111 protein-coding genes, 1 pseudogene and 1 riboswitch (2 of these 113 running past the window's edge) are annotated in these 115,343 nt (G+C 28.4%); of the genes and pseudogenes, 47 read left to right on the top strand and 65 right to left on the bottom strand.

Annotated elements, in window-relative coordinates:
* Positions 1 to 747, bottom strand: partial view of an adenosine deaminase gene (locus tag R3X25_RS12750; RefSeq protein ID WP_317675303.1) — the 5' portion only. Its footprint begins 261 nt before the window's first position; only the first 747 of its 1,008 coding nucleotides appear in the window; the start codon lies at positions 745 to 747; its stop codon lies off the left edge, out of view.
* 98 nt (positions 748 to 845) lie between these two features.
* Positions 846 to 1,043, top strand: a riboswitch (cobalamin riboswitch).
* 113 nt (positions 1,044 to 1,156) lie between these two features.
* Between R3X25_RS12750 and nrdG the strand changes: the two genes are divergently transcribed.
* A complete protein-coding gene (gene nrdG, locus R3X25_RS12745; protein ID WP_317675302.1) occupies positions 1,157 to 1,606 on the top strand; it encodes an anaerobic ribonucleoside-triphosphate reductase activating protein in 450 nt (149 codons plus the stop codon).
* A gap of 3 nt (positions 1,607 to 1,609) precedes the next feature.
* Positions 1,610 to 3,487 (top strand): anaerobic ribonucleoside-triphosphate reductase, encoded by a 1,878-nt coding sequence (gene nrdD / locus R3X25_RS12740; RefSeq protein ID WP_317675301.1) that lies wholly within the window; start codon positions 1,610 to 1,612, stop codon positions 3,485 to 3,487.
* Positions 3,488 to 3,529: 42 nt separating this feature from the next.
* Here nrdD and R3X25_RS12735 read toward each other — a convergent pair whose 3' ends face one another.
* Positions 3,530 to 3,889, bottom strand: a complete 360-nt coding sequence (locus R3X25_RS12735; RefSeq protein ID WP_317675300.1) for a hypothetical protein — start codon at positions 3,887 to 3,889, stop codon at positions 3,530 to 3,532.
* Positions 3,890 to 4,434: 545 nt separating this feature from the next.
* Here R3X25_RS12735 and R3X25_RS12730 point away from each other — a divergent pair.
* Complete coding sequence (locus R3X25_RS12730) at positions 4,435 to 4,701, top strand: hypothetical protein (protein WP_317675299.1); 267 nt, start codon at positions 4,435 to 4,437, stop codon at positions 4,699 to 4,701.
* A gap of 74 nt (positions 4,702 to 4,775) precedes the next feature.
* A complete protein-coding gene (locus tag R3X25_RS12725; protein WP_317675298.1) occupies positions 4,776 to 4,988 on the top strand; it encodes a hypothetical protein in 213 nt (70 codons plus the stop codon).
* Here R3X25_RS12725 and R3X25_RS12720 read toward each other — a convergent pair.
* Complete coding sequence (locus tag R3X25_RS12720) at positions 4,985 to 5,929, bottom strand: LysR substrate-binding domain-containing protein (protein ID WP_317675297.1); 945 nt, start codon at positions 5,927 to 5,929, stop codon at positions 4,985 to 4,987. The two genes, R3X25_RS12725 and R3X25_RS12720, sit on opposite strands and share 4 nt — an antisense overlap.
* Before the next feature lie 122 nt (positions 5,930 to 6,051).
* Between R3X25_RS12720 and R3X25_RS12715 the strand changes: the two genes are divergently transcribed.
* The gene (locus R3X25_RS12715) at positions 6,052 to 6,522 is read left to right on the top strand and encodes a Dps family protein (RefSeq protein WP_317675296.1); all 471 of its coding nucleotides are present in this window, start codon (positions 6,052 to 6,054) and stop codon (positions 6,520 to 6,522) included.
* A 44-nt stretch (positions 6,523 to 6,566) separates the two neighbouring features.
* Here the strand turns inward: R3X25_RS12715 and R3X25_RS12710 are convergent, their stop codons facing one another.
* The 4 genes from R3X25_RS12710 to R3X25_RS12695 all read right to left on the bottom strand — a co-directional run bounded on the left by R3X25_RS12710 (position 6,567) and on the right by R3X25_RS12695 (position 9,483).
* On the bottom strand, positions 6,567 to 7,394 hold the full coding sequence (locus R3X25_RS12710; protein WP_317675295.1) for a lysophospholipid acyltransferase family protein: 828 nt from the start codon (positions 7,392 to 7,394) through the stop codon (positions 6,567 to 6,569).
* Positions 7,395 to 7,430: 36 nt separating this feature from the next.
* Positions 7,431 to 8,063 carry a CoA pyrophosphatase gene (locus R3X25_RS12705; protein WP_317675294.1) on the bottom strand — a complete coding sequence of 211 codons (633 nt, stop codon included), beginning with the start codon at positions 8,061 to 8,063 and terminating at the stop codon, positions 7,431 to 7,433.
* Between the two features lie 2 nt (positions 8,064 to 8,065).
* Complete coding sequence (locus R3X25_RS12700; RefSeq protein WP_317675407.1) at positions 8,066 to 8,671, bottom strand: trimeric intracellular cation channel family protein; 606 nt, start codon at positions 8,669 to 8,671, stop codon at positions 8,066 to 8,068.
* A 92-nt stretch (positions 8,672 to 8,763) separates the two neighbouring features.
* Positions 8,764 to 9,483 carry an RDD family protein gene (locus R3X25_RS12695; RefSeq protein ID WP_317675293.1) on the bottom strand — a complete coding sequence of 240 codons (720 nt, stop codon included), beginning with the start codon at positions 9,481 to 9,483 and terminating at the stop codon, positions 8,764 to 8,766.
* A 106-nt stretch (positions 9,484 to 9,589) separates the two neighbouring features.
* Between R3X25_RS12695 and R3X25_RS12690 the strand changes: the two genes are divergently transcribed.
* From R3X25_RS12690 to R3X25_RS12665, 6 genes are all read left to right on the top strand, one after another.
* Positions 9,590 to 10,558 carry a stage II sporulation protein M gene (locus R3X25_RS12690; protein ID WP_317675292.1) on the top strand — a complete coding sequence of 323 codons (969 nt, stop codon included), beginning with the start codon at positions 9,590 to 9,592 and terminating at the stop codon, positions 10,556 to 10,558.
* Positions 10,545 to 11,435: a hypothetical protein gene (locus tag R3X25_RS12685; protein ID WP_317675291.1), complete on the top strand. Its 891-nt coding sequence runs from the start codon at positions 10,545 to 10,547 to the stop codon at positions 11,433 to 11,435. Before R3X25_RS12690 ends, R3X25_RS12685 begins: the two co-directional genes overlap by 14 nt.
* 1 nt (position 11,436) lies before the next feature.
* A complete protein-coding gene (locus R3X25_RS12680; protein ID WP_317675290.1) occupies positions 11,437 to 12,177 on the top strand; it encodes a DUF4129 domain-containing protein in 741 nt (246 codons plus the stop codon).
* Positions 12,174 to 13,379, top strand: a complete 1,206-nt coding sequence (locus R3X25_RS12675) for a DUF4350 domain-containing protein (RefSeq protein WP_317675289.1) — start codon at positions 12,174 to 12,176, stop codon at positions 13,377 to 13,379. The genes R3X25_RS12680 and R3X25_RS12675 overlap by 4 nt, the downstream gene beginning before the upstream one ends.
* A complete protein-coding gene (locus tag R3X25_RS12670; protein WP_317675288.1) occupies positions 13,369 to 14,352 on the top strand; it encodes a MoxR family ATPase in 984 nt (327 codons plus the stop codon). Before R3X25_RS12675 ends, R3X25_RS12670 begins: the two co-directional genes overlap by 11 nt.
* Before the next feature lie 64 nt (positions 14,353 to 14,416).
* Entirely contained in the window at positions 14,417 to 15,748 is a 1,332-nt protein-coding gene (locus tag R3X25_RS12665; RefSeq protein WP_317675287.1) for a DUF58 domain-containing protein, read from the top strand.
* Between the two features lie 5 nt (positions 15,749 to 15,753).
* Here the strand turns inward: R3X25_RS12665 and R3X25_RS12660 are convergent, their stop codons facing one another.
* Positions 15,754 to 16,521, bottom strand: a complete 768-nt coding sequence (locus tag R3X25_RS12660; protein WP_317675286.1) for a carbohydrate-binding family 9-like protein — start codon at positions 16,519 to 16,521, stop codon at positions 15,754 to 15,756.
* Between the two features lie 113 nt (positions 16,522 to 16,634).
* Between R3X25_RS12660 and R3X25_RS12655 the strand changes: the two genes are divergently transcribed.
* Entirely contained in the window at positions 16,635 to 17,036 is a 402-nt protein-coding gene (locus tag R3X25_RS12655) for a hotdog domain-containing protein (protein ID WP_317675285.1), read from the top strand.
* Between the two features lie 104 nt (positions 17,037 to 17,140).
* Here the strand turns inward: R3X25_RS12655 and R3X25_RS12650 are convergent, their stop codons facing one another.
* Together R3X25_RS12650 and R3X25_RS12645 are read right to left on the bottom strand one after the other, a co-directional pair.
* Positions 17,141 to 18,187, bottom strand: coding sequence for a hypothetical protein (locus R3X25_RS12650; protein ID WP_317675284.1), 1,047 nt, complete (start codon positions 18,185 to 18,187; stop codon positions 17,141 to 17,143).
* A gap of 238 nt (positions 18,188 to 18,425) precedes the next feature.
* Positions 18,426 to 19,643 (bottom strand): hypothetical protein, encoded by a 1,218-nt coding sequence (locus R3X25_RS12645; protein WP_317675283.1) that lies wholly within the window; start codon positions 19,641 to 19,643, stop codon positions 18,426 to 18,428.
* Between the two features lie 136 nt (positions 19,644 to 19,779).
* Between R3X25_RS12645 and R3X25_RS12640 the strand changes: the two genes are divergently transcribed.
* From R3X25_RS12640 to R3X25_RS12630, 3 genes are all read left to right on the top strand, one after another.
* Positions 19,780 to 22,116: a TonB-dependent receptor gene (locus R3X25_RS12640; RefSeq protein WP_317675282.1), complete on the top strand. Its 2,337-nt coding sequence runs from the start codon at positions 19,780 to 19,782 to the stop codon at positions 22,114 to 22,116.
* Between the two features lie 74 nt (positions 22,117 to 22,190).
* Complete coding sequence (locus R3X25_RS12635) at positions 22,191 to 23,234, top strand: hypothetical protein (RefSeq protein ID WP_317675281.1); 1,044 nt, start codon at positions 22,191 to 22,193, stop codon at positions 23,232 to 23,234.
* Between the two features lie 2 nt (positions 23,235 to 23,236).
* A complete protein-coding gene (locus R3X25_RS12630; RefSeq protein ID WP_317675280.1) occupies positions 23,237 to 24,502 on the top strand; it encodes a purine-cytosine permease family protein in 1,266 nt (421 codons plus the stop codon).
* Between the two features lie 8 nt (positions 24,503 to 24,510).
* Here the strand turns inward: R3X25_RS12630 and R3X25_RS12625 are convergent, their stop codons facing one another.
* The 7 genes from R3X25_RS12625 to R3X25_RS12595 form a co-directional block, all read right to left on the bottom strand.
* On the bottom strand, positions 24,511 to 25,164 hold the full coding sequence (locus R3X25_RS12625; RefSeq protein ID WP_317675279.1) for an alpha/beta hydrolase: 654 nt from the start codon (positions 25,162 to 25,164) through the stop codon (positions 24,511 to 24,513).
* A 98-nt stretch (positions 25,165 to 25,262) separates the two neighbouring features.
* Entirely contained in the window at positions 25,263 to 25,589 is a 327-nt protein-coding gene (locus tag R3X25_RS12620) for a hypothetical protein (RefSeq protein ID WP_317675278.1), read from the bottom strand.
* A gap of 24 nt (positions 25,590 to 25,613) precedes the next feature.
* Positions 25,614 to 26,864 (bottom strand): dihydroorotase, encoded by a 1,251-nt coding sequence (locus tag R3X25_RS12615; RefSeq protein WP_317675277.1) that lies wholly within the window; start codon positions 26,862 to 26,864, stop codon positions 25,614 to 25,616.
* Entirely contained in the window at positions 26,861 to 28,819 is a 1,959-nt protein-coding gene (locus R3X25_RS12610) for a BatA domain-containing protein (RefSeq protein WP_317675276.1), read from the bottom strand. Before R3X25_RS12610 ends, R3X25_RS12615 begins: the two co-directional genes overlap by 4 nt.
* A gap of 29 nt (positions 28,820 to 28,848) precedes the next feature.
* A complete protein-coding gene (locus tag R3X25_RS12605; RefSeq protein ID WP_317675275.1) occupies positions 28,849 to 29,583 on the bottom strand; it encodes a 5'-methylthioadenosine/adenosylhomocysteine nucleosidase in 735 nt (244 codons plus the stop codon).
* A 10-nt stretch (positions 29,584 to 29,593) separates the two neighbouring features.
* A complete protein-coding gene (locus R3X25_RS12600) occupies positions 29,594 to 30,256 on the bottom strand; it encodes an ABC transporter ATP-binding protein (RefSeq protein ID WP_317675274.1) in 663 nt (220 codons plus the stop codon).
* Between the two features lie 40 nt (positions 30,257 to 30,296).
* Positions 30,297 to 32,714: a DUF5916 domain-containing protein gene (locus R3X25_RS12595; RefSeq protein ID WP_317675273.1), complete on the bottom strand. Its 2,418-nt coding sequence runs from the start codon at positions 32,712 to 32,714 to the stop codon at positions 30,297 to 30,299.
* Positions 32,715 to 32,910: 196 nt separating this feature from the next.
* On the opposite strand from R3X25_RS12595, the gene sucC reads away from it, so the two are divergent.
* The gene (gene sucC, locus R3X25_RS12590; protein WP_317675272.1) at positions 32,911 to 34,104 is read left to right on the top strand and encodes an ADP-forming succinate--CoA ligase subunit beta; all 1,194 of its coding nucleotides are present in this window, start codon (positions 32,911 to 32,913) and stop codon (positions 34,102 to 34,104) included.
* Positions 34,105 to 34,176: 72 nt separating this feature from the next.
* Here sucC and R3X25_RS12585 read toward each other — a convergent pair whose 3' ends face one another.
* Together R3X25_RS12585 and R3X25_RS12580 are read right to left on the bottom strand one after the other, a co-directional pair.
* On the bottom strand, positions 34,177 to 34,545 hold the full coding sequence (locus R3X25_RS12585; RefSeq protein WP_317675271.1) for a PUR family DNA/RNA-binding protein: 369 nt from the start codon (positions 34,543 to 34,545) through the stop codon (positions 34,177 to 34,179).
* Between the two features lie 77 nt (positions 34,546 to 34,622).
* On the bottom strand, positions 34,623 to 36,377 hold the full coding sequence (locus tag R3X25_RS12580) for an ABC transporter ATP-binding protein (RefSeq protein ID WP_317675270.1): 1,755 nt from the start codon (positions 36,375 to 36,377) through the stop codon (positions 34,623 to 34,625).
* Between the two features lie 286 nt (positions 36,378 to 36,663).
* On the opposite strand from R3X25_RS12580, the gene nusB reads away from it, so the two are divergent.
* The 8 genes from nusB (at position 36,664) to R3X25_RS12540 (ending at position 43,220) form a co-directional block, all read left to right on the top strand.
* Positions 36,664 to 37,602: a transcription antitermination factor NusB gene (nusB, locus tag R3X25_RS12575; protein ID WP_317675269.1), complete on the top strand. Its 939-nt coding sequence runs from the start codon at positions 36,664 to 36,666 to the stop codon at positions 37,600 to 37,602.
* A 28-nt stretch (positions 37,603 to 37,630) separates the two neighbouring features.
* A complete protein-coding gene (locus R3X25_RS12570; RefSeq protein ID WP_317675268.1) occupies positions 37,631 to 38,077 on the top strand; it encodes a DUF1573 domain-containing protein in 447 nt (148 codons plus the stop codon).
* Between the two features lie 18 nt (positions 38,078 to 38,095).
* On the top strand, positions 38,096 to 38,416 hold the full coding sequence (gene yajC, locus R3X25_RS12565; RefSeq protein ID WP_317675267.1) for a preprotein translocase subunit YajC: 321 nt from the start codon (positions 38,096 to 38,098) through the stop codon (positions 38,414 to 38,416).
* A 74-nt stretch (positions 38,417 to 38,490) separates the two neighbouring features.
* Positions 38,491 to 39,465 carry a CdaR family protein gene (locus R3X25_RS12560; RefSeq protein WP_317675266.1) on the top strand — a complete coding sequence of 325 codons (975 nt, stop codon included), beginning with the start codon at positions 38,491 to 38,493 and terminating at the stop codon, positions 39,463 to 39,465.
* Positions 39,462 to 40,049: a dephospho-CoA kinase gene (gene coaE, locus R3X25_RS12555; RefSeq protein ID WP_317675265.1), complete on the top strand. Its 588-nt coding sequence runs from the start codon at positions 39,462 to 39,464 to the stop codon at positions 40,047 to 40,049. The genes R3X25_RS12560 and coaE overlap by 4 nt, the downstream gene beginning before the upstream one ends.
* A 92-nt stretch (positions 40,050 to 40,141) precedes the next feature.
* A complete protein-coding gene (locus R3X25_RS12550; RefSeq protein ID WP_317675264.1) occupies positions 40,142 to 41,707 on the top strand; it encodes a HAMP domain-containing sensor histidine kinase in 1,566 nt (521 codons plus the stop codon).
* An 11-nt stretch (positions 41,708 to 41,718) separates the two neighbouring features.
* Complete coding sequence (locus R3X25_RS12545; RefSeq protein WP_317675263.1) at positions 41,719 to 42,417, top strand: response regulator transcription factor; 699 nt, start codon at positions 41,719 to 41,721, stop codon at positions 42,415 to 42,417.
* Between the two features lie 182 nt (positions 42,418 to 42,599).
* Entirely contained in the window at positions 42,600 to 43,220 is a 621-nt protein-coding gene (locus tag R3X25_RS12540; protein WP_317675262.1) for an L-threonylcarbamoyladenylate synthase, read from the top strand.
* On the opposite strand, the gene R3X25_RS12535 is transcribed toward R3X25_RS12540, so the two are convergent.
* Both R3X25_RS12535 and R3X25_RS12530 read right to left on the bottom strand, forming a co-directional pair.
* The gene (locus tag R3X25_RS12535) at positions 43,215 to 44,213 is read right to left on the bottom strand and encodes a glycosyltransferase family 2 protein (RefSeq protein WP_317675406.1); all 999 of its coding nucleotides are present in this window, start codon (positions 44,211 to 44,213) and stop codon (positions 43,215 to 43,217) included. The two genes, R3X25_RS12540 and R3X25_RS12535, sit on opposite strands and share 6 nt — an antisense overlap.
* A gap of 56 nt (positions 44,214 to 44,269) precedes the next feature.
* The gene (locus tag R3X25_RS12530; protein WP_317675261.1) at positions 44,270 to 44,722 is read right to left on the bottom strand and encodes a type I restriction enzyme HsdR N-terminal domain-containing protein; all 453 of its coding nucleotides are present in this window, start codon (positions 44,720 to 44,722) and stop codon (positions 44,270 to 44,272) included.
* A gap of 29 nt (positions 44,723 to 44,751) precedes the next feature.
* Between R3X25_RS12530 and holA the strand changes: the two genes are divergently transcribed.
* On the top strand, positions 44,752 to 45,756 hold the full coding sequence (gene holA / locus R3X25_RS12525) for a DNA polymerase III subunit delta (protein ID WP_317675260.1): 1,005 nt from the start codon (positions 44,752 to 44,754) through the stop codon (positions 45,754 to 45,756).
* A 42-nt stretch (positions 45,757 to 45,798) separates the two neighbouring features.
* Positions 45,799 to 46,212, top strand: a complete 414-nt coding sequence (locus R3X25_RS12520; RefSeq protein ID WP_317675259.1) for a hypothetical protein — start codon at positions 45,799 to 45,801, stop codon at positions 46,210 to 46,212.
* Positions 46,213 to 46,228: 16 nt separating this feature from the next.
* On the opposite strand, the gene R3X25_RS12515 is transcribed toward R3X25_RS12520, so the two are convergent.
* The 8 genes from R3X25_RS12515 to rlmH all read right to left on the bottom strand — a co-directional run bounded on the left by R3X25_RS12515 (position 46,229) and on the right by rlmH (position 55,200).
* A complete protein-coding gene (locus tag R3X25_RS12515; protein ID WP_317675258.1) occupies positions 46,229 to 47,263 on the bottom strand; it encodes a M28 family metallopeptidase in 1,035 nt (344 codons plus the stop codon).
* Positions 47,264 to 47,377: 114 nt separating this feature from the next.
* Complete coding sequence (locus R3X25_RS12510; RefSeq protein ID WP_317675257.1) at positions 47,378 to 50,077, bottom strand: T9SS type A sorting domain-containing protein; 2,700 nt, start codon at positions 50,075 to 50,077, stop codon at positions 47,378 to 47,380.
* A gap of 182 nt (positions 50,078 to 50,259) precedes the next feature.
* Positions 50,260 to 50,499 carry a hypothetical protein gene (locus tag R3X25_RS12505; protein WP_317675256.1) on the bottom strand — a complete coding sequence of 80 codons (240 nt, stop codon included), beginning with the start codon at positions 50,497 to 50,499 and terminating at the stop codon, positions 50,260 to 50,262.
* Positions 50,500 to 50,638: 139 nt separating this feature from the next.
* Positions 50,639 to 52,186, bottom strand: coding sequence for a hypothetical protein (locus R3X25_RS12500; RefSeq protein ID WP_317675255.1), 1,548 nt, complete (start codon positions 52,184 to 52,186; stop codon positions 50,639 to 50,641).
* 112 nt (positions 52,187 to 52,298) lie between these two features.
* Positions 52,299 to 53,084 (bottom strand): ABC transporter ATP-binding protein, encoded by a 786-nt coding sequence (locus R3X25_RS12495; RefSeq protein WP_317675254.1) that lies wholly within the window; start codon positions 53,082 to 53,084, stop codon positions 52,299 to 52,301.
* Positions 53,084 to 54,118, bottom strand: coding sequence for an iron ABC transporter permease (locus R3X25_RS12490; RefSeq protein WP_317675253.1), 1,035 nt, complete (start codon positions 54,116 to 54,118; stop codon positions 53,084 to 53,086). Before R3X25_RS12490 ends, R3X25_RS12495 begins: the two co-directional genes overlap by 1 nt.
* A complete protein-coding gene (locus R3X25_RS12485; RefSeq protein WP_317675252.1) occupies positions 54,112 to 54,690 on the bottom strand; it encodes a non-canonical purine NTP diphosphatase in 579 nt (192 codons plus the stop codon). Before R3X25_RS12485 ends, R3X25_RS12490 begins: the two co-directional genes overlap by 7 nt.
* A gap of 36 nt (positions 54,691 to 54,726) precedes the next feature.
* Positions 54,727 to 55,200, bottom strand: coding sequence for a 23S rRNA (pseudouridine(1915)-N(3))-methyltransferase RlmH (rlmH, locus tag R3X25_RS12480; protein ID WP_317675251.1), 474 nt, complete (start codon positions 55,198 to 55,200; stop codon positions 54,727 to 54,729).
* A gap of 77 nt (positions 55,201 to 55,277) precedes the next feature.
* On the opposite strand from rlmH, the gene nadC reads away from it, so the two are divergent.
* The 8 genes from nadC (at position 55,278) to R3X25_RS12440 (ending at position 62,158) form a co-directional block, all read left to right on the top strand.
* Positions 55,278 to 56,138 (top strand): carboxylating nicotinate-nucleotide diphosphorylase, encoded by an 861-nt coding sequence (gene nadC / locus R3X25_RS12475; RefSeq protein WP_317675250.1) that lies wholly within the window; start codon positions 55,278 to 55,280, stop codon positions 56,136 to 56,138.
* On the top strand, positions 56,139 to 56,708 hold the full coding sequence (locus R3X25_RS12470; protein ID WP_317675249.1) for a pentapeptide repeat-containing protein: 570 nt from the start codon (positions 56,139 to 56,141) through the stop codon (positions 56,706 to 56,708).
* A gap of 4 nt (positions 56,709 to 56,712) precedes the next feature.
* Positions 56,713 to 57,690, top strand: a complete 978-nt coding sequence (locus tag R3X25_RS12465) for a YihY/virulence factor BrkB family protein (RefSeq protein ID WP_317675248.1) — start codon at positions 56,713 to 56,715, stop codon at positions 57,688 to 57,690.
* A gap of 50 nt (positions 57,691 to 57,740) precedes the next feature.
* On the top strand, positions 57,741 to 58,469 hold the full coding sequence (gene kdsB, locus R3X25_RS12460; protein WP_317675247.1) for a 3-deoxy-manno-octulosonate cytidylyltransferase: 729 nt from the start codon (positions 57,741 to 57,743) through the stop codon (positions 58,467 to 58,469).
* 6 nt (positions 58,470 to 58,475) lie between these two features.
* A complete protein-coding gene (locus tag R3X25_RS12455) occupies positions 58,476 to 59,060 on the top strand; it encodes a DUF4126 domain-containing protein (RefSeq protein ID WP_317675246.1) in 585 nt (194 codons plus the stop codon).
* An 82-nt stretch (positions 59,061 to 59,142) separates the two neighbouring features.
* On the top strand, positions 59,143 to 60,513 hold the full coding sequence (hisS, locus tag R3X25_RS12450) for a histidine--tRNA ligase (protein WP_317675245.1): 1,371 nt from the start codon (positions 59,143 to 59,145) through the stop codon (positions 60,511 to 60,513).
* 46 nt (positions 60,514 to 60,559) lie between these two features.
* Positions 60,560 to 61,246 (top strand): GTP cyclohydrolase I FolE, encoded by a 687-nt coding sequence (gene folE / locus R3X25_RS12445; RefSeq protein WP_317675244.1) that lies wholly within the window; start codon positions 60,560 to 60,562, stop codon positions 61,244 to 61,246.
* 81 nt (positions 61,247 to 61,327) lie between these two features.
* Positions 61,328 to 62,158 (top strand): phosphatase PAP2 family protein, encoded by an 831-nt coding sequence (locus tag R3X25_RS12440; protein WP_317675243.1) that lies wholly within the window; start codon positions 61,328 to 61,330, stop codon positions 62,156 to 62,158.
* A gap of 8 nt (positions 62,159 to 62,166) precedes the next feature.
* On the opposite strand, the gene R3X25_RS12435 is transcribed toward R3X25_RS12440, so the two are convergent.
* From R3X25_RS12435 to R3X25_RS12420, 4 genes and pseudogenes are all read right to left on the bottom strand, one after another.
* Positions 62,167 to 62,838, bottom strand: coding sequence for a PrsW family intramembrane metalloprotease (locus R3X25_RS12435; RefSeq protein ID WP_317675242.1), 672 nt, complete (start codon positions 62,836 to 62,838; stop codon positions 62,167 to 62,169).
* 4 nt (positions 62,839 to 62,842) lie between these two features.
* Entirely contained in the window at positions 62,843 to 63,217 is a 375-nt protein-coding gene (locus R3X25_RS12430; protein ID WP_317675241.1) for a DUF2752 domain-containing protein, read from the bottom strand.
* Between the two features lie 145 nt (positions 63,218 to 63,362).
* Positions 63,363 to 63,434 (bottom strand): annotated as a pseudogene (locus R3X25_RS12425) (CD225/dispanin family protein); the annotation flags it as partial.
* A gap of 136 nt (positions 63,435 to 63,570) precedes the next feature.
* Positions 63,571 to 64,203, bottom strand: a complete 633-nt coding sequence (locus R3X25_RS12420; protein WP_317675240.1) for a hypothetical protein — start codon at positions 64,201 to 64,203, stop codon at positions 63,571 to 63,573.
* Positions 64,204 to 64,275: 72 nt separating this feature from the next.
* Between R3X25_RS12420 and R3X25_RS12415 the strand changes: the two genes are divergently transcribed.
* Complete coding sequence (locus tag R3X25_RS12415; RefSeq protein ID WP_317675239.1) at positions 64,276 to 64,833, top strand: DNA mismatch repair protein MutS; 558 nt, start codon at positions 64,276 to 64,278, stop codon at positions 64,831 to 64,833.
* Between the two features lie 4 nt (positions 64,834 to 64,837).
* Here R3X25_RS12415 and R3X25_RS12410 read toward each other — a convergent pair whose 3' ends face one another.
* Positions 64,838 to 65,794, bottom strand: a complete 957-nt coding sequence (locus R3X25_RS12410) for a hypothetical protein (protein ID WP_317675238.1) — start codon at positions 65,792 to 65,794, stop codon at positions 64,838 to 64,840.
* 84 nt (positions 65,795 to 65,878) lie between these two features.
* Between R3X25_RS12410 and R3X25_RS12405 the strand changes: the two genes are divergently transcribed.
* Entirely contained in the window at positions 65,879 to 67,015 is a 1,137-nt protein-coding gene (locus tag R3X25_RS12405) for a cysteine desulfurase family protein (protein ID WP_317675237.1), read from the top strand.
* 41 nt (positions 67,016 to 67,056) lie between these two features.
* Here R3X25_RS12405 and R3X25_RS12400 read toward each other — a convergent pair whose 3' ends face one another.
* On the bottom strand, positions 67,057 to 67,428 hold the full coding sequence (locus tag R3X25_RS12400) for a hypothetical protein (protein ID WP_411556581.1): 372 nt from the start codon (positions 67,426 to 67,428) through the stop codon (positions 67,057 to 67,059).
* Between the two features lie 477 nt (positions 67,429 to 67,905).
* Between R3X25_RS12400 and R3X25_RS12395 the strand changes: the two genes are divergently transcribed.
* From R3X25_RS12395 to R3X25_RS12380, 4 genes are all read left to right on the top strand, one after another.
* Positions 67,906 to 68,517, top strand: coding sequence for a sigma-70 family RNA polymerase sigma factor (locus R3X25_RS12395; protein ID WP_317675236.1), 612 nt, complete (start codon positions 67,906 to 67,908; stop codon positions 68,515 to 68,517).
* A 169-nt stretch (positions 68,518 to 68,686) separates the two neighbouring features.
* Positions 68,687 to 69,886, top strand: a complete 1,200-nt coding sequence (locus tag R3X25_RS12390) for a FecR family protein (RefSeq protein ID WP_317675235.1) — start codon at positions 68,687 to 68,689, stop codon at positions 69,884 to 69,886.
* Between the two features lie 165 nt (positions 69,887 to 70,051).
* A complete protein-coding gene (locus R3X25_RS12385) occupies positions 70,052 to 73,513 on the top strand; it encodes a TonB-dependent receptor (RefSeq protein ID WP_317675234.1) in 3,462 nt (1,153 codons plus the stop codon).
* A 20-nt stretch (positions 73,514 to 73,533) separates the two neighbouring features.
* Complete coding sequence (locus tag R3X25_RS12380) at positions 73,534 to 75,321, top strand: RagB/SusD family nutrient uptake outer membrane protein (protein WP_317675233.1); 1,788 nt, start codon at positions 73,534 to 73,536, stop codon at positions 75,319 to 75,321.
* Between the two features lie 148 nt (positions 75,322 to 75,469).
* On the opposite strand, the gene R3X25_RS12375 is transcribed toward R3X25_RS12380, so the two are convergent.
* The 5 genes from R3X25_RS12375 to R3X25_RS12355 all read right to left on the bottom strand — a co-directional run bounded on the left by R3X25_RS12375 (position 75,470) and on the right by R3X25_RS12355 (position 82,352).
* Entirely contained in the window at positions 75,470 to 77,722 is a 2,253-nt protein-coding gene (locus R3X25_RS12375) for a M1 family metallopeptidase (protein WP_317675232.1), read from the bottom strand.
* 174 nt (positions 77,723 to 77,896) lie between these two features.
* On the bottom strand, positions 77,897 to 80,164 hold the full coding sequence (locus tag R3X25_RS12370) for a M1 family metallopeptidase (protein WP_317675231.1): 2,268 nt from the start codon (positions 80,162 to 80,164) through the stop codon (positions 77,897 to 77,899).
* Positions 80,165 to 80,230: 66 nt separating this feature from the next.
* Entirely contained in the window at positions 80,231 to 80,728 is a 498-nt protein-coding gene (locus R3X25_RS12365) for a DUF6702 family protein (protein ID WP_317675230.1), read from the bottom strand.
* An 84-nt stretch (positions 80,729 to 80,812) separates the two neighbouring features.
* Complete coding sequence (locus R3X25_RS12360) at positions 80,813 to 81,580, bottom strand: hypothetical protein (RefSeq protein ID WP_317675229.1); 768 nt, start codon at positions 81,578 to 81,580, stop codon at positions 80,813 to 80,815.
* The gene (locus R3X25_RS12355; protein WP_317675228.1) at positions 81,564 to 82,352 is read right to left on the bottom strand and encodes a carboxypeptidase-like regulatory domain-containing protein; all 789 of its coding nucleotides are present in this window, start codon (positions 82,350 to 82,352) and stop codon (positions 81,564 to 81,566) included. The genes R3X25_RS12360 and R3X25_RS12355 overlap by 17 nt, the downstream gene beginning before the upstream one ends.
* Before the next feature lie 100 nt (positions 82,353 to 82,452).
* Here R3X25_RS12355 and pepE point away from each other — a divergent pair, with 100 nt between their 5' ends.
* Positions 82,453 to 83,160: a dipeptidase PepE gene (gene pepE / locus R3X25_RS12350; protein ID WP_317675227.1), complete on the top strand. Its 708-nt coding sequence runs from the start codon at positions 82,453 to 82,455 to the stop codon at positions 83,158 to 83,160.
* On the opposite strand, the gene R3X25_RS12345 is transcribed toward pepE, so the two are convergent.
* From R3X25_RS12345 to R3X25_RS12310, 8 genes are all read right to left on the bottom strand, one after another.
* On the bottom strand, positions 83,152 to 83,865 hold the full coding sequence (locus R3X25_RS12345) for a DUF4369 domain-containing protein (RefSeq protein WP_317675226.1): 714 nt from the start codon (positions 83,863 to 83,865) through the stop codon (positions 83,152 to 83,154). The two genes, pepE and R3X25_RS12345, sit on opposite strands and share 9 nt — an antisense overlap.
* 8 nt (positions 83,866 to 83,873) lie before the next feature.
* Positions 83,874 to 85,019: a 3,4-dihydroxy-2-butanone-4-phosphate synthase gene (gene ribB, locus R3X25_RS12340; RefSeq protein WP_317675225.1), complete on the bottom strand. Its 1,146-nt coding sequence runs from the start codon at positions 85,017 to 85,019 to the stop codon at positions 83,874 to 83,876.
* A gap of 8 nt (positions 85,020 to 85,027) precedes the next feature.
* Positions 85,028 to 86,470, bottom strand: a complete 1,443-nt coding sequence (locus R3X25_RS12335; protein ID WP_317675224.1) for an LptF/LptG family permease — start codon at positions 86,468 to 86,470, stop codon at positions 85,028 to 85,030.
* 6 nt (positions 86,471 to 86,476) lie between these two features.
* Positions 86,477 to 87,130 (bottom strand): outer membrane lipoprotein carrier protein LolA, encoded by a 654-nt coding sequence (locus tag R3X25_RS12330; RefSeq protein WP_317675223.1) that lies wholly within the window; start codon positions 87,128 to 87,130, stop codon positions 86,477 to 86,479.
* A 5-nt stretch (positions 87,131 to 87,135) separates the two neighbouring features.
* Positions 87,136 to 89,505 carry a DNA translocase FtsK gene (locus R3X25_RS12325; protein WP_317675222.1) on the bottom strand — a complete coding sequence of 790 codons (2,370 nt, stop codon included), beginning with the start codon at positions 89,503 to 89,505 and terminating at the stop codon, positions 87,136 to 87,138.
* A gap of 52 nt (positions 89,506 to 89,557) precedes the next feature.
* A complete protein-coding gene (locus R3X25_RS12320) occupies positions 89,558 to 89,926 on the bottom strand; it encodes a diacylglycerol kinase family protein (RefSeq protein ID WP_317675221.1) in 369 nt (122 codons plus the stop codon).
* Position 89,927: 1 nt separating this feature from the next.
* Positions 89,928 to 90,425, bottom strand: a complete 498-nt coding sequence (gene tpx / locus R3X25_RS12315; protein ID WP_317675220.1) for a thiol peroxidase — start codon at positions 90,423 to 90,425, stop codon at positions 89,928 to 89,930.
* A gap of 106 nt (positions 90,426 to 90,531) precedes the next feature.
* Positions 90,532 to 91,164: a peroxiredoxin gene (locus R3X25_RS12310; RefSeq protein WP_317675219.1), complete on the bottom strand. Its 633-nt coding sequence runs from the start codon at positions 91,162 to 91,164 to the stop codon at positions 90,532 to 90,534.
* Between the two features lie 188 nt (positions 91,165 to 91,352).
* Here R3X25_RS12310 and R3X25_RS12305 point away from each other — a divergent pair, with 188 nt between their 5' ends.
* From R3X25_RS12305 to R3X25_RS12295, 3 genes are all read left to right on the top strand, one after another.
* The gene (locus R3X25_RS12305) at positions 91,353 to 91,967 is read left to right on the top strand and encodes a fumarylacetoacetate hydrolase family protein (RefSeq protein ID WP_317675218.1); all 615 of its coding nucleotides are present in this window, start codon (positions 91,353 to 91,355) and stop codon (positions 91,965 to 91,967) included.
* A 217-nt stretch (positions 91,968 to 92,184) separates the two neighbouring features.
* Positions 92,185 to 93,543 (top strand): MATE family efflux transporter, encoded by a 1,359-nt coding sequence (locus tag R3X25_RS12300; RefSeq protein WP_317675217.1) that lies wholly within the window; start codon positions 92,185 to 92,187, stop codon positions 93,541 to 93,543.
* Positions 93,530 to 93,760, top strand: coding sequence for a hypothetical protein (locus R3X25_RS12295; protein ID WP_317675216.1), 231 nt, complete (start codon positions 93,530 to 93,532; stop codon positions 93,758 to 93,760). The genes R3X25_RS12300 and R3X25_RS12295 overlap by 14 nt, the downstream gene beginning before the upstream one ends.
* Positions 93,761 to 93,762: 2 nt before the next feature.
* Here R3X25_RS12295 and R3X25_RS12290 read toward each other — a convergent pair whose 3' ends face one another.
* The 3 genes from R3X25_RS12290 to R3X25_RS12280 all read right to left on the bottom strand — a co-directional run bounded on the left by R3X25_RS12290 (position 93,763) and on the right by R3X25_RS12280 (position 97,419).
* Positions 93,763 to 94,269, bottom strand: a complete 507-nt coding sequence (locus R3X25_RS12290; protein WP_317675215.1) for a hypothetical protein — start codon at positions 94,267 to 94,269, stop codon at positions 93,763 to 93,765.
* A gap of 8 nt (positions 94,270 to 94,277) precedes the next feature.
* Positions 94,278 to 95,135: an OmpA family protein gene (locus R3X25_RS12285; RefSeq protein WP_317675214.1), complete on the bottom strand. Its 858-nt coding sequence runs from the start codon at positions 95,133 to 95,135 to the stop codon at positions 94,278 to 94,280.
* Between the two features lie 73 nt (positions 95,136 to 95,208).
* Entirely contained in the window at positions 95,209 to 97,419 is a 2,211-nt protein-coding gene (locus tag R3X25_RS12280) for an endonuclease MutS2 (RefSeq protein ID WP_317675213.1), read from the bottom strand.
* A 254-nt stretch (positions 97,420 to 97,673) separates the two neighbouring features.
* On the opposite strand from R3X25_RS12280, the gene R3X25_RS12275 reads away from it, so the two are divergent.
* The gene (locus R3X25_RS12275; protein ID WP_317675212.1) at positions 97,674 to 98,339 is read left to right on the top strand and encodes a uracil-DNA glycosylase; all 666 of its coding nucleotides are present in this window, start codon (positions 97,674 to 97,676) and stop codon (positions 98,337 to 98,339) included.
* A 15-nt stretch (positions 98,340 to 98,354) separates the two neighbouring features.
* Positions 98,355 to 99,089, top strand: a complete 735-nt coding sequence (locus R3X25_RS12270; protein WP_317675211.1) for a hypothetical protein — start codon at positions 98,355 to 98,357, stop codon at positions 99,087 to 99,089.
* Between the two features lie 162 nt (positions 99,090 to 99,251).
* Here R3X25_RS12270 and lipA read toward each other — a convergent pair whose 3' ends face one another.
* From lipA to R3X25_RS12235, 7 genes are all read right to left on the bottom strand, one after another.
* Entirely contained in the window at positions 99,252 to 100,109 is an 858-nt protein-coding gene (lipA, locus tag R3X25_RS12265) for a lipoyl synthase (RefSeq protein ID WP_317675405.1), read from the bottom strand.
* A gap of 148 nt (positions 100,110 to 100,257) precedes the next feature.
* Positions 100,258 to 100,827 (bottom strand): RNA polymerase sigma factor, encoded by a 570-nt coding sequence (locus R3X25_RS12260; RefSeq protein WP_411556580.1) that lies wholly within the window; start codon positions 100,825 to 100,827, stop codon positions 100,258 to 100,260.
* Entirely contained in the window at positions 100,821 to 101,930 is a 1,110-nt protein-coding gene (locus R3X25_RS12255) for a glycosyltransferase (RefSeq protein ID WP_317675210.1), read from the bottom strand. The genes R3X25_RS12260 and R3X25_RS12255 overlap by 7 nt, the downstream gene beginning before the upstream one ends.
* Before the next feature lie 2 nt (positions 101,931 to 101,932).
* Positions 101,933 to 102,118 carry a membrane or secreted protein gene (locus tag R3X25_RS12250; protein WP_317675209.1) on the bottom strand — a complete coding sequence of 62 codons (186 nt, stop codon included), beginning with the start codon at positions 102,116 to 102,118 and terminating at the stop codon, positions 101,933 to 101,935.
* Between the two features lie 328 nt (positions 102,119 to 102,446).
* Positions 102,447 to 104,555: an elongation factor G gene (locus tag R3X25_RS12245; RefSeq protein WP_317675208.1), complete on the bottom strand. Its 2,109-nt coding sequence runs from the start codon at positions 104,553 to 104,555 to the stop codon at positions 102,447 to 102,449.
* Between the two features lie 192 nt (positions 104,556 to 104,747).
* Positions 104,748 to 106,538: a DEAD/DEAH box helicase gene (locus R3X25_RS12240; protein WP_317675207.1), complete on the bottom strand. Its 1,791-nt coding sequence runs from the start codon at positions 106,536 to 106,538 to the stop codon at positions 104,748 to 104,750.
* Between the two features lie 98 nt (positions 106,539 to 106,636).
* The gene (locus tag R3X25_RS12235) at positions 106,637 to 108,019 is read right to left on the bottom strand and encodes a hypothetical protein (protein WP_317675206.1); all 1,383 of its coding nucleotides are present in this window, start codon (positions 108,017 to 108,019) and stop codon (positions 106,637 to 106,639) included.
* A gap of 169 nt (positions 108,020 to 108,188) precedes the next feature.
* Between R3X25_RS12235 and R3X25_RS12230 the strand changes: the two genes are divergently transcribed.
* Positions 108,189 to 109,814, top strand: coding sequence for an ABC-F family ATP-binding cassette domain-containing protein (locus R3X25_RS12230; protein ID WP_317675205.1), 1,626 nt, complete (start codon positions 108,189 to 108,191; stop codon positions 109,812 to 109,814).
* A 35-nt stretch (positions 109,815 to 109,849) separates the two neighbouring features.
* On the opposite strand, the gene R3X25_RS12225 is transcribed toward R3X25_RS12230, so the two are convergent.
* The 7 genes from R3X25_RS12225 to R3X25_RS12195 form a co-directional block, all read right to left on the bottom strand.
* Entirely contained in the window at positions 109,850 to 110,302 is a 453-nt protein-coding gene (locus R3X25_RS12225) for a sensor of ECF-type sigma factor (protein WP_317675204.1), read from the bottom strand.
* 8 nt (positions 110,303 to 110,310) lie between these two features.
* Positions 110,311 to 110,940 (bottom strand): hypothetical protein, encoded by a 630-nt coding sequence (locus R3X25_RS12220; RefSeq protein WP_317675203.1) that lies wholly within the window; start codon positions 110,938 to 110,940, stop codon positions 110,311 to 110,313.
* A gap of 32 nt (positions 110,941 to 110,972) precedes the next feature.
* Positions 110,973 to 111,515 (bottom strand): sigma-70 family RNA polymerase sigma factor, encoded by a 543-nt coding sequence (locus R3X25_RS12215; RefSeq protein ID WP_317675202.1) that lies wholly within the window; start codon positions 111,513 to 111,515, stop codon positions 110,973 to 110,975.
* Positions 111,516 to 111,574: 59 nt separating this feature from the next.
* Positions 111,575 to 113,029 (bottom strand): TonB-dependent receptor, encoded by a 1,455-nt coding sequence (locus tag R3X25_RS12210; RefSeq protein ID WP_317675201.1) that lies wholly within the window; start codon positions 113,027 to 113,029, stop codon positions 111,575 to 111,577.
* Positions 113,030 to 113,155: 126 nt separating this feature from the next.
* Entirely contained in the window at positions 113,156 to 114,559 is a 1,404-nt protein-coding gene (locus R3X25_RS12205) for an NAD(P)(+) transhydrogenase (Re/Si-specific) subunit beta (RefSeq protein WP_317675200.1), read from the bottom strand.
* Complete coding sequence (locus R3X25_RS12200; RefSeq protein WP_317675199.1) at positions 114,559 to 114,867, bottom strand: NAD(P) transhydrogenase subunit alpha; 309 nt, start codon at positions 114,865 to 114,867, stop codon at positions 114,559 to 114,561. The genes R3X25_RS12205 and R3X25_RS12200 overlap by 1 nt, the downstream gene beginning before the upstream one ends.
* Before the next feature lie 5 nt (positions 114,868 to 114,872).
* Positions 114,873 to 115,343, bottom strand: the 3' portion of a protein-coding gene (locus R3X25_RS12195) for an NAD(P) transhydrogenase subunit alpha (protein ID WP_317675198.1). The gene runs 636 nt beyond the window's last position; 471 of the gene's 1,107 nt are visible here — the last part of the coding sequence; its start codon lies beyond the right edge, outside the window; its stop codon occupies positions 114,873 to 114,875.

Raw genomic sequence — 115,343 nt, 5'->3', positions numbered from 1 at the left:
TAGTGCAGTATTTGATAATGGACAAACAGTTAAAGCTAAATCTCTTTCAATAATATCAGCCACTAAATTTTCATCTTGCAAGCAGTTATTTCCGTGATCTATACGTTTAATGCCTAGTAAATCTATTGCTTCCCAAACGTAATCTGCATCACCTTCTTCACCAGCATGAGCTACAGGAATATATCCTTCTTTTATAGAAGCTTCAAAAACTTTTATAAATTTTGATGGAGGATTTCCTTTTTCAGAAGAGTCTAAACCTACAGCCGTAATTTTATTTTTAAAAGGTAGTGATTGTTCCAAAGTTTTAAATGCATCTTCTTCACTTAAATGGCGTAAATAACTCATAATTAATAATGAAGAAACATTCAAGTTTTTTTCAGCATCCTTACAAGCTTTTGAAATTCCATTTATTACAGTTTCAAATTTAACACCGCGTTGTGTATGTGTTTGTGGATCGAACATAATTTCTGTATGTAATACATTTTGCTCGGCACATTTTTCTAAATAGCTATAGGTTAAATCGTAAAAATCTTTTTCAGTAATTAAAACATTTGCACCTTGGTAATAAATATCTAAAAAATCTTGTAAGCAGCTAAATTTATAGGCTTCTTTAATTTCTTCAATAGAGTTATAAGGAATTTTAATGTTGTTTCTTTTAGCAATTTCAAACATTAATTCAGGTTCAAAAGTACCTTCAATATGTAAATGTAATTCTGCTTTAGGCAGTTTTTCTATAAAATTAATCATAGCGCAAAAGTAATTATTTAATTCAGGTTTTTCAATTTTGTTTATAACTCGTTAATAAGATTAATTTGTCCACTTTATTTCGAGTTCAAAATCTTTATAAATTTGAAAATGAATTTGGTTCCGCTACAACAAATTGTTGTAGGATTAAAAGGGAATATGGTGAGAATCCATAACTGTTCCCGCAGCTGTAAGCTTTAAAGTACTGTTTTACATCTTTTGCCACTGTCAATATTAAGTTACGGGAAGGCGTAAAACTAAAGTAAGTCAGAAGACCTGCCAGAGTTCAACAAGAAATAAAATCTTCGGGAGAAAGATTTTGTTGAAATAAATTATAGAAAGCAATATTTAGTAATTGTTCAATTCACTTGGTTTTAAACCATGTGATGTTGTATATGTAATTTTTATAAAAATGAATTATTCTGATTTAACAATAACCATGCAAGAAGTTCCGGGTGAAATTAGCATCTGTTTTTCTATTTGTGGTTGTAAATTAAACTGTAAAGGCTGTCATTCTAGTTACTTATGGAATATGAATAATGGAAAGTTATTATCAGAAGAGTTGTATAGAAAAACTTTAAAAAAGTATAAAAATTTAGCAACTTGTATTTTGTTTATGGGAGGAGAATGGCATGAGAAAGAATTAATTAACTATTTAAAAATAGCACAATCTCAAAATTTTACAACTTGTTTATATTCAGGAGAACTATCAATTTCTAATTCAATAACTCAACATTTAACTTGGATAAAAACAGGACCATGGATTGAAGAATTAGGCGGTTTAGATTCTCCAAAAACCAATCAACAATTTAGAGAAGTTAAAACCAATCAACTATTAAACCAATTATTTAAAAAAAATTAAACTATGATTAGATTATCTGAAAAACAGCTTGCAAAAAAAATTAATTTCATTCAAAATTATATTAATTCAAATAATGCCGCAGATGGTTCAGCTGTTGATGCCAACGCAAATGTAACTTCAAAAAACATTGCAACTATGGAAGCTGAATTGAATAAAGATATTAATATTCAGGTAAATAGAAGTTTGGTTAAAAATAAAATAAGTGAATTGTTTGGAGAGGATTTATCACAAGAATATATCCGCCAGATTGAAAATCATGAAATATATGTACACGATGAAACTTCATTAAAACCCTATTGTGTATCAATAAGTATGTATCCTTTTTTGTTTGATGGATTAACAAAACTTGGAGGAGAAAGCAAAGCACCACAGCATTTAGAGAGTTTTTGCGGAGAATTTGTGAATTTAGTTTTTGCAATTAGCTCTCAATTTGCTGGCGCTTTAGCTACTGTGGAGTTTTTGATGTATTTCGATTATTTTGCACGTAAAGATTATGGAGATAATTATTTAGAAACAAACGGTAAATTAGTTTCAAATCATTTACAGCATGCGGTGTATGCTATAAATCAACCAGCGGCAGCCAGAGGTTACCAATCTGTTTTTTGGAATATTTCATTATATGATGAAGCGTATTTTAATAGTATGTTTGGAGATTTTGTGTTTCCTGACATGTCTAAACCTAGTTGGGAACATTTAAAAAAAACACAGCAATTTTTTATGAAATGGTTTAATGCTGAACGTGAAAAAGCAGTGTTAACTTTTCCAGTTGTTACTGCAGCTATGTTAGTAAAAGATGGAAAACCAGTTGATAATGATTTTGCCAATATGTGTGCTGAAGAATTGAGTGAAGGGAATTCGTTTTTTATTTACCAATCTGAAAATGCAGATAGTTTAGCATCGTGTTGTAGGTTACGTAATGAAATTAGTGACAATACATTTAGTTACTCACTAGGAGCTGGTGGTGTTGCAACTGGTTCTATAAATGTTATTACGCTTAATATGAACCGCTTGATTCAGAAAGGTAAAGATTTAAAAAGTGAAATAGAAAAAATTCATAATTATCAAGTAGCGTATAGAAAATTAATAGAAGAGTATAAACAAGCTGGAATGTTACCTGTTTATCAAGCAGGATTTATTTCATTAGATAAACAATTTTTAACTATTGGTATAAATGGAATGGTGGAAGCAGCTGAAAGTTTAGGTATAAAAGCACAAAACTCTGAAGAGTATAAAAGCTTTGTTCAAGAAAATTTAAAAATAATTTTTGATGTAAATAAAGAAGCTAAAAAAAAGTTTGGCTATATGTTTAATACCGAATTTGTTCCTGCAGAAAATTTAGGTGTAAAAAATGCAAAATGGGATAGGGAAGATGGATTAAAAGTAAACAGAGATTGTTACAACTCTTATTTTTATGCTGTGGAAGATGAAACTATGAATACATTAGATAAAATTATGCTTCATGGTAAAGAAACTATTCAATATTTAGATGGTGGTTCGGCTTTGCATTTAAATTTAGAAGAAGCGCCTAATAAACAAGGGTTTTTAAAACTAATAAATGCAGCTGCAGTTGCTGGTTGTAATTACTTTTGTTTTAATATAAAAATAACCATTTGTAATAAATGTAATCATATTGATAAGCGCACTTTAATTAAATGTAGTAAGTGTGAAAGTACAGATGTTGATTATGGAACTAGAGTAATAGGATATTTAAAACGTGTTTCTAGTTTTAGTTCTCATAGGCAGAAAGAACAAAGTTTAAGATATTACCACAATACTATAAAACCTTCTAATTTTTCTACTAATGAAAAACTACAAGAAGCTAGAACAAATAAGATAAAGAAATTTTTGACCTACAATAAAGTAAATAGCACCTTTAATTAAAAAAAGGGCTGTAACTATTAAGTTACAGCCTTTTTTTAGTTTTTAAGATATTTTAGAGGTTTTGTTTTTTAACTTAAACTTAAATACAACCTTGCATATGGTATTTGAGGTAGTGTTAGTAGCGGCATATACTTGAAAATGCAAATCTGTTTTGTTTAGCTGTTTAATTTGACCCGATACATTTATAGTATCATTCAAAAAGGCATTTTTCAACATTTGTAATTTGTAAAATTCTGCATTAGTATAAACTTCATTAAAATGTTCGTGAATTGTAGAATTAGCAAATTCTTCAATTTTATTAAATAGAACATTAGGCAATAAGGTTTTACTATTATTTACAAATTGATCAGTTACAGTGAAGTTTGTTTTTGGTGTAGCAATTTTATATTCTGGAATTTTCATGACAAATTGATTTATGGATTTATACTTATAGGTATTGGAATAGGTGTGTTAATATTTGCAATTAAAGTTTTTTGCTGCATTTGAAGGTTGGATAAACAGACTTGTTGTAGTTTAAAATGTTTCATAATTTTTGTTTTTAATTATTAAATTATTGCATAAAAAAAAGGTGCTTTTTACAAAAAGCACCTTTTAAATATTTTGGTATATTCTAAATTCATTTTTTGAATTTGAAAGTGCTTTTTGAAACGTATACGTGTTGTTGTTTTAAATTTTGCATTGCAACAGATGAAAACATCGACTTATAAATCGATGAGACGCTGGTTAGACAAATTGTGTATATGTTGTTAAATACTTTCATATCTATCTCAAAAATAGAAATAATTATTAAAAAAAACACTAATTGGAGTATTAATTTAATGTAAAATGTGTTGTTTGTTAAAAATTTAACAAGTATTTAATATATTTTACTGTGTTTTTTTAGAATACTTTAAAGAATTACTAAATTAAGTTTCACTAAATTTGCTAAAATTAAAATTGAACCAATTATGGCAAGTATTAAAAATTTAAAAAAAGATATTAATTTCGTTTTAGGCGATATTATTCAAGAGTGTTACACTTGGGAATTGGAAAATCCAAAGGCAGACACTAAAAAATCTCAAGCAATTGTAGATGAGTCAATAGTTGTTTTTGACGGCTTAATTGAGAAAATGCACGCTAAAGGAATTGAAAACAAAAAAGCACACTTTAAAGCTATAGGCGCAGAGTTGGAAACATCAGCTAATAATTTATTAGATAAAATAAATATGTTATAACTTTTTTGTATATTTATATAATAATTGTAGTAATTATTACGTTCTTAAATATACCAATTAAAACCTAATTATTTATGGCAAGAGCAATGTACGAGTACACTAAAATTGTACTTCAAAAAGTTAGCTTTAATAAAGAATTATTTAAAAAAGAGTTACAAAAAGCAGTCAATAGATTGTTACCCTATGAAGTTAAGGAATTAGTTGTATGGTTGAAGGAGTTTACTTCTAATAAACCTGAATTAACGCCTTGTTTGGCTTTAGTAGAAAATACCAAAAGGAGCTTTTAAGCTCCTTTTTTTTGTAATGGACTTATAATTTTAACATCGTTAAAAGCAATTACACCTCTAATAACACTATCAATTGTTGTTTTTAATGCTTCAACCATGTGTTGCTTTAATTGTGATTTGTGATAAATAATACTTACCTCACGTGCTGGTACAGGCTTGTTAAATTCTCTTAAATGTATCTTATCATTTTCTTTTAATTCTAAAGTATGTAAATACGGTAGTAATGTCATACCCAAACCTTCTTTTGAAAGTTGTGTTAATGTTTCAAAACTACCACTTTGCAATTGAAAGTTGTTGTTTTTATTTCCAAGGGTACTACATAAATTTAAAATACTTTCTTTAAAGCAATGTCCGTCTTTTAATAATAAAATATCACTTACATCTAATTCATCAACATTAATATTTAGTTGGTTAAATAATCGATGTTTTTTTGGAACAAAACCAACAAATGGCTCATAATAAATAACACGCTCTTTAATTGCTTCGTTTTCTAGCGGAGTTGCAACTATAGCAACATCTAAATAACCATCAGAAAGTTTTTTGATAATATCTTCGGTATTTAACTCTTCTATTTTTAAATTAATTTTCGGATATTTTTTTATAAATACTTTTAAAAATAGTGGTAATAGTGTAGGCATAATAGTTGGAATAATACCAAGTTTAAAATCTCCTCCTATATATCCCTTTTGTTGATCAACAATATCTGTAATTCTATTACTTTCATCAACAATTATTTTTGCTTGCTCAATTATTTTTTCTCCAATTTCAGTAAGTTGAATTGGTTTTTTATTTCTGTTGAAAATTTTAGTCTCTAATTCATCTTCAAGTTTTTGTATTTGCATACTTAAAGTTGGTTGTGTAACAAAACAATGTTCTGATGCAATTGTAAAATTTCGGTATTCAGCAACAGCTAAAACATATTTTAATTGAGTAATGGTCATGTTATAAATATTTGTGATAAAGATATTAAAAGTATCGATTGTAATTATGCAAATTTTTGTTTTTTTTTAATCATATTTGTACTAGAAAAAATAACAAATAAATAATTATAAAATATATTATAATGAATACAACAATAATAGGATTAGACAAAAAGAAAACAGAAGTTTTAACTGAAGATTTAAATGGGTTATTAGCTAATTTTCAAGTGTATTACCAAAATTTAAGAGGTTTACACTGGAATATAAAAGGGAAAAGTTTTTTTCAATTACATGAAAAATTTGAAGAATTTTATACAGATTCTCAAGAAAAAATTGATATGATTGCTGAACGTATTTTAACTTTAGGAGGAACACCATTGCATACCTTTGTTGATTATTCTAATACAGCAACTGTTCCTGTAGGAAAAAATATTACAAATGATGTTGAGTCTGTAAAATTAGTTGTAAGTTCTTTAAGTGAATTATTAAAAATCGAAAGAAATATTTTAGAAGCATCTGGTGAAGCTGATGATGAAGGTACAAGCTCAATGATGAGTGATTTTATTGGTGAGCAAGAAAAAACAGTTTGGATGTTAAACGCTTGGTTACAATAAACTTCTTCTTTATACTATAAACTAAACATAAAAAAAGCCACAAATTATTGTGGCTTTTTTTGGTTATGTTTCCAAAATTTTCGTTTTTCATTCAATTCATTTTCTCGTTCTAAATACTCTTCAGGAGTTATAACTTTTAATGATGAAGGATCTTGTTCAATTTCAACTTGAATACGTTTTACAATTTCTTCAATAGTTTCATTTTCATAATCAATTTCCATAGGTTGTTTAATAACCATTGATTGTAAAACATTTCGTTTTTTAATCAATAAGCCTTTTTTATCAAAAGATCTTCTAAAACCATCAATTACAACAGGTACAACTACAGGTTTGTATGTTTTAATAATATGTGCTGTTCCTCTTCTAATTGGTTTAAATGGAGTAGTAGTTCCTTGAGGAAATGTAATAACCCAGCCATCATCTAAAGCTTTTTTAATATTACTAATATCGCTCATTTTTACTTGTCTATTCACATCTTTTCCTTCACTTCTCCATGTTCTTTGAATGGAAATAGAACCAACATAAGCAAATATTTTTGGCAGTAATCCAGCTTTCATAGTTTCTGAAGCCGCTATATAATAAATATTTGTTTTTGGTTTCCATATATAACCAACATTTTTTAGGGTATCTATTCTTCCTTTTAATGAAGCATTAAATACATGAAGCATTGCTGCTACATCTGCAAAATAAGTCTGATGGTTAGATATAAATAATACATTTTTTTCTGGTAATTCTCGAATAATTTCAGAACCTTCAATTTGAAGATTGTTAAATCTTCTATATCTTCCATGTGAAACTAATCCAAAAATTCTAATAATCCATCTTTTAATGAACAAGTAATGTCCAAATGGGTTTTTTTTAAATAAAGGCATTTAGTTGGTATATTGGTTGCGTCAAATTTACAAAATTTAAACGGATTTAAATAACTCTCTAATCTCACTTAACATCATAGCTGTAGCTCCCCAAACAATATATTTGTTAAGTTTAAAGCAAGGTACTTCAACCTTTTGCATATAACTTGTTGTTACGTTGGTAGTTGTAATAGAATTGCTATTTAATAAATCAGATAATTTTACTTCAATAAGTGTTTCAACTTCCTCATTTTTTATAAAATTAGGTTGTTTTAAAGTAACACCAAGATATGGAGTTACTAAAAAATTACTAGGCGGAATGTAAACATCTGTAACTTCTTTAAAAACTTTTATGTATTTTGAGTTTATGCCAACTTCTTCGTTAGTTTCTCGAAGTGCTGTTTTTTCTAATGTAGTATCTTCTTTTTCAAATTTACCTCCGGGAAAACTTATTTGAGCTGAATGTACACCTTTATAACTAGCTCTTAAAGTTAATAAGAAACAAGTTTCATTTAAGTAGTTTGGGTAAAACAAAGCAAGTACAGCAGCTTTTTTTGGATTAGCATTTGCAATAAATTCTTCATTATATTGAAGTCGTAACCTTGGAGCTAATTTAAATTGAGCTTCTAAACCACCTAATTTGCTAGTTTCAATTTTAGAAATTATATGTTCAAACTCAATAAAATTCATTTTTAAACTGTTGTTGTATAAAATGTTGGTAGTTGCATTTTTAAACGTACAGCAATTAATCTTATTGCAATAACAATTGCTGAAGTTAAAATATATGAAATAGTTTCATCGATTTTATAATGCGAAAGTGTTAAAAATACAATAGATCCAATAATGCTAGCGGTAGCGTAAATTTCTTTTTTAAAAATAATAGGAATTTTGCTACATAAAATATCACGCGTTACACCTCCAAACGCTGCAGAGATAGTTCCAAGCGAAATACAAATAATAGGGTGAAGGTTATTTAAAATACCAATTTCAGTTCCAACAATTGTATATAAACCTAAACCAATAGTATCAAATAAAAATAATGATTTACTTAAAAGTTTTAATTTTTTTCTGAATAGTATTGCTAATAAAACACCAATAAAAATTGGATAAAAATAATGCACATTTTCTATCCAAAAAACAGGTCTGTTTATTAAAACATCTCTTAATGTTCCACCTCCAACAGATGTTGCAAAAGCAACAATAAATACGCCAAAAGGATCAAATCGTTTACCTATAGCAACAAGTGCTCCTGATATAGCAAAAGCTACAACTCCAGTAATATCTAGTATCTCAAAAATAGACATTTTTTATTTGTTAAATTTTGGTGCAAATATATTGAATCCCTCGATTCAGATTGTTATTAAATTAACTCAAAAACATCGTAAATTACCTACATTTGTTGAGTGTAATAATTGTAATCTTTTATTATAACGCCCACAAAATCAACTGGTTTCATTTCTGTTGTAATCCCTGTTAATTCAATTACTTTGGCATGTAACTTTACAATAGTTTGGTGGTTTCCTCTTCGTTTAGCCTTGAAATACAGCTCTTTAATAGTTTGAATATCCATATCTGAAAGCAACGTAACTTGTGGAAATGTAGGTTTGTATTCTTCAGGAATATCAACATTGAGTGTTTGATTAATGGTTACTTTTTTTCTTTCAGAAATAATAGTTGTTCCTGCAGCTATATCTCCTAAACGTTGCCCTTTACCATTTAATAAAATGGTTAAAATAGCTATAGATCCAGAAGAAAGACTAATATCAATTATACGTAACACCCATCGAATTAAAAAACTTCCAAAAGTGGGTTTTGAACCGTCAATTTTAGTAACTCTAATTTGATTAAAATATTTACCTGGTGTTTGGCCGTTCATAAAAACTTCAAAAAGCAAGCTGTAGAAAAATGTTGGTAGTCCAAATAACACCCAAGCTACCATTAATTCGCGTTCTCCTAAAAAATCTAACCAACTCATCATAAAAAAAATAATAATATAATATGCTCCAATAAAAAGCATATCAATTACAAAAGCTCCAATTCTTAAACTTAACGAAGCTACATTTTGTTGAATGGTTACATTCTGTGCGGTTTCTATGTGAAAATTATCCATATTTTTCTAAACAATCTTTTTGGCTGATACAATTTGATTTTCTACATTCGTTACTTTAAATAGCTAACCTCTATGAAAAAGAAATTAGTTCACAAAAATAAAAAAAATGCGTGAAGCATCCTTTGTAAAAAGAAATAAAAAAAAATGGCTATTATTTGAAAATGTTCTAGATAATAAAGAACAGATTTCTCCTGATAAATTATCCGACTTGTATGTTGAAGTTACTGATGATTTAAGTTATGCTAAAACTTTTTATCCTAAAAGTAATACTGTTTTTTATTTAAATGGTGTAGCATCAAAAGCGCATCAAAAAATTTACAAAACTCAAAAAGAAAGTAAAAATAGATTGGTTACTTTTTTTAAAACTGAATTTCCTTTAGAATTTGTTAAATATCACAAGCAACTGCTAATAGCTTTTGTAACCTTTGCTTTTTTCTGTATTGTTGGAGCATATTCAGCATCGACCGATGCTAATTTTGTTCGTTTAATAATGGGAGATAATTATGTAAATATGACATTGGATAATATAGAAAATGGTGATCCAATGGCGGTTTATAAACAAGCAAATGAACTGGATATGTTTTTGTCAATTACGTTGAACAATATTAAAGTAGCTATGTATGCCTTTTTGTTAGGTATATTATTTTCAATAGGTTCATTATGGATAATGATGCAAAATGGAATTATGCTTGGATCTTTTTTATATTTCTTTTATGATAAGGGTTTATTGTGGGAATCTTCTAGAACTATTTGGATTCATGGAACTATAGAGATATCTGTTATTGTAATAGCAGGTTGTGCAGGTTTAGTTTTAGGTAACGGTTTATTATTTCCAAAAACACATACGCGTTTAGCTTCGTTTAAAAAAAGTTTTAAAGCCGGATTAAAAATAATGGTAAGTACAGTGCCATTTTTTATTATTGCTGGTTTTTTAGAAGGTTTTGTTACTAGACATACCGAAATGCCAGATTGGCTTGCAATTTTGATAATTATAGGTTCATTAACCTCAATTATATATTATTACGTTATTTACCCAATTCAACTAACCAAACAACTTCAACATGGAGAACAATAGCTTTATAGAATTTAAAAAGGAAAGAGATTTAGGAGCAATTATTTCAGATACATTTGCTTTTATTAGAGAAAACTGGAAAGAATATTTTTTAACGGTATTAAAAATAACCGGACCAGTTTTAATAGTTGCACTTGCATTTTTAGTGTTTTATATGATGTCGCTTTCAGATGTTTTTAGTGAATTAGACGCTATAGATAGAGATCCGTTTAGTTTTATGACAAAGATTTTTTCTGGAGTAGGAATTTTAATTTTAATATATGTTGTTTTATATGGCTTAATGTCAATGTCATCTTTGTTTTTTATAAAATCTTACATTCAAAATAATGGAAAAGTAGAATTTGCTGAAGTAAAACAAAATGTATTTAATAATGTTTGGTCGTTTTTAGGTTTAGCAGTATTAGTAACTATATGTGTAATATTAGGTGCATTTTTATGCTACCTTCCAGGAATTTATTTAGGAATTACATTGTCTTTAGCATTTTCAATTATGATTTTTGAAGGAAAAAATATTGGAGATTCTTTTTCACATAGTTTTACTTTAATAAGTGGAGAATGGTGGAATACTTTTGGAGTTGTGATAGTTGTTGGAATGTTAGTAGGAGTTTTAGGTCAAGTTTTTTCTGTGCCAGCATTTATTTATCAAATGATTAAAATGGGAACTATGGTAGGTGAAGAAGATCCAACTGCAGTTTTTTCATTATTTAAAGATCCAATTTATTTAATTTTAAACATTGGCTCGTATGTTTTTCAATTCATTTTATATTCTATAACACTAATCTCATCAGTATTTATTTATTACGATTTAAATGAACAAAAAAACTTAACAGGTACTTTTGAGCGTATTGATAGTTTAGGAAGTAACAATTCTGAAGAATAACATGAAACAGCTACTTTTTATTTGTTTATTGTTTTTTTCGGCACAGCTTTTTGCTAGTGTCGATTCATTAACTGTGCAAACAGATAAAAGTACAATTGTTCAAAAAAAGTTCGAAAAAAAGGAGTTAAATAGATATAAAAATAGCAAAGATTTTAATTATAATGAAGAAAAATTAAATACTGAACCTAGCTTTTTAGAACGAGTTTTTAGATGGTTAGGTAGACAATTATTAAATTTTTTAGAATGGTTATTTGGAGTTGAAAGTGCAACTGGAATTTTTGCATTTATTGTACAAATACTTCCTTATTTAATACTTTTAGCAGTTGTTTTATTAATGATAAAACTTTTCTTAAAAGTTAATTCAGTTAACAGAGATAGTTTAGCAAAAAATAAACCTATTGTAAATATAACTGAAGAAGAAGAATTGATTAAAAGTAAAGATTTGCCAAAATTAATTCAACAAGCTATTGAACAGAAAAACTTTAGACTTGCTGTACGTTTTTATTATCTAATGTTGTTAAAACAGTTGGAAGCAAAAGAATTAATTGCTTGGGAACAGCAAAAAACGAATGAAGATTATATTAAAGAAATTTCAAAAAAGAATATCAAAAGCGCATTCTCTGATTTAACCCATTTATACGATTTTGTTTGGTACGGTAATTTTGATATTAGTGAAATTGAATTTTCAAAAGTGGAATCTAACTTTCAGAATGCAGCAAAACTATTAAACCGTAAATTGTGAGTAGAAAAACATACATATATATAGGTTTTTTAGTGCTTTTGATAGGAGCAATGTTGTACTTGGAAAGTACAAAAAAGAAACCTATAAATTGGTATCCAACGTATGCTGCAAAACATAAAATACCTTACGGAACCTATGTTTTAAAAGAGCAACTAGCTAATCTTTTCCCAAACACAAAAGTTAAAACAATTTATAAAACGCCTTATGTTTATTTAAAAGAAGAAGAACAAAATGGCACCTATGTTTTTATAAACAATGCAATTAATTTTGGAGATGAAGAGTTTTCACAATTAATGAAATTTGTAGCGCGCGGTAACAATGTTTTTATTTCTACAAGAGCTATAAATATAGATACACTTAATTTTGAATGTGAAAGATTAGTCAGTAATAATTTTGATGAAAAAGTAATTTTTAAGTTTAAAAATAAAGCTTTTAAAAATAAAGAATACACTTTTGATAAAGCAATTAGTAATTATGTTTTTAAACAGATTGACACTGTTAATACAACAATTTTAGGTATTACAGCCTATGTAAATAATGCAGATGAACGCACCGAAGAAGGTGTTAATTTTGTAAAATTCAACTATGGAAAAGGGGAATTTTTCTTTCATACGTTTCCAGAAGTGTTTACCAATTACAATATTTTAAATGGTGAAAATCATCAACATGCAGCAAATATTTTATCGTATTTAGATGAGGAAAAGCCTATTCTTTGGGATGCATATTACAAAACAGGTAAAAGTAGAATTGCATCACCCATGTATTATTTATTGAATAATAAACATCTAAAATGGGCGTATTATTTAGCTTTATTTGGAGTTTTATTCTTTGTTATTTTTGAGGGGAAACGCAAGCAACGTAGTATTGCAATTCTAAAACCATTAAAAAATCAAACACTTGCTTTTACTAGAACTATTTCAAACATGTACTTTGAAAAATCAGAGCATAAAAGCATAGCAGAACATAAAATAAGTTATTTATTGGAATTTATTAGAACTAAATTGCACATTCCAACTTCAGAAATAAACCAAACATTTTATAAAAATTTGGCCGCAAGAAGTGGTCACGATATTGAAAAAATAAAAACATTATTTGAATACTGTGAGCAAATTCACATGAGAAATGAAATTACAGAAACTCAATTAATGACATTAAATACAATGATAGAAAATTTTAAAAACACCATACACTATGGAAAATAACGATTTAAATTTTAACACTAGAATTGACCTTGCAAACTTAAAGTTGGCAGTTGAAAATATTAAAGCTGAACTTGGAAAAATTATAGTTGGTCAAGAAGATTTTATTGACTTGTTATTAGTGGCATTATTAGCCGACGGCCATGTTTTAATAGAAGGTGTTCCAGGTGTTGCAAAAACAATTACGGCTAAATTGCTTTCAAAAACAGTTGAAACCGGTTTTAGTAGAATACAGTTTACGCCAGATTTAATGCCAAGTGATGTGTTAGGTACTTCGGTTTTAAATATGAAAACTTCAGAATTTGAGTTTAAACAAGGTCCAATATTTTCAAACCTTGTATTGATTGATGAAATTAACCGTGCGCCGGCAAAAACACAAGCAGCATTGTTTGAGGTAATGGAAGAACGCCAAATATCAATGGATGGAACAACCTATAAAATGAAACCTCCATTTATGGTGTTAGCAACTCAAAATCCAATAGAGCAGGAAGGAACGTATGCATTGCCAGAAGCACAGTTAGACCGATTTTTATTTAAAATTGATGTAGGTTATCCAAGTTTAGAGGAAGAAATATTGATTTTAAAATCTAACCAAGAACGTAAAGGAGCGTTGCCACAAACTATGATTAATTCATTAATAAAAGAAGATGAATTGATGAAGTATAAGCAGCAAATATTTGAAATTTTGGTAGAAGAAAAAGTACTGAAATATATTGCTCAAATTATTTTAAAAACCAGAAATCATCCGCATTTATATTTAGGAGGTTCGCCAAGAGCAAGTATTGCAGTTTTAATTGCTTCAAAAGCGTATGCAGCTATTAATGGTAGAGATTTTGTGATTCCGGAAGATATTAAAAAGGTTATTTATCCAGTGTTACGTCATAGAGTTATTTTAACTCCTGAACGTGAAATGGAAGGGATGACAGCTGATAAAGTTGTTGAAATGATTGTGCAATCGGTGGAAGTTCCACGATAATTTAAACCAATACTTTTTTTGCGAGGAACATTGTAACCTAACAATTTTAAGAAATAAACGTGAAATGAATTTCATAAAAAGCTTATACATACATCAACAATTTTTTGTGTACATCAGTGCTATTTCAGCAACTTTTTTACTGTCGTTTTGGATACCTGTATTGTATATGCTTGCTTGGTTTCTTGTAATAATTTTATCGGTATTATTTTTTGTAGACATTTATTTATTATTTGGAAAGAAAAACGGAATAAAAGCACGTAGAATTTTATCTGAAAAATTTTCAAATTCAGATGATAATCCAATCCCAATTACGGTTATAAACAATTATAATTTCAATATAGAAGTAAAATTAATTGATGAATTGCCAATTCAATTTCAAAAAAGAGATTTTGAACATACAGCAATTATAAAAGCTTCTGAAAATTACAATTTTGAGTACGAAGTTAGACCTGTAGAACGTGGTGAGTACCATTTTGGAAAGCTAAATGTCTATGTTTCTTCTTTTCTACGTTTAATTGGTAGACGTTATAAATTTCAGGAGAATGAAATGGTTGCCGTATATCCTTCATACATACAAATGCGTAAATATGAGTTTTTGGCAATGAGCAATCGCTTAACGGAATTTGGGTTGAAAAAAATTCGTAGAATAGGACATACATTAGAGTTTGAGCAGATTAAAAATTATGTAATTGGTGATGATGCGAGAACTATAAACTGGAAAGCAACAGCAAAGCAATCCAAATTAATGGTAAATCAATACCAAGATGAAAAATCACAGCCAATTTATTCAATAATAGATTTAGGTAGAGTAATGAAAATGCCTTTTGAAGAATTGAAATTGTTGGATTACGCTATAAATTCTGCGTTAGCTTTTTCAAACATTGCATTGCGTAAAAATGATAAAGCGGGCTTATTAACTTTTGCTAAAAAAGTTGACACGTTGGTTGCTGCGAGTAATAAAAAAACACATTTACACCAAATTAATGAAGCTTTATATAATATAAACACAAAATTTACAGATTCTGATTTTGGTTATTTATATGCATATATTAAACGTACTATAAATCAAAGAAGTTTGTTGATTTTATATACAAATTTTGAACATATCTCTAGTTTAAAACGACAATTACAGTTTTTAAAAGCTATTTCTAGAAATCATTTATTAGTAGTTGTGTTTTTTGAAAATACAGAGTTAGATCAATTAATTGCTGAAAATGCTGAAGATGTTCAAACTATTTATCATAAAACTATTGCTGAAAAATTTGCTTTTGAAAAGCGTTTGATTGTTAAAGAGCTAGAAAGTAAGGGAATTTATGCTATTTTAACAAAACCTAAAAACCTAACAGTTAATGTTATAAATAAATACCTAGAGTTTAAAGCAAAAGGGTTTATTTAAAATAATTATTTAGCAAACTCAAGTAAACTAAAATATTTAGATTTGTGTACTGAATCTTGATTTTGAATAGATGAAATGGTTGAAGTAGTTCTTCGTTCTCCATCAATATCATCTCTATTTTGTCTAACTGCTAAAAACCTCCATTTAGTGCCAATTTCAACTGGATGAAAAGTATTAACACCTCTAAAAGTAACTAACGGAATGGCAAATTCCATGGTCCAACCTTTGTCAATATCACTATTGTTATTTAAAGTTCCATTAATATTAACTTCTGTTTTAAAATCTGGACTAAACGCTTTAACTACACCTTTAGAGTTCTTGTAAAATTTATCTAAATAAACAATATCATTTGATGTGTTGTATAAGTTTACTTCAAAACAAAAGTGAGTATCTATTGCTTCAGGAACTGGAATTAAGAAAATTTCGGCACAATCATCTAAAAAAGGTGTACCGTCTCTAACAGTTTCACGAGCTGTTATATATTGATCTTCACATTCAAAAAATAAATATAGGTTTTCTTCATCCCATAACATTCTATATTTCGTTTTTTGCTTATCGGTTGGTTTTTCAGCTTTGTAAAAGTGATCTAGTGTATAAACGGGTGATTTCTCCCAATCTTTTTCATTCATTTTTCCATCTATAGTTAATGTTTCTGAAGTTTTAATAGCTTTATAAATAGAAGTTTTGCCTTTAGTTTTATCTAATTGCGTATTGCATGATACCAATGTTAAAATAATAATGATATAATAAGCATGTATTGGTCGTGTTTTCATAAAATTATTTTAAATAGCTAAAGTACCATTTTTAATCTATTTTAATTCTAATATAGAATGTGTCTAAATCAAATAGTACTTATTTTTGTTGCTGATAATCGAATAAAAGTAATATGAGTAAAATAGTTCAAAACACACACTTAAAAACATCAAAAGAACTTGTTGGGGCAGTAATTTCAATTGAAGAGAATAAAGCTACAGTTACCTTAAAAATGACCAAGGAAATGGTGGTAGATTCACGTGGTTTAGCACACGGAGGTTTTACTTTTGGGTTAGCTGATTATGCTGCAATGGTTGCTATTAATCATCCAAATGTGGTTTTAGGAAAAGCCGAAGTTAAATTTATGAAACCAACTGTAGTTGGTGATGAGTTAACAGCAGAAGCTGTTGTTACAGAAAAGTTTAATTCAGTAAAATCAGCTGTTTCAGTTTCAGTTAAAAACCAAGAAAATATACTGGTTTTTGAAGGAGAATTTATTTGTTTCTCATTAGAGAGCCACGTTTTGGATAGTTAGATAAACGTGCTTTAAAGTTTTTACTGATATTTTAGAATTGTAAAACAAAAAAACGGAGTGTAATACGCTCCGTTTTTTTGTTTTATTTTTTGTAAATTAATATATTATTTAACAAATTTTAAACTACCTACTTCAGTAGAAAAAATGTATACTCCTGACTTTAAATTTGAAACATTAATTTCATTGGTAATTTCACCTTTAGAAATAGATTGCCCCATTAAATTGTAAATAATATATTCTCCTTTAATAGCTTCACTTAAAACAATGGCATTTTTATTTTCACTGTAATAAGCATTGATTTCGTTTTTTTCAAACTTATCTACTGCTAAAGTAGAAGCGTCAATATTAAAACTATTTGCGTATTTATATGTTAATCCATCTTCAGATCCTGTAAATCCATATCCTAAAGCCTGAATTCTAACATCTGTAAGAGATGTATCAACATTTGGAACTGTTAAAGAAACAGTTGTTGATTGAGTAGTGTCACTAGTTGTCACTGTTGTAGATCCTACAGTTCCTTCTGGGATTAGAGCATAATCAACATCTAAAAATCTAACTCTCACATCTATAACATCACCTCTAGTAGGGTCAGCTTTAATTGCAGTATAATCTACTCCAATAATTAGAGTATCACCTTCTGTTAATTCGCCATTTACAGATGTGCGATAAGCATCAACGCTTTGATCGTTAATTGTAGTAATTTCAACAGCAGCGCTTACTTCTACATCATCTTCTGCAATTGATAAATTTGTTACATAATTACCAATATCCCAACTGCTTCCGTTCCATCCACGAACTTGAAGTCGACCAGCAGTTGTGCCAGGGTTCATAGATGGCACAGTTAATTGTATAGTTATAGTTTGTGATGTAGCAGAATTTGTAACTGTTTCATCTATTTGAGTTCCAGCAATAAATGTCCAATTATCAAATAATTTAATATGTAAATTTGAAGCACCACCATTATCTTGAACATCAGTATAAGTAACTTCAACATCTAAAACTGTTCCAGCAGTTAGAGGCGTGGTAACGGTGTTGTTTTGGAAAACAGTAGGGTCTGTTCCGTTGATTGCAGTAATGCTAACATTTTGTGCATTAGAAACTACAGTCATTAAAAAAATAACTGTAAATAATTTAAAAGTAATTTTTTTCATAATTTTTAAATATTTAGGTTTATAATAAATAAGTGTTTAATTGTATGTAATAATTTAACAAAATAATTAAATTAAAATTTGATTAAACATAATATATGGTTTAAAAGAAGTGATAAATGGTTTTAATATAAATAATCGATAAACAAGGGTTTAAAGAGTAAAATTGTTTTTGTACCTCTTATAATAAACAACTAATTAAACTTAACTTGAAGATGAATTACGTTTTAGGTGAATAAAATTAGTGAGGTGAAAAATGTACCTTTAAATCACCATTTATCAATCTGTTTTCGTTGTCAATTCCACTAAATACTCCTTTTTGAAAATCCCTGCCATCTTTTAAGTAATAGGTTTTAAAATAAATATTAATTCTTTCAAGAGCAATAATTCCTGAAAAGTTAAATCTTAAATTTAGAATAGAGCCTTTGTTTAAAAGTTCCATTCTGTCTTTTTCTATATATACATTTTCAGTTAATGTGATTATTTTATAACTATTCGGTAAAATTTTAAATTTAATAGTTTCTTCAAAATCCTCTTTTAATTGAAAGGTAATTTCATAAGTTCCTGGGATTTTTCCAAAAATTGCAGAAAAAGGACTTCTATTTGAAAGTTCTAAAAAGTGTTTTGGAACAACGCTATTATTAACAATACGTTTATCTCTAACTTCCATAGCAATATAGGGGGGAATATATGGTGTTTGGGCTTTTTCATCCATATCTTCCTTGTTTTCACACTTTTCTAATATGGAGCGTCCAGCTACGGTATTTGTGTAAATATCAAAGGTGCAATAGGTACCTACAAGATAATTAATGTTTGAAGAATCTTTATGGCCCGTGTAATATATTTCGCTTGCACCATCAATGTATTTATCACCTGATAGCGTTTTTGTTCTAATAGTAATAGTATCACCGTGTATATTAACAGAACCATCACTATAATGTTCTCTAAATGTTCCATCTTCTAATGGGTAAAGGAAAGTGTGTTTAATCTTTTTCCAATTGTTTGAAATAACTGTTTTACCTTTAATAACGCTATTGTCTTCACCAAAGTAGTAATTTAGGTAATAATAAGTATTATCTGTATTTTTATTAATAAGAGCTAGTTGTTGTTCTTTATCTTCTTTGGAAGTACTTATGTTGTTAAAAAAATCTTCAAAATTTTCATAACCTATATATAATAATATAATAGATTTATAGAATTCATTAATTTTAATAGTTCGTTTTCCTTTTTCTAACTCGCGAGATTTGTCATATAAGTATTTACCATTAATAAAATCGTTGCCAATTTCTTCAAAATCTTTTTTTAAACTAGGTTTATCATCATCAAATGATCCATAACCATAAAGCTGAAATGTTTTTGGAAGGTTTGTAATGTTATGCTTATACATAAAAGTTTCAACTATTTTATCTAGTATAAGTTTAAAGTATTCTGTTGTTAAAACTAATGATTCTGATTTCATAATATAAATTCCTAAAATAAATATAAAATTATTGAAAATATAATTAATATTTAAAATTAACGGGAATTAATATTAACAATCTAATTTTACTCTTGTAATTAAAGTAAATTATTATCATAAAAAGATATATTATATTATGAAAAAATCTATCGTATTTATTTTTCTGTTTGTTGCAACTTTTGGGTTTGCTCAAATTAACGTAACTGGAAAAATAACAGACAAATTAGGCGAGCCATTACCTGGAGCTACAATTATTGAGAAAGGAACAACAACAGGTGTGGTTTCAGATTTCAATGGAAACTATGAGATATCTGTATCATCAGATAGCGCAGTTTTAGTTATTTCATTTGTGGGATTTGTTACAACAGAGAAAAAAGTAGAAGGAGCAAATAGAATAAGTATTGAGTTAGAAGAATCTGCACAATCTTTAGATGAAGTAACCATTCAAGGTTTTACGGGTGTTATTGGGAAATCTAGAAAACGTACAGCAACTATTCAAAGTACTCCAGAATCTGTAACAGCTTTAAATTCAGAAGGTATTGAAAATGCAGGAATAAACGATGTGAGCAGTTTTTCTAGTTTAGTCCCAAATTTAAAGTTTAATACTTCTCAAGAAATTGGTTTAAATACAATTACGGTAAGAGGTATTTCACAAGTTAGAGGAGGAGATGCACCGTTGGCATTTGTAATTGATGGTGTTACCATTCCAGATCCAAGTTTATTAAGTCAGGAATTATATGATTTAGCACTGATTGAAGTGGTAAAAGGACCTCAAGGAGCTTTGTATGGAAAAAACGCCATTGGTGGAGCTGTAAATATTTATACAAAAGAACCAACCAATACAATGTCTAATAAAATTAAATTAGGTCTTGGAAATGGCGGTTTAAAAGAAGCTCAATTTATTTCTTCAGGCGCTTTAAAAAAGGATAAGGTATTTTATAGAGTTTCAACTCAATTTAAAGATTTTGACGGTTTGTTAACTAATGAATTTTTAAATAAAAAAGTAGATTTTAGAAAAGATGTGAATTTTAGAGGTCAATTGAAAGCGCGTGTTACAGATAATTTTACGGTTACTGGTACATATCAATATTTTGATTTAGATGGTGGTGCGGCTTATTATTCTGTAAATCCAACTGGTTATGAAGGATTTCCAGGAGGAATTTTAGATCCAAACCCAAAAGATGGAAACAATGTTATTGTTGCTGATTTATTAGGAAATTCTGATATGATTAACAACTATGGTAATTTTAAAATGGATTATTCTTTTGAAAATATGAACCTTCAAAGTATAACATCTTTTAATAAAGTGGAAAAATCGATTGTTGGGGATCTTGACTTTTTAGATTTTGATTTGTTTACGCAAGATAGAGTTACCAACACAAAAACATTTAATCAAGAAATTAGATTGAATAATAAAAATACCGACGCAAAATTAGATTGGAGTTTAGGAGGTTTTTATCAAAATACAGAAAAAGAACTTGTTGAAAATGGTGCTGAAGAAGGAGCAGCTTATCAGGTAGCAGATTATAAAAACACCACTAAAACTATTGCGCTTTTTGGATTTGCAGATTATAAATTAACAGAAAAGCTAACTGCTTCTGCTGGTTTTAGATATGATATTGATGAATTTAGTCAGGAAGATTATTTATTTGAAACGGAATCGTCTAGAGATAATAATGAATTTCAACCAAAAGTATCGCTATCTTATCAAGCTTCAAAAAATGTTTTATTCTATGCAAACTATGGTAAAGGATATAGAACAGGAGGTTATAATGCAGATGCTACAGATCTTTTCAACAGAGATTTTAAAGATGAAACTTCAGAAAATTATGAGTTAGGTTTTAAAACCACTTCTTGGAATGATCGATTTATTTTTAATGGATCTGTTTTTGCCTCTAAAATGGAAAATCAACAACAATATATTCTTGATTTAAATACTTTTATTTCAGGAGTTTACAATTATAATGAAAGTAAATTTGTTGGGTTTGAGTTAGAATCTCGCTTACGTTTAACAAAGTTTTTAGATGTTTTTGCAAACTATGGATATACAAATACAGAAATAGTAGATGGTGGAAAAACTGGAGGTGCCAATGGTGATACAACGGATAATACGGTTTATAATGGTAATAAAACACCTTTTGTTCCTGAAAGTAATTTTAGTGTAGGATTGGAATCTTCATTTAAAATAAATTCTGAATTAAAGTTTAATGGATTTTTAAATTTAGATACAACAGCAAAAACATATTGGCACGAAAGTAATAGAGATGCATTTACAACAGATGCTTATTCTTTATTAGAGGCTCGTATTGGGCTAGAGTACAAAAACTGGAAGTTAGATATTTGGGGTAAAAACCTTACAGATAAGCAATATTATCAAGAATTTTCACCAGGAGAATTTGTTGGTAGTCCTGATGATGTAGCTTGGAGAGGACAACCTTTAAGTTTTGGAACAGCAATTTCAGTTAAGTTTTAAAAAAAATTAAGTAGTAAATTTTGAATTAATTATTTAAGAGGAAATATATTATTTCCTCTTTTTAAACTAAAAGTATGTTGAATAAGAATCAAAAAATGGTTGCTGAATTTTCAGAAATTTTAATGGGAGAAATGTTTAAGGTTCAACCAGGAGAATCAGTTGCAATTACTATAGATATAGGTTCAGATAATACAATTGTTGATGCTTTAGCTGCAGCAACTTTAAAGTTAGGTGCAAAACCTTTGATAATGTGGATTCCTAAAGCAGAAAAAGATAGTCAGGCAGGTATGAAAGATTGGCCTTCTGAAGCATTAACTGCAGCGTTGTGCAATGTTGATGTTTGGATTGAAGCAAATTCAGTAGTGTTATTGTATTCAGATATTTGGGAAACTGCAATGCGAGATAACAAAAAAATACGTTATTTAATTATTGCAGATAGTACCATAAAATCGTTACACAGAGTTTTTACAGGGTTTGATATTCAATTGTTAAAGCAATTGTTGAATAAAGTTCGAAAAATGGTAATGGATTGTAAAACAGTGAGAATTACTAGTGAAAACGGAACAGATGTTTCATATGATATAGATTTGAATTACGCTTTTGATATTGACGATGGCGATTTATCTCAACCAAAATTTGGTACAGCTCCAGGATTTGTAAATATAGTTCCTAAATTAGCAAGTATGAATGGGATTATTGTTTTCGATTACTTGCAAAATGCTAATACAAACAGTGTTTTAGGTTTTGAAATGGCAAATGGAGCAATTAGTGATGTAAAAGGAGGGAAAGAAGCTTCAGAAAATTTTAAAAAATATCTAGCTTCTTTTGAAGATGAAAATATGTATAAAATCTCTCATAATATGTTAGGTTTAAACCCGAAAGTTAATGAATTAACTGGGGAACTTGTTGAAGATGAGCGTATTTGGGGAGGTGCTGATTTTGGTTTTGGACATACAAGTGCTATGGATATGCCACCGTTTGGGCAAGAAGCAAAATCGCATTTTGATGGTGTTGTAAGTAATGTGAGTATCTATTTAGACGATATTCAAATTTTTGATAGTGGCGAAGTATGTCATCCAGATTTAAAACCGTTAACACAAAACTTACTAAAAAATTAATAATGGCTCAAGAAGGAGATCAATATGCTACTAGTAAGGTTCAACCAAAAGATTTTGTTTCGGGTTGGGTTGTTGCTCTAATTATTGCAAGTACTGGACTTTCTGTTTCCACATTGTTTTTAGGTTCAGAAATTGCGCTTAATTTAGGTCTTAAAAAAGCACTAATTGCATTTGGTGTGTCAACATTGGTATTAACCATAATGTGTATGGCAACTACCTTAATTGGTAATCGTTCAAGATTATCAACCTATATGATTTTGCATTTTAGTTTTGGAGAATATGGAGCTAAAATTGTAAATTTTATATTTGGAGTTACTTTAATAGGTTGGTTTGCTGTTGCTTTAGAATTGTTGGCTATTGCAATTTTTGATACTACAATAAGTACATTTAAAGTTGAAGTTTCCAAAGAGCTAATTATTATTGTAACAAGTATATTTATTACAATAACAACGGTTTACGGTATACGAAGTATAGAAAAGCTTGCCAATATTTCTATCCCTATTTTAACCGGATTTTTAATCTATGTATTTTATCTTTCTATAAAAAATTTAGAAAACCCTTGGGTTGAGCTGTTCAATTATGTTCCAACCAAAAGTACAATGACCCTTTTTGATGCAACATCAATTTTAGTAGGTGCAGCAATCTTGTTTCCTGTATTAATGGCAGATTTTTCTAGGTTTGTAAAAACAGATAAACAAAGTTTAGGAGCCGTACTTGGACTTACAATTGGTACACCGTTAGCACTTATATTAAGTGCTGTACCATCTATTCAAACAGGTGAAGTAGATATTATTAAAATAATGGAGCAGTACAATATGGTTATCCCTGCTTTTTTATTACTCTTTATTGCAACTTGGAGCACCAATGCTACAAATTTGTATTCTGCTAGTTTAACTTTTGCAACAATAAACAAAAAATGGAGTTTCAAAATGGTTGCAATTGTGTCTAGTATATTCGGTACAATTTTGGCTTTATTGGGTTTTGCTCAATATCTTTTTGATTTTCTTGAATTTTTAGGGATTTTAGCTCCATCAATATCTTCAATCTATTTTATTCATTTCTTTTGGATTAAAAAACAAAAATATAATCTGGAAGATATAAATAAATGGGAACCAGCAGCATTAATAAGTTGGGTGGTAAGTTCAGTAATTACTGTTTTTACGTATCTTGAAGTTTTTCATATTACGCACGCTTATTTTATCGATTCGTTTTTATTAGGTGGAATTATTTACTTGATTTTGAAGAGGAAAGAAATTTTTAAAAAATAGTTTACAGGTTACATTCTTTCTTCAATCCATTTTTTAAATGCAAAGAAATTTTGGGGTGCAACGCCGTGACCTACTGGATATTCTTGATAGCTATGTTTTACCTCAATTTGAGTTAAAAATTCATCGGTTTGTCTAGCCCATTCAACTGGTAAAACTTGGTCAACACTTCCGTGAGATAAAAAGAAATCTAAATTAGCATAAAGTGGATTGTTGTAATTATCAGGTAAAATCTCAAAATTAGCATAACCACTTAAACCTATAACTTTTTGAATTTTTTCTGGATAGCTTAAAGCAACTGCAATACTTAAAATACAACCTTGACTAAAACCTAATAAAAATGTTTGTTTAGGTGTTTTAGCGTAACGTTCTTGAATTTCAGAAATAAATTTAGAAATTAAATCTCTAGATTCGATAGCTTCTTCATCGTTTGAAAACTTACCACCACTATTATCCATATTAATAGTGTACCAGCTATAACTTCCAAAACCTAATGTTCTTGGAGCTCTAGTACTTACAATAATTAAATTTTCTGGCAATTCGGCTGCAAATGAAAATAAATCTTCTTCATTACTTCCATAACCATGTACTAAAATTAATAAGTTAGTTTGTTCGTTTATTTCGTTTGGTTCTTGAACCAGGTATTCTAGTGATAATTTCTCCATTTTTTAAATAAGAATAAAAAAATGTCATTTTAAATAAAGTGAAATATTGTTTAGATTCTTCACTTCGTTTAGAATGACATTGATAAATGTTTTGTTAATTAAGCAATTCCTTTAAACCAATCTTGAAATTGATCTCCTAATAAAGGTACTTTTTTTTCTTCTCCTTGAGCAGCACCAATAAGTCCCATAATCCAAAGTACAAGTGCTCCAACAGCAATTACCGCTCCTGCAGTTCCGCTAACATAGCGCGAAACTAGGGATGCAGCTAAACTTAAAAGGTTAAGCCCTAATGCTTGGCGTAAATGAAATCCTGTAAAAGCATTTCGTTTACTGTTGTTCATTAAATAGGCAATAATAAACCCAATCCACCATAAGTATGATACTATTGCTGCTGTTTTACCTTCGTTAACTGTTTGATTTTCCATATTTTTAGTTTTAGTGGTTTATAATTATAATATTACTTGGTTGTTTGCAATTATTCCATAAGCTTTACCTATCATTTTTTTATTCATAAAAATACTATTTTTTGAAGATGATAAAATATCTTCTTCGCTAAATATATATTCAGCTGTAGGAGTGAAGAGTGATAACTCTGCTTTGTTACCAACCTTAATAGGATTTACTTCAATATTGAATCGTTTTTTTGGTTTTTCTGAAAGGTTTTCAACTAGCACTTCTAAAGGTAAAACTTGATTTAAACTTCCAAATAAACTTTCTAATCCAATGGATCCAAACTTTGCATTGTTGTATTCCATTTTTTTGTGTTCAATATCAATTGGGTTATGGTCGCTAGTTATCATATCAATAGTTCCGTCTTTTACACCTTCAATTAAAGCATCGCAATCTTTTTGTGTTCTCAAAGGTGGAAGTACTTTGTTGTTAGCGTCGAAGTTTTTAATTTCATTATCAGTTAAAGTTAAATGATGCGCTGAAACACTACAAGTAATATCTAAACATTTAGATTTAGCTTCTTTAATTAATTCTACTGATTTTTTTGTTGAAATTGTTGGAATGTGTAATTTGCCTTCGGTATATTCTACTAAAAATAAATCTCTAACAATTTGTATTTCTTCTGCTAAAGCTGGTATTCCTTTTAATCCAAGTTGCGTGCTATTTACTTCTTCATTTACCAATCCGGAACCTGCAATTCTATTTTCTTGAGGAAAACTAATTAGTAAACCGTTAAAGTTTTGAGTGTATAAAAGTCCTATTTTTAATAAATTAGGATTAGAAATAGCTTTGTTGTAGTCTCCAAATGCAATGGCGCCAGAATTTTGCATGTCAAATAATTCTGCCATATCTTCACCTTTCATTCCATTTGTAAAAGCTCCAATTGGGTGTATGTTAGTAGCAGAATATTGAGCTTTATTTATCATTAATTCAATAACCGCTTTATTGTCTGAAACTGGGTTGGTGTTTGGGTTAATAGCAACTGCTGTAAATCCACTTTTTGCAGCTACTTGTAAACCGTGATCTATTGTTTCTCTTTCTTCAAAACCAGGTTCTCCAAAGCAAACCGAAGTATCAAACCAACCTTGTGAAATATGTAAATCTTCAAGTTGAATAATTTCAGAATGTGCTTCAGAAATTGAATCTTCAATTTTAGAAATAATTCCTTTTTCAATTAAAATATCTTTTGTTTGAAGATGGTAAGGACTGCTTTTGTCTATTATTTTAGCAGCTTTAAGAAGTAGTTTCATAGTTTGAAATATTTTAAAATAAGCATTTCAAGAAACAAAAATAGGATAGAAAATGCTAAAAACCATTTAAAAAGCCAATTGATTTTAACATTGTTATTAACTATTTCAAAAACTTGATCTACTGAATTGTAAACTTTTATGTTTGGTTGGTTGTTGGTTAAAGCATCAATATCTAAATAATTTAAATCGCTTTCTTCTCTATTGTAGTTAAAAGCAATGGTTTGAATGTGCTGTTTATTTCTATTTAAGCTGTAAAAACCACTTTTTAAAGGTTGATTTTGAAGTGTAAGCTCAACTTTGTTTTGTGAACTTTGCTGTAATGGAATAAATTCTGAATTTTTATTAGAGAGTGTTAAAACTTCATCTTTACCAATAGATGCATTTATGGTAATGTTTTGATTGTTTTTTATAGTGTAATATAGTGTATTGTTGTTAAAACTTGTTTTTCCCATATTGTAAAAAACAGGAACAATAAGAGGTGAATTGATAAAATTACTAGTTTTAATATTTAGAGGTGAAGCAACCCAATAACAATTGCTTTTACCAATGTTTTTTGCAGCAATAAAAGCGTTGTTAGTATCAAATTTAAGTATTGATGTTGTGTTTTTTAATGTTGAAGAAAAGTGTAGTTTACTATTTGGATATTGAAAATTTGATATCTTTTTTTCAAATACATCCTTTATAAGTGGATGCTCAAAATTAATAGATGTGATTTTGTGTTCTTTTTCAATTTTAGATTGTATGGTGCCTAAACCTATTTTTTGAAATAATTTATTGTAAGAGTTAATGTTTGTATTTACCGAAGGTATAATTAAAATATTTCCACCATTTTTAATAAAGTTATCTATACTATTTACCAACTCGTTTGGTATAATATCGAGTTCGTTTAAAATAATAAAATGTTGACTTTGGATGTTGTTGTAATTTAAATTTTGAAGAGGTTTTTGGGTAAAATTAAATTCGTTATTTGAATAGATTTTACTTAAATATTTGGAGGTGTTTCCAATGCTTAAAATGTTAATTTTTTCAGGGTTAGAAATTGAAAAATAAAAGTCGTTATCAAACGCTAAATCATCAACTGAAATTGAAATTTTTCCATTGAAATTTTGTTTATTTGGAATGGTGAAAGTTGCTTCAGAAGTTGTAGTGTTTTTAAAGTTAGCTGTTGTTTTTCCAACCAGTTTATTTGAGTCGTAAAGGGCAATAGCAAAACTATCATCAATTGGTTTTATACTTTTTAGACTTGTTTTAAGGGTTGTTTTATTGCTGGTTTTTGATACAATAAATATACTATCTATAAAAATATTTTGGTTGGTTGTTGGTTGTAGTTTTACAAGAGAAATTTGCGAGTTTACATTTGTAACTATGCTTTTGTTTTTTAAATTAACATTTTGAAAATCAGAAAATAAAATATAATTAAGTGAAGTGTTAGTTTTAGTGTTTTTATTGTTGTTTAAATTTAGTAATACAGTATTAATATCTTCTTTTTTTACGGTATATTCTAACTTTGTTAACTCATTTTTAATATTATTTTTAGTAGTGTTTTTAAAGCTACTGTTGTTTGTGAGTAGCGAAACGGTTTCATCACCTTCTAAAAAATTATCAATAATATTTTGTGCAGTATTTTTTAGAATTTCGCCATTTTCATTTTTAGCAGACATGCTTAACGAGTTATCTAAATAGATGCTGGTTGCAATTTTTTGATCGGCTGAAATATTAGAAAAATAGGGTTGAGTAAAAGCAAAAATAATACATGTAAAAGCTAACATTCTTGTAGCTAAAATTAAGTACTTTTTTAGCCTTGCACTTTTACGAGTTTGTTGTTCTATTTTTTTTAAATATTGAACATTTGTAAATGGAGTTTTTTTGAATTTTTGCAGTTGAAATAAATGCACTATTATTGGAATAATTAATAAAAATAGTGCGTATAAAAGTTCAGGATATTTAAACTGCATTTTTAATAAGGTTTATCAAATATATGAAATTAACTAAAGTAATATTTTAAAATACCTAATGCATAATTACTTGCAATTGTATTTGCAAAACGTGCAAAATCTATATTTGCATTATCATTTGCTTCATCAGATATAATTCGAATAATAGAAAAAGGAACATCATATTCAAAGCAAACTTGTGCAACCGAAGCTCCTTCCATTTCGCAGCAAACAGCCGAAGCTATTCCTTTATTTAATTCGGCAATTTTTTGTTTACTTGAAACAAATAAATCTCCACTTGCAATATCGCCTTTAATTACTTTAGGTTTTGTAATGTTAAATGTATTAGCTTCATTTTTTTCAACATAAGTTGAGTAATTTTCAATAAAATTGTTTGTAGCTTTTAGCAATATTGAAGAGTCTTTTGTTTCAACATACAATTGTTTTAAAATTGGAATTTCAAACTGATTGTAAAATGGCCTTGCATCTAAATCATGTTGATATAAATGTTTACCAATTACAACATCTCCAATGTTTAAATGTGGTTGAATTGCTCCTGCAACTCCAGTAAAAATAAGTTCGTTTAAATCAAAATCATTAATTAATTGTGTTGTTGTAGCTGCTGAAGCTACTTTTCCCCAACGTGAAAAAACAATTACTACTTTTTTACCAAATAAATCACCTTGATAATATGTTCTTTTACCTTTTTCAGTTGTTGATATGTTTTTTAATTCGTGCAGAAGTGCTTGTACTTCCTCTTGCATTGCGCTAATAATTCCAATCATTTACTGCTTTTTAATTGATTATTTTTCCATCTTTCATTTCTAATTTTCTATCTGCCATGTTTGCTAACTCATTGTTATGCGTTACAATTACAAAGGTTTGATTGAATTTATCTCGTAATTCAAAAAATAATTGATGTAAGTTTTTAGCAGAAGCAGAATCTAAATTACCACTTGGTTCATCTGCAAAAACCACTTTTGGATTGTTAATTAAAGCTCTGGCAACTGCAACACGTTGTTGTTCTCCACCAGAAAGCTCATTTGGTTTATGTTGGGTTCTATTTTCTAAACCTAGAAATTTGAGTAATTCTTTAGCTTTTATTTCTGTTTCTTTTTTATTTTTTCCGCCAATAAATGCTGGAATACAGACATTTTCTAAAGCACTAAATTCTGGTAGTAATTGATGAAATTGAAAAATAAAACCAATATGTTCATTTCTAAACTTTGATAAACCTTTATCTTTTAAATTTAAAAGGCTTTGATTGTTAATAGTAAGTGAAGTGTTGTTTTCTTTATTAGGTTTATCTAATGTTCCTAAAATTTGTAGAAGTGTTGTTTTACCTGCACCTGATGGTCCAACAATTGCCACAATTTCACCAGTATTAATTTTTAAATCTACACCTTTAAGTACTTCTAATTCTCCGTAATATTTATGTATGTTTTTAGCTTCAATCATTATGCAAAAATAATAGCCGTGAAAATACAATTAATATTGATTAGAGCCAATTTTTAGCTTTATTATAATCAATATAATACACGAACCTAACGGATAGGTTATGAAGTATAGATTCGTCAAATAAATTATCTAAATTCTCACTAAAACTTAAGTTAGATAATTGATCTTCGTTAAAAATTGAGTTTCTGTATAGGGCAATTAATTGACTTCCAGGGGCAAATTCCCAAGTATAATTTAAATCAAAATTCCAAATATTGTAATTTATATTATGATTACTAGAATAATTGTTTTCGACTAAAACGCCTTCATTGTTTAATAAGTAAAACTGGGTGTTATACTCTACAGGTGACCAATAATGGCGAAAAGTTAAATTTAATGCGGACTTTGTACTGAAATTATATTTTCCAGATAATGAATTTGTAATAGATTTTGTGTCTCTTTTTCCAAAAATAATATCACCATTTTCTAACTCATTTACATAACCATAATCATTAGAGTCTTTTGAGTAAGATAATTCGTGAATAAATGATAGTTTGTCGTTTATTCTAAACCTTGGCGAGATACTACTTGAAATATAATAATTGTCGTTTTGTGTTCTTTTAGAAATGTATACTTGTAAATCAATAGCAAATTTTTTTCTATAATCGGTAGAAATCCAATTGTTAGAAGCTATTCGGGGAGACTTTTTAAAATATCTACCTTCAACTCGAGGTTCATAATAATCGTATTGGTTTCCTAAACTAGTTTCAAAATAACCACCAAAATCTAATCTACCTTTTTTAGTTTGAAAATAGTAATTTACACCAATTTCATTATCTGTATAGGTATTTGGTTTGTGTAGGTAATTTATATCAGCCCAAAATGCAAAACGGTAACTGTCAAAGTTTTTTGTTGGTTCAAAAATTTCATAGGTTAGGTAAGATTCAAAATTGCTAAAATTATTTCTTTGCTGAAATCCTAAATCATTTTTATTAAAATTTTCATCTTGTAGGCTATGCTCAATACCATATTGCCAATTTCCGCTAATTTTTCGGAGTGCTATTTCGGTTGAAATACCTTTGGTGGTTTTATCAAATTCGTTTAAATAACTAAAGCTACTACCACCTTCAATTTTAAATTTGTTTGATTTATTAGTTAAGTCGAATAATAATGCTGAAACATTTGCATCTCTAAACTTACCTTCTCTCAAAACATTGGTGTTTACAAAAGAGATTGATGAGTTTTTATTAAATTGCTTGTCTAAAACAATAACACTATAGTTTGCAAAAGGTTCTGTTATTATTTTTCGAAGCTCATTTGTGTTGGTATTTTTAATGGTAGCTTCAGTTTTTTCGGTTATGGCGTTAAATACTCCAATTCCTAAACCATTTTTTGTTCTTCCAGAAACTTTAACGGCGTTCAACATTTTTACATTTGAGGGCTCGTTTAAAATTTCTTCATTACTGTTTAAATCTTCATTTGTATTAATATAGGTAGAAGGTGAGTTTCCAACTCTTCTAGAGTAAAATAAATCTCCTTTACTAAATAATTCAGTTCCTTCAGTAAAAAATGCTCTTTTCTCGGAATATTCTTGTTCAAAAGGACTTAAATTTAAAATTAGATTGTCAAATGCAGTTTGCCCAAAATCTGGTATTAATGTAGCATCTAGTGTAAAACTTTCGCTAATTCCATATTTTACATCCATTCCAAAACTAGTGTCAAACTTTTTGTCACTATCAAAAATTGAATAATTTGCAGATGCGTAAGGTGAGAAACTTAAGCGCACAGGAGGTTTAATATTTTTAAATCCTTTTAAAATACCTGCGTATTGTTGAATATATCCTTTGGTTTTATCTATAGGGTTCCAAACAAATTGCTCTTTAGTGTTCTGAATTCTTCTATGAAAATTTAAACCCCAAATTTGTTCTTTATTATTTGAAAAGCGTAAAGCAGAATAGGGAATTTTAACTTCAACTACCCATTTATCGGCATCAATTTTTACGGCGCTTTCCCAAACGCCGCTCCAGCTAAAATCTTCGCTATCTACAGTAGCTTTAGCGTCTGCTTGATTTCCTGTTGCTTGAATAAAAAATTCGGTATCGTTTAATCCATCGTTTAAAGGATTAATCATAATTCCAAACCAATCTACTTGTCCAAAATTATCTCTAGTGCTAGATTCTAAAGCAATATTTTTAATGTCATCATCAAATAAATAAGCTCCGAAGTAGATAGCTTCGTTATCATATGCAACTTTTACTTCTGTTTTTTTATTTGGATGTTCTTTATCTCCAAATCCAGGTCTAAACATTACAAAGTTTTTAGCTACTTCAGAATTTTGCCAAAAATTTTCGTCTAAAACTCCATCAATTTTTGGTGCTTTTTCAGTTCGAGTAATATTTAATATTTTGGGATTTAGATTAATTTGTGCATGTGAAATAAAAACAAATAGAAATAGGAATAGAAAATTATTTATTTTCATTTTTAGAATGAAGCTGTTTGATTAAGTTGCGTTAAAGTTACTAACTTGCTATTTTTAGGTTCTTAAATATATGTTAATTATCAACTTAAGGTATTTCATTATTAGAGTTAATTTAAGATATTTTTTAAAAAATCCACATTAAAAATACAATTTGATTTATTACATTTGTTGAAACCTAATTAAAATTTAATCTCTAATGAATTTACACGAATATCAAGGAAAAGAATTACTTAACAGTTTTGGAGTAAGAATTCAACGAGGTATTGTTGCTGATAATCATAAAAAAGCAGTAGAAGCCGCTAAACAATTGGCTACAGAAACCGGCACTGGCTGGTGGGTAGTTAAAGCACAAATTCACGCAGGTGGTCGAGGAAAAGGCGGAGGCGTAAAATTGGCTAAAAGCTTGGCTGAAGTTGAAACAATTTCAGAAAACATTATTGGAATGATGTTGAAAACACCTCAAACATCAGCTGAAGGTAAAAAAGTACATCAAGTATTAATTGCTGAAGATGTTTATTATCCTGGCGATAACGAACCTGAAGAATATTATATGTCTGTGCTTTTGAATAGAGCTACTGGTAAGAATATGATTATGTACTCTACTGAAGGTGGTATGGATATTGAAACAGTTGCTGAAGAAACACCTCATTTAATTTTTACTGAAGAAATAGACCCTTTAATTGGTTTACAAGCTTTTCAGGCGCGTAAAATTGCTTTTAATTTAGGTTTGTCAGGTGGAGCTTTAAAAGAAATGATAAAATTTGTTTCTAGTTTATATACTGCTTTTGTAAAATCAGATTCTTCATTATTTGAAATAAATCCAGTTTTAAAAACTTCAGATGATAAAATTTTAGCTGTTGATTCTAAAGTAACTATAGATGATAATGCTTTGTTCCGCCATAAAGATTTAGCAGAATTAAGAGATTTACGTGAAGAAAATGAAATTGAAGTTGAAGCAAATGCTGCAGGTTTAAATTATGTTGATTTAGATGGGAATGTTGGTTGTATGGTTAACGGTGCTGGTTTAGCAATGAGTACTATGGATTTAATTAAACAATCTGGTGGTGAACCTGCAAACTTTTTAGATGTTGGTGGTACTGCAGATGCAAAACGTGTTGAAACTGCTTTTAGAATTATTTTAAAAGATGATAATGTAAAAGCTATTTTAGTAAATATTTTTGGTGGAATTGTACGTTGTGATAGAGTAGCGCAAGGTGTTATTGATGCTTATAAAAATATGGGAGATGCTATTAAAATTCCAATTATTGTTCGTTTACAAGGTACAAATGCTGTTGAAGCAAAACAATTAATTGATGCTAGTGGTTTAGATGTTATTTCCGCTACTGAATTTAAAGAGGCGGCAGATAAAGTACAAGCGGTATTGGCTTAAATATATTAAAAGTATAATAAACAAAAAAAAACCGAGCATTGCTCGGTTTTTTTTTGTTTTCATAGTCAGATTTTAAATATCTTCAAAACTAACATCTGTAAAGTTTTCAGTAGATGTAGAAACATTTTCTTGCTCTGATGGTCTTTTGAAATCTTTTTGGTGACGTTCAGAAATTACTTCCTCGCCTTTTTCAGTTAAAATAAAGTCTGTTGCTGCTTTTAACATTTCGTTGAATTCAGCAAAATCTTCTTTATACAAATAGATTTTGTGTTTTTTGTAATGGAATGATCCATCGTCGTGAGTGAATTTTTTACTTTCTGTTACAGTTAAGTAATAGTCATCAGCTTTTGTTGCTCTTACGTCAAAAAAGTAAGTTCTTCTTCCTGCTCTAAGAACTTGAGAGAATATCTCTTCTTGTTCTAAATGTTCTTTGTCATTCATAATTAACGTTCTATTTTATTCATCTTTAAATTAGATTTACACAAAGCTATAAAAATAATTTAAGTACGCACATTTTTTTAGAGTTCTTTTTCTAAAAGTTGTTGTTCAAAAAGTTCTTTATAATAGCCTTGTTTATTAACTAATTCATTGTGAGTTCCTTGTTGTATAATTTCGCCATTTTCCAATACAATAATCTTATCTGCATTTTTTACTGAAGACACTCTATGACTTATAATTAGTGTAGTTTTGTTTTTACTAATTTTATACAGGTTGTTAAGTATAACTTCTTCAGTTTCAGTGTCTACGGCAGATAGGCAATCGTCAAAAATTAGTATTTTTGGATCTTTAATAATTGCTCTGGCAATAGAAATTCTTTGTTTTTGTCCACCAGATAAAGTTGTACCTCTTTCTCCAACATAGGTATTGTAGCCTTCATTAAAATTTATAATATTATGGTGAATGTATGCATCTTTTGCAGCTTGTTCAATTTTAGCATCTGACGCGTTTTGGTCGCCAAATTTAATGTTGTTTTTTATGGTATCTGAAAACAGAAATGCTTCTTGAGGAACAAAGCCAATACTTTGCCTTACATCATCTAAATTTAAATTTTCAATATTATTATGGTCAATAGTTACTTCACCACTTTTAACATCGTACAAGCGTGCAATAAGGTTAATGATAGTAGATTTTCCAGATCCTGTATTTCCTAAAATACCTAAAGTTTCTCCTTGTTTTAATTCGAAACTTACATTTTTAAGGGCAGTAATATTTGTATCGTCATAAGTAAATGAAACATTATTAAAGGCAATGGTTCCGTTTATTTTGGAGTGTGTTGTTATGTTATTTTGAATTTCAGGTTTATGTTTCAAAAACTCATTAATTCTAGTTTGTGAAGCTTCAGCTTGTTGAATTATAGAAGTAACCCAACCAACAACAGCAACGGGCCATGTTAACATATTTACATACATAATAAATTCTGCAATTACACCTAAACTTATAGAACCTTCTATATAACGTAGACCACCAATATAAATTACCAATACGTTGCTAATTCCAATTAATAAAATCATTAAAGGAAAAAATAATGCTTGAGCTTTAAATAAATCTATGTTTTTTTCTTTTGTGGTATTTGTAAGTTCTTCAAATTCTGTAATAGATTGGTATTCTATTCCGTAAGATTTTAAAATACTAATTCCTGAAAATGTTTCTTGTGCGTTTGCAGTTAATTTTGATAAATATTGTTGTACAATAGTGCTTCGTTTGTTTATTATTCTACTTAAAATATAGATAGAAATTGATAAAATAGGAAGTGGAAGTAATGTGTAGATTGTTAATGTAGGATCAATATCATACATTTTGATAATGGCAACAATAAACAGAATAAGCATGTTTGTTGTGTACATTACTGCTGGTCCAAAATACATACGTACTTTACTAACATCTTCACTAATACGGTTCATTAAATCTCCTGTTTGATTTTTTTTATAGAAGTTTAATGAAAGACGTTGGTATTGTTGGTAAATTTCATTTTTTAAATCAAATTCAATTAATCTAGACATTACAATAATAGTTTGCCTCATTAAAAAAGTGAAAAAACCTGAAAGTAAGGCTACACCAATTATTAATAGAATATTGTTTAAAAGTTCTTCTTTAACTAAATCAACATCTGTTACAATATCTTTGCTATAATCTTCGGCATTGTTAATAGTTTCTCTAATTAATTGTGGAACTTGTAAGGCAAGTATTTTAGAGCATATTGTAATTAAAATACCAATTAATAATCGGTATTTATATTTTATAAAGTATTTATTTAAGTAGCGTAATGCTTTCATGTATTTATATTTATTGTTTTTTAAAGGTTACATGTAACATCAAATACAATTATTTATTTACCGTGCCTTTTGGCGGGTAAACAAGATATAACCATGGTTTTTGATGTTTCATAAAAACAATTTGGTGTAGTAATTTAACCGCACGAATATACATTAATATTATGGTAAATGATATTATTTTAAGATACATTTAACTAACAGTAAATTTCATTTTTGTTGTGTAGATTCTAAAAAAAATATACTATTTTTGCGCAGTTAAAATTAATAATTAACAAAAGTTCTTTAAATGATAAATAGAAGACATATTAGAGTTAAGGTAATGCAGAGTGTTTATGCAATGCTTCAATCTAAAAGTGATAATCTAGTAAAAGAAGAAAAGTTTTTATACGGAAGTATAGATAAAATGTATGATTTGTACGCAATTTTACTTCAATTATTAGTTGAAGTTAGAACACTAGAAAAAAATCATTTAGAGTTGTCTAAAAAGAAAATTCTTGCTACTAAAGAAGAATTAAGCCCAAATACCAAATTTGTTAATAATGCTGTTCTTAAACTGCTTTTTGAAAGTGTTTCATTAAGTAGTTATATTGAAGATCACAAATTGAATTGTTGGTATTTAGATGTGGATTACGTAAAAGATATTTGGAAACAAATTAAGTTAAGTGATGCGTATGAAAAATATATGCAATCTGAACAATCTTCATTTCAAGAAGATAAAGAGTTTATAGCTTCTGTTTTTAAAACTATTATTGCGCCAAGTGATAAATTAGCAGATTATTTTGAAGGTCAAACTTTAAGTTGGGTAGACGATATTCCTTTTGTAAATACATGGGTTTTAAAAACTATCAATAAGCTTAAATTAGGTGAGACTTTTATTTTAGGAAAGCTATATAAAGATGAAGATGACAAAAAATATGTGTTAGATTTATTTAGAAAAACAGTTTTAAACCACACGGAGTTTGAAAAAGATATTGAAGATAAAACACCAAATTGGGATACTGAACGTATTGCCGAAATAGATATGATACTTATTAAAATGGCAATATGTGAGTTTTTGAAGTTTCCTTCAATTCCTTCAAGAGTTACCATTAACGAGTTTATTGAAATATCAAAAGATTATTCAACTTCAAAAAGTAGCTTTTTTATAAATGGTGTTTTAGATAAACTGCTTAAAGAGTATGAATCTTCAAAAAGGATTAATAAAATAGGTAGAGGATTATTATAAATTTATATTTTTACTAAAATTTTAAAAAATGAAAAAAGTATTATTTCTAGCTGTTATAGCAATTGCAACTATTGGATGTAAAGACAATGCATCGTCAAAAATTAAAACAGAAAATATTGAAGTAGCTAAACAAAGAGATGCAAAAATAGCTTTAGGAAGCGCTAAAATAGAATTTGATCAAACAAATTACGATTTTGGCACTATTACAGAAGGAGAAATTATTGATGGTGTTTTTAAACTTAAAAACACAGGAAAAGCTGATTTAGTAATTGTAAGTGCAAGAGCTACTTGTGGTTGTACAGTTCCAGAATGGCCTAAAGAAGCAATTAAACCAGGAGAGTCTAGTGAGTTAAAATTTACATTTAATTCAAGAGGAAGATCAGGAAAGCAAACAAAATCAATTACCTTAAAAACAAATACAGGTAAGGTTACTGAAACACTACGTATTTCGGGAATGGTAGAAAAAAAGAGTTAATAGTTAAAAATAGAAAATATGTATAATACAATAGTTTTACAAATGGGAGGAATGGATTTAACACAAATGTTACCATTTTTACTAATGTTTGTGGTGATTTATTTATTTATGATTCGCCCACAAATGAAAAAAGCCAAAAACGAAAAGAAATTTCAAAGCGAATTAGCTAAAGGAAATAAAATAGTTACAACAAGCGGAATTCACGGTAAAATTGTAGATATTGTTGATAGCGATAACACTGTAATTATTGAAACTGGTGCTGGAAAAATAAAATTCGAGAGAAGTGCTATTTCAATGGATTTGAGTAAAAAATACGCTACTCCAATAGCTAAAAAATAACAATAATTTTTATTGATATTAAAAGTGAGCCAAAAGCTCACTTTTTTTGTATATTTAAGTTTTATAATTAAATAATGAGGAGTAATATACAAAGTGCGAGCAACACATTATTAAAAAATAGAAAACTTAAAGTTTTTCTATTTTTTTTAGTGTTAACAGCAATTATATGGCTATTAGTTGAATTGTCTAAAACATACACTAGCGAAGCTAAATTTAATGTGAAATATAAAAATATTCCAGAAAATTTATTGTTACAAAACAAACCTATAAGTATTGTAGATATTCAATTAAAAGCTCCAGGATTTTCTTTGCTTAAATACAAAACTTTAAATAGAGATATAAATTTGAGCCTTGCTAACTTAAGTAAAAATAAAAAAGGATATTATATTTTAACTAACAATCAAAAGGCATTTATAACAAAACAATTATCTAGTAATGTTGAAGTAATAAAAGTACAAGAAGACACTATTTATATTGATCTTGGAGCAAACATATCTAAAAAAGTACCCGTAAACGTATTGTTAGATTTAGAATTTAAAATGGGCTATAATTTAATAAATAGTTATCAGGTTAAACCAGATTCAGTTTTAATAAAAGGTCCACAAAAATATATAGATTCTATTCAAGAAATTGCTACAGAGGTTAAAGCTATAAAAGAGGTTTCTGAAAATGTAAATACGGAATTAAAACTTCAACTTCCTGCAAAACAAACAAATGTAAAAGCTACTGTAAATAAAGTAAAAATAATTTCTAAAGTAGATAAGTTTACTGAAGGGAAATTTAAAATTCCAGTAGCAATAATAAATCAACCAGATAATATACTAGTAAAACCTTTTCCAAAAGAAATTGAAGTTTATTATATAGCAGGTTTAGCTAACTTCAATAAAATTTCAAAAGAAAATTTAGAAATAGTTTTTGATTTTAATCAATATAAAAACGATACTTTAATCACTAAATTAAGTCCAATTGTACAACATAGAAGTGAGTATATTTCTACGTTAAAAATTGTACCAGAACAAATAGAATTTTTAATTCAAAAGAAAAAATGATAGTTGGTTTAACAGGTGGAATTGGAAGCGGAAAAAGTACAGTACTTAAAATGTTTCAAAAATTAGGAGCTCAATCATTTATAGCAGATATTGAAGCTAAAAAAATAATGAATTCTGATGAAGAGTTAGTTTTAAATATAAAGCAAGTTTTTGGAGATGAAGCTTATAAAAATGGTGAATTAAATAGGGCTTACATTGCAGAAAAAGTGTTTAATAATAAAGAAAAACTTAATAAATTAAACGCCTTAGTACATCCAAAAGTAAGAGCATATTTCAATAATTTTTCAAAAGGAAAAGAAAAAGAAATAATTATTTATGAAGCTGCAATTTTGTTTGAAAGCGGAAGTGATAAAATATGTAATTATGTAATCACAATAACAGCTGATTTAGAGGAAAGAATTAAAAGAATTCAAAAAAGAGACCGCATTTCTAAAGAGCAAATACAAGCTAGAATAAACAATCAAATTAGTGATGCTGAACGAGTTAGTAAATCAGATTTTGTTATTGAAAATAATAACTTAATAGCAACACAAGAGCAAGTTAATACAGTTTTTGAGTTACTTTTAAAATTAAACAAAGATTGATAAATCTCTTAATAATCTGTTAAAAAAATATAAATATTGTTAATCTACGTTAAAAACAGCTCTATTTAATGTTAAAATTCTAATTTTGAATAATGGGAAAACGGATATTCATACTCATTATAGTTTTAATGAGTATTGCGTTGATAGGAATAATTTCAGTTCAATATTTTTGGATAAAAAACACCATCGAAATAACTGAAAAACAATTCACATCAAATGTAAAATTTTCTTTAGCAAAAGTATCTGATGATATAAAACATAGAGAATTCGAAGAATTCTATAATGATATTGCAGAAAGATACAAAGAAGAAGGAAAAAGTTTAGAATATTCAGATGTTAGAAAATATATATTTGAAAGAATTGATACCGCTACAAACGAGCGATTTACCTATTCTCAAAGTATAATAGAAGCTAACTATAAAGTACCAACAGAGTTCTTTGAAAATGATTCTATAGACTTTAAAGAAATATTTACAAAAGAAGAGTTTGTAATTACAAAAAATTTATTTTTAGATAACTTAAACGAAACAAATCCAGAAGAACGGATTGAAAAAGTTGGTAGGTTTAATGCAGCTGAAAAAGCAAATATTCAAAAAGCATATACAGCAATTACTTCAAGAATTCCAATTCATAAAAGAGTAAGTAATAGAGAAATTACGTCTCGATTAGAAAATGAATTAAAAAGTAGAGGTATAAATACCAATTTTAAATATGGAATTTATAGCAACGGATTAGCAACACCAGTTAAATCTGGATACTTTAGAAAAGAAGCAGGAAAAAGTTATATGGTTCCTATTTTTGCTGATGATAACGGTAATAGTAATTTTCAATTATTTGTTACTTTCCCTGAAAAAAAGAATTTTATTATAGACTCTATGGCTACACTATTAAGCTTATCAGGTCTATTTATTCTTATTATTATTGCAGCTTTTGTTGTAGCTTTATATCAATTAATAAAGCAAAAACAAATTTCTGAAATAAAAACAGACTTTATTAATAATATGACACATGAGTTTAAAACACCTATTGCTACCATAAATTTGGCTTTAGATGCTATTAAAAACCCAAAAATTATTGATGATAAAGAGAAAGTATTTCGTTATGTAAAAATGATTCGTGATGAAAATAAACGAATGCATGGGCAGGTTGAAAATGTATTACGAATTTCAAAATTAGAAAAAAATCAATTAGATATAAGTAAAGAAAAAGTTGATATACACGAATTAATAGAAGATGCAATTATGCATGTTGGTTTATTAATTAATGATAGAAACGGAACTATTGACACACATTTTAATGCTAAATTAACAGAGTTTTTAGGTAGTCAATTTCACTTTACAAACATAATTGCAAATTTATTAGAAAACGCAATTAAGTATTCTGTTGAAGAACCAAAAATTGATATTTATACAGAAAATACAGCAAAAAATATTATCTTGAAAATTCAAGATCAAGGAATTGGAATGAGCAAACAAGCTCAAAAATTGATATTTAAAAAGTTTTATAGAGAAGAAAAAGGAAATGTTCACAATGTAAAAGGTCACGGTTTAGGTCTTTCGTATGTGAAAAAAATAATAGAAATTCATCAAGGGTATATTTCAGTAGAAAGTGAGAAAGGTGTAGGAAGTACTTTTACTATTAAAATACCACTGATTTAAAAAATAGAAAAATGGAGAACAAAAGAATTTTATTGGTAGAAGACGATCCAAATTTTGGAACAGTTTTAAAAGATTATTTAATGTTAAATGATTATAATGTAACTCATGCTAAAGATGGATTAGAAGGCTTAATAATGTTTAAAAACGATGATTTTGATTTATGCATTTTAGATGTAATGATGCCTAGAAAAGATGGTTTTTCGTTAGCAGAAGATATTAGAGCTACTAATGCTGAAATACCTATTATATTTTTAACAGCTAAAACAATGAAAGAAGATGTTTTAAGAGGATATCAAGTTGGAGCTGATGATTATTTAAATAAACCTTTTGACTCTGAAGTATTGTTGTATAAAATTAAAGCAATTCTACAGCGTAAAGAAACTGAAAAAAGTGAAGAAGAAGATACTTTTGAATTTAAAATTGGAGCTTTTGATTTTAACTCTAAACTTCGTCATTTATCATTTAATGGAGGGGAAATTCAGAAATTGTCACCAAAAGAAAGTAAGCTACTAAAAATGCTTGCAGTTTATAAAAATGATTTAATGCCAAGAGAAATGGCATTAACAAAAATTTGGAGAGACGATAATTATTTTACATCTAGAAGTATGGATGTTTACATTGCAAAATTACGTAAGTATTTAAAAAGTGATGAAAATGTAGAAATTCTAAACATTCATGGTGAAGGATTTAGATTAATTGATAAAAGTTAACACCCACAATAAACATAGTAAATAAAAAAAGTGCCACTTTATAGTGGCACTTTTTTTATTTAAAACCTTATTTTAGAAACACAATTTTTTTTAAAAGAATACTAATATCTAAACCATCTATTATTTTGTTTTGAAGAATGAATTTTTCATAGTAAATTTAATGTTTAGAAAATATTAAAAATATGAGTCAACTTATAAAAATATATGATGAAAATCCTAGCGAAAAGCAATTGGATAAAATAGTGGCTATATTAAAAAAAGGAGGTTTAATTATTTACCCAACAGATACTGTTTATGGATTAGGTTGCGATATAACTAATACAAAAGCAATGGAAAAAGTAGCTCAAATTAAAGGAGTTAAACTTCAAAAGGCTAATTTTTCATTTATTTGTTACGATTTAAGTAACCTCTCTGATTATGTAAAACAGATTGACACTCCAACCTATAAAATTTTAAAAAAATCGTTACCTGGTCCATATACATTTGTATTGCCTAGTAATAACAATTTACCAAAAGCCTTTAAAGGAAAAAAAACAATTGGTATTCGTGTACCTAATAATATTATTATCCGAGAATTAGTAAAAAGGTTAGGAAACCCAATAGTTTCAACTTCTATTTACGATGAAGATGATTTGATTGAATACACAACAGATCCAGAACTAATTTTTGAAAAATGGCAAAACCGTGTTGATGTTGTTATTGATGGTGGTTTTGGAAGTAATATTCCTTCAACAGTTATAGATTTAACTGAAGGTGAGGTTGTTATTTTAAGAGAAGGTTTAGGAGCAATTGATGATTTATAATTCTGAAAACTTATTTTTTCTTTTAATAAAATGTTCCCAAACAATGCTATTTAAGCTAAAGTAGCTTTCTTTTTTTTGGATTGCTTTTCGTTTTTTTAATGTTTTTGGCAAATAATAATAAAAGCTAAAATGTGCTTTTACTATTGCCCAAGTGTGTATAGGTCTCAATTCAGCTAAAAATTTTATTCCAGCTATTCCATCTAAAATTAATCTAACTAAAACAATAAAAAACACTTTTGAAGTAGGAACATTTTTAATTAAACTGTTTAAACTATTTCTAAAATTTAAAAATGTTTTTCTAGGATTTGATTCTTGCAAAGTAGCTCCGCCAACGTGGTAAACTGTTGAAGTTCCAACATATTTTATAGAATAATTTCGATTTTGAGCTCTCCAGCATAAATCAATTTCTTCTTGATGTGCAAAATAATCTTCATCAAAACCATTTAATTGGTGAAAAACATCACTCTTAATAAATAAACAAGCTCCAGAAGCCCAAAAAATATCAGTAACATCGTTAAACTGATTATGGTCGGTTTCAAGTTCATTAAAAATACGTCCTCTACAATATGGGTATCCAAATTTGTCAACAAAACCACCTGCTGCACCAGCATATTCAAATTTAGATTTGTTTTTATAATCTAAAATTTTTGGCTGAATTATAGCTGTTTCTTTTTCGTTTTTAAAAGTTGAAATAATAGGTTTTAACCAATTTTTAGAAACTTCAATATCAGAATTAATTAATCCGTAAACATCAGCATTTATATGTTGTAAAGCTTCATTATAGCCTTTAGCATAACCACCATTAGATTTATTTTGAACAATATTTATTTCGGGATAATTATCTTTTAAAAAATTAATGGAATTATCTGTAGAAGCATTGTCAGCTACCCAAATTGAAACATTTGGAATAGAGCTGTGTGCAACAATAAAAGGTAAAAATTTTTCTAATAATTTTTCACCATTCCAGTTTAATATGACCAAGGCTATTTTCACCATGCAAACTTAAGTTAAAGTTATAAGGTTGGAAAGTTGTAAGTTAAAAAGTTTTCTTAATGTTGTTTTTTAAAAACAGGAATTTCTTTTAGAAATTGATACGACTCATTTTCAAAATCCAAAGTGCAATAATAATGGTCTAAACCATTGGTAACTACTAAAATTGCAGCGTTTAATTTTAGATTGTAGCGAGCTATTTGGTCAAAAGTGTGTTGTGATATTGGAACTTTTGGTGCTTTACACTCCACAATTATTTCAGGATTACCAAGCGTGTTGAAAATTAAAATATCGGTTCGTTTTGTTAAATTATTAATGGTTAATTTTTTTTCAACAGCAATTAAACTTAATGGATATTCTTTTTCATAAATTAAATAATGTAAAAAATGTTGTCGAACCCATTCTTCTGGAGTTAGTACCACATATTTTTTTCGTACAATATCAAAAATGAAAAGTTTATTTTCGTTACTTTTGATTTTAAACGGATATGTAGGTAAATTTAACGCTTGCATATCACAAAAATGCTAATTTTTTTTGAGTAATGAGTGACGTAGCAAGAATTGTTTCTGATATAAATAAAGGTACTATAAAACCTATTTATTTTTTAATGGGTGAGGAGCCTTATTATATTGATAAAATATCAGATTATATTGAAGATAATGTATTGCAAGAAGAGGAAAAAGGTTTTAACCAAATGGTAATGTACGGTAGAGATGTTACCGTTGAACAAATTATAGATACTGCAAAACGATTTCCAATGATGGCCGAAAGGCAAGTTGTTATTGTCAAAGAAGCTCAAGATTTAGTTCGAAGCATAGACAAACTTCAGGCGTATGCCGAAAACCTACAACCTTCTACAGTTTTAGTTATTTGTTACAAATACAAAAAACTAGATAAACGTAAAGCAGTTTATAAAGCTATTAATAAAGTTGGTTTGGTATACGAAAGTAAAAAATTGTATGAAAACCAAGTAGCTGATTGGATTAGAAGAGTAGTTGCTGGGAAAAAATACCAAATTGAAAGTAAAGCAGCTTTAATGTTGGTTGAATTTTTAGGCACTGATTTAAGTAGAATAAGTAACGAGCTGGATAAATTAATGTCAATTTTAAAGGCAGGAGCTACCATTACTCCACAATCTATTGAGCAAAATATAGGGATTAGTAAAGATTATAATAATTTTGAATTGCGTAAAGCTATTGGTGAAAAAAACGTACTAAAAGCAAATAAAATAATTAACTATTTTGGACAAAATCAAAAATCGAATCCAATAGTTATGACTATTTCTTTGTTAAATAGTTTTTTTACACAGCTACTTATTTATCACAGTTTAAATGATAAATCCAAAAATAGCGTAGCCAAAGCTTTAGGTGTTAATCCGTTTTTTGTAACAGATTATTCAATTGCTGCAAAAAATTATCCTATGCGAAAAGTATCACAAGTTATTGGGTTTTTACGTGATGCTGATGTTAAAAGCAAAGGAGTAGGAGCAAATGCATTACCAGCAGGAGATATTTTAAAAGAATTACTTTTTAAAATTATTCATTAAATAATAATTTATTAAATTTCAGAAAACTAAAACCCATATAATATGAATCCAATTGTTAGAAATGTATTAGCAGTAGTAGCTGGTTTATTTTTAGGAGGAATAGTTAACATGGGAATTGTAATGGTTAGTAGTTCTGTAATTCCTTTACCTGAAGGTGTTGATCCAAGCAGTATGCAAAGCTTAAAAGAATCCATGCATTTGTTTGAACCTAAAAACTTTTTAATGCCATTTTTAGCACATGCTTTAGGTACTTTATTTGGGGCTTTTATTGCTAGTTTAATAGCTAAAACTTATAAATTAAAATTAGCTTTAGCTGTTGGAGTTTTCTTTTTAATTGGTGGAATAATGAATGTGGTTATGTTGCCATCACCAACGTGGTTTGCTATTTTAGATATTGTTGGAGCCTACATTCCTATGGCATTTTTAGGCTTTAAATTATCTAAATTGTTTCAGTAATAAAATATTTTGGTTACTAGTCTACCAAAACTTTTTGTTCTCTATTTGCCAATTCCCAAGCTGTATAAAATACTAATTGAGTACGTTTAGCTAATAAATTATAGTTTATTTTATCTGGTGTATCTGACGGTTTGTGATAATCTTGATGCGTTCCGTTGAAATAAAATATAATTGGAATGTTATTTTTAGCAAAGTTATAGTGATCTGATCTATAATAGTATTGATTCGGATCATCCTTGCTGTTATATGTGTAGTCTAAATTTATAGAAGTGAATTTAGAATTTACAGCTTCAGAAATTTGATGTAATTCAGTACTCAATTTATCAGAGCCAATTAAATAAATATAGTTTGAATTGTTTTCATGAATGTCATCAACTCTTCCAATCATATCAATATTTAAATTTACTACAGTATTTTTTAGAGGAAAAATAGGATGTTCAACATAGTATTTAGAGCCAAGCAAACCAATTTCTTCGGCAGTTACATGTAAAATTAGAATAGACCTTTTTGCACCATTACCATCGTTTTTAGCTTTTTGAAAAGCTTTGGCAATAGCCATTAAAGCAGTAGATCCAGAACCGTTATCATCAGCACCATTATAAATATCTACATCTTTAGTTCCTAAATGATCGTAATGTGCAGAAACTATAATTATTTCTTCTGGAATTTCCGTTCCTTCAATAAATGCCAATACGTTTTCACTATCTTGGTATTTGGAACCTAAATTTTTACTTGGAATAATTTGAAAGTAATCATCCATTTGTTTAGGATGACGAATATTATTTTGTGAATAAAAATCCTTTAAATAATTAGCAGCTTTTTTTTGACCTTCTTTTCCTGTTGCTCTTCCTTTAAATTCATCTGAAGCAATAGTGTATAAGTGTTCTTTTAAATTACTAGGTACAATTGTATTTGCATAAATTGAAGCTGTTTGAGCATTTGCTTCAATTGGTATATGTTTTTGTTTATTATTTATGGTTGCTGTTGAGCCACAACTAATTATGGATACATATAAAATAATCCATAATTTTTTATAATTAATATAGAGCATTTATTGTTTTAATTTCAATTTATAAATATAGAAAACAATTTTTGAAAGAATAAAAAAAGCTCTCTAAAATTAATTTAGAGAGCCTTTATTACTAATTACTTACTAATTTAATTACTACTTAATAATTATTTTTTGAGTGTAAGCCGTTTCTTTACTTATCATTCTTAAAATATAAGTTCCAGCTGATTTATCTGTTAAAGGAATAACAGAATTTAAAACACTTAAAGTTCCTTTATGTACTTGCTCACCTAATAGGTTGTATAAATAGTATTCGTAAATAGAATTGTTGTCTATTAGTTTTACATTTAAAACACCATTACTTACTGGGTTTGGATATAAAACAGGTGCATTAACATCTGTATAAGACATTTCTTGAACAGCAAGTGTCTGCGTGTTTAAATCTGTTTCCCAGCTACCTCTACCATAGGTTGCAGCTCTCAATTTTCCTGTTGTAGGAGTAGGGTAATATATTTCTAAATCTTGAACCGAACATGTTGGTAAATTAGTTAAAAATGGAACAGCAGAAGTAACAATATTATCTATAGCATAAACTCCTAAATCTGCTCCTATATATACTTCATCATTAACATTATTTTTTCTGTAAACTATAGTATTCATTGGAATATTAGGGAGTCCAGCAGAAACATTTATCCAATTAGAACCTCCATCAGTTGTTTTGTATACTTTTTCTCCATCTTCATATCCAGAAAATATAACCCAAACTTTATCAGCATTAGTATTAGAAACTGTTAAGTTTTTTAATTTAGCAACACTAACTGGTAGTCCCGATGTAATATCACTCCAAGTTGATCCTGAATTTATAGATTTTGAAATAACATTATCTTTAATAACATAAATTATGGCATTGTTACTTGGTGCAATTTCAAATCTTAAAATGTTTTTTGTAGCTGGACTTGGTGCAGTAGTTCCTGTTTTTGCAAAGGTAGCTGATGTATTATTAGTTACCGCTGAAAATAAATCTTCACATTTATACAAAAATGGTCTACCGCCAATATAAATATGGTCAACATTACCTGGATCTTGGTGAATAGGACTAAACCATTCAGTTTCTGAATTATCAGGGAACTGGTGGTATGGATGAGGTGACCAAGGAATATCTATTCCTGCAGTTGCACCACCATCTGTTGAGTAGAAAAATTGACCATTGGTAGTAGAAGACACAATAAAATCAGCATTAGCACTATCAATAAAACCATCTTCACCATCACCACCACTTATCACAGACCAAGATCCACTAGTATATTTTATTGAACCAATATCTTGTAATCCAGTAAAGAAAATATTTTCTGTTGAAGATGATGAAAGACTAGTTTGTTGACCTACAGCTATATTTGCTGTAACATCTGTCCATGTAACACCATCATCAGTAGTTTTTGAAATACCTCCATCACAAGTAGTAAAAAAAGTAGTACCATTTCCTCCTGGCATATATTCAATATAAATAATATCTGCATGTATATAAGGTTCTGGTTCCATATATGAAGGATCATAAGTATGCCCAGGTTTAGTTCCTAACCAATATGTAATACGATTCCAGTTTACACCTCCATCTGTAGATTGCCATTGATTTATACCACCAATAGTTACTTTATCCTTATTTATTGGAGAAACAGCGATAGCAAGATCATGAAACGCTTGTCCTCCAACAGAAGCTGAAGTTGGATTCGCATCAGAGTGTAAAATATTAGGTGTAGATGCTGTGGATTGTTTAGAAAAATTATCACCACTATCCGTTGAACGATAAAAACCTTCTAACCCTTGATCGCTACTTCTTCCAATAATTGCATAAACATAATCTGCATCGGCAGCTGTTACGGCTAATTCAATACGTTCAACATCACTTGAGTTAGGTAAATTTCCTGTAGTATTAGGGTTTGCTGTCCAATTAATACCACCATCTATAGATTTATAAATTTCTTTTCCAGCGGCATAAATTACTGATGAGTTAGTTGGGTTAAATTCAATATCAGTTAGATACTCATATATTGTTTGAGACTCAACGGTGTTCCAACCATCAACAGTTCTGAAAACGCCACCATCTGTAGTAATCATCATTTTAAGTGGATCATTTGGATCCATTATTATTTTTGTGATTTTATAATTATCAGTAGCAGTCCATACTAAACCTGTAGTATTCCAGTTTAAACCTCCATCTATTGATTTTAAAACACCAATGCTTCTTCTATCACTTTCTCTATCTCCTGTAGCTAAATACATTAAATCTGTATTGTTAGGATCTATTACTAATCCAGCACATCCAATTATAGGTAAATAATCTGTATTTGTAGTCCATGAAGTACCGCCATTTGTTGTTTTCCATAAACCACCATCTGGAGCACCAACATACATTGTAGTAGATGGGTTTTGCGGATCAAAAGTCACAAAGTTTATTCTTCCAGAACCAGAATCATACCCAGATGCTATTGAAGTCTGATTTAAAGTTATCCAATTAGATGTTGCCATGGAAGCTTTCATTTGGTTATTACTATTTTTAGCTTTATTGTTGTTATAATTTTTTTGCCACTCAATAAAATTAGGGTATGTGTGTGATGGTAAAGATAAATCACCTGAAGGATAAATTTTATCTTCAATTTGATTTTCCCATCGTTTAAAAATTTTATAACCCTGTCCTTTTTCAGGTGTTTTATTCTTCCAATATTTGTTGAATTTTGCTTGAACTTCATAAAAGTTACCACTTTTACTTGTTCCCATTTTAGCCCAACTTTTATCATTCTGTCCGAATGATAAAATTGAAAATAACATGGTAAATGCTAGAATGTAGATTTTTTTCATTTGTTTGTTTTTTTAATTATAGTGTTTTATTTTATTATTAATTTTTTAGTTTAAATACCCTCTTTAGAGTTTGTTATTACAAAATACAATCCAGATGAAAACTGTGATGTATTTATTTGTAAGTTATTTGAGATGTTTACATTTTTAGAGTAATTATCGTATTTTTCTAGTTCGTTATATACCTATGATATAGGTTTTAAAACACCGTTGTCTTTCATGGATGTTAAAGCGTGGTATTCCCAGCGTTTGTAATTTTTGTATCCAGTTCCTTTTTCTTTACCAGGAATGTTGAAATAAGCTTCAACTTCTTTTTGAATATTTTTAACAGTGTAAGTTCCTGCTTCAATTATTCGGCTGTATTCTTGAGAATAAGAATTAATAATCAATAAGGTAAATAATAGTAGTAAGTAGTTTTTTTTCATATTATTATAGCTAAATATATTTGACTTACAAATATGATATTTAATGAAATATCATAAAAATTATAAGTTAAATAGTAACTACGCAATAACTACTCAAAAAGAAAAACAAGGTGAATACAGCTAACTATAAGATTTTAATTCAGGTTTTTAGAGCAAAATCTAAATATTCAGTAAATGATTCATTTTTATTACTAAAGTCAATTTTTTTGTAAATTCGATATCGTTTACTTTCAATTGCTCTTATGGTAGTGTTAAGAAAAACAGCTATTTCTTTATTTTTAAATCCTGTATAAGCATAATAACAAATAATTTTTTCATCAACATTAAGTTTAGGGAATTTGGTACTTATGCTTGAAAAAAACTCTTTATTTTGTTTACTTAATTTTTCTATAAAATTTTCATTAGTATTTATAACAAATGAGGAATCTCCATGAAGTTTTTTGTAAAAGTCCACAACTAATATTCGTTGTTCTACAGGATCTGAAACAACTGAAATACGTTTAAATTCCTTTTTTAGTTCAGTTAAATAATCTTCTAATCCTACTACTTTTGCTTTTAGTTTATCATGGTTATTTTGAAGAAATGAATATTCATCTTTTCTTTTAGAAAATTCATTTAAACTATTTCTTATATTTTTATAGCGTATAAAAACAAACACAATAAATGCTGTTAAAATAAATATTAAACCTAATATCCAGTTTCTATTTGAATGATTTTTTTCGGTTTCGTCTTTAAGGTTTTGGTTAGTTTCAATTAATGTTTTATTTATATTAAAACTAGCATCAATAGTTTCTTTAATTATATTTTGCTGAAATACCTTTAAAGAGTCTACATAGTTACTTTTGGCTTCTATATTTTTTGAAGCAGTATAATATGCAATATTGTTTTTTAAATAATTTTCAATATCAGAATTGTTCATATATTCTCTAAGACTATTTGCTTTTTCAATATATATTATAGTTGAGTCTAAAAGCTTATTTTCTAGGTACATTTCTGCCAAACAATTATACAGTGTTACTTTATGTTTTTTATATAATAATGGTGCAATGGTTGTATCTGTTTCTAGTTTTTTAAATTCGTTAAAATATTTTCTAAAATTTTCTTTATCATTTAAATAAGTGTAATTAGATGTAAGCATAAATAAGGCATACATATAATAGTACTGATCGTTTTTAATAGATTGGTAATGATTTAATTTAGGAAGTATAAGAGCATTACTTTTTGCGTAGTTGTTATTATAAAACTCAACAAAAGCCTCCATTTGCATAACTTCCGTAAGTCCATTAGCATTATTGTTTAATGTATAAAACTTTTTAGCTTTTTTTAGATAATCAAAAGCAGTTGAGTCTTTTTTTACAATATAAAGATTGTAAAATAACTCTAAACTAGAAGTGCCTGCAATAGTGTAATTTTTTTCTTTTTCGGCAAAATTAAGTGCAAGTATGTTATAATGATATACTTCTGCTTCTTTATTTAAATAATTACTAGCTACGGCTTTTATATGATAATAATCTGAAATATTACCTGTTATTGTTTTAGCTAAAGGTTTTGGAATAGAATCTAAAAAGCTAACAGCTATTTTTGGGAAGTTATCAATATTATTGTAAGCAGAATCTATAAATTTCTCATAATTTACTTTTTCATTTTTTTGACTATACGAAATTGCGCAATAAAAAAATGTAAACAAAAACAGAAATGAAATACATTTGGAGTATAGATGCTTTAAATAGCGTAACATTAAAAATAATTAATTATTAAATTTTAATGTAAAGTAACAAATCTTTTACATTAAAAAATACCTATATAGTAAATTGTTTTAATGATTTATTAAATTTAATTAAATCGGAATCAAAAAGTGAATTTAGTTCGTTATTGCAAATAAGTGTGTCTGTTTTTCCACTCACAAATTTTTGAGGAGACATTAACCATAATTCATCAGCAATTTGAAGTGCTAAATTAATTTCATGTGTAGAAATTATAATAGTTTTATTGAATTCTGAAGCTAAATTTTTTAATAAAGAAAACGTATTAATAGTATGGTGAAGATCTAAATGTGCTGTAGGTTCATCTAAAATAATTATAGATGTGTTTTGTGCAAGAGCTCTCGCAATCATAACTCTTTGTAGTTGTCCGTCACTTAATTCATAAAACTTTGAATTCATTAAATGCTCTGTTTTGGTTTTTTTAAAAGCATTTTGGATAATTTTCATATCCTCATTTGTTAAATAACCAATCCAATTAGTGTGTGGCTGTCTACCTAGAGCTACCAATTCAAAAACCGTTAAGCTACTTTCAGGTAAACGTTCTGTAAAAACTAAACTTAAGGTTTTAGCTAATTCTAAATTTGAGAATTTTTCTAAATTTTGGTTATTTAAGTAAATATCTCCATCCAAAGCGTTTTGAACTTTTGTAAGTGTTCTTAAAAGCGTGGATTTACCAATACCATTTTTACCTAATAAACAAACCATTTTACCAGCTTCGAGTTTAATGTTTAAATCTGAAGCAATAACAATATTTTTCTTTTTTGAAGTATAACCAATACTTAAATTGGTAGTTTTTATAATATGTTTTTTAGCTTCTTTCATTAATAATACACTTTTCTTTTTCGTACTAATAACCAAATAATAATAGGTGCGCCAAATAAAGAGGTTATAGCGTTAATTGGTAATGTAAATTCACTAGATGGAAGTTGAGCAATACTATCGCAAATTAGCATAATAATTGCTCCGCAAATAGCAACTGCAGGTAATAATGTTTTATGGTTTGAAGTGTTAAATAACAATTTTGTAATATGTGGTACAGCTAATCCAATAAATGCAATAGGCCCAGAAAATGCTGTAATAACACCAGTTAATAAACTAGTTGCAATTAGTGTAATATTTCTAGTTGATTTAACATTAACTCCCATACTAACAGCATAATTTTCACCTAACAATAAACTATTTAAAGGTTTAATAATAAATACAACTAACAGTATTCCAATAATAAAAATACTTGCTAAAACAATAATTTCTAACCAACTTAAGTTTCCTAAACTACCAAAACTCCAAAACATATATTGTTGTAATTGTGAAGCGCTACTAAAATACGCTAAAATGCTTATTATTGCTGAAGTTAAACTTCCAAACATTAAACCTATAATTAAAATAGACATGGTATTTCTAACTTTAACTGCTGCTAACATTACTGCAGAAAGCACAAGAAAAGATCCTAAACTTGCAGCAATTGCCAATCCCCAATTACTAAAAGCAAAACTGGTTAAAGTTGCCCCAAAAAATGATGCTCCTAATATTAATATTGCAACGCCTAAACTAGCTCCAGAACTAATTCCTAAAACAAATGGTCCTGCTAAAGGGTTTCTAAATAATGTTTGCATTAACAATCCGCTTATTGATAATCCAGAACCTACAATTATAGCTGTAATAGCCTTTGGTAATCTGTAATTTAAAACAATAGTTTTCCAACTCTCTTTATCAACTTCACCATTAATTAATGATAGAATTATTTGTTTAAAAGGTATAAACACAGACCCAAGGCTAATATTAATTAAACAAATTGTTAGTAGAATAATTAATAAAATACCAAATGTAGATTTATATGATTTTGTAGCTGTTACCAAGTTTTATTTTTTAAGAAATCTACTAATTTTTTTATTGCTTTTCCTCTATGGCTTATAATTCCTTTTTCGGATAATTCCATTTGTGCAAAGGATTTTTTATAACCTATGGGTTTAAAAATAGGATCGTATCCAAAACCATTTTCTCCAGTTTTTTCATCTAAAATTTCTCCTTTACAAATGCCTTCAAAAATAAATTGTTTGTTATTTATATTAAGAGCAACAGCTGTTCTAAATTGTGCTTTTCTGTTGGAAATGTTTTTTAAATTATGAAGTAGTTTTTGCATATTAGCTTCAGAATTGTGATGTTCACCAGAATAACGAGCCGATAAAACTCCTGGCTCATTGTTTAAAGCTTCAACCTCTAATCCAGTATCATCAGCAAAACAATTTAATCCATATTTTTTTGTAATATAATTTGCTTTTAGTTTTGCATTTCCTTCAAAAGTAGCTGCAGTTTCAGGAATATCTTCAAAACAATTAATATCAGCTAAACTTACAATTTCAAAATTGGTAAGCATTGCTTTAACTTCTTCTAGTTTATTTTTATTATTTGTAGCAAAAACTAATTTCATATAATTCTAAAAAATGGATGCGCAAAAATACAAAACTTATTGATGATGGTAGGGTTCGTTTCTTAAAATTGTAAAAGCTCTATAAATTTGTTCAACAGCAAACAAACGAATCATTTGGTGGGAGAATGTCATTTTAGAAAGGGAAATTTTCCCCGATGCTTTTTTGTACACTTCTTGGGAAAAACCATAAGGTCCACCAATAACTAAAACTAACTGTCTAATTCCAGCATTCATTTTTTTTTGAAGATGTTTTGAAAATGCTACCGAAGTAAAATCTTTACCATTTTCATCTAACAAAACTAATTGATCAAAAGTTGTTATTTTTTTAAGAATCAATTCTCCTTCTTTTTCTTTTTGTTGAGTTTCACTTAAATTTTTAACATTTTTTATATCAGGAATAATTTCTATTTGAAAGTTGATATAATGTTTCAACCTTTTTTGATAATTATCAATTAAATTTTGAAGATGTTTATCATCGGTTTTACCAATGGCTAAAAGCTTAATTTTCATTCAGCAAATATAAAAATAATTAATCTTGAAAATTTTGTTTAGAAAAAGTTATTTTTGTGTGATATAATTACGATAAAATGATTACAAAAGAACAATTTGAAAAGGAACTAGATATTACTATTAAAAATGCTATTAGAGAAGATGTTGGAGATGGAGATCACAGCTCGTTAGCTTGTATTCCAGAATCTGCAACAGGTAAGGCAAAATTATTAGTAAAGCAAGATGGTGTAATAGCTGGAGTTGAAATGGCAAAAAGAGTATTTAACTACGTAGATAAAAACTTAAAAGTTGAAACTTTAATAAACGATGGTGAAGAAGTAAACTACGGCGATGTTGTATTTTATGTATCAGGAAGTTCACAATCCATTCTAAAATCGGAACGTTTAGTGTTGAATTTAATGCAACGTATGAGTGCAATTGCTACTAAAACTAAAGAATTTGCAAAGCTTTTAGAAGGAACCAAAACAAAAGTATTAGATACGCGTAAAACTACACCAGGAATTAGAGCTGTTGAAAAATGGGCAGTTGTAATAGGTGGAGGAGAAAACCACCGTTTTGCTTTGTATGATATGATTATGTTAAAAGATAACCATATCGATTTTTGTGGTGGAGCAACAAAAGCTATTCAGCAAACTCAACAATACTTAAAAGACAATAATTTAGATTTAAAAATTATTGTGGAAGCTAGAAGTATGGATGAAATTAAAGAAATTTTAGCTGTTGGCGGAATTCACAGAATATTAATTGATAATTTTGATTATGCTGGAACACGTGAGGCTGTTGCTTTAATTGGTGATCAATGCCAAACAGAATCTTCAGGTGGAATTAATTTAGAAACGGCTCGTAAATATGCAGAATGTGGTGTAGATTATATTTCTTCAGGTGCATTAACACACTCTGTTTATAATATGGATTTAAGTTTGAAAGCAGTAGAGTAGATGCTAGATTTTTTCGACGATCAAACATTTAATGGAATAGACTATACCAAATCAAAATTGGTAAAAGGTGAGTATGATAACTGTACATTTATAGATTGTAATTTTGAAAATGTACACGCTTCTAATATTCAGTTTGTAGAATGTGAGTTTGTTAATTGTAATTTTAGTAATACTATTGTGAAAAATACAGCTTTTAAAATAGCAAGTTTTACTGAATGTAAATTGTTAGGTGTTAAGTTTAATGAATGTGATCAGTTTTTGTTGAGTTTTCAATTTTTTGATTGTCAGTTAAATGTAGCTTCTTTCTATCAATTAAATATTAAAAATACAGTATTTAAAAACTGTAATTTACAAGAAGTAGATTTTACAGAAGCTAATATGTCTAATACTGTAGTTGATAATTGCGATTTAAAAAATGCAATTTTTCAACAAACTAATTTAGAAAGTGTTAATTTTAGTACATCGTTTAATTTCAATATAAATCCTTCAGAAAATAAAATGAAAAATTCAGTATTTTCAAAAGAAAATTTAGAAGGATTATTAAAAGAATTTCAGATAAAAGTAGAGTAGTGCTATGACTCAAAAGGTTGAAGATAAATTATTAAAAATTCCTGTACTAAACTGGATTGTAAAGTTTTTGAAAAAAGTAAAACTTCCAGGTATGGTAGGTATGTCGTTATACGATGTTATCGAAATGTACGTTACTGGAATTGTAAAAGGAGCTTTAACATCACGTGCTGGATCAATTTCTTTTAGTTTTTTTATGGCAATTTTTCCTTTTCTGCTTTTTATGTTGAATTTATTGCCCTTTTTACCCATAGATTCTAACGAGTTTATGGCGGTTATTAATAACTTGGTTCCTCCAAAAACAGCAGATTTTGTTGATACAATAGTTGAAGATATTATTAGTCATCAGCGCGAAGGTTTACTATTATCAACATTAGGTTTAGCCATGTTTTTAATGGCAAATGGTGTAAATTCAATTTTTAGTGGTTTTGAGTATTCATACCATATCAAACAAACTAGAAATATATTTTCAATGTATTTGTACTCTTTTGGAGTTGGTTTATTATTAGCATTTTTAATGCTGTTTACAATTACTACATTGGTGTATGTTGAAGTTTATGTAGTACAATATTTAAGTGAATTAGCATCTAAAACAGCAGGAATAAATGTAGAAAGTGGAGACGTTTTTGGAATTCAAATAGCGCAATACATATTTTTTATTTTAATGATTTATATAGGTACGGCAATACTGTATTTTTTTGGAACTAAAGAAGGTAGAAAGGCTAAATTCTTTTCAGCTGGAGCTATGTTAACAACAATTTTAGTAATGTTAACTACTTATTTATTTGGAATTTATGTAAAAAACTTTGCACAATACAACGAGTTATATGGTTCCATTGGAACATTACTTATTTTAATGTTGTATATATGGTTAAATTCCATAATTTTATTGTTAGGTTTTGAGCTAAATGCAAGTTTAAATAGATTAAAAAGTATTCATTTTTTAGAAGAAACCTCTAAAAAAACAGAAGTAATTGAAAATTAAAAAACTTAATTAAAATAGAATTTTCAATTCTATAATTTTTAAATAATTATATGAAAGCAATCGCAATGATTCCTGCTCGTTTCGAAGCAAGTCGTTTTCCAGGTAAATTAATGAAAGATTTAGCAGGTAAATCTGTTATTGTTAGAACCTATGAAGCTACAAAAAATTCAAATTTATTCGATGATGTTTACGTAGTAACTGATAGTGATATTATTTTTGATGAAATAATATCAAAAGGAGGAAAAGCTATAAAAAGTATTGGAGAACACGAAAGTGGAAGCGATAGAATTGCTGAAGCAGTTGAAAATATAGATACAGATATAGTTGTAAATGTACAAGGAGACGAGCCTTTTACGCAAACAAAACCTTTAAAAAAACTACTTGAAGTTTTTAAAAACGATGAAGCAAAAAATATAGATATAGCTTCATTAAAATTAAAAATGGAAGATGAAGCAGAAATTAACAATCCAAACAACGTAAAAGTAGTTTGTGATGAAACTGATTTCGCTATGTATTTCTCACGTTCACCAATTCCGTATCCTAGAGAAAAATCAAAAGCCGAATATTTTAAGCATATTGGAATATATGCTTTTAGAAAAGAAGCTTTATTAAAGTTCACTAAACTACCTATAAATCAGTTAGAAGCTGCAGAAAAATTAGAAAATTTACGTTTTTTGGCACACGGTTTGAAAGTTAAAATGGTAGAAACTAATCAAATTGCCATTGGTATTGATACTCCAGAAGATTTAGAAAAAGCCATAGCAATTTATAAAAAATAGCAAATTATGAGTTTTTCACCCGAAACATTATTTAGTATTATTATTGGAATTGGATTAGCCGCTTCGGTTGGTTTTCGAATTTTTGTTCCACTTTTTGCGTTAAGTATTGCTTCTTATTACGGTATAATTCCTTTAAATGAAAGTTGGGAATGGGTTGGTAGTTCAACTGCAATTGTAATTTTAGGTGTTGCTACTATTGTTGAAATATTAGCATATTTTATTCCGTGGCTCGATAATTTATTGGATACCGTTGCAGTTCCATTAGCAGCAGTTGCTGGTACAGCAGTAATGGTTTCAACTGTAGCTAATTTAGATCCAACAATAACTTGGGCTTTGGCAATTATAGCTGGAGGTGGTACAGCAGCAGCAATAAAAGGTTCAACAAGTACAGCAAGGCTAACAAGTACAGCTACCACAGCAGGTATCGCAAATCCTGTTATTTCAACAGTAGAAACTGGGACTTCTATTATTATGTCAGTATTTTCAATATTTATTCCAATAGTTGCAATTGTCTGTGTAATAATTATTTTTTGGTTAATTTTTAGAGTTTTTAAATTATTAAAACCTAAAAAAGCTCAAATTAATAAGTAAATATAAAGTGAAATAAAAACGATTTTAGAAAAGCTTTATTTACTGCACTAAATTTTAGATATTTGCAGCCTAAATTTTAAAAATGGCACAAAAACCTAGTATACCAAAAGGAACTCGTGATTTTTCACCTGTAGAAGTAGCAAAACGAAATTATATTTTTTCTACTATTAAAGAAGTGTTTGAAGTATATGGATTTCAGGCTATTGAAACCCCAAGCTTTGAAAACTCATCTACTTTAATGGGAAAATATGGAGAAGAAGGTGACCGACTAATTTTTAAAATTTTAAATTCTGGAGATTATTTAAAAAAAGCAGATGCTAAATTATTAGCAAATAAAGATAGCTTAAAAATTACTTCAAGTATTTCAGAAAAAGCGTTACGATACGATTTAACAGTACCTTTTGCGCGTTATGTTGTACAACACCAAAACGATATTGTATTTCCTTTTAAACGTTATCAAATGCAACCAGTTTGGCGTGCAGATAGACCACAAAAAGGAAGGTTTAGAGAGTTTTACCAATGCGATGCTGATGTGGTTGGAAGTAATGGCTTATGGCAAGAAGTTGAATTTATTCAGTTATACGATGCAGTTTTTAGTAAGTTACAGTTAACAGGTACGACTATCAAGCTTAACAATAGAAAAATTTTGGCAGGAATTGCTGAAATTATTGGAGCAAAAGATAAATTAATAGACTTTACCGTTGCTTTAGATAAATTAGATAAGATTGGTGCTGAAGGAGTTACAAATGAAATGTTATCAAAAGGAATTTCGGAACAAGCTATAGAAAAAGTTCAGCCACTGTATAGTTTTAATGGTTCTAATGAAGAAAAATTGAATCAGTTAGCTGAAATGTTGGAAGCTTCGGAGGAAGGTACAAAAGGAGTAAAAGAATTAAAGTTTGTTTGCAATCAAATTGAAATTTTAGGTTTAGAATCTGCAAGTGTAACAGTAGATGTAACTTTAGCTCGTGGTTTAAACTATTATACTGGAGCAATTTTTGAAGTTTCAGCACCTGAAGGTGTAAAAATGGGTTCTATTGGTGGAGGTGGAAGATATGACGATTTAACTGGAATTTTTGGATTAAAAGATATTAGTGGTGTTGGAATATCATTTGGATTAGATAGAATTTATTTAGTACTAGAAGAATTAAATTTATTTAATAAAGTAGAGCTGCCAATGCCAAAAGTATTGTTTATTAATTTTGGAGAAATTGAAGCAGCTTATGGTATAAAAGCAGTTCAAAAATTAAGAGTAAATGGCATAAAATCAGAATTATATCCTGATGCGGCAAAAATGAAAAAACAGATGAATTATGCCAATCGTCGTGAAATTCCATTTGTTGTATTAGCAGGTACATCAGAAATTGAAGAAAATAAATATACATTAAAAAATATGCAAAGTGGTGAACAGCAGGTTTGTACTTTAGAAGAATTAGTTAAAATTACTAAATAACTTAAAACAAAATTGTAAATTTGCATCTTTATTAAATCTAAATAAAATGTTTGAAACTAAAAATAATATGGCAAATAGTATTGATGAAATTGGAGATAACCATGTAGGTACTTCAGCAAAAACGCCTTTAAGAGCAGACGCTTTTGACATTTCAGACGAAGAAAAAAGAAATCGTATCGAAAAAAGTGTTCTAGATATTTTAGATACTTTAGGTATGGATCTAGAAGACGACAGTATACAAGGTACACCAAGAAGAGTTGCAAAAGCTTTTGTAAATGAACTTTTTGGAGGCTTGAATCCTGCTAATAAACCAAAATTATCAACATTTGAAAATAATTATAAATATGGCGAAATGTTGGTTGAAAAAAACATTGTAGTTTATTCAACTTGCGAGCATCACTTATTACCAATAGTAGGTAGAGCTCATGTAGCATATATTTCAAATGGAAATGTAATTGGTTTATCTAAAATGAACAGAATTGTTGATTATTTTGCAAAACGTCCACAAGTTCAAGAACGTTTAACTATGCAAGTAGTTCAAGCATTACAAGAAGCAATGGGAACAAAAGATGTAGCTTGTGTTATTGATGCTAAACATTTATGTGTAAACTCTAGAGGTATTAAAGATATTGATAGTAGTACGGTAACTTCAGAATTTGGCGGAAAATTTAAAGATCCACAAGTTAAAAGAGAGTTTTTAGACTATATAAAAATGGATACAGATTTTAAATAGAAATAGAAAACGTAAAATTTAAAATATTAAAAAATTACTTTGTTGAAAAATAAAGTAATTTTTTTTTCTTAAAATTATAAAATGACTAAATATTTAATAGCTATAGTATTGTTTTGCTACGCAACTAGCTCAATTTCACAAGAAAAACACAATTTAAAAGGAAATCTTTGGAGTGATGTTAAACAAGATGGTGTAAAAGTTTGGGGAGGATTAAAACATGCTTATACACAACCTTTAAAATGGAAAAAAGATGATTGGTTAACATTTGGAGGAATAGCTGCTGGAACTGCAATACTTTATATGTACGATGAAGATACTTCAGAATATTTTATAAATCAAGAAGAAGATGCGCCACAAGTTTTAAAGGAGATTGGTTGGTATTATGGAAGTCCTCAAAACTTTTTTATGATTACTGCAGGAATTTATAGCTATGGTTTATTAGCTAAAAATGAAGCTTGGAGAGATGCCGGAATTTTAATTGTTACTTCAGCTGTAGCTACTGGTTTTATTCAAACACTATCTAAAAATGCGTTTGGTAGGGCTAGACCAACAGCAGGTGTTGGAAGCAATCAATTTAAATTATTTAGTAAAGATCCTGCTTATCATTCCTTCCCATCTGGTCATACTATATTGTCTATAACAGCTTCACATGCCATAGCTAAACAATTTGACAATATTTGGGTAAAAAGTGGAATTTATGCTGTTGGGTTAATTGCTCCAGTTTCTCGTTTATGGGAAGGTGCACACTGGCTTACAGATGTGGTTTTAGGAGGTGTAATTAGTATTGTTGTTGTAGATGGAATTGATAATTTTTTCCATAAAAACAATATGTATCTTCATAAAAAAGAGAAAATGGTTAAATGGGATTTAAAAGCGGGAGTTGGAACTATTGGTGTTGTAGGTACTTTTTAAAATTTTTCTTATTTAAATTTTGAAGCGTTTTGATGGTGTTTTATAGCTTTTCGTGATAAAACAATTCCAATAATTAACGATACAAAAGCACCAATTGAAATTCCCGGTATAAAATGAATAAATAGGAAAAAGTCATAAGCTCCATGAAAAAGAATTGCGGCCGAAAGTCCAATTAGATTCCAAAGTATTCTTTTATTAGAAAATTTAGCTTTACCCATAAAATAGCCCATAATTACTCCAAAAGTTGCATGTGCTGGTACGGCTGTAAAAGCTCTTAAAATTGCAGTGTAAAGTCCACCGTCTAGAACATACATAATATTTTCTACAAAGGCAAAACCCATAGAAACCATTACGCAATAAATAATTCCATCAAAAGGTTCGTTAAAAAAAGGTCTTTTTTGAGCTCCTAAATAAACTAGAATATATTTACTAAATTCTTCAATAAGTGCAACAACAAAAAATGCCTGAATAAATTGATCAACAACACTAAATTCATCTGCTGGACTAAATAATTTTGATTGTAAAAAATATAATAAAGTACTAATTAAAATACTTAAAATAGCTCCTAATAGAAAATTGTAAAAAAGAACTCGTTTAGATTCTTTTTCAAATTTATCTTTTATATAAATGTAAATTATTATGAATACTACAGGAGCTGCAGCAATTATAAATGCAGTCATAAATTTAGTTTGGAGCTAGCCAGTTAAAAGGTTCATAGGGAATGTTTCTTAAAACCCAAAATAGAATAACAATAATAAGAATAACAATAGGTGTTTTTGGATGGTAAATATAATTGTAAATATTTTTTTTAAAAATAAAGTTAATACCTTCAATAATACTATGATAGGCTAAAATTAGTAGGCCAAAAATGTATAAAATATTTTGATGTACAACTCCTAAAAAGTTGAAATTTAGTAAGTGATGTGTAGCTCTTTGACTTCCACAACCAGGGCAATAAATGCCAGTTGTTAGGTATAAAGGGCATTTAGGTAAAAAATCTACGTTTGATGGATTGATAGAAAAATAAAGGAATGCTAAAACTATTCCTAGCAGAAGCATTCCTGTATATTTTATTTTTTTTGATATTTTAAAATTCACCTGATCCTAATAAAGCTAAACCTCCAAGAGCAAAAATAAAAACAAGGTATAAAACAACAACAATTGCACCTCCAATTAATCCCCATTTCATCCAAGATTTAGCATCTTTTGAAGCTTTTATAGCACCATCAAAATCACCAGAATCAAATTTTGAATTTACTTGAGTTGCATAAACAATACCTACAATACCTAAAGGTAAACAACAAAAAATAGTTACTAAATTGATTCGATTAAATAGTTTTTTGGTCTGTTTTGATCCATTTTTTTTTATTTTAAATTAATTATGCTATTAAAGTAATCGAAAATACAAAAAATTATAGCAGTTCACTTATTTTTTTGAAGATAAAGTAAATTTCACCAGCAATTTCTTGATTAATTTCTAAATATTTTTCTGACCTATATAAACTACTATCAAATTGTTTTGCATTTATATAATGTAAATTAAAATGTTTAATACTATTAGTGATATAAGGGTGATTTTTTTCAGTGCTAGAGCTTGTAATTATTGCTATGGAAGGTTTTTGATTGTAATGGTTATCATACAATTTAGAAAATCCAATAATTGGTTTAGTACAATTTTTATAGCTAATTGAATATTGTGGATTTTGATGAGAAAATTCGAGTATTTGAAATTGAAAACCAACATGTTGTAAAGTTTTAACCGTATTTCTACTGAAGCAAGTAACGTTAGTTCCTCCAGAAAAACAAGTTATATTTTTTAAATTAAAAAAATCTGCAGCATAACTTGCCCAAACTTGTGAAATTTGACTACGGATGTTATTATCAGGACAAATAAAAATTAAATTAATTTTATTTTTAGTTCTAATTTCATTAGAAATATAAATAGCAATTTGTTTTAAAAGTTGTTTTCTTGAGTTTTCTAAATTTAATGAGCTAAAAGATTTTTCAAAAAAATCTTGTGTACTTTTTGAAACAGAATTAATCATATATTACTTTTGTGCAATAATAACAAATCACAGTATCTATAATATTGCGATAAAATTAATTAAAAGTTAAGAATGAAAGATTTAAAAGTAGGTGATTTTGTTGCAGTACTTGATGATGTAATAAAAGGAAATATTATAAAGTTAACTAACAATACTGTTATTATTGAAGATGAAAACGGGTTTCCAATGGAATATAAGCATAACGAAATTGTTCTTGTTAAAGAAAATCAAGATGAATTAGCTAGATATTCTGATATTGCTAACGAGCATTTATTAAATAAAGAAGTAGATGTAAAACAAAAGTCTGTTTCTAAATTTAAAAGCGATAACAAGCCAGATAAAATGCCACCAATGGAAGTTGATTTACACATAACAAGCTTAACAGACTCAACAAGAGGTATGGATAATTTTGATATGTTAACAATTCAATTAGATACAGCAAAATATAAATTAGAATTTGCTATACGAAATAGAATTCCAAAAGTTGTATTTATTCACGGTGTTGGTGCCGGTGTTTTAAAAACTGAATTGGATTATTTGTTTAGAAAATATCCTGTAAAATGGCAAGAAGCTTCTTTTAAAAAATATGGTTTAGGTGCTACAGAAGTTTATATTTTACAAAATCCTTAATAATTTATTCTACTTCAAAACTAAATTCATAAGAATCATATTCAACATTTTCGTAATCATCTACAAACATAAAATTACATACTGTTATTAAATATGTATATCCTTCATTAGCATTTGCTGTTGTACCTAAACTTGTGTTAATTGTTATGGTAATATCAGTATCTTCATCAATATTTTTAGCAAAAAGCTCTTTTTCAACAGAAGGACTTGAAGCGGGAATACTGGAACAGAAATAATTTTCATCAATACTTCCATCAAAAACTCTGTAAAAAAGAGTTCTATCTTCTTGATCTAGAATATATGTTGTTTCTCCAACGTTAGTTGTAATATCATTTGAAGTTAATGTTAATACAATAGCTTCATAATTATAATTAGTAGTTTGGTAAATAGTATATTCACCACAATAATAGGTTTCATCAATAAAGTCAAATGTTGAACTGTTACTATAAGTAGTTGTTATTTCACCAAAATCGAATGTTTCAAAAGTTAGCGTAGTATTGTCCTCATCATACAAAACTAAATCTTGAAAGGTAATTTCGTGTTCAAAAGTTCTAGTTTGTACCACAATATCATCACTATCTTCATCAAAATCAGTAGTTTCAGTAGTTGTAATAGTAATGTATCCACTTTCGGCATTATATTCTTTTAAAACGCTTGGTGTAGTTGGGGGAACATCTTGACAAAAATAATCACTATCAATTTCGCTTTCAAAAATACGATACACTAAAGTATTACTAGTACTAATACTTATAGTTTCAGTATTTCCGTCAACTTCTTCAAAATCGCTATCTGAAAGTGTTAAAACTAAAGCTTCAGTTTCATCATCATTAGTTATGTAGAAAACAGAATCATCACAGCTAGTTATAGTATCTTCAAAATCAAATGTAGGAATATCTATATCACCTTCAGAACATGTAATAAAAGTGAGTAAAATCAATGTATAAATTAATATTTTTTTCATTGGAATAGTATATTAAAAAGCAAAAATAAACTTTTAAAGTATTCAACGGTACAACTAGACATATATTTTATAATTTTGCGAAGTATGAAAACTATATATTTAGACAACGCAGCTACAACTTCAATGTTGCCAGAAGTTATTGATTTGGTAAGCGATTTAATGAAAACTACGTATGGTAACCCTTCTTCTACACACCATATTGGTCGAAAATCTAAAAGTTTAGTTGAGACTGCACGTAAAAATATTGCAAAACATTTTAAAGCAGCACCTAATGAGATTGTATTTACTGCAGGTGGAAGTGAAGCAGATAATTTAATTTTAAAAAATGCTGTTGAAAATTTAGGAGTGAAAACTATTATTTCTTCTAAAATTGAGCATCATGCAGTTTTACATACTATTGAATTTATTGAAAAAAATTATAACGTTGAAGTTAAATGGTTAGATATAGATGAAAATGGAGTTATAAATTTTAATCAATTAGAGGGTTTTTTAAAGTTAGATAGTTCAAAAAAACTGGTAAGTTTAATGTATGTAAATAATGAAATTGGAAATATTCTAAATATTCAAAAAGTTTCAGATTTATGTATTGAAAACAATGCGTATTTTCATTCAGATGCTGTTCAAGCAGTTGGACATTTTAATTTTGATGTACAACAAACTCCAATAGATTTTTTTGCGGCTAGTGCACATAAATTTCACGGTCCAAAAGGGGTTGGTTTTGCGTATATAAAAAATGGAATTGGTATTCAACCATTGTTATTAGGTGGTGAGCAAGAGCGAGGAGCAAGAGCAGGAACTGAAAATGTGCACAGTATTTTAGGTATGGAGGAAGCATTGAAAATTGCGTATCAAAATATAAACATTGAAACTGTTAAAATACAAGCTTTAAAAAACTATTTTATTGCTCAATTAAAACAAAATTTAGACGAAGTTAAATTCAATGGTTTTTCTGAAGATATTACAAAAAGTAGCTATATAATATTAAATGTTCGTTTTCCAAAAGATTATAGCATGATGCTTTTTAGTCTTGATTTAAAAGGTATTGCTGTTTCTGGTGGAAGTGCTTGCCAAAGTGGAAGTAATAAAGGTTCACATGTGTTAAATACTATTTTGAATGAAGATGAAGCTAAAAAAACATCTATTCGTTTTTCGTTTAGTAAGTTTAATACTAAAGAAGAATTAGATACGGTAATTAAAGTATTAAAAGAATTAAAAATTTAATAATAAAAAAGCCACTCAACTTAAGTAAGTGGCTTTTTTATTTATCCTTTTACATTATTTTTTTTAAACTTATCAAATTCACTTTCTGTATTTTTTGGCCAGCTATTATTTGATGTGTCAACATCAGCTGTTTCTTGATCGGGATCAATAGTAATTTTTTTAATTGCTTTTGATGAAGGATATACTTTAGTAACTTCATTATCATTCAATCTCCAAATTTGAGCAGGATATTGTTTTCGTTCTTTAGTTTCATCTTCAAACTCAAATTCAACTACAATTGGCATTACTAAATCTCCAGGTTTTTCAAATACTAATTCTGGTCCCATAATAGTATTTCTTAAAATCCATAAACCAGCAACAGGTTTTGCGTAAGCGTTGTTAGCAAATTCATATAAATAATCACCTTTAGTCATTATTGGAGCTAGTTTAGTTTGGTAGAGTTGAAGCCATAAAAACTCTAAATAATCTTTAGAATTATTGTGATACGTAATTGTTTCTTCGCCATAAATATGCTAATTTTCATCATCTAAAATAATATCCATTTTATAGTCAATTTGTTGTTAAAAATATTCATAAGCTGTAGCTCCTGAAGCTGTGTGTTATGAGTTTGGAGTAGGTAACAACTCATAAAGTTGTTTAAATTTACGGGTGTTGTAATGACTCTTTTGTTTCTCTTGTGTAAAAGATGAAAATGAAATAAATAATGTTACTATTTAAATTTGATAAAAGTATTTCATAAGCTTTATTTAGTTTATGGAAGTTTAGAAAAACTATTAAGATTGTATAAAAAGTATTAAAAGATGTTTTTGTGTTTTTTTAATCTTTTGTTAAGATTTTTTTATACTTTAGTACAATAATAAGCTTAACCAAGCCTTTTTTTGATATTAAACTTGCTACATAAAGAGCATACTTCTAATGAAGATTTCTCTCCGAGAAAAACTGATAAGAGTAAAGTTCCAAATGAAATTGGAGACCTTCAACTTTGGAATGAATTTCAAATTGGTAATGGAAAAGCTTACGCTACTATTTATGAAAAAAATGCTTCTGCACTCTATAATTACGGATTGAAAATAGTAAATAATGAAGCTTTGGTTAAAGATTGTATTCAAGACCTTTTTGTTGAATTATGGAATAATAAAGAGAAGCTTGGGAAAGTAAAATTTATTAAATCTTATTTGTATACTTCAATTAGGAGAAAATTAATTTCAGAATTACGTAAGAATAGGAGGAATATAAGTATTCCAGAAGATAATGAAGCAGAAGATTGTTTATGCTCAAAATCTACAGAAAGAAAACTTATAGAAAAGCAGAATTTTGACAATCAAAAAAAATTACTAAACAAAGCAATTTCTAAACTTACAAGTAAACAGAGAGAAATACTCTACCTTAAGTATAATGCTCAATTAAGTTATAATGAAATAACTCAAATTATGGCTTTAAGTAAAAAAGGAGCATATAAATTAATGGATAGAGCCATTAAAAGCCTTAAAAAGAATTTTTAAAAAATCTTCACATTTACTATTTATACATTTCTGAAACGTTTTCGTTTATTATTTCCATAAAAATACCTGTATTATTTTTAAAATAATAAAAAATACATGGGGTAAAAATTAAATTATCTTCTCTAGTAAGTATAGACGTTTGTTTTTCAAAAGAATTATTTAAGTGTAGATGAGATACATTGATTATAAAAAAGAAGATTTTATTAAGGATGAATATTTCCAGAAATGGGTATTGAATCCTGATGAAATGACAATTAATTTTTGGAATAATTGGTTATCTGCTCACCCCGAGAAAAAACAAGTTATTCAAAAAGCATCTTACGCTATTCAGCTCCTTCATGAAAATGAAAAAGAACTACCAAAAAAAGATTTTGATGAGATGTGGCAATTTATTGTTCAAAAAAGAGAAGTGCCCAACGATAATTATAAAATTTCATTTTTTAAGAAATTATCAAACAATTTTCAAAAGGTAGCAGCAATTTTAGTTATAGGTATAGTCTTTTCCTATAGCATTTATTATTCAGGTATATTTAATAATCTTAAAGATATTCCTGAAATTACTGAACCTAGAATAACTTTAGAGATGCAAGATGGGACAATTAAATATTTAGATGAAGTTTCTACAGAAGTATTAACAGACAAAAAAGGACAAACAATTATAAAAAAGACTCAAGCCTCACTTTCGTACTCAAGTAATTCAAGTAAAAATACTGAAACTTTAGTTTATAATGAATTAGCTGTACCATATGGTAAAAAGTTTGAACTTATTTTGTCAGATGGATCTCATGTTTTTTTAAACTCAGGCACAAAGTTAAGATATCCAATTAATTTTATTAAAGATAAACCACGAGACGTTTTTTTAGATGGAGAAGCTTATTTTATAGTAGCCAAAGACAATTCAAGAGCTTTCACGGTTATAACAGATGATATGAATACAAAGGTTTACGGTACAGAATTTAATGTTTCTAGTTATAAAGATGAAAATAATACCTCTACAGTTTTAGTTGAAGGAAGTGTAGGCGTTTATAAGTCTAATAATGATAAAGGAGATACTCCAATTATAATTAAACCTGGAAAACGAGCAGTATTAGAGAATGGTATTATTGAGGTTAATAAAGTAAGCGTAAATAAATATATATCTTGGAAAGAAGGAAAATTGATATTTATAAATGATCGATTTGATGTAATTGTTAAAGAATTAGAAAGACATTTTAATGTTTCTATAACTAATAATTTTCCAGAACTAAATAGAAAAGTATTTACAGGAACATTTTCCAAAGAATCTTTAGATCAAATTTTAAATGTATTTAAAGAACATTCAGGATTTAATTATACAATAAATAAAAATCAAGTTACAATTTTACCTTGATTTATAATAAATGAATTTAGTACACCTAATGTTTAACCTAGAAATAAAAAAAATTATAAATATGAAATAAAATAGTAATAAAAAAAAAGGAAAGTGCTGCCACACTTTCCTCAATTAATAGTGATTAAAAGAATTATAGAATCAACTTAAAATCAAAACGAAATTATGAAAAAATTATCGAACCTACTAATGGGATATTCTTTCATTCCATTAAAAATTGATCTTAAAATGAGACTTTTCTTTCTGTTGTTTATTTCCACATTATTTAATTTACAAGCAACAACAGGATATGCTCAAAAAGTAAAGATTGATTTAAACATGAAAAATGCTTCAATTATTGAAGTTATTCAAGAAATTGAATCTAAAACTGAATACAGATTTTTTTACAGTAAGGAAGAATTGTTAATTAATCAAAAAATCAGTATTCAAACAAAAAAAACAGCAATTGATAAAGTATTAAAAAAAGTGTTTTTTGGTACTCGAATAGGCTATAAAATTGTTGACAGACAAATTATTTTGAAAGCAAAAAAAGCCATAGAGATAAAGCAAGCTTTAGTAAATCCAATAATAAAGCAAGAGCCTATTCCAATAAGTGGTACTATTGTTGACGAGTCTGGATTTCCTTTGCCTGGTGCCAGCATTCTAGAAAAAGGAACTATAAATGGAACACAATCAGATTTTGACGGAAAGTTTTCTATTGAAATTAAAGATAGTAATGCCATATTGATTGTAAGCTATATAGGCTTTGTAACTCAAGAAGTAACTGTTAATAATCAAAAAACTTTAAATATAATATTAGTAGAAGATGCTGCTAGTTTAGAAGAAGTTGTAATAGTAGGATACGGAGCTCAAAGAAAAGAAACAATTACAGGTTCAATTGCTACTGTAAAAGCAAAAGAACTTACCCAAGTGCCAACAACCAACACTACAGCAATGTTGTCAGGGCGTTTACCTGGAGTAGTAGTTTCTCAAAACGATGGGCAACCAGGAGGAGATCAATCTAGTGTTAGTATTAGAGGATTTGGAAGTGCTTTAGTAATTGTTGATGGTGTACCAAGAGATTACCAGCAACTAGACCCTAATGAAATAGAAACAATTTCTATATTAAAAGATGCTTCAGCAGCAGTTTATGGAGCAAGAGCAGGTAATGGAGTTATTTTAGTAACAACTAAAAGAGGAAAAGTAGGGGCGCCAAAAATAAATTATTCTGGAAGTTACACTTTTCAACAACCAACAGTTTTACCTAAAGTAGCTAATGCAGCTAATTATGCTAGATATCAGCAACAAGCGGAACTATTAGAAGGAGTAGCTGTAGCAGATTTAACTTTTTCAGATGAAGATATAGCTAAATATGAAGCAGGAACGGAAGAAGGATATAAAGGTACAGATTGGCAAGATGTTGTACTGAAAGACTGGTCTGCTATGCAACAGCATAATTTTAATATACAAGGAGGATCTGATTTTGTAAAATACTTTGCTTCAGTTGGTAAGTTAGACCAGAAATCTATTTTAGAGTCGGGAGACGGTCAATTTAAAAGATACAACATAGGTGCAACTATAGATATTAAAGTATCCGAAAGACTAAATGTAGGAGTTAATCTTAAATATAGAGAATCCGATAATGAAACTCCAAGTGGTAGAGATGGAGATGATGATGGTTATTATAGAATTTTTGATCACATAACATCTATGGATCCTACGGTTCAGCAAAATCCAGATGGAACACTTACAGCTGCTCACAATTTAGAAACTAATGCAGTAGCTTATTCAACACAGGCAATAACAGGTATAGATAATACCGAAAGTAGACAATTTGACGCTGTTCTTAGTTTTGATTATAAATTACCATATGTAGAAGGATTAAGTGTTTTTGGAACATTAGCTCATCAGACAGTTAATTCATTAAATCAATTAACAAGAACTCCTTTCACTACGTATGATTATAATTATGAAACTGGAGAAAGTACTCCAAGGTTTACAACTTCAGATGATTATGTGAGATCTACAACTAATGAAACAAAGCAGACCACTACTCAAATTGGAATTAACTATAAAAACCAATTTGATGATCATAAGATAGAAGGGAAGGCAATTTTAGAAAATAGGTATGTAGATAGATATTATTTTACTTCTCAAGTTACACAACTTCTATCTTCAGACACTCCATATTTGTTTGGAGCAACAGGTACTGTTACTACTTCAGATTTATTATTAGATGATAGTGGTAATGCGGTACCTCTGCAAGAAGGACGACAAGGTATTATTGGACGTGTAAACTATAGTTATAAAGATAAATATCTAGTAGAGGCTCTTTTTAGAGCAGATGCCAATATCCAATTTCCTGAAGAAACACGTTGGGGATATTTCCCAGGCTTATCTTTAGGTTGGGTTGCATCTAATGAGGATTTTTTAAGTAACTCTAAAACTATAGATTTCTTAAAGTTTAGAGCTTCATTTGCAAGCTTAGGATATGATGGTACTTCTAGTTTTGATTATTTAACAGGGTATGAGCTTCGAAATGGAAGAGAAAATACATACGCATATAATAATACGGGTGTTACTTCTACTTTACAAACTATTGGTTTAGCAAATCCGTCAATTACATGGGAAACTATGGAGACATATAATTTTGGTGTTGATACTAGGCTATGGGATAATCTTTTAGGTGTAGAGTTTGATGCATTTTACAGAAGACGTTCAGGTATTTTAAGAGATCGTCAAGATCAATACCCAGATACTTTTGGAGCAGATTTACCTCAAGAAAATGCAGGGATTAGAAGCAATAGAGGTTTTGAATTAGTATTAAACCATAGAAATAATATAGGCGAGTTAAATCTAAATATAAGCGCTAATGTTACTTGGACAAGAGAAAAAATAATAGACAATGTAGAAAGAGAATTTGATGCTAATGATCCTGATGATGCTAGAATTTATCAAACTAATGAACAATGGGCAAATCGTAGATTTGGTTACAAAACAGATGGGTTTTACGATAGTCAAGACGAAATTGATAGTGATGAAATTATTTATGATCCAAGTATTGGAGAACCTACCTTAGGAGATGTTAAGTATGTTGACACTAATCAAGATGGAACTATTGATTGGAGAGATCAAGTAGTTATTGGTAGAAATGCAACACCTGAATTATTTTTTGGTCTAAACGTTAACGCCGACTATAAAGCATTTGATTTTAGTATGCTTTGGCAAGGAGCAGGAAATTTTGATGTTCAAATGAGTGGTCAAGAAATTGCAGCAAGTACAAGTATTGGTCAAATACCGTTAGAATATCAAGCAGATTATGCTTGGAATGCCGCTAACCCTTCAGCAGCTCAATTACCAGCACCTAATACAGGTGGACTTAACACCCATAATAAAAACATTCTCGATATTTATCAAAAAGATGGAACTTACCTTAGATTAAAATCTATTACACTGGGTTATAATATCCCTAAAAGTATCTTAGAAAAAGTAAAAATTAAAAAAGCTAGAATATATATATCTGGTTATAATTTACTAACTATCCAAGATACTGGTATTTTTGAAATTGACCCAGAATTAAGAACCGACGGTTTAAAAGCTTATCCTTTGCAAAGAAACATAAGCTTAGGAGTTAATATAGGACTATAAACAAAATAAAAATTATCACAATGAAGAATATAAAAATATACACTTTAATTTTTGTGTTAACAGGAATTTTGGCATCATGTGAAGATCCATTAGACAGAACAGCTCAAGGTATTTTTTCAGAAGAGAATGTTTGGGAGGATGAAGCATTAACAGATCTTTATGTAGCAAATGTATTTGCACGAACCTTATTTTTGCCAGGAGCAGGAAATGAAGATGTAGGACAATTAATTGTAGACGCTTGTGCAGGTGGTTATTCTAGAGCTTTTGGTAGTTGGCCAACAGGTTATACATTTACCCAAGGAGCATTTTCATCACAAGGAACAGGTAATACATCTAATGAATATTGGAAATGGGATTTGGTTCGAGATATAAATACCGGAATTGAAGCTTTAAGTAATACAGAAAGTACTTTACCATTAGAATATAGAGAGGCTCGTTTAGGAGAATTACATTTTGTAAGAGCTTGGGTATATTTCCAAAAAGTAAAAAGATATGGAGGAATTCCAATTATTGAAGATCCACAAATATTGGAACAATCTTTTGAAGAAATATCTGTACCTAGAAACTCTGAAGAAGAAGTTTATGATTTTATTGCAGAAGAATGCGATATAGCAGAAAGCCTTCTTGAAGGTAAAACTATGGATTGGGGTAGAGCAACTTCTTGGTCTGCTTTAGCTTTAAAAAGTAGAGCTATGATGTATGCCGGAAGTATTGGTGAATTTGGTACTATGCAATTAGATGGTTTGTTGGGAATAAGTGATGCTGATAAGTTTTGGCAATTATCTTATAATGCGTCTAATAAAATTATTAATGAAGGACCATTTGCACTATACGGAACAGGCGCTAGTACTTTTGAAGAAGCAGAAAATTCTTATTATGAATTATTTACTAAAGCAGAAGGTAATAACGAAACTATTTTTGCTGAAGTATTCACAGGAGAAGGTGAAAAATCTGAAGATTGGGAACGTTGGTGTGCTCCAGCATCTGTAAATGGAACCACTTTTTTAAATACATATTTGGAAACATTTGAAATGTATGAATATGTTGATGGTACACCAGGAACATTAGATAGAAGTACTTTAGTAGAAGGTGTTTTTCATGATATGGCAGATTTTATTGGAAAAAAAGACCCTAGATGTAGAGCTAACATATTTTTACCAGAGGTAGAATATGGAGGAGTAACAACTTGGATGCACGAAGGTTTATATGTTAATGGTGTTTTAGAAACAAGTGATATTGAAGGAATTGATACTCCAGCAAAAGGCCCATCTCGTGATATAGGAAGAACAGGATTTTTTAACAAAAAAAGATCTAATGAGGATTATCAAGTAGGAAATGGTTTTGGGTTAGGTGCTACAGATTACATGGTTTTTAGGCTTGGTGAAATTTATTTAAATTTAGCAGAGGCAGCATATGCACTTGAGAAGGATGGAGAAGCTTTAGAAGCCTTAAACACTGTTAGACGTAGAGTGTTAATGCCAGATAAACCTGCTATAAATTGGGAAGTTATTCAAAATGAAAGAGCTGTAGAATTAGCTTTTGAACAGCATAGATATTGGGATTTAAGAAGATGGAGAATTGCGCATATTGAATTAGATAGAAGAGAAAGTAAAGGAAATAAGTATTCAGGAGTTAGATGGCGCAAAGACTATGATAATCCTGGTATGTATGAAATTATTTTAACAACTACTGGAGTTGCAACTGATAGTTGGGATAGAATTTTTGAAGAACATCATTACTACTTTCCTATAGGTTTAGAAAGAATACAAAGAAGTCCAGCACTAGTAGAAAATCCTGGCTACGAATAATATTTATTAGTTTTTGTTTAGTTTATTAATAAAAAGACCGCTAATTTCTTAGTGGTCTTTTTTATTTTCATTTATACAATAACAATTAAATCTTGTAATGTAATTTATATATAATATTACATAATCCTTTTTGTAGATTTAATCAAGTTTATCCTTTTACATTATTTTTTTTAAACTTATCAAATTCACTTTCTGTATTTTTTGGCCAGCTATTATTTGATGTGTCAACATCAGCTGTTTCTTGATCGGGATCAATAGTAATTTTTTTAATTGCTTTTGATGAAGGATATACTTTAGTAACTTCATTATCATTCAATCTCCAAATTTGAGCAGGATATTGTTTTCGTTCTTTAGTTCCATCTTCAAACTCAAATTCAACTACAATTGGCATTACTAAATCTCCAGGTTTTTCAAATACTAATTCATAGAAATATTTGGGAGCTTTAATAGTTTCTTTTTCATTAGAATTGAAGTTTTTATCAATAAAATCTTTTAAAACACTATAATCTTCAGGTTTTTTGTTTTTTAAATCTTCAGAGTATTCTTCACTATTTTCAGAAACTAAATACAATGATGGTGGTAATTGATCTACAGTAATTCCATAGCGTTTAGCCATATTTTCAGCACGTTTAGTAGGCTTATCAGTTACATAATATTTTTTAACTTCTTTAATGCCAATATCATTATTTCCAGTAGTATAAAACCAACCTCTCCAAAACCAATCTAAATCCATAGCCGAAGCATCTTCCATTGTTCTAAAAAAATCAGCAGGTGTTGGATGTTTAAATTTCCATCTATTTGCGTACGTTTTAAAAGCGTAATCAAATAATTCTGGTCCCATAATAGTATTTCTTAAAATCCATAAACCAGCAGCAGGTTTTGCGTAAGCGTTGTTACCAAATTCATATAAATAATCACCTTTAGTCATTATTGGAGCTAGTTTAGTTTGGTCACCTTTCATATAACTTACAATTGTTTTTGGTAAACCTCTAGAGAGTGGATAATTTTCTTCATATTCCATTTGTGCTAACATTTGTACAAAAGAATTTAATCCTTCATCCATCCAAGTCCATTGGCGTTCATCTGAATTTACAATCATTGGAAAAAAGTTATGCCCAACTTCATGAATGGTAACACCAATCATTCTATATTTTGTTCTATCGCTGTAAGTTCCATCAGGTCTAGGTCTTCCTGGATTGAAACAAATTTGAGGGTATTCCATTCCCATTTGTCCATCTACCGAAATAGCTTTGTGGTAAGGATAATCGAATGTATGTTTTGAATACGTTTTTAAAGCTTGTGCTGTTGCTTTTGTTGAATGATCTCCGTATAGTGGATTTGCTTCTTTTGAATAGTAGGAGTAGGCCATTACGGTTTTTCCATTAATATCTACAGCCATTGCATCCCAAATAAATTTTCTTGAGCTTGCAAACGCATAATCTCTTACATTTTCAGCGTAAAATTTCCAGGTTTTTGTTTTTTTAGATTTTTGTTGTTCAGTTTTTATAGCTTCGTCTTGTGTAACTATTAGAACTGGATTATCGTAAGTTTCTCTAGCTTTGTCTAATCTTCTTTTTTGTGATTTGGTAAGTACTTCACTTTCATTCATCAAAACACCAGTTGCACCTAGCATATGATCTGCTGGTGTTGTAATATTTACCTCGTAATTACCAAATTCTAAAGCGAATTCACTGCGTCCCCAAAACTGCATATTTTGCCAACCTTCAACATTATTATAAACACATAGTCTTGGAAAAAATTGGGCAATTACATAGTTATTGTTATTGTCTTTAGGGAAATGTTCAAAACCAGACCTTCCACCTTGGGTTACATGGTTATTAATGTTGTACCACCATTTTATTTTAAACAAATGTTTAGCACCAGGCGCTAATGGTTTGTCTAAATTTAAACGCATCATGGTTTGATTAATCATGTACGAGGCGTTTGAATTGTCAATATTTTTTACATACTCTATTTTAAAACCGCCATCAAACCCTTTACCCATAAATTTTTCAGCAAATTTAGAAGGTGAGTATAGCGTATTTGTTCTATTTTCTGCTATTTCAGGAGATTTAGAGTTTTTAGCTCTTTTATTTTGATCGAGTTGAAGCCATAAATATTCCAAATAATCTTTTGAATTATTGTGATACGTAATTGTTTCTTCTCCATAAATACGTTGATTTTCATCGTCTAAAACAATATCCATTTTATAGTCAACTTGTTGTTGAGAATATTCATAACCTGGAGCTCCAGAAGCTGTGTGTTGTGAGTTTGGAGTAGGTAACAACTCATGAAGTTGTTTAAATTTACTGGTATTGTAATGACTCTTTTGTTTTTCTTGTGCAAAAGATGAAAATGAAATAAGTAATGTTACTATTGAAATTTGATAAAAGTATTTCATAAGTTTTATTTAGTTTATGGAGCTTTAGAAAAACTATTAAGATTGTCTAAAAGTATTAAAAGCCGTAATTCTGAATTTATTTCAGAATCTCATTATATTGATAATCAGTCACTATGCGAACCAAAACCAAGTTTAGGTTGATGAAAATTTCACTTTTGATATAACCTTTTTTAATTATCCTTTTATTTGATTTTTTTTGAACTTATCGAATTTAGTTTCTGTATTTTTAGGCCAGCTGTTGTTTGTTAAATCTACATCAGCAGTTTGTTCGTCAGGGTCAATAGTAATTTTTTTAATTGCTTTTGATGAAGGATATACTTTGGTAACTTCACTATCATTCAATCTCCAAATTTGAGCAGGATATTGTTTACGTTCTTTAGTTCCATCTTCAAACTCAAATTCTACTACAATTGGCATTACTAAATCACCAGGTTTTTCAAAAGTTAATTCGTAGAAATATTTAGGAGCTTTAATAGTTTCTTTTTCATTAGAACTGAAGTTTTTATCAATATAATCACTTAAAACAGTATAATCTTCAGGTTTTTTAGATTTTAGTTCTTCAGAAAATTCATCACTACTTTCAGAAACTAAATATAATGATGGTGGCAATTGGTCTGCAGTTATTCCATAACGTTTAGCCATGTTTTCAGCACGTTCAGTAGGTTTATCGGTTACATAGTATTTTTTAACTTCTTTTATACCAATATCATTATTTCCTGTTGTATAAAACCAGCCTCTCCAAAACCAATCTAAATCCATTGCCGAAGCATCTTCCATTGTTCTAAAGAAATCTGCAGGCGTTGGATGTTTAAATTTCCAGCGTTTTGCATATGTTTTAAATGCATAATCAAATAATTCTGGTCCCATAATAGTTTGCCTTAAAATAAATAAACCAGCGGCAGGTTTAGAATAAGCGTTTGGGCTAAAGTTAAAAACATTATCACCTTGAGACATAATTGGAGATAATCTACTTTGGTCTCCTTTCATGTAACCTACAATGTTTTTAGGGTATTTTTCTAAAGGAAATAATTCAGAATCGTACTTATATTCAGCTAAAATTTCAACAAAAGAATTAATTCCTTCATCCATCCACGTCCATTGACGTTCATCAGAATTTACAATCATAGGGAAAAAGTTATGCCCAACTTCGTGTGTTATAACTCCAATCATTCCTTTTTTAGTTCTGTTAGTATATACTCCATTTCTAGGTCTACCAAAATTCCAACAAATCATAGGGTACTCCATACCTTGTTGTTTTGCATTTACTGAAGTTGCTTGTGGGTATGGATAATCAAAAGTATGTTCAGAATATACTTTTAAAGTATTGGCTACGGTTCTTGTAGAATGTTCTTCCCATAATGGATTACCTTCGTTTGGATATAGAGAATAAGCCATTACAGTTTTTCCATTTATATCAACAGCCATTGCATCCCAAATAAATTTTCTTGATGAAGCAAAAGCAAAATCTCGTACGTTTTCAGCGTAATATTTCCAAGTTTTAGTTTTTGTTGAAAACCCTTTTTCAGCCTCTTTTGCTTCTTCAGGTGTTACAATCATTACCGGATTGTCGAAATGATTTTTAGCATCAGCATATCTTTTGTATTGTTTCTTGGTAAAAACATCTTTAGGGTTTTGTACAACCCCAGTTGCATTTAAAGTATGGTCTTTTGGAGTAGTAATATTTACCTGATAGTTTCCAAATTCTAACGCAAATTCACTTCGTCCCCAAAATTGCATATTTTGCCAACCTTCTACATTGTTGTACACTGCTAAACGTGGGAAAAACTGCGCAATTACATATAAATTATTTCCATCAGGAAAAGGTTCATACCCAGAACGACCTCTTAATGAAGTGTAATCATTAATGTTATACCACCATTTAATTTTGAATACAAACTTTTCGCCAGAAGCTAAAGGTTTGGGTAAATTAATTCGCATCATAGTACGATTAATCATATAATCTAACGGTTTGTTTTGTATATCGTTAACATAGTCAATTTTAAAACCTCCATCAAACGGTTTCCCCATAAATTCACCTGCAAATTTTGTTGGAGAATACAATACACTTGGTCCACCACCGCTAACTTCAGGGGTTTTAGAGTCTGGAGCTCTCATATTTTGATCTAATTGAACCCATAAATATTCCAATACATCTTTTGAATTATTATGGTATGTAATGGTTTCTTTACCAAATAGTTTTCTGTTTTCATCGTCTAAAACAATATCCATTACATAATCAACTTGTTGTTGAGTATACTCATAACCAGGAGCGCCAGAAGCTGTGTGTTGTTTATTTGGCGTAGGTAATAGCTCTTGAAGTTGTTTAAACTTACTTGTGTTGTAATGACTGGCTTGTTTTTCTTTTTTTAATTCTGTGTCTTGTGCAATAAGCGAAGTAATTGCAAAAACTGAAGTAATTGCAAAAAGTAGAATTCTTTTCATTAAAAAAATATTTGAATTTTGAAGATTCGAAAATACTTAATTTTTAACAAAAAATTATTTAAAACTCTAAAAATTTAACAAACCTTTAGGGTTTTTATTGTCTAAATAAAATGTTTTATGGAATTTGTTTACTTTTAATTTAACAATGTTTTTTTGATCTTCAAAATCTTTGAATAAACAAGTGTTTTTAACTTCGAATTGATTTAACTCTGAAATATTGCTTATTTCTAAATAAAAGTGAACAATTTCAGAGTTATATTCTTTACCAATAAAAGAATATTTTTTTGGGAGGTTGTTAATATTTAATTGAAAATGTTTTTCAAGATATTGAATATACAATGAGTCAATTTGCTTAAATTCTTCATTTGTAGCTAAATTTAATTCTGTATTGTGAATTTTATTAAGAGACACTTCCAAATCATCAATAAAAAGTCCTAAAATAATTTGAACAGATTGCTTTTCTTTAACATATTCAATTTCGCACATACTTACATAATATTTGTGCATAGTAAATGCAAATACAGGAATAAGTAGTATTAGAAAAAAGATTTTTGAACGATTCATTTTTGTATTTGTACTGCGATGCAATTTTTTAAAGTTAAGTCGCTACTACAATAAGCAACTATTTAGTTTCTTATTTATAGTACATTACTGTTGAAGTGCTTTAAATTCGTTACTCTGAATTACAAGAAAGTTTTTAATTTCAATTTCACTTTTATCATAATATTCTCCTAATCCTTTAGCATCACAATAATCTATATATTGATATATTTTATCTTTATGAATTTTTAAATCTCTTTTAAAAAATTTCTCACCATAATTGTAAACAATATTATCTACAAACAACGTTTTTTTTCTTTCAATAACAGCAAAATCGCGTTTTTCTTCTCGTTTCTTTTTAAAGTAAAGTGCATCAATACCTCTTACTAATAAACCTAACATATCAACACCAGCTTGCCCAGCATTAGGATCTACTTGATTTAGAACACTTGGAGGCGAAGCATAATACCTAGCATCGTTATCTAAAACCATATTTTTATCTCTATAAACATTGTCTAAATCAACTTTTATGGAGCTAGAAATGTTAACAGTCTCTAATTCATTTACTTGAGGTTCTAAAAATACTTCAATATATCTTTTTTCAATATGGTTTTCAGTTATTTTAACTTTTCTGTTTTTATGTGTTAAAGATTTAAAATATATTGAATCACCTAACTTGGCTTTAATATAATATTCACCATTTTTTAAACTTGAAGTACCAAGATTAGTTCTAATATTTACAACTAAAATATTTTCTAATAGCAAGGTGTCGTTTTTAACTTTACCAAATAGAATTGTTTCTTTATCCTGTGCCTTTGAAACTATAGAAATAAAGAAAAATGAGATTAAAAGAAGAATTTTAATGATTGAGTTCATAGAATTTTTTTCGTTGTTCAGTTAATATTTCAATTGCTTTTAATTTTTGATTACTTTCATAGACCGAAAATAGATTTTTATTTTCACAAAAGTTAATAAAAAGTTCAATACTATCTTTATTTATTTTTAAATCTTTTAGAAAAAAGTCCATTCCAAACTCTGAAATAAGTCTTTGTGAAAAACTCATTTTCTTTTTTAGCATTCGTTTTAATCGTTGCTCTTTAATTAATCTAAAATCTGGTATAGAAGCACTACCACCAATTCCACCACCCATAAATGTAGGGTCTGTAAAAGCTAAAGAATTAGGTGTTTTATCGTAATGTGTTGTGTATGATTTTTTAAATCTATAAATATCTTGTTTGTCAAAAGTAAAATTTGCTTTAGGAATAGTGTCTATTGGTACTTGAGAAATATCAGCAGTTAAATTTCCAGATAAACCATGTAAAAAAACTTCATCTAAAATGGTAACAGCAGGTGTTAACTTAACGGTTATTAGTTTACTTTTAAAATAAGTTTTATTGATTATAATTCTTTTTGTTTCATATTGAATTGATGAGAATAAGATTTCATCGTTAGTTTCAACCATTAATTTAAAATTTCCATCATCATCACTTATTGCTCCAAAACCTTTAGTTAAATTAACAATATGAATGTTGCTAATTGCTTTATTTGATGAAGTAATTATTCCTTCAATTTCAACAAGTTTAGATTCTTGCGAAAAAGTATTAATAGAAAAAAATAGAAATAGAAATAAGTTGGTTGTTGTTTTCATTCACAACAAATAAAACATTTGAAATCTTAAAATTGTATTAATAGGGTTGTAAACTTTTGTTAAACATTGAAAATTAGTAAATTTGAGAAAAGACCAAGAAATGAAAAAAGTTTTAATAGCAAGTACATCAACAGTACACGGTAAAGCATATTTAGAGTATATTTTACCTGATTTAGCAAGTTTTTTTAAAGGTGTACATGAGATTTTATTTATTCCGTATGCAAGACCAAGTGGTTTAACTCATGAAGCATATACTGCCAAAGCTAAAGAAGCTTTTGAAAAAATTAATATTGAAGTGAGAGGTATTCACGAATTTGACAATCCAATTAATGCAGTTAATCAGGCAAAAGGGATTTTTATTGGTGGAGGTAATACTTTTTTATTAGTGAAGCAATTGTACGAAAATCGCTTAATTTCTGTGGTTAAAAATGTTGTGGAAAATGGAATTCCTTATTTTGGTACCAGCGCAGGAAGCAATATTACAGGATTAACTATGATGAATACAAATGATATGCCTATTGTATATCCTCCAAGTTTTAACACCTTTGGTTTTATTAATTTTAATATTAATCCTCATTATTTAGATCCTGACCCAAGTTCAAAGCATATGGGAGAAACAAGAGAAACAAGAATTAAAGAGTATCATAATTTTAATGAAATTCCTGTTTTAGGTTTACGAGAAGGTAGTTGGTTAAAAGTTGATGGAAGTAAAGTACTATTAAAAGGCGATTTAAACGCAAGATTATTTCAGAAAGGAAAAGCAGCCAAAGAACTTCCACCAAATACCGATGTAAGTTTTTTAATGTAATTTTAAATAATCTGCAACTATTAAAGCATCGGGAGAGTTTTTAACTTCTGAAGAAAGATTTTTATAGAGTTTAGAGATTTTTAGAGAATCTATTTTTGAAACTTTTAATTGATCTCTTAAAAGCATTGCAGAAATAAATGACGTATTGTTTTGTTGAATGTAGTTAAAAGTGAATTTTGTAAATTCATTTTCAATAGCTTTCATTTTTTTCTCTATTTCAAATAATTTATCAGCATCATTTTCTAAACGTGCTTTTTGAAATTGTGGGAATAAAAAATCTATTTTTTTGAATATATTTTTTGAGTTGGTTTTGTATACTTCTAATTCGGTATTTAAAGGAGAGTTAATAATTATAGGTTCTTGAAGGTCTCTACCATTTAATTGTATTTGAAATGATTTATTTTCAATAATTAAAATAGTTGATAAAGCTGAACTTTCATACGTAAATGCAAATCGTTCTGGATATGTTACAATTCCTTTAAAATTGAATTTGTTTTTTAAAACTATAGCAGAATCAATAGGGTAGAGCCTATTCTCAATTATTTTATTTAAATATACTTTTTTAGGGTAAAAGTTTTCAAAAGTACCATTAATTTCAAAATTTGCGACTGTTTTAGTTTTTAGAGCCTCTTTTTGAATTGCTGTTTTTTTGTTGCATGAAAATAGCAGTAAAAAAATTATACTAAAAGATAAAAACCATTTCATTATAAAAATTAATAATTCACATATTTTATTATTTCAATTCCATAACCAGTCATTCCAACGCGTTTTCTATATTTATCGGCATTGGAAAGTACTTTAAGTTTTGTAATGTTTAAATCGTGTAAAATTTGAGCTCCAATTCCAAAATCTTTTTCATCCATTTTTAAACTAGGAAGGTAATCTTCATTTTTAGATTGGCTTTCTTTTAATATATCTAATCGAGCTAATAAATTAAACGATTGATTTTCTTGATTTATAAAAACTACAGCGCCTTTACCAGCTTTATTTATTGCTTCAAAAACTCTTTTTAATTTACCATCAGGGTTTTTAGTTAAGGTTCCCAAAATATCATTATTAACTAAAGTAGAATTTACTTTTACAAGTACTTCTTCATCTTTAGTCCAAGTTCCTTTAGTTATTGCTAAATGTACTTGGTTATTTGTAGTTTGTTTGTAAGCTTTTAATTGAAACTCTCCAAATCTGGTATTAATATCAAATTGTTCGGCTAATTCAATTAAAGAGTCATGTTGCATTCTGTATTCAACTAAATGTTCAATTGAAATTATTTTTAAATCGAATTGCTTTGCAATTTCAATTAATTGAGGAAGACGAGCCATGGTTCCATCTTCGTTCATTATCTCAACAATAACACCAGCTGGATATAAACCAGCAAGTTTAGCTAAATCAATTGCAGCTTCGGTATGTCCTGTTCTTCTTAAAACGCCACCTTCTCTTGCTTTTAATGGAAAAATATGTCCTGGTCTACCTAAATCTATTGGGCGTGTAGATTTTTCGGTTAAGGCTTTTACAGTAAGCGCTCTATCTCTAGCAGAAATGCCCGTTGTTGCACCTTTACCATTGTAATCTATACTAACAGTAAATGCAGTACCAAGTGGATCTGTATTTAAACCAACCATTAGGTTTAAATCTAGTTCTTTACATCTACTTTCGGTAATAGGAGCACAAATTAATCCTCTACCATTTGTAGCCATAAAATTAATCATTTCTGGAGTAACTAATTCTGCAGCTGCTATAAAATCGCCTTCATTTTCTCTGTTTTCATCATCAACAACTATTACTACTTTACCCTTTTTTATATCAGATATTGCTTCTTCAATAGTGTTTAATGTAATAGTATTATTTTTAGTGTTTTCCATTGGTTTGGTTACGTTTTCTTAAGTTTAATTTTTTTGAAAAAGTTTTTAATTTTATCTAAAACTGAATCTATATTAAATATTCCCATTCCTTCAGTAGCTCTTCTAGTTAAAAGTATTCCAAAAGGTAATAAAATAATTGTAGAAAGCCAACTTCCTAAAAATGAAGAGATAGCACTTTCTTCTGCCAAATTTTTTCCAAGTTGAGAGATAAAGAAATAAATAACAAATACTACAATAGCCATTACCATAGGTAATCCAAATCCTCCTTTTCTTATTATAGAGCCTAAAGGAGCACCAATAAAAAAGAGAACTAAACAAGCTAGTGAAAATGTAATTCTATAACTAAACTCATGATCGTAAAGGTTTAATACTTTTCTTCGATCTTTAAAATTTTTAATTTGGTTTTTATTTTTATCCTCAATTCTTTTCAACATATTTAATGCCTGATCAACTACTAAAATTTTATTGTTTAGGTTAAAGTTATCAAGAATTTCGGGTTGTAAGTTTTTAATATTTAAAGTGTCGGGATATTTATGTAAATTATCTGAATGTACTGAATGTATAAAACTTTTAGTTTGATTTTCTATATAGATATCGTATTCAATTTTTCTAACATCAGAAATAGAATCTAGTTGATTAATGGTTAACATTCCATGATGTTGTTTGTAATTTTCATCATCTAGATTATCACCATCATTAAAAGATGAGATATCAATATTTATGGTATACGTTTTAAAAGTAGCTGCGGAAGCTGGCATTTTTTCACGCTCTTTACTAGTCATACCACTTTTAATATGTTCTTCGTAGTAATTTCCATTTTCAAGCGTTAAGGTCATGTATTTACTTCCTTCATCACTAGATATTTCTCCTTTTTCAGCTGTAATTACTTTTATTTTTCCTTTTCCAGCACTTAAATCTGATATTTGAACATCTTTTAGTAAATTTTCTTCTTCGCCGTATTTTTCTTTAAATTTAATAGTGTAACCAGGAATTTCAGTATTAAAAACGCCAGGAACTAGTGCTAATGCTGGCTTTTTCTTTTTCATGTTCATATATAAATTCTTTTGCTTTAGGGTAGCCCAAGGATAAATATTGTTCATAAAAACAAAATTAACAACACTTAAAAATAATGTTAATATAATAAGTGGTCTAATAATTCTTTTTAATGAAATTCCAGAAGATTTAATAGCAGCAAATTCGTAGTTTTCAGATAAATTACCCAATGCCATAATTGAGGAGAGTAAAATACCTATAGGTAATGCTGTTGGTGTAAGAATTAGTGCTAAATACCAAAGAAATTTTAATATAAAAATGGTGTTTATTCCTTTACCAGCAATTTCATCAAAAGCTAGCCAAACAGCTTGCATTACTAAAACAAAAAGAACCACTAAAAAAGTGGCCAAAAAAGGTTGTAAAAAACTTTTTAAAATGTATTTGTCAAATATTTTCAAAGGAACCTAATTAGTTTCTGAAATTGTATACTTTTTTTGATCTTGATATTTAGCTTTATCGAAGCTGAAAATTTTTGATGAAATGGTTTGATTGGTTTTAAAACTTGTAACATTAAGCGTTGTTATAGTTCCATTTTCACCAGTTTCAATAATATTATATATGTGTTTAGTTTTTACATCAACACCAACTTGTATACTTAAAATTTCAGAATTACTATCAATAGGAGATAAGTTTACGTATTGAATTTTAATTCCTTTTACGTTTTTCAATTCACCCATTTCGTAATTATATCCATTTTTATAAAACGAAAACATTTTAGAAGGTGTTAAGGTTTCTTCTTCATTGTCAGAAGGATTTTGGATAATAACTTCTTCATCTTCATGAATAATTAAATAAACTTTTTTTCCATCAAAAATTTGTTCAGTTCCCATATAATTTAAATGGTATAAATCACCCTGTAGAGTAACATTACCTTTAGTTTCTTGATGAACATCTGCATCTACATTGTCTAATTTATGATTAAACTCAATATAAATATTATTGTAGCTTTCTACTTTTGCCGCAACTTCATCAAGTAAAGCTTTTGCACTATTGCTATTTTGACTAAAACCTATAAAACCAAAACATAAAATGGTAATTACTAAAACTATTTTTTTCATGTATATTATTCTCTTTCGTTATCTAATAATTGATTTAAAGCCATTTCATCTGGAATTAAAACTTGTCTAGCTTTACTTCCTTCAAATGGACCTACTATTCCGGCAGCTTCTAATTGATCTATTAATCTACCTGCTCGGTTGTAACCTAATTTTAATTTACGTTGTAATAATGAAGCGGATCCTTGTTGAGCATGTACTATTAGAATAGCAGCATCTCTAAACAATTTATCGCGTTCGCTTATGTTTATATCAAGACTTGTGCCAACTTCTTCACCACTATATTCTGGCAGTAAATGTGCTTCAGGGTAGGCGCGTTGCGAACCAATAAAGTCGGTTATTTTTTCAACTTCAGGTGTGTCAACAAATGCACATTGTAAACGAATAACATCATTACCATTTGTAAAAAGCATATCTCCTCTACCAATTAATTGATCTGCGCCAGAACCATCTAAAATTGTTCTTGAATCTATTTTTGAAGTAACTCTAAATGCAGCTCTTGCTGGGAAATTTGCTTTAATAATACCTGTAATAACGTTTACCGAAGGGCGTTGAGTTGCAACTATTAAATGAATACCTATAGCTCTGGCAAGTTGTGCTAAACGAGCAATTGGTGTTTCAACCTCTTTACCAGCAGTCATAATTAAATCCGCAAACTCATCAATTACCAATACAATATATGGTAAATATTTATGACCATTTTCTGGGTTTAATTTTCGTGCTTTAAATTTAGCATTGTACTCTTTAATGTTACGTACCATTGCTGTTTTTAACAAATCGTAACGAGCATCCATTTCAATACAAAGTGAATTTAGCGTATTAATTACTTTGGTTGTATCGGTTATAATTGCTTCTTCTGAATCTGGAAGTTTTGCTAAATAATGGCGTTCAATATGGTTGAATAACGTTAATTCTACTTTTTTTGGATCTACCAATATAAATTTAACTTCTGCAGGATGTTTTTTATATAATAATGAAGTTAATACAGCATTTAATCCAACAGATTTTCCTTGTCCTGTTGCACCAGCCATTAACAAGTGAGGCATTTTAGCTAAATCAACAACAAAGGTTTCGTTTGAAATAGTTTTACCTAAAGCTACTGGTAATTCCATTTCGCTATTTTGAAATTTAGCAGAAGAAATTACCGATTTCATAGAAACCATAGTAGGTTTTTTATTAGGAACTTCAATACCAATTGTTCCTTTTCCTGGTATAGGTGCAATAATTCTAATTCCTAAAGCTGATAACGATAGGGCAATATCATCTTCTAAATTTTTAATTTTAGAAATTCTGATTCCTGCATCAGGAATAATTTCATATAAAGTAACCGTAGGTCCAACGGTTGCTTTAATTTTAGCGATACCAATTTTATAGTTGTTTAAGGTTTCAACAATTCTAATTTTGTTGGCTTCTAACTCTTCTTGATTAATAGAGATGGTTTCGTTGTAATCTTTTAATAAATTTAAAGTAGGGAAGGTGTAATTACCTAATTCTAACGTTGGGTCAAACTCTCCAAAATCCTTAATTAATTTATCTGATAAATTTTCTGAAACGTGTTGTTCTTCAACTACTTGTTCAACATCAATAGCAACATCTTCTTTTTCTTCAGCAGTTGGTGTAATATTTAGGTCTAAATTTTTAGAAGTGCTATTTTCTTTTGGTTTAAGTTTAGGTTCTAAATTATCAAGCGATAACTCAAGTTCTTCAGGAACACTATTTTCTTCAATAATAGTAGTAGTTGTTTCTTTTTCTGAAGGAATTGTTTTTTTAGGAACATTTTCACTTATTGCCTTTGCTTTTCTTTTTAATTTTTCGGGTGTTATTTTAAAGCGTATAACTATAAAGGATATTAATAAGAATAGTAACACTAAAGTTAATCCTGTTTTACCTAAAAATTGTTGTAGGTAATTATTTACTTCAAATCCAATAATTCCTGGTAATAATGCATTTTTTGAAGCTAAAAATCCAAAACTTGTAGATAACCAAATAATTCCTAAAATTCCCCAGCCCCAAGCTTGTTTAGTTGGCTTTAAGGTTCCTTTTAAGAAAATTAAAACTCCAGAAAAAAGAATTAAAAAGGGTAAATATAAAATTGAAACTCCAAAACCGTTGTATATAAAAAAGTGACTTAAACTAGCACCAATTTTACCTAGCAAATTTTTTACTTTTACGGTTTTATCTGTAAAATTTGAAAGCTGACTTTGGTCGTTTTGCCAATTAAATAAATAGGATATAAATGATATAAATAAAAAAATAGCAAATAACACAACAAATGAACCAATAATGGTTTGAGTTTGTCTATTACCAAAGAACGCTTTTGTTTTCTGAAATCTTGGTTTTTTGGGCGATTTAGATGTTTTTTTATTGTTTTTTGCCATTTGTTAAATTATGTCACAAAAATATAAAATTAATGTGATTGAGTTTAATTTACTAGATAAATTTAGGAATGTAAATTATTAAACCAATAATAACAGCAAATATTGCAGCAAAAAAAGCGGCTCCTGCAGAAATATCTTTTATTCTCCCAATTTGTTTGTGGTAGTCTGGATGTACAAAGTCAGCAAGTTTTTCAATACCAGTATTTAATGATTCTGCAACTAAAATTAAGGCAATAGCTAACGTTTGAAACATCCATTCGGTAGCAGAGATATTCATTATAAAACCAAAAATTGTAACAATACTTCCTATTATTACTTGTGCAATAATGCTATTTTCGGTTGTAATTAAAATCCAAAAGCCTTTAAAAGCAAATTTAAAGGCTCGGATTCTATTGATTAAAAAATCAATTATTTTTTGCATATTAAAGTGCTTTTAAAGCAGCTTCGTAATCTGGTTCGTCAACAATTTCAGGAACTTGTTGTGTGTATGTTACCACACCTTCTTCATTTAAAATTACAATAGCTCTAGAGTGTAAATTTGCTAACGGTCCATTTTCAATTGTTAAACCATACGCTTTACCAAATTTTCCTTTAGCAAAATCTGAAAGTGTAATTACACTATCTAATCCTTCAGCTCCACAAAAACGTGCTTGAGCAAACGGTAAATCTCTTGAAATACATAAAACTTTAGTGTTTTCTAATTTCCCTGCTTCTTCATTAAATTTTCTAACTGAAGCTGCACAAGTACCCGTGTCAATACTTGGGAAAATATTTAATACTACTTTAGATCCTTTAAAATCTTTTAATTTTGCTTTAGATAAATCAGCTTTAACTAAACTAAATTTTGGTGCTTTTTTACCAACTTTCGGTAATTTTCCTACTGTTTTAAAGGGATTTCCTTTTAAGGTTATTTTTGCCATTTCTTTTATATTTTTTTATTGATTTCTCAAAGTTAGATTAAAAAATAAAAACTCTCGAATAAAATACGAGAGTTTTTATAAAATTTATAGTAATACTAAATTGTTATTAGTTTTTAGAAAGGTAATCAGCAATACCTTCATGCGTTGTTTTTAAACCTTCTTTTTCTTTGTTCCAGTTTGCAGGACAAGCTTCACCATGCTCTTCGTTGAATTGTAATGCATCTACCATACGTAAAGCTTCATCAACATTTCTTCCTAAAGGTAAATCGTTAACTACTTGGTGACGTACAATACCATTTTTGTCAATTAAAAATAAACCACGGTAAGCAATTAATTCTCCACTTGCTTGTAATTCATCATTGTCATCGTAAAAATAATCTCCAGCTAAAACATCGTAGTTTTTAGAAATAGTTTTATTTGTATCTGCAACTAGAGGATAGGTAACACCTTGAATACCTCCAGCATTTTTAGGCATTTGTAACCAGCCCCAGTGAGATTGTTCAGTATCAGTTGAAACTGCAACTATTTCAACATTTCTAGATTTGAATTCAGCTAATTTTTCTTGAAAAGCAAATAGTTCAGTTGGACAAACAAAAGTAAAATCTTTTGGGTAGAAGAATAATACTACATATTTTTTCCCTTCAAATTGTTCTAATGAATAATTTTCAACAAATTCCATTCCGTTAACTACTGCTTGAGCCTCAAATTTTGGTGCTTTTTTTCCTACTAATACTGCCATTTTAATAATTTTGTTTAAGTTAATTTTGCAAATATAAGTATTATTAAATTTTAATAAAATGAAGTTAATTTTAAAATTTTATTGCTAAATAGATTTTATTTATAGGTGTAAAATATTGATATGAAGGAATGTTTTTTAATGTGTTAATTTTTGTATTTTTATGGTATTAATTTAATATAATAATAACAATGAAAATACTTGCAATAGGAAAAAATTATGTGAATGATAAAAGTGATATTGAAGCTAGTAAAAACGGGCAGCAAATAATTTTTTCGAAACCTGAATCTAGTTTGGTAAAAAATAATAAGGATGTTGAGTTTCCAAAATTTACGAATGAGCTAGTTTATGAGGCTGAATTGGTTCTTAAAATAGGGAAAATTGGTAAAAATATAAAAGTAGAAGATGCATTGTCTTATGTGTCAGAAATTGGAATTGGAATAGACTATACAGCAAAAGATGTTTTAACTAATTATAGAAATGTTAAAGGTCCTTGGGATTTAGCAAAAGGTTTTGATGGTGCAGCTCCAATCTCATCTTTTAAACCAATTTCAAATTTTAAAAATGCAAATAATATTAATTTTGATTTAAAAATTAATGGAAAAAAATTACAAGTTGGTAATACAGGTTTAATGATATATAATTTTGCAGAAATAATTAGTTATATTTCAACATATATGACTTTAGAACCTGGAGATTTGATTTTTACTGGAACTCCAGCGCATGGAACTGGTAATACATTTAAAGGTGACCATATACAAGCTTCAATAGAAGGTGAGTTATTACTTGATTATCGCATTGTATAATTTATAAAAAAAGGTTGTTTAAAAAGTAATAAAATGAGTCTTTCTGAATTTAATTCAGAATCTCATTATACGGATATTTGATTTTTATTAGAAACTAAATTCAAATACTCGTGATTTTTTTTAAACAACCTTTTTTTATGTCTTTAAATTAAAGAATTAGTTGCTAAATAATTTATAAGGAAATTAAATCTGTTATCTTCGCAGCGAAATTTTTGAAATGAAGTTAAGCAATTACACATCTGAATTTAAAAACAATTTAAAACTTGCTACTCCAGTAATGATGGGGTCTTTAGGGCATTTGTTAGTGGGTTTAATTGATGATATAATGGTTGGTAGACTGGGAGCTGTAGAGTTGGCAGCAACGTCATTAGGAAACAGTTTAATTTTTATTGCATTTTCTATTGGAATGGGTTTCTCTTTTGCTATAACTCCTTTAATTGCGGAGTCTGATGGAGAAGGAGATAAGCCTAAAGGAAGATTAATTTTTCAACATGGGTTATTGTTAACTACTATAATGGGAGTAATAATGTTTGGTTTGCTGTTAGTATTAAAACCTGCGTTATATCATTTAGATCAGCCCGAAGAAGTTGTAAAATTAGCCATTCCTTATTATGAAATAGTGGCGTTTTCTATGATTCCATTAATGATTTTTCAAGGTTTTAAACAGTTTACAGATGGTTTGGCTCAAACTAAATACGCCATGTATGCTACCATTATGGCGAACGTTATTAATGTATTGTTGAATTTTGCTTTAATTTATGGTTTTTGGATTTTTCCAAGATTAGAATTGGTTGGTGCAGCAATTGGAACCTTAATTTCAAGAGTTGTTATGTTATTTTTTATATACATTGTGTTAAGTAAAAAAGAAGTATTTCAACCATATTTAATACGATTAAAGTTTAATGAAATTAAAAAATCGGTAATTGATAGAATTGTAAAGTTAGGTTTACCTACAGCTTTACAAATGCTGTTTGAAGTTGGTTTGTTTGTAGCTTCGGTATTATTAGCTGGTACTTTTGGGGCTTATGCACAAGCAGCAAATCAAATAGCTTTAAAAATGGCTTCTACAACTTTTATGATTGCTGTTGGAATTGGTGTTGCGTCTACTGTTAGAGTAGGAAACCAAAAAGGGTTGCAGAATTATGTTGAATTAAGACGTATTGCATTTTCAACCTTTTTAATGGTTTTTTGCATAATGTTTTGTTTTAGTATTGCCTTTTTTATTCTAAAAGATATATTACCATTAGCTTTTACTGAAAATATAGAGGTTGTTGGAATTGCTTCAAGTTTATTAATAATTGCAGGGTTTTTTCAACTTTCTGACGGAATACAAGCCGTAGTTTTGGGAGCTTTACGAGGTTTACAAGATGTAAATATGCCATCAGTTTATACTTTTATAGCGTATTGGGTTATAGGTTTTCCTGTTTGTTGGTATTTGGGAAGAGAACTTGAAATGGGAACTTGGGGAATTTGGATTGGTTTGTTAACAGCCTTGACAAGTTCAGCAATTATGTTACTTTTACGATTCAATTATTTATCAAAAAAATTAATTCAAGAAAAAAATGAACTTACCTAAATTTTTAATGGGAGACAATACAGATTGTCCTAACGATATATTTGTAATTCATACTGAATTTCCAAGATTTATAATCAATTTAGTGGACGATGAAATAGAATGGTTAGAAGATTTTCAAGGCGAAGATCAAGATGAACTAGAGATACAAGTAGCAACTTTAATTGAAGAAGCTTCAGCTTTTTATGATAGAGAAATGAAGCTTTACGAAGAAGAATAGATTTATTTTAATAATTTTTTTGCTTGTTCAACCCAATTATCACGTTCTATTCTACCTGGAAAAAACTTGATTAATTCGGTTATTTTGTCAATGTCAGTTGAAGTTAGTTTACTAATTTGTTTAAAGTTGTAGATTCCAATTTTATTTAATTTTTCTTCAATTAAAGCACCAACGCCTTTTATTAATTGTAAATTATCTTTGTTTTTTTCAGAGCCTTTTCCAATATTATCAAAGTTTAAACCTTTTTGAACATGTTCAAAAACAACTTCTTCTTCAAAATAAGATTGTACCATTTGCTTACCACCTCGTTCAAATGTTTTTGTAGCTCTAATTTGAGAGGTATCCTGTTCTAAATCTTCTATATCGTCAGGGTTGTCAAAGTATATTTGAGGTGTTTCTTTTTTAGGAGTTGAAATTCTTCCAAAAACAAAGCCAATAATAAAAGCTCCAAGTAACCAGAAAAATAATTCTAGTAAGTGAGTGAATGATTGATTTGTAAAAATGTCCATTGAGTAAGTTAGTTGATGTTAATTTCTATACGGTTATTTAATTTTTTTCCTTCTTCGGTGTATTTATTTGCAATTGGTTCGGCTTCACCTTTTGAATAAGTTTTTATTTTAGAGTTTTCAATTCCATTTGCTATAAAATAATCTTTTAATTTATTAGATTTCAGTAATCCTTTTGCAAGGTTATTTTGAAAATATCCTTTATTATCGGTATGTCCAGTTATGTGTATTGTGTTTGTAGGATGAAGTTTTAAATATTGTTTTACTAATTTAGTATAAGCTTTTAATTTGTCTGTTGTTTGAAGTTTGTTGTTAAATAAATCTACATACAAACGTTTTGTAATTAATGATTTTTCAATACTGTCAATTATTTCTAGACTTCTATTTATTATAGAAATACTAACTCCATTATTATAAGAATTATCTTTATTAAAAGGTATTTTTTTTACTTTTGAATTTGTTGTTATTCTATCAATTGAAATTCCATTTTTCTCAAATTGATTTACAATATTTTTATTTCGAGAATCTCCAATAGTTTTATTTTCTATAGAAGAATAAAATGAAGTGATTTTAAAATTTTTAGTATAATTATTTGAAATAAAATTAGTTAAATTTTGTGCTAAATTTTCTGGAATTGTTAGTTTGTCTTCATTTTTAAAAATAGTAATTCCTTTTAGAGATTTGTATATGGTATCAGTTTTATTTAGTACTAAAAAATAAGTTGGAGGTACTTCAACTAATTTAGTATTAACTGCTTTGGATAGAGCTGTGCAATTATCGAATTTTTTGTGCGTAATATAAAAGTGCGTAGTTAACGCAACTACTGCCCAAATTAAAAAAACAACAAAAGCTTTTAAGTAATTTAGCATAAATTAATTTTTCCACGCTAAATTTAATAAAAAGGATTGAATTAAGCGATTTATTATCACTTAACATTTTATACTATTTATTTTTTTTTGCAGCTTCTACAAACTCTAATTTATCTAATTTAGTTTTTGTAGTAAAAACACCATAATTTAGAATTACATTTTTCTTTTCAATTTTTTCAATAGTACCAATTGAATTGCTTCCAATTATACGAACTCTATCATTTAATTTAAAAACATAATCAGCTTTTTGTTTTGCAATTTTGATAGCTTCAACTTTTTTAATTTCTCGTACTTTTTTTACTTCTTGTAATACTTCTTTTTCAGTGTTTTGAAGTTTTTGTTCTACTTTTTTCTTTTCAACCTTTACTACTTTTTTTTGAGCTTTAGTTTTTGGTTTTGGAGGGTTCTTTTTTAAATGTTTAGTTTTTTCAATTACAATCCATTTATTAAATTCAACGTTTAGCTCTTTTTTATTATTTGTTTGAAAGTATTTATTAATTAGTTCGTTTATTTTTCTTCCATAAACTAACATTTTCTGGTTACTATCGTATAACTCTTGAAAGTTTTCTAATTTTTGTTGAATTTTATCTTGAGTGTCTGATAAACTATCTGTTTGTTCAATTGCCTTATTTTTTTCTTTTTCTAGTGTTTCAGAAGTTTTTTGAAGTTTATTGCGCTCTTTTTGAAGTCTAGAAATAGTTCTATCTAATCTAATTTTTTCTGATTCTACTCTCTTTTTTGCTCTATTAATTAAGCTAAAAGGAATCCCATTTTTTTGTGCAACTTCAAATGTAAATGAACTTCCTGCTTGCCCAATAAATAATTTAAATAACGGTTGTAAACTTTTTTCATCAAACTGCATATTAGCATTGGAAACGTGCTCCAACTCATCGGCTAAAACTTTTAAATTAGCGTAGTGTGTGGTAATAATTCCAAAAGCTTTTTTAGTATAAAATTCTTCAAGAAATATTTCAGCTAAAGCACCACCTAATTCAGGATCTGAACCTGTACCAAATTCATCAATTAAAAATAAAGTGTCTGCATTACATTTTCGTAAAAATGTACGCATGTTTTTTAATCGGTAACTATATGTACTCAATTGATTTTCAATAGATTGATTATCTCCAATATCAGTTAATATTTTATCGAAAAAATAAGTTGAAGAACGTTCGTGAACAGGAATTAATAAACCACTTTGTAGCATTACTTGCAATAAACCAATGGTTTTTAATGTAATACTTTTTCCACCAGCATTTGGACCAGAAATTACAATAATTTGCTGATTATTATTTAGTTCTAAAGTTTGTGGAATAGTTTCAATTTTTTGCTCATTATTTTTTAACCATAAAATTGGATGGTAAGCATCACGTAAAAAAATACGTTTTGTATTGGTTATTTTTGGTAAACATGCATTAATTCGTTCAGCATATTTAGCTTTTGCTCCAATAACATCTAAATTAGTTAAATAAGCTTGATAATTATTTAATTCAGGAATATACTCACGTATAACGTTAGTTAATTCTTTTAAAATTCTTATAATTTCTTCGTGCTCATCGTACAATAAATTTTGAAGTTCACGGCTGTGTTGTAACGTTGCTTCAGGAGCTATAAAAACAATATTTCCACTTTTAGAACTTCCTAATAAACTTCCTTTCACTTTTCTTCGATGCATAGCTAAAACAGCTAAAACACGCTGATTGTCCACAACAGATTCGCGAATGTCGTCTAAATAACCCGAAGAATTATACTTGCTTAAAGCTCTGGTAAAACTTGCACCAATTTTTGATCGTACATCGTTAATTGCTCTTCTAATTTGTTTTAATAGGGCTGAAGCATTTTCATCAACTTCACCAAAAGAAGTAATTATAGCTTTTATACTATCAGCAATTTCTTTTTTGTATTCAACAGTTTCTGAAACTTCAAAAATAGTAGGGTAGAGCGTTTTAAATTTTTTCAAAAATACTTTTAATTCAAAAATGGTATTTACTGTATTTTGAATTTTTAAAAAACTTGCAGGTTCTAAATAACTGTTTTCTATATTTAATAAATGAATTTCTTTTTGAATGTCGTCAAAATAATGATTGGGTATTCTATTATCATTATAAAATGATGATAAATATTCGTTTACTTGTTGTAGTTCAGACTGTAATGTTTCTTTTTTATGAAAAGGTTTTATTTCTGCAACAGCAATTTTTCCTAAATCAGAAATACAAAATTCACTCACCGTTTTTAAAATGGTGTTAAATTCTAAATCTATTAGTGTTTTTTCTGAAATAGTACTCATAAAATATGCTACTTTTGAATAGTTTTGCAAATATATAGAATTGATAATTGATATAATAGATTAAACAGTATAGGCAATAAAAAATTAAGCTAATTTGTAATACCAGATAAGTAGTTATCTATTTTTTAATACGTATATAAACATTAGAAAATGTGTAGATTTACGTTTTAACAGGAATAATAGAAAAAAATAGATAAATAAATTTTTTGAATTGTATTTGAACTTTCAATTCTTAAAATCATTTAATAATAATCATGAATGTAAACATTGCAGAAAGTTGGAAACCTTATTTAGAACCTGAATTTAAAAAAACATATTTTAAAGAATTAATTGAGTTTGTAAAAGACGAATATGCGAATGAAAAATGTTTTCCTAAAGGAAATCAAATTTTTGAAGCCTTTAATTTATGTAATTTTGATGATGTAAAGGTTGTAATAATTGGTCAAGATCCATACCATGGAGATGGTCAAGCACATGGATTGTGTTTTTCAGTCAACGAAGGTATTTCACATCCACCTTCATTAATAAATATTTTTAAAGAAATTAAAACTGATCTAGGTATTCCATATCCAAAAAGTGGAAATTTAGAACGTTGGGCAAAGCAAGGAGTTTTAATGTTAAATGCAACTTTAACTGTGAGAGCTCACAATGCTGGTTCACATCAAAAAAAAGGTTGGGAAAAGTTTACTGATGCTGTGATTCAAATTATTTCAGAAAAAAACGAAAATGTTGTGTTTTTACTTTGGGGAGGTTACGCTAAAAAGAAAGGAGCTAAAATTGATAAAAATAAGCATCATATTTTAGAGTCAGGTCATCCTTCTCCTTTAAGTGCAAATAGAGGTTATTGGTTTGGTAATAAGCATTTTAGTAAAGTAAATAGTTATTTAAAATCAAAAAAAGTAGAGTTAATTAATTGGTAATTTAAAAAAAAGAGAATGAGTTATAAATCAATTTTAGTAATAATAGTTAGCTTACTTTTTGTTGTTAGTTGTAAACAAAATAATAGTTATAAAAAAATAAATGAAGTTAATAGTCAGCAAGTTTCAGTTGAAAAAAGTTCAGTTAAAAAATTTGTTGTTAATGAATTTTTGGATGCTGGAGGATATACCTATTTAAAAGTTACAGAAGGTATTGAAGAGTATTGGATGGCAATTCCTCCAACTAAAGTAGAAATTGGAAAAACATATTATTATAGTGGTGGAATGTTTATGGAAAATTTTGAAAGTAAAACGTTGAAAAAAACATTTGATAAAATAAAATTTGTTGAGCGTATTAGTGAATCAAATAGTGGTGTTGTAGCAAAATCAAGTGCAAAAGCTCATCAAAATAGTGGAAAAAGTGATTTAACAGTTGCAGGTTCTAAAATTGAAAAAGCTTCAGGAGAATTAAAACTTTCAGATATTTTTAAAAATAAAAATAGTTTTGCAAATACTAATGTTGAAATTAAAGGTATTGTAGTTAAAGTAAACAAGAAAATTTTAGATAGAAATTGGATTCATATTGTTGATGGAACAAAATTAGGAGATAAAAGCAGTTTAACTATTACATCTGAAGAGATGGCAGAAGTAGGAGATACGTTAGTTTTTAAAGGGAAAATAGTTTTGGATAAGGATTTTGGTTACAATTATGTGTATGATATTCTGTTAGAAGATGGAAAAATATTAAAATAAAAAAATGCACCTCAACCAAAAGTGCATTTTTTTATTAATCAAACTCAAAATTATATTATGAAAAACAAAGTTTAAAACTCGTTTCATATATAACTCCATTGTTATCCTAAAATTATGTGTAAGATGTTAATTTGAAGTTAATTAGTGTTAAATATTTATTAACTATTTTAAATGTTTCTGTGCTTTATATGACGAACGAACCAAAGCGCTACTTTCTACATGTCTAAAGCCCATTTTTAAACCTATCTCTTCGTATTTTTTAAATTGCTCTGGAGTAATAAACGCTTGTACAGGTAAATGTTTTTTACTTGGTTGTAAATATTGTCCAATAGTAACAATATCAACTTTAGCATTTGCTAAATCTTGCAATGTTTCAATAACTTCTTGTTCAGTTTCGCCTAAACCAAGCATTATTCCAGACTTTGTTCTACGTTGACCTTGGTCTTTCATGTATTTTAAAACCTCTAAACTGCGATCGTATTTAGCTTGAATTCTAACTTCTCGAGTTAGTCTTCTAACAGTTTCTAAATTATGAGAAATAACTTCTGGAGCAACGGCTAAAATTCTGTCAATATTTGTTTTGTTTCCTTGAAAATCTGGAATTAAAGTTTCTAAAGTAGTTTCAGGATTTGCTCTTCTAATTGCGTTAATAGTTTCAACCCAAATAATAGAACCACCATCTTTAATATCGTCTCTATCTACTGAAGTAATTACAGCATGTTTAATTTTCATTAATTTAATAGAACGCGCTACTTTTTCAGGTTCTTCCCAATCTACACTTTCTGGTCTTCCGGTTTTAACACCGCAAAATCCACAAGAACGCGTGCAAATATTTCCTAAAATCATAAAAGTAGCTGTACCTTCAGTCCAACATTCTCCCATATTAGGACAACTACCGCTAGTACAAATGGTGTTTAATTTGTATTTATCAACTAAACCTCTTAATTCGGTATATTTTTTCCCAACAGGAAGCTTCACTCGAAGCCATTTTGGTTTTTTAATAGTAGTATCTTCTGACATATATCTAAAAATAGAACGCAAAAATACAAAGTTTTTAGAAACTCAAACCATATCAAATGCTAAAACCTTTATAAAGCTAAATAATTGTTGTGTTTAGGGTGTTTATTTTAATGTAAATAATTGTTGATTAATAAAAAATAAACAGTTATTACAAATTAGAAGATGACTTGTTTATAATTTCAGCAAGTAATTTTTTTGCTCGAAGTAATTTAACTTTAATATTACTCATGGGTTCATTTAAAGTGTCAGCCATTTCTTTGTAACTCATTTCTCTAAAATAACGCAGGTTAATTATTTCTTGATAATGTGGTTTTAATTGTTTAATAAAGTTTAATAATTGAGCTAAATTTTGTTCAATAATTAATTGATCTTCAGCAGATGGAGTTTCATCAAAAATTTTATAAGCTTCAGATTCTTTTTTATTAATAGAAATAACTTTGGTACGTTGTTTTCTAATATGATCTAAAAAAATGTTTTTTGAAATTGAAATTAACCAGGTTTTAAAATTATACTTTTCATTGTATAAATGTAATTTATCAAAAGCTTTAGAAAATGTTTTAATGGTAATATCTTCAGCTTCATCTTCATCATCGCTTTTAGAAAGTTGAAATCTAAATACGTCACTCCAATAATTATTTAATAAAGCGTTAAAGGCTTTTTGATCTTTATTTCTAGCTTTTTCAATAAGTTCTTGAATATCGATGTTTTTATTTACCAATGTGTGGGTTTTTCAGTGAGATTTTTTATAAAGATAAACAATTGAATTAAAATTAAAAGTATTTCATAAAAAGGAGCAAAAATAGTTAACCCTTTTTCGTCTAATTTTTTTGATGACAAACCAATAATTATATATTGAAAACTAAAACGGATTAGTATTAATAATAGTACAATTTTCCAATTATATAGAAATAAAAGTAGAAGCGTAGCTAGTATATAAAATAATATTTGTGATAGATAAAATAACCCTAACAAATATTTGTGAGATTTTTTATAATAGTTGGCAGTTGAAATATGTCTTCTTTTTTGTTGAATCCACTGTTTGAATGTTTTTTTTGGTTCAGAAATAGTGAAACTATCTTTTGAAAAACAGATGGTTGTGTTTTTTACTGTTGCAACCTCATTTACAAATAAATCATCGTCTCCAGATTTTATTTTCATGTGATTTACAAAGCCATTATTGTTAAAAAATAATGATTTTGTATAGGCTATATTTCTTCCTACGCCCATATATGGAAATCCTAATTTTGCATAACCAAAATATTGAATAGCTGTAAATAAAGTTTCAAACCTAATTAATTTATTAACAAGAGAGTTTTTAATGTTTTTGTATTTTCCATAGCCAAGAATTAATTCTTTTTCAGATGAAAAATGTTGAGCCATTTTATGAATCCAGTTATTAGAAATTGGTTTGCAGTCAGCATCGGTAAATAACAAATGCTTATAAGAAGCTGCTTTAATACCTAGAGTTAAGGCATACTTTTTACTTCCCCAAAATTGTTCATTAGGAATTATATTTACAATTTTTACGGGGATTTTTGATGTTTTCTTAAATTCTTCCATTACTTCTAACGTAGTATCTGTAGAAGCGTCATTTATAAGAACTAATTCAAATTCAGAATATTTTTGTAAAGCAAAAAGAGGTAGTTTTTTTTGAAGATTTTCCTCTTCATTTTTTGCACAAATAATTATAGAAATAGGTGTACTTTCTTTATTTTTTAATGAAAAAACTTTACTGAAAGCAAATTTTCCAAAAAAAAGTAGATAGTAGATACTTTGAATACAGAAAATTATTACAAAAGCAATAAATATGTATTCAAGCATTATTAACGGTTTTCACATTGGTCTGCAGTTTTACCGCAATAACCACAAGGTTCACCAGTTTTGTTTAAATGAGGATTTTGACTAGCACAAGTTCCTGCAAATTTCCCATCTTTTTTTGCCCAAATTTTTATGGCAATTCCTGCAACTCCAACACCTAAAAGTGCCAATGTTAAAAATAGAAGTTTCATTGTATAAAATTTGTGCAAATATAATTAATAATTCTCTTTTTGATATATTATATAATATATTTTCTTAAACTACATTATATTTAAATATGTTGTTAAATAAATACAAATATACTATGTGTGCATATAAAAAGTTGCTTAAAATATTGATTATAAGCGTAATGATTACTATATTTGAAATGGTTGGTATTTATTAAAGTAAAATTATGTTAAAATAGTACTAAAACTTTGAAATAATTGATTGAATTAAATATTTAAGTATCAACTATTACTACTAACAAAAAAAAGGCTCGTGAAAACGAGCCTTTTTTGCTTTTATTTTATATATAAGTTAACTATTCGATTTTATTAATTCATCTTGAACATTATTTGGTACTAGTTCAAAATTTGAAAATTTAGTGCTAAAACTTCCTCTACCTTGTGTTATAGAACGCAGTGTAGTTGAATATTTATACATTTCTGCTAAAGGAGTTTTTGCTTTAATAGATTGATATTTTCCATCACTATCCATACCTAAAATAATAGATCTACGTGATTGTAAATCGGTCATTACATTACCCATTAATTCTTCAGGAACTTTTACAGTTAATTCTTGTACAGGTTCTAGTAATTTTGGTTTTGCTTGTAAAAAAGCATCTTTAAAGGCATGAGCTGCTGCAATTTTAAACGAAATATCATTAGAATCTACAGAGTGCATTTTTCCATCAAATACCATAACTCTAATATCTCTAGCGTAAGAACCTGTTAAAGGGCCTTCTTCCATTACTTCTAAACATCCTTTTAAAACTGACGGTAAATATCGAGTATCAATTACACCACCAACTATACAGTTGTAGAATACTAATTTTCCTCCCCAATCTAGTTCAACTTCTTCTTTTCCTCTAATATTAAATCCTTCAGGTTCAGGCATTCCTTCATACCACGGTTCAATTTTTAAATGAACTTCACCAAATTGACCAGATCCACCAGATTGTTTTTTGTGTTTATAGCTTGTTGTAGCAGAACGTTGAATTGTTTCTCTGTAAGCTATTTTTGGTTGTTCAAATTTGGTTTTAATTCCATAAATATTTTTAAGTGTCCAATCTATAGTTGCTAAATGTAATTCGCCTTGACATGAAAGTATTTGTTGTTTTAATTCAGTTGAATACTTAATGATTACAGTTGGATCTTGAATATGAATTTTTTTAAGCGCTTCATTTAATTTTTCTTCGTCGTTTTTATCTTCAGCACTTACACATTTACTAATTCTAGGTTCTGGAAATTTTATTGGTTTAATGGTTATGTTAGAGTCTTTAGTTCTTAAGGTATCATTAGTTTCTGTATCCTTTAATTTTAAAGTAGCTCCAATATCTCCTGCTGAAAGTTTATCTACAGGTTGACGGTTTTTACCGTCCATTATGTATAATTGATTTAGAGTTTCTATTTCTTCGTTTCTAGAATTTTCTAATCTGTCGTTTTGTTTAATTTCACCAGATTTAACTTTAAAAAAGCTAATTTGACCTAAATTAGGTTCAAATAAAGTTTTAAATATAAATAAAGCTGTTGGTCCATCTGGTTTACATTCTAAACTTTCGCCTTCAACTGTTTGTTCAGGTTTTAAATCTGCAGCAGAAGGAGCAACGTTATCAATAAATCCCATTAAACGTCCACTTCCCATATCATTTAAGGCAGATAAACAGAAAACAGGGAATAATTCGTGATTTAACATTCCTTTTTTAATTCCTTCTCGCATTTCATCTTCATTTAAAGTTCCTTTATCAAAATAAAGTTCCATTAAGTCTTCATCATTTTCAGCAGCTTTTTCAACTAACTCATTTTGTAATTGGTTAGCTAAATCTTTTTGGTCGTCTGGAATTTCACATTTTTCAGGTTTTCCACCTTCAGTACCAAATTTGTACATTTTCATTTTTAGAACATCAATAATACATTGTGCTCCATCAACTATTAAAGGATATTGAATTTTAACAGCATTATTTCCAATAAGGTCTACAATACTTTTAAAACTTTCATCAAAGTCACAGTTTGGACTATCAATTTGGTTTACTGCAAAAACAGTTGGTTTTGAAAAACGATCTACGTAGTTCCATATAATTTCGGTTCCAACTTCTGTACCTTGTTGGCCATTAATTACCATACAAACTGAATCGGCAACTCGCATTGTTGAAGCAATTTCTCCAATAAAATCATCTAATCCAGGTGTGTCTAAAATATTTATTTTGTAATTACGCCATTCGGTATGAAGTGGTGTGGCGAAAATGGAAGTTTCTCTTTCATGTTCGATTTCGTGATAATCAGAGACGGTATTTTTATTCTCTACGGTACCACGTCGTGTGACTAATCCAGCTTCAAAGAGCATTGTTTCAGCTAAAGTAGTTTTACCACACTTATTGGCCCCTACAATAGCTACGTTTTTAATGTGTTTATCGTCGTATATTTTCATAAATCAAAAATTTTTAAGTGAAAAGTTCTTTAAAGTTACAAACTTTTATTTATAAAAATATGACTAATGTTAGGGTTTTTTTAAAGTGTTTTTTTATAGGCTGAAAACGTTTGAGATTAGGGAATGTTTAAAAATAAAAAAGGCTACATATTTACGTAAATATGTAGCCTTTTATTTGTTTATTATAGGGTTTTAACCTTTTCGTCTAGTTGATCTTTTTCTTCCAAATCCACTAGGTGTTGAAGAGTTTTCTTTTCTATCTTTACTTCTTCTTTTTCCTCCGCCACTTCTAGAGTTTTCGTTTCTATTGTTACTTCCGTTATCTCTTCTACGGCGATTTCCACTTCTTCCACCGCGGCCAGAACGTTTTTTCTCTGTAATTTCTACATTTACACTTCTACCTTCAAAAGAGTTATCATTACTCTCAAAGGCTTTAAGAGTTTCTTCTTGGTAATTTTTATCTAATTCAAAGAATGAAAAAGTATCTAAAATTTCAATTTGACCAATTTCAATATTTTTAGCAATGTCTTGATCGTTAATTAAACCAATTAATCTTGCAGGGTTTAATTTGTCTTTTTTACCAATATTTATAAAAAAGCGACTCATATTTTCATCATTTCTTCTTCCTCTAGTTTCTCTGCCGCTTTGCATATGCTCACTATCATTTAAATCTGGAGCATTTTCGTAATAGCTTAAAAAGGTGTTAAATTCGATAGATACAAATCTTTGAATTAATTCTTCTCTAGTTAAGTCTTCTAATTTTTTGTAGATAGCTGGTAAAAAATCTTTAATTTCAGCTTCGTTTACTTCAATATCGTGAACTTTATCAATTAACTTTAATAATTGATTTTGACAAATTTCTTTTCCTGTTGGAATAGGAGTTTTCACAAACTTTTTACCAATAATTCTTTCAATTGGGTGTAGTTTGTTTTTTTCTCTACCTGTTACAATAGCAATTGAAATACCTTCTTTACCTGCACGTCCTGTTCTACCACTTCTATGTGTATAAGATTCAATTTGATCTGGTAATTTATGGTTTATTACGTGTGTTAAATCTGTTACATCTAAACCACGAGCGGCAACATCTGTAGCTACTAATAATTGTAAATGTTTTTTACGAAATTTTTCCATAACACTATCACGTTGTGCTTGGGATAAATCTCCGTGTAATGAGTCTGCATTGTAACCATCTTTAATTAATTTATCAGCAATTTCTTGTGTTTCTCTTCGAGTTCTACAAAAAATTATACTATAAATATCTGGATTTACATCTGCGATTCTTTTTAAAGCATTGTATCTATTTCTTTCAGAAACTACATAGAATTGATGCGAAACTTGATCAGAACCTTTATTTTTTTCACCTGAAGTAATTTCAACAGGTTTATGCATATAGTTTTTTGCAATACTTTCAACTTCTCTAGGAAAAGTTGCAGAGAATAATAAGGTTTGCTTTTCTTCTGGAGTAACGGCTAAAATTTTATCTAACTCATCTTTAAAACCCATATTTAACATTTCATCGGCTTCATCTAAAACTAACCATTCAACGTTTTTAAGGTTTAATTGTTTTCTGTTAATTAAATCAACAGTTCTTCCTGGAGTACCAACTACAATATGTACTCCTTTTTTTAATTTTCGTATTTGATCTTCAATACTTGCACCTCCATATACTGCGGAAACTCTAAACCCTTTAATATGTTTAGCAAATTCTTCAATGTTTTTTGCAATTTGTAGTGCTAGTTCTCTAGTAGGTGATAAAATAATTGCTTGTGTATTTTTACTATTAGTATCAATTTGTTCTAAAATTGGCAAACTAAAAGCAGCTGTTTTACCAGTACCTGTTTGTGCAAAAGCTTTTAAATCTTTTTTGGAAGCAATTACTTGTGGTATTGCTTTTTCTTGAATTTCTGTAGGATTTTCATATCCCAAATCTGTAAGAGCTTTAATGATATTTTCATTAAGCCCTAGGTCTTTAAATGTCGTCATTCTGTATAAATTATTGATTTACAGATGCCCATCTATAAACCGGTTAAAAAACGTGCAAAGGTACACTTATATTTGAGTCAATAGTTATAAAAAGGTTTTTATTTTAATTTTAGGGCTTTATCAAACTTGCGAGAATCTAAATAAGCAAAACCGTTTTCTACAATACCATCTTTATTAACTACTATAGTTCTTGGGTATTTACTAGTTAAAAATTGATAAGCTCCACTGTTGGCTGTTAATTTAAACTGTTTTGATGTGTCTAACAGTTTTAAATTGGGTTCGTTTAAAATATCAATGGACTCTGGTTGTATATTAACTCCTATAAATAAATCGGATGGATACTGTTTTTCTAGATATTTAATTCTTTTAACTAAATATTCTGAAGACATATATTCTGTAGACCAAAAATATATAATTGCTTTTTTACCCTTAATTATTTTATTTATAGGTATTTCATTATTTTTATAATTAGTTACAGTAAAGTTGTTTAAAGGTTTTTTGGGTTCAACTTTTTGACTATCGTTTACTAATTTTTCTACTTGAGAAAGAATTTCTTTATCGGTACAATTTTCTCTAAAAACTTCTAAAGCTTTGCGGTTGATACTGCATGAAGATTCACTTTTTAAAAAATCGTTTACTATTGTTTTTTTTAATAGTGTATTTTTAAAGTCTTCAATTTTTATATTTTCTGAAATTATATTTAATAGGTTTTCAGTACTATTATTTTTGGTAGAATCCTGTTCTTGTAGTTGATAATTTAAATTATAAAAATGACTTATAATGTAGTTTTGATAAGGATAAAAAGCAACCAGTTTTTTTTCGTTTAAGTTTATATCTTTTCTGTAATTATAAAAATTTGCAGATAATTTTGGAAACTCATTTGATTTTACAGCTTTTTTATGATACAGCGGGTAAATTTCTTTTAATCTATATAAAGGAAAATGTATAGCTGTAGTTGTTAGTTTTTTAAATTCGTCTGTTAAATGAGGTTGAGTAAGTTTAAAATTATTAAAAATTTGAACACGCTCGTTAGCAAGTGAATCTATTTTAAGTTCAAAAGCTTTTTCATTTAAATTATAATACTTGTAGATTTCATTTTCTTCCTTTTCATTTTGTAAAAAAAGATTTATTAGAAACTCATTTTTGCTACTTCCTTTTCCATTAAAAACTAGAGATTCATCAAAATCCCATGTATTAAGTCTAACCAGAATACTATCTGAAGGTTCAAAATAAATATATTGAAACTCAACTCCGTGTTTAAAAGTATATAAACCTTCTTTTAAATTTATATATTTTTTAATGAAGTTATTTTTATTATCTAATCTAATTGTATCTATAACTACATTGTTTTTAAGCAATAAAATACTATTAGATTTTGGATTAACAATATGACCACCAAAATAAATAGTTTTTGAATTTTCAGAAGTAGAACTACAACTAACTGAAAATGATGCTATAAGTAAGATTAAAAAATATTTCATTGTAAAATCAATTACTACAAATGTACTTACTGCTTAATTGATAGCTTGTTAAGGAGTTGTTAAATGTATTTTTAGAAATCTTAATGCAAAAAAAATTAACTTTTAATTAGAATTTTTATACTAACTCTAAATGATTACTTTTGCAGCGAATTTAAAAAAATAGTTTAAAATGCTTTCAGTATCAAATTTATCAGTTCAATTTGGCAAAAGAGTTTTGTTTGATGAAGTTAATACCAAATTTATTCTTGGTAATTGTTATGGGATTATAGGAGCAAATGGTTCTGGTAAATCTACATTTTTAAAAATAATATCGGGTGAAATTGATCCAACATCGGGTCAAGTAAATTTAGAGCCAGGTAAACGTATGAGTGTTTTATCGCAAAACCACAATGCTTTTGATGATTTTGCTGTTTTAGATACCGTTTTAATGGGTAATAAAAAATTATACGATTTAAAAAATGAAATGGATGCCATTTATGCAAAAGAAGATTTTAGTGAAGAAGATGGTATTAAAGCTGGTGAACTAGGAGTAGAGTTTGAAGAAATGGATGGTTGGAATGCCGAAAGTTCTGCTGCAACCTTGTTATCTAATTTAGGTATTAAGGAAGATATGCATTATACATTAATGAGCGAATTGGATGGTAAATCTAAAGTACGTGTGTTATTAGCACAAGCTTTGTTTGGAAATCCAGATGTATTAATAATGGATGAGCCTACCAATGATTTGGATTTTGAAACAATTGGTTGGTTAGAAAACTTTTTAGCACATTATGAAAACACAGTTATTGTTGTTTCGCATGACCGTCACTTTTTAGATGCGGTATGTACGCATATTTCAGATATTGATTTTGGAAAAATAAATCATTATTCTGGTAACTATTCATTTTGGTACGAAAGTAGTCAGTTAGCAGCTAAACAACGTGCTCAACAAAACAAAAAAGCAGAAGATAAAAAGAAAGAGTTAGAAGAATTTATTCGTCGTTTTTCTGCAAACGTTGCAAAATCTAAACAAGCAACAAGTAGAAAAAAAATGATTGAGAAATTAAATGTTGACGATATTAGACCTTCAAGTAGAAGATATCCAGCAATTATTTTTGATCGTGAACGTGAAGCAGGTGATCAAATATTAAATGTTGAACATTTATCTCTAGCTACAGAGGAAGAAGTATTTTTTAGTGATGTGCATTTTAATTTAAATAAAGGAGATAAAGTTGCTTTAATTTCTAAAAACTCACGTGCTGTTACTGCTTTTTATGAAATTTTAAACGGACATATAAAACCAGATTCTGGAAAATTTCAATGGGGAGTTACAACTACACAATCGTATTTGCCTTTAGATAATTCAGAATTTTTTAAAGATTCATCGTTAAATTTGGTTGACTGGTTACGTCAATATGCACAAACTGAAGAGGAGCGTGAAGAGGTTTATTTAAGAGGTTTCTTGGGTAAAATGATTTTTAGTGGAGAAGAAGCTTTGAAAAAATGTAATGTGCTTTCTGGAGGAGAAAAAGTGAGATGTATGATGTCTAGAATGATGATGAAGAGAGCGAATGTTTTAATGTTAGATGAACCTACAAACCATTTAGATTTAGAATCTATTCAAGCATTTAATAACTCATTAAGTAATTTTAAAGGAACTGTTTTGTTTACAACTCATGATCATGAGTTTGCACAAACAGTTGCAAATAGAATTATAGAAATAACGCCAAAAGGTGTAATTGATAGATATTCAACATTTGATGAATATTTAGATAACGATAAAGTAAAAGAATTACGTGATAAAATGTATTCTTAAATTATAAAAAAAAAGGGAGCTAAATGCTCCCTTTTTTATTGTCTATTTATACCTCTTCGTTTGCCGTATTCTTGTAACAAACGTCTATTAAAGTCTCGTTCAGATTTTTGAAGTTTAAGAATTTTTTTAGCTGAAATTATTTTTTTTAATTCTTTAATAAGAATAACTTTATTTCTTAAAATTTCTTCTTCATATTTAATTCTATTCGCTAAAATTTCTTCTGCTTTTTCATCCGTTATAGAATTAATACTATTTGTTTCTTGAGCTTTCCGAAAGGATTCAGATTCTATTTTAGATTTTAAATCTTGAATTTTTTCAGTGTACAGATTATAAACTGGCCAAAATTTTTCAGCTTCGGTAGTAGTTAAATTAATAGATGTAGTTATATAACTTGTTTTTAAAGCTTGTATACGTTGTCTACCCATTTTTTGAGCAGACATACTTGTGGTTAATCCAAGTATAAGTAGAATAAGTATTATTTTTTTCATTATGTATTTTAATTAGCTAGTATAAGTTGTTCAATATTTTCATCGTTTAGGTATTCCATTAAATCATCTTCAGAAATAGTTTCAGCAATAAAATTGTCATCAATTTCAATATCGTTGTAAATAGAAGCTAATTGATATGCGTCAATATCTACTTGTCCATTATCAATCCAGTTTTCAATTTCTGTAGTAGCAATAGCTTCAAACGAATTATTGTTTGAATTAGTTGTTAAGGTGAAAATTAATAATAATGATGCAGCAATAGCAACAGGAACCAAAATTTTAGTTAAACGTTGTTTTAACGAAATTACTTTAGGTTGTTTTTGTTGAATTTTCAATTTTTCAAAAACATTATCTTCAATTGAGTCAAAGTAATTATCTGGAACTTCTAGTTTGTTTTTTGGTTGTAATTTTTCTAAATGAAGATTTGATAGTACATTATTTTCTAAAGATTCAAAGTAATTTTTTGGAGTTTTAAATTCTGAAGTTAAATTGTTTTTTGTTATTTTTTTAAGCTTAAATTCTCTAATTATATGTTCTTCAGTAGTATTAAAATAGTTTTCAGGAACTGTAAATCCAGTTCCTTTTTCCTTTAATTTACTTAAAGTTGGTGCTATTTTATGTAATTCTTTGTTTTCCATTTAATTATAAGACTTTATAAAACTAAAAAAGTTTAATGCTTTTTAATAAAATCTTCAATTTTTTTAACTGCATGAAAGTAAGATGCCTTTAAAGCTCCTACTGATGTTTCTAATATTTCAGACATTTCATTGTATTTCATTTCATCAAAATACTTCATATTAAACACTAATTGTTGTTTTTGAGGTAAAGTTGCAATTGCTTTTTGAAGAATTATTTGAATTTCATTTCCACTATATAAATTATCTTCTTGTAATTGTTCAGCCATTTTGTACTGTAATTCACTAATATCTACATGTGTGTTTTTGGCTCTTTTATTTATAAATGTTATTGCTTCGTTTGTAGCAATTCTATAAATCCAGGTAAATAACTTACTATCTTCATTAAAAGAATTTATGTTTTTAAATATTTTTATGAAGGTATTTTGAAGTATATCATCAGTATCATCATGGTTTAAAGCAATTTTTCGGATATGCCAATACAATCGCTCTTTATAATGCGACATTAAACTTCTAAAAGCTGCTTCTTGAGTTGAAGGGTTTTTAAGTTGAGCTACTAATAATTTTTCGTCAATCACAAATGTAATTTTGAGTTAGACTTCATTAATGGTAAAAAGTTTAATTACAATAGTAAAAATTATTTTTTATTAATAAATTTTCTTCGCGAATAACCAAATAATCTATGATCTTTAATTGTTTCTGCAATTCCACTAGGCAACATTTCTTCCCAACCTTCTTCACCATTAGTAATCATATCTAATACTTTTTTCGAAAAAACTTCTAAAATTTCAGGATTGTAATCTACAATATCAACAACTTTACCATTGTATTTGAAGAATTTGTATAATTCTTTCATTCGTGGATGTACTCGTAAATTTTCACTAGTAACAAGTTCGTTGGTTTTTTGATTTTTAAATGGATACAAATAAACTTTTAAATCTTTAAAAAATAATTTACCAAAGGCTTCTAAAATACCACCACTTAAATTACGATAGTATTTTTCGTCAAAAATTTGAATAAAACTAGCAACACCCATTGCTAATCCAATTCTAGCTTTGGTAAATTCTGAAAAGTAATCGACTAGTTTGTAATACTCTTGATAGCTAGTAATCATTACATTTTGCCCTAGTGAGCAAAGTAGTTCGGCTCTGTCTAAAAAATCTCTTTCGTCAATTTCTCCAGAAGAAGCTAGGTTTGAAAGTGTAATTTCAAAAATAATTTTAGTTCTTTTTTCGTTTACCTTGTTTTCGCTTAAAAATAATTTTTGAGCTTGCATGTATATATCCATGTTTACTTTTGTAACAGGTCTAAAACTACCACGTAAAGCTAGAATATTGGCTTTGTATAATTGTTGCGCAGGTAATAAATTATTTCCGTCAGGACCAAACATTACTGCGTTAGTAAAGCCATTTTTTACTAAAAGCAAACTCATTAATCTATTATCTACATACGAGAAACGAGGACCAGAAAAGTTTATCATATCAAGTTCGATTTGAACTCTGTGTAAATTATCGTAAAGCGATTTCAGTAATTCTTTAGGTTTATCATACATGTAAAACGCGCCATATATTAGATTTACTCCAAGTGTACCTAAAGTTTCTTGTTGAAGTTTTGCGTCTGTTTCTTTAAACCGAACGTGTAAAATAATTTCGTTGTATTTTTCTAAAGGATCTAATTGAAATTTAATTCCAACCCAACCATGACCTTTAAATACTTTTGCAAAATCTATAGTAGTTACGGTGTTAGCATAAGAAAAAAACATTTTTCCTGGATGTTTTTTTCTATTCAATCTATCTTCCATTAACTCAATTTCATGAGTTATCATTTTTTTTAATCTAACCTGTGTAACATAGCGTCCATCATCTTCAATTCCATAAATAGCATCAGAAAAATCTTTATCGTATGCGCTCATTGCTTTAGCAATAGTACCAGAAGCACCACCAGCTCTAAAAAAGTGACGAACAGTTTCTTGTCCGGCTCCAATTTCAGCAAAAGTTCCATAAATGTATTTGTTTAGGTTTAGTTTTAAAGCTTTAGCTTTACTACTAGGAATATCATTTATTTCAATATCTCCTTTTAATTTAAGCGTCATACAATTTATTTTAAAGTTGGTTTTTCACAAAAATAGTAAAAATAAGGTGTAAATTAAGATTTATAAGTGCATAAAAAAAGGGTGAAAATTTAATTTCACCCTTATAAATTGTATTCATTTTATGAATTACATATTTTTTAATTCAGCTACTAATTCTGTTAAAGCAGCTTTTGCATCACCAAATAGCATATTTGTTTTTTGGTTGAAGAATAATTCATTTTCTATACCTGCATAACCAGGTTTCATACTTCGTTTATTTACAATAATGTGTTTTGCGTTTTCAACATCTAATATTGGCATTCCGTAAATAGGTGATGAAGGATCATTATGTGCTGCAGGATTTACAACATCATTTGCTCCAACAACTAAAACAACATCTGTATTAGGAAATTGAGGATTAATATCATCCATTTCAACCAATTTAGAGTATTCTACATTACTTTCAGCTAACAAAACATTCATGTGTCCAGGCATACGTCCAGCTACTGGATGTATTGCGTATTTAACTTCAACACCTTTACTAGTTAATAATTCTTCTAATTCATGAATAACGTGCTGTGCTTGTGCAACTGCTAAACCATAACCAGGAACTATTATTACTTGATTGGCATAATTCATTAATACAGCAGCATCACTTGCAGTTGTTTTTTTAACATTTCCACCAATTTTTGAGCCTCCTTCAACACCATCAGTAGCACCACCACCAAAAGCACCAAATATAACGCTGGCTAAAGATCTATTCATAGCTTTACACATGGCAAAAGTTAAAATTAAACCTGCTGAACCTACTAAAATACCACCAACTAGCATTACCATATTATTGTATAAAATACCTGTAATGGCAGCTGCAATACCTGTTAAAGAGTTTAATAATGAAATTACAACGGGCATATCTGCTCCACCAATTGGTGCAACAAATAAGTAACCGTAAACTAATGAAGCTGCTAGTAATCCGTATATTAATAATGTACTATCTGTGTTCATTAAAACTATATAGGCTCCAAAAGCTACTAAAGCTAAAAACAAAATATTATTAATTAGGTTGTATTTAGGAAGCCTTAAATCTTTCATACTTCCATTTAATTTAGCCCAAGCAACTAAACTTCCTGTAAAAGTTATACTTCCAATTATAATTGCGGCAATTACAGTTGTAATAATTGATGAAGAAGCTTTATCAGCTTCAGCAACACCAATATTTTTACTAAATTCAACTAAACCAATTAAAAGTGCACTTGCACCACCAAAACCGTTGAATAAGGATACTAGTTCTGGCATTTTGGTCATTTCTACTTTTACAGCAATAATCCATCCTATAATTCCACCTATTGCAATTGCAGAACCAATTAATACATAAATTATTGTTGGAACCTCTTTTTCAGCAAGAAAAATTGTACCTAAAATAGCAATACCCATTCCAACTGCAGAAGTTAAATTTCCTTTTTTTGCAGTTTCAGGATGTCCTAACATTTTTAAACCAACTACAAATGTAATTGTGGCAATTAAATATATAATACTTAAAGTGATATCCATTATTTTCTCTTTTTAAACATTTGTAACATTCTGTCGGTAACGGCAAAACCACCAACAACATTAATAATTCCTAATACTACTGCTATAAAACCTAAAGCAAGAGCTAAATAGTTTTCTGGGTCAGATTGTAGCATTACTAAAATAGCACCAACAATTACAACACCACTTAAAGCATTTGCTCCAGACATTAAAGGAGTATGCAGTACGGTTGGAACATTTTTAATTAACTCAACACCAATAAATATCGCTAAAATCAGGATGTATATTAGTTGAAGATTTCCTTTAATAAATTCTATAAATTCATTCATGATTTTTAACTTTTTCTAATTTTTCCGTTTTTTACTATTAAGGTTCCGTCTGTAATTTCTTCTTCTAATTCCCATTTGAATTCACATTCATCATTTGTTAGATGAATTAAAAAGTTGTACATATTTTTAGCATATAAATCACTAGCATTTGTACTAACGCTTTCAGGCGCAATAGTGGTTCCAAATATTTTTACACCATGTTTTACAACAGCTTTGTTCATTTCACTTATTTCGCAATTTCCACCTTGAGCAGCTGCTAAATCTATAATTACAGCTCCATTTTTCATTTGTTTTACTTGCTCTTTTGTAATTAATACAGGTGATTTTCTACCAGGAACCATTGCAGTAGTAATTACTAAATCTGCTTTAAAAAGTGAATTATTTACAGCTTCTTTTTGTCTTTTCACATAATCTTCTGAAGCTTCTTTTGCATAGCCGCCTTCACTTTCTTGTTCTCCAGAATTATCTACCGTAAT

Origin of the sequence: Lutibacter sp. TH_r2 (assembly GCF_033101135.1) — a bacterium.
Classification (GTDB): domain Bacteria; phylum Bacteroidota; class Bacteroidia; order Flavobacteriales; family Flavobacteriaceae; genus Lutibacter.
This window is presented reverse-complemented; position numbering and strand designations above follow the sequence as displayed.

Coding starts and splice junctions, on each gene's coding strand:
- nrdG (WP_317675302.1), top strand. CDS start 1,157: ATGAATTATTCTGATTTAACAATAACCATGCAAGAAGTTCCGGGTGAA.
- R3X25_RS12210 (WP_317675201.1), bottom strand. CDS start 113,029: ATGACGCTTAAATTAAAAGGAGATATTGAAATAAATGATATTCCTAGT.
- R3X25_RS12665 (WP_317675287.1), top strand. CDS start 14,417: ATGAATTTCATAAAAAGCTTATACATACATCAACAATTTTTTGTGTAC.
- R3X25_RS12255 (WP_317675210.1), bottom strand. CDS start 101,930: ATGCTTGAATACATATTTATTGCTTTTGTAATAATTTTCTGTATTCAA.
- R3X25_RS12735 (WP_317675300.1), bottom strand. CDS start 3,889: ATGAAAATTCCAGAATATAAAATTGCTACACCAAAAACAAACTTCACT.
- kdsB (WP_317675247.1), top strand. CDS start 57,741: ATGAAAGCAATCGCAATGATTCCTGCTCGTTTCGAAGCAAGTCGTTTT.
- R3X25_RS12560 (WP_317675266.1), top strand. CDS start 38,491: ATGAGGAGTAATATACAAAGTGCGAGCAACACATTATTAAAAAATAGA.
- yajC (WP_317675267.1), top strand. CDS start 38,096: ATGTATAATACAATAGTTTTACAAATGGGAGGAATGGATTTAACACAA.
- R3X25_RS12620 (WP_317675278.1), bottom strand. CDS start 25,589: ATGGAAAATCAAACAGTTAACGAAGGTAAAACAGCAGCAATAGTATCA.
- rlmH (WP_317675251.1), bottom strand. CDS start 55,200: ATGAAAATTAAGCTTTTAGCCATTGGTAAAACCGATGATAAACATCTT.
- R3X25_RS12250 (WP_317675209.1), bottom strand. CDS start 102,118: ATGAAACTTCTATTTTTAACATTGGCACTTTTAGGTGTTGGAGTTGCA.
- R3X25_RS12310 (WP_317675219.1), bottom strand. CDS start 91,164: ATGGCAGTATTAGTAGGAAAAAAAGCACCAAAATTTGAGGCTCAAGCA.
- R3X25_RS12270 (WP_317675211.1), top strand. CDS start 98,355: ATGAGTTATAAATCAATTTTAGTAATAATAGTTAGCTTACTTTTTGTT.
- R3X25_RS12400 (WP_411556581.1), bottom strand. CDS start 67,428: ATGACTAAAGGTGATTATTTATATGAATTTGCTAACAACGCTTACGCA.
- folE (WP_317675244.1), top strand. CDS start 60,560: ATGTTTGAAACTAAAAATAATATGGCAAATAGTATTGATGAAATTGGA.
- R3X25_RS12325 (WP_317675222.1), bottom strand. CDS start 89,505: ATGGCAAAAAACAATAAAAAAACATCTAAATCGCCCAAAAAACCAAGA.
- R3X25_RS12615 (WP_317675277.1), bottom strand. CDS start 26,864: ATGAAACTACTTCTTAAAGCTGCTAAAATAATAGACAAAAGCAGTCCT.
- R3X25_RS12235 (WP_317675206.1), bottom strand. CDS start 108,019: ATGAAATATTTTTTAATCTTACTTATAGCATCATTTTCAGTTAGTTGT.
- nrdD (WP_317675301.1), top strand. CDS start 1,610: ATGATTAGATTATCTGAAAAACAGCTTGCAAAAAAAATTAATTTCATT.
- R3X25_RS12380 (WP_317675233.1), top strand. CDS start 73,534: ATGAAGAATATAAAAATATACACTTTAATTTTTGTGTTAACAGGAATT.
- nadC (WP_317675250.1), top strand. CDS start 55,278: ATGATTACAAAAGAACAATTTGAAAAGGAACTAGATATTACTATTAAA.
- R3X25_RS12680 (WP_317675290.1), top strand. CDS start 11,437: ATGAAACAGCTACTTTTTATTTGTTTATTGTTTTTTTCGGCACAGCTT.
- R3X25_RS12285 (WP_317675214.1), bottom strand. CDS start 95,135: ATGCTAAATTACTTAAAAGCTTTTGTTGTTTTTTTAATTTGGGCAGTA.
- pepE (WP_317675227.1), top strand. CDS start 82,453: ATGAAAAAAGTTTTAATAGCAAGTACATCAACAGTACACGGTAAAGCA.
- R3X25_RS12695 (WP_317675293.1), bottom strand. CDS start 9,483: ATGGATAATTTTCACATAGAAACCGCACAGAATGTAACCATTCAACAA.
- R3X25_RS12715 (WP_317675296.1), top strand. CDS start 6,052: ATGAATACAACAATAATAGGATTAGACAAAAAGAAAACAGAAGTTTTA.
- R3X25_RS12690 (WP_317675292.1), top strand. CDS start 9,590: ATGCGTGAAGCATCCTTTGTAAAAAGAAATAAAAAAAAATGGCTATTA.
- R3X25_RS12530 (WP_317675261.1), bottom strand. CDS start 44,722: ATGCAAGCGTTAAATTTACCTACATATCCGTTTAAAATCAAAAGTAAC.
- R3X25_RS12225 (WP_317675204.1), bottom strand. CDS start 110,302: ATGAAAAAAATAATACTTATTCTACTTATACTTGGATTAACCACAAGT.
- R3X25_RS12605 (WP_317675275.1), bottom strand. CDS start 29,583: ATGATTGGAATTATTAGCGCAATGCAAGAGGAAGTACAAGCACTTCTG.
- coaE (WP_317675265.1), top strand. CDS start 39,462: ATGATAGTTGGTTTAACAGGTGGAATTGGAAGCGGAAAAAGTACAGTA.
- R3X25_RS12625 (WP_317675279.1), bottom strand. CDS start 25,164: ATGGAGAAATTATCACTAGAATACCTGGTTCAAGAACCAAACGAAATA.
- R3X25_RS12465 (WP_317675248.1), top strand. CDS start 56,713: ATGACTCAAAAGGTTGAAGATAAATTATTAAAAATTCCTGTACTAAAC.
- R3X25_RS12205 (WP_317675200.1), bottom strand. CDS start 114,559: ATGGATATCACTTTAAGTATTATATATTTAATTGCCACAATTACATTT.
- R3X25_RS12385 (WP_317675234.1), top strand. CDS start 70,052: ATGAAAAAATTATCGAACCTACTAATGGGATATTCTTTCATTCCATTA.
- R3X25_RS12245 (WP_317675208.1), bottom strand. CDS start 104,555: ATGAAAATATACGACGATAAACACATTAAAAACGTAGCTATTGTAGGG.
- R3X25_RS12650 (WP_317675284.1), bottom strand. CDS start 18,187: ATGAAAAAAATTACTTTTAAATTATTTACAGTTATTTTTTTAATGACT.
- R3X25_RS12240 (WP_317675207.1), bottom strand. CDS start 106,538: ATGACGACATTTAAAGACCTAGGGCTTAATGAAAATATCATTAAAGCT.
- R3X25_RS12430 (WP_317675241.1), bottom strand. CDS start 63,217: ATGCTTCTGCTAGGAATAGTTTTAGCATTCCTTTATTTTTCTATCAAT.
- R3X25_RS12720 (WP_317675297.1), bottom strand. CDS start 5,929: ATGACCATTACTCAATTAAAATATGTTTTAGCTGTTGCTGAATACCGA.
- R3X25_RS12300 (WP_317675217.1), top strand. CDS start 92,185: ATGAAGTTAAGCAATTACACATCTGAATTTAAAAACAATTTAAAACTT.
- R3X25_RS12485 (WP_317675252.1), bottom strand. CDS start 54,690: ATGAAATTAGTTTTTGCTACAAATAATAAAAATAAACTAGAAGAAGTT.
- R3X25_RS12390 (WP_317675235.1), top strand. CDS start 68,687: ATGAGATACATTGATTATAAAAAAGAAGATTTTATTAAGGATGAATAT.
- R3X25_RS12515 (WP_317675258.1), bottom strand. CDS start 47,263: ATGCTCTATATTAATTATAAAAAATTATGGATTATTTTATATGTATCC.
- R3X25_RS12415 (WP_317675239.1), top strand. CDS start 64,276: ATGAAAGATTTAAAAGTAGGTGATTTTGTTGCAGTACTTGATGATGTA.
- R3X25_RS12550 (WP_317675264.1), top strand. CDS start 40,142: ATGGGAAAACGGATATTCATACTCATTATAGTTTTAATGAGTATTGCG.
- R3X25_RS12635 (WP_317675281.1), top strand. CDS start 22,191: ATGTTGAATAAGAATCAAAAAATGGTTGCTGAATTTTCAGAAATTTTA.
- R3X25_RS12330 (WP_317675223.1), bottom strand. CDS start 87,130: ATGAAAAAAATAGTTTTAGTAATTACCATTTTATGTTTTGGTTTTATA.
- R3X25_RS12290 (WP_317675215.1), bottom strand. CDS start 94,269: ATGGACATTTTTACAAATCAATCATTCACTCACTTACTAGAATTATTT.
- hisS (WP_317675245.1), top strand. CDS start 59,143: ATGGCACAAAAACCTAGTATACCAAAAGGAACTCGTGATTTTTCACCT.
- R3X25_RS12405 (WP_317675237.1), top strand. CDS start 65,879: ATGAAAACTATATATTTAGACAACGCAGCTACAACTTCAATGTTGCCA.
- R3X25_RS12220 (WP_317675203.1), bottom strand. CDS start 110,940: ATGGAAAACAAAGAATTACATAAAATAGCACCAACTTTAAGTAAATTA.
- R3X25_RS12710 (WP_317675295.1), bottom strand. CDS start 7,394: ATGCCTTTATTTAAAAAAAACCCATTTGGACATTACTTGTTCATTAAA.
- R3X25_RS12645 (WP_317675283.1), bottom strand. CDS start 19,643: ATGAAATCAGAATCATTAGTTTTAACAACAGAATACTTTAAACTTATA.
- R3X25_RS12370 (WP_317675231.1), bottom strand. CDS start 80,164: ATGAAAAGAATTCTACTTTTTGCAATTACTTCAGTTTTTGCAATTACT.
- R3X25_RS12275 (WP_317675212.1), top strand. CDS start 97,674: ATGAATGTAAACATTGCAGAAAGTTGGAAACCTTATTTAGAACCTGAA.
- R3X25_RS12595 (WP_317675273.1), bottom strand. CDS start 32,714: ATGAAAATAAATAATTTTCTATTCCTATTTCTATTTGTTTTTATTTCA.
- R3X25_RS12610 (WP_317675276.1), bottom strand. CDS start 28,819: ATGCAGTTTAAATATCCTGAACTTTTATACGCACTATTTTTATTAATT.
- R3X25_RS12670 (WP_317675288.1), top strand. CDS start 13,369: ATGGAAAATAACGATTTAAATTTTAACACTAGAATTGACCTTGCAAAC.
- R3X25_RS12570 (WP_317675268.1), top strand. CDS start 37,631: ATGAAAAAAGTATTATTTCTAGCTGTTATAGCAATTGCAACTATTGGA.
- R3X25_RS12470 (WP_317675249.1), top strand. CDS start 56,139: ATGCTAGATTTTTTCGACGATCAAACATTTAATGGAATAGACTATACC.
- holA (WP_317675260.1), top strand. CDS start 44,752: ATGAGTGACGTAGCAAGAATTGTTTCTGATATAAATAAAGGTACTATA.
- R3X25_RS12375 (WP_317675232.1), bottom strand. CDS start 77,722: ATGAAATACTTTTATCAAATTTCAATAGTAACATTACTTATTTCATTT.
- R3X25_RS12295 (WP_317675216.1), top strand. CDS start 93,530: ATGAACTTACCTAAATTTTTAATGGGAGACAATACAGATTGTCCTAAC.
- R3X25_RS12440 (WP_317675243.1), top strand. CDS start 61,328: ATGACTAAATATTTAATAGCTATAGTATTGTTTTGCTACGCAACTAGC.
- R3X25_RS12580 (WP_317675270.1), bottom strand. CDS start 36,377: ATGAAAGCATTACGCTACTTAAATAAATACTTTATAAAATATAAATAC.
- R3X25_RS12510 (WP_317675257.1), bottom strand. CDS start 50,077: ATGAAAAAAATCTACATTCTAGCATTTACCATGTTATTTTCAATTTTA.
- R3X25_RS12655 (WP_317675285.1), top strand. CDS start 16,635: ATGAGTAAAATAGTTCAAAACACACACTTAAAAACATCAAAAGAACTT.
- R3X25_RS12365 (WP_317675230.1), bottom strand. CDS start 80,728: ATGAATCGTTCAAAAATCTTTTTTCTAATACTACTTATTCCTGTATTT.
- lipA (WP_317675405.1), bottom strand. CDS start 100,109: ATGTCAGAAGATACTACTATTAAAAAACCAAAATGGCTTCGAGTGAAG.
- R3X25_RS12660 (WP_317675286.1), bottom strand. CDS start 16,521: ATGAAAACACGACCAATACATGCTTATTATATCATTATTATTTTAACA.
- R3X25_RS12280 (WP_317675213.1), bottom strand. CDS start 97,419: ATGAGTACTATTTCAGAAAAAACACTAATAGATTTAGAATTTAACACC.
- R3X25_RS12320 (WP_317675221.1), bottom strand. CDS start 89,926: ATGCAAAAAATAATTGATTTTTTAATCAATAGAATCCGAGCCTTTAAA.
- R3X25_RS12725 (WP_317675298.1), top strand. CDS start 4,776: ATGGCAAGAGCAATGTACGAGTACACTAAAATTGTACTTCAAAAAGTT.
- nusB (WP_317675269.1), top strand. CDS start 36,664: ATGATAAATAGAAGACATATTAGAGTTAAGGTAATGCAGAGTGTTTAT.
- tpx (WP_317675220.1), bottom strand. CDS start 90,425: ATGGCAAAAATAACCTTAAAAGGAAATCCCTTTAAAACAGTAGGAAAA.
- R3X25_RS12305 (WP_317675218.1), top strand. CDS start 91,353: ATGAAAATACTTGCAATAGGAAAAAATTATGTGAATGATAAAAGTGAT.
- sucC (WP_317675272.1), top strand. CDS start 32,911: ATGAATTTACACGAATATCAAGGAAAAGAATTACTTAACAGTTTTGGA.
- ribB (WP_317675225.1), bottom strand. CDS start 85,019: ATGGAAAACACTAAAAATAATACTATTACATTAAACACTATTGAAGAA.
- R3X25_RS12540 (WP_317675262.1), top strand. CDS start 42,600: ATGAGTCAACTTATAAAAATATATGATGAAAATCCTAGCGAAAAGCAA.
- R3X25_RS12600 (WP_317675274.1), bottom strand. CDS start 30,256: ATGATTGAAGCTAAAAACATACATAAATATTACGGAGAATTAGAAGTA.
- R3X25_RS12585 (WP_317675271.1), bottom strand. CDS start 34,545: ATGAATGACAAAGAACATTTAGAACAAGAAGAGATATTCTCTCAAGTT.
- R3X25_RS12230 (WP_317675205.1), top strand. CDS start 108,189: ATGCTTTCAGTATCAAATTTATCAGTTCAATTTGGCAAAAGAGTTTTG.
- R3X25_RS12685 (WP_317675291.1), top strand. CDS start 10,545: ATGGAGAACAATAGCTTTATAGAATTTAAAAAGGAAAGAGATTTAGGA.
- R3X25_RS12730 (WP_317675299.1), top strand. CDS start 4,435: ATGGCAAGTATTAAAAATTTAAAAAAAGATATTAATTTCGTTTTAGGC.
- R3X25_RS12505 (WP_317675256.1), bottom strand. CDS start 50,499: ATGAAAAAAAACTACTTACTACTATTATTTACCTTATTGATTATTAAT.
- R3X25_RS12200 (WP_317675199.1), bottom strand. CDS start 114,867: ATGAATGAATTTATAGAATTTATTAAAGGAAATCTTCAACTAATATAC.
- R3X25_RS12360 (WP_317675229.1), bottom strand. CDS start 81,580: ATGAACTCAATCATTAAAATTCTTCTTTTAATCTCATTTTTCTTTATT.
- R3X25_RS12495 (WP_317675254.1), bottom strand. CDS start 53,084: ATGAAAGAAGCTAAAAAACATATTATAAAAACTACCAATTTAAGTATT.
- R3X25_RS12420 (WP_317675240.1), bottom strand. CDS start 64,203: ATGATTAATTCTGTTTCAAAAAGTACACAAGATTTTTTTGAAAAATCT.
- R3X25_RS12705 (WP_317675294.1), bottom strand. CDS start 8,063: ATGAATTTTATTGAGTTTGAACATATAATTTCTAAAATTGAAACTAGC.
- R3X25_RS12545 (WP_317675263.1), top strand. CDS start 41,719: ATGGAGAACAAAAGAATTTTATTGGTAGAAGACGATCCAAATTTTGGA.
- R3X25_RS12355 (WP_317675228.1), bottom strand. CDS start 82,352: ATGAAAACAACAACCAACTTATTTCTATTTCTATTTTTTTCTATTAAT.
- R3X25_RS12345 (WP_317675226.1), bottom strand. CDS start 83,865: ATGAAATGGTTTTTATCTTTTAGTATAATTTTTTTACTGCTATTTTCA.
- R3X25_RS12520 (WP_317675259.1), top strand. CDS start 45,799: ATGAATCCAATTGTTAGAAATGTATTAGCAGTAGTAGCTGGTTTATTT.
- R3X25_RS12630 (WP_317675280.1), top strand. CDS start 23,237: ATGGCTCAAGAAGGAGATCAATATGCTACTAGTAAGGTTCAACCAAAA.
- R3X25_RS12410 (WP_317675238.1), bottom strand. CDS start 65,794: ATGAAAAAAATATTAATTTATACATTGATTTTACTCACTTTTATTACA.
- R3X25_RS12640 (WP_317675282.1), top strand. CDS start 19,780: ATGAAAAAATCTATCGTATTTATTTTTCTGTTTGTTGCAACTTTTGGG.
- R3X25_RS12435 (WP_317675242.1), bottom strand. CDS start 62,838: ATGACTGCATTTATAATTGCTGCAGCTCCTGTAGTATTCATAATAATT.
- R3X25_RS12455 (WP_317675246.1), top strand. CDS start 58,476: ATGAGTTTTTCACCCGAAACATTATTTAGTATTATTATTGGAATTGGA.